Origin of the sequence: Salipaludibacillus aurantiacus (genome assembly GCF_900111295.1) — a bacterium.
Lineage (GTDB): Bacteria > Bacillota > Bacilli > Bacillales > Salisediminibacteriaceae > Salipaludibacillus > Salipaludibacillus aurantiacus.
Map to the genome: position 1 here is coordinate 1 of NZ_FOGT01000017.1, position 94,351 is coordinate 94,351.

Genomic DNA, 94,351 nt, shown 5'->3' on the forward strand with positions numbered 1-94,351 from the left:
CACACCCGTTCCCATGCCGAACACGGAAGTTAAGCTCTCCAGCGCCGATGATAGTTGGGGGCTCTCCCCCTGTGAAAGTAGGACGTCGCTGGGCTTACATATTTCTGTCTTACTTTAAATAAGGGGCCTTAGCTCAGCTGGGAGAGCGCCTGCTTTGCACGCAGGAGGTCAGCGGTTCGATCCCGCTAGGCTCCACCAATTTATATTGTTTTTTTATGGCGGTGTAGCTCAGCTGGCTAGAGCGTACGGTTCATACCCGTGAGGTCGGGGGTTCGATCCCCTCCGCCGCTACCATAATAACCCGGAGGAATACCCAAGTCTGGCTGAAGGGATCGGTCTTGAAAACCGACAGGGGCTTTGCGGCCCGCGGGGGTTCGAATCCCTCTTCCTCCGCCATTATAAGGTCCCGTGGTGTAGCGGTTAACATGCCTGCCTGTCACGCAGGAGATCGCGGGTTCGATTCCCGTCGGGACCGCCATATATTTTTTCCTCATGGAGGGGTAGCGAAGTGGCTAAACGCGGCGGACTGTAAATCCGCTCCCTCAGGGTTCGGGAGTTCGAATCTCTCCCCCTCCACCATGTTTAGGGGTATAGTTTAATGGTAAAACGAAGGTCTCCAAAACCTTTGATGTGGGTTCGATTCCTACTACCCCTGCCATTTTTTATTAAGGCGGTTGTGGCGAAGTGGTTAACGCACCGGATTGTGGTTCCGGCATTCGTGGGTTCGATTCCCATCAGCCGCCCCATGACATCAAATAGGCCCATAGCCAAGCGGTAAGGCATCGGATTTTGATTCCGTGATTCGCAGGTTCGAATCCTGCTGGGCCTGCCAGTTTAATATGCGGGAATAGCTCAGTGGTAGAGCACCACCTTGCCAAGGTGGGGGTCGCGGGTTCGAATCCCGTTTCCCGCTCCATATGCGCCCGTAGCTCAATTGGATAGAGCGTCTGACTACGGATCAGAAGGTTAGGGGTTCGACTCCTCTCGGGCGCGCCATTTTTCAAATTTAATAGGTTTCACACATGCGGGTGTAGTTTAGTGGTAAAACCTCAGCCTTCCAAGCTGATGACGAGGGTTCGATTCCCTTCACCCGCTCCATTTTTTTGTTTTTCCTTAATGGGCCTGTAGCTCAGCTGGTTAGAGCGCACGCCTGATAAGCGTGAGGTCGGTGGTTCGAGTCCACTCAGGCCCACCATATTCCACAGTAGCTCAGTGGTAGAGCAATCGGCTGTTAACCGATCGGTCGTAGGTTCGAATCCTACCTGTGGAGCCATTAAGGAGAAGTACCCAAGTGGCTGAAGGGGCGCCCCTGCTAAGGGTGTAGGTCGTGCAAACGGCGCGAGGGTTCAAATCCCTCCTTCTCCGCCACTTATGTTTGGCCCGTTGGTCAAGTGGTTAAGACACCGCCCTTTCACGGCGGTAACACGGGTTCGAATCCCGTACGGGTCACCATTATTTATTGTAATAAAGTTTTGAGCCATTAGCTCAGTTGGTAGAGCATCTGACTTTTAATCAGAGGGTCGAAGGTTCGAGTCCTTCATGGCTCACCATTACATAATCAAAGTTTTCCTTTTTATAAGGAAGACTTTTTTTTATTTTACTTCCCCTTTCCCCCCCCGCAGAGTCTTAACTGACTCGTTTTTTTTCTATCACTCCAAAGGATTCTATATCTATAAATGTTAAATAATACAAATTAATCATTTATATAAGTGTATTTTTTATTAAATTCAGATAATTTTTTAATAAATATAAGCATATCGGTTGTTTGTAAGTGTTTTCACATGTTTTAATAAGAAACATTGAAAGTAAAAACTGCTTTCTTACTTTAAAGAAATGGAGTGGTCAACATGGATGTACGTCAAGATAATAAAGTCTATCCATATCTTTTTAATAATGAGTGGAAGGAAAGTGCAAGTGGAGAAACTGTCCAAATAAAATCTCCCGACGATGGCAAAGTTGCCGGGGAAGTTCCTGCTATGAGTCAAGAAGAGGTTGACGCAGCTGTCAACAGCGCAGCTGATGTTCAGGAAAACTGGGAAGCAACTGAAGGCCATGAACGTTCTCAGCTTCTTCACCGCTGGGCAGAAGAGCTGGAGAAGATGACAGAGGAAATTGGCGAGATGATTCATTTAGAAGTTGGAAAAACATTATCTTCCGCTAAAGGGGAAGTTAAGCGTACGGCTCAATTAATTCGCCATACAGCTGAAGAAGGATTACGTACACATGGAAGTTTCATTCAGGGAGATGCCTTCCCGGGAGCATCGAAGTCTACAAAGGCTATGGTTCAAAAAGTACCTCATGGAGTAGTATTAGCAATTGCTCCATTTAACTATCCTGTAAACCTTGCAGCATCAAAAATTGCTCCTGCTTTAATTACAGGTAATACGGTAGTATTTAAGCCGGCAACACAAGGGGCTATCAGCGGTCTGTTAATGGTAAAAGCCCTTGTAAAAGCAGGGTTGCCTGCCGGAGTTCTTAATGTTGTGACTGGAAGAGGGTCTGTAATTGGTGATTTCGTTGTAACTCACCCTAAAATCGACATGATTACTTTTACAGGCGGTACAGGGACTGGCCAGCATATTGCCAAGAAAGCTTCTATGATTCCTGTAGTACTTGAACTCGGCGGTAAAGACCCAGCGATTGTTCTGGAAGATGCCGATCTTGAAAAAACAGCAAATGAAATTATAAGCGGCGCGCTGAGCTATTCAGGACAAAGATGTACAGCTATTAAACGTGTGATGGTCGTTAATAGTGTAGCAGATGAACTCGTAGCAAAATTAAAAGAAAAAGTGGAAAACCTCACGGTAGGAAAATCGAGTGAAAATGCGAATATAACCCCTATGATTGATCAAAAATCAGCTGACTTTGTCGTCTCTCTAATCGAGGATGCAAAGAAGAAAGGGGCTACTGTGGTAACAGAAGGGACTCAAGAAGCAAACTTACTCGGAGGTACTTTACTGGACCACGTGACAGAAGATATGGACGTGGCCTGGGAAGAACAATTCGGCCCAGTCATCCCAGTTATACGCATAGATAACGAACTGGAAGCAGTGAACCTTGAGAAACGAAACGAGTATGGGTTGCAAGCCAGCATATTCACTCAGAATCTTGAAAATGCTTTTGCGATCGCAGATAAATTAAATGTCGGAACCGTACAGGTTAATGGAAAAACATCACGCGGCCCTGACCATTTCCCATTCCTTGGCGTGAAGAATTCAGGACAAGGCGTACAGGGTATCGGGCGCAGTATTGATTCAATGTTAAGAGATAAAGTGCTGGTGTTAAACCTATAAACCTTTAAAAGCTGCTCTGAAGTATCAGAGCAGCTTTTTTCTATATACGTAAGTTTTAAGAAGGTTTAAAATCCGCCGCCCATCATTTCCTCTTCTGACACTTCCTCTGCATTATCAAGGACGTCCTGAGGGATTTCAATTGGATCTATTTTGTCAAAATCAGAAAAGATCATATTACTTTTTTGTTGAGTTGTCATCGTTTCTTCCATAATGGTCATTGTCATAGTCATATCTATGTTTGCTTCTGTCTGATAAAATGTCTCTTTATCTACGAAAATCTCATAGGCTAATGCTTCAATGTCAATATCCTCCATCATTTCACTAAGCATTGGGTCCATTCCTTCAAGCCCCATTCCGCCCATCTGTTCCATTAATTGCTCCATATCAATGCCATCTCCAGCAAGAGTAATAACATAGGAAGAATCTGTCGTTTCTACTGACACTTCAGATATATGCTCTTTAAAAGGCTTAAGCTGGTCTTCAGGGTTTAATTGCGCTTCAGACATCGCTAACATATCATTCATAACTTCTTCAGGAAGTTTCAGCCAAGTGCCTGACATAGGATCTTCAACAAAAAAGCCCTCATCTTCGGTGAAATAAGTAAGATATGTCATTTCTGATTCTTCTCCCATTCCAAACTCGCCCATATCTATCCGTGTTGACTGTTTTAACGTCATTGGCTCCATGGTCAGCTCCACATCCCCTGAGGAATCAAAAGCCATTTCTCCTTCGTCTCCCATTTTCATAAGCTGGTTCATATCCATTTCAATAGAATAGGAGTTTAAGTCTTCCATAGCAGACATAGTTTTATTAAGGATATCTTCCACATTAAGACCATCTTCTGTTGTCGTTTCCCCACAGGCAGTCAACCCTAAGAGAGCTGCTGCAGAGAAGGCTGTAAACAAAACTTTTTTCATACTATAACCTCCAAGTTTAATCTGTCTTTCTCTACGTTTTTAAATGGAAAAAGGTTTCATTTCCAATTTGCCCATCATTAGTCATTCTACATGAGTATGGAAAAAATAAGAAGTTATGTTTTATTTTTCGCTTAGCCTGAACGAATTTTTCGAAAAAGGCCCGGCGGTTACGTGAGCCTTTGTTTCTATTCAATAGGGGATATATAAAGGCAAGGAAACATAAAATAGTGATTATCATAGGTGATAATCACTATAGACAAAATGACTGTAATCATTTATGATAAAATTATCAATAGTGATAATAAGGAGGCTCCTTTCTTTATGAAACAGTCTAAAGGAGACGTAATTCTCCATCCGATACGTATAAAAATATTAAAGGCATTGGCCCGTAAGCCGATGACGGTCCAGGAGATGATCGACTGCTTGCAGAATATCCCACAGGCTACTTTATACCGGCATTTAAAAGTATTGAGAAATCATCAGATCGTTGAGGTGGAAGAAGAAAAGCAGGTCAGGGGGACTCTTGAAAAAAGGTATACGTTAAATGGAAAAAATGCTCACATGTCTGGAGAGGAAGCAAAGAACATAACGAAGGAAGAGCACAGCCGTTACTTTATGATGTATGCAGCATTAATAATAAAACAGCTAGAAGAATACCTCGATGGCGACATCGATATTGAAAAAGATGGATTTGGCTATACCCAGATTGATTTGCAGTTAAATGAAGAAGATAACTTAAAGTTTCTCGAAGAGTACCGGGAGCTGGTGGAGAAATACTGCCGCTTGTCTTCTGACGGGGCTAGAAAGCGTACTTTATCCACTATTATGATTCCTGAAAAAAACATAAAAGGAAGTGAAGAAAATGAATGAACTGACACAAGCGTTGCAGGAAAACTGGGCTATCATAGCCCCTGTTCTTATTCTACAGGCTATTTTAATGGTTGTTGCTCTGATTGATTGTTTTAAGCATGACAAGACAAACGGACCTCAGTGGATCTGGGTTTTAGTCATTGTATTTATTAATATTATCGGTCCGATTCTTTATTTCGTGTTCGGGAGGAGGAATGACTGATGAGCCTGATTGAAACGGCACGGTTAACTAAAAAATATAATGGAAATGCCGCTGTCGATACTGTTAGCCTCTCTATTCGTGAAGGAGTATGTACGGCTCTTTTAGGTCCTAATGGAGCAGGGAAAACAACGACCTTAAATATGCTCACAGGCCTGATAAAACCGACAGAAGGGGAGATTGATTTTAATAAAAATTATGCCGGGGATCGCAGAAAACATATAGGTTATCTACCTCAATATCCTAAGTTTTACGGTTGGATGACGGGTGAAGAATATGTGAGTTTTTCCGCTGAACTGGCTGGGCTTTCTAAGAAAAAAGCTAAAGAAAGTACAAATAAAATGCTGAGTCTTGTAGGGCTTGAGGAAGACAGGAGAAAAAAAGTTTCCGGTTATTCAGGAGGAATGAAACAAAGGCTTGGGATTGCTCAGGCTCTCGTCCACGAACCAAAGCTCGTGATCCTCGATGAACCAGTCTCGGCTCTTGACCCGATAGGAAGAAGAGAAATACTGGAGCTAATGAAAACACTGAAACAGCATACATCCATTTTATTCTCTACCCACGTGCTGCATGATGCCGAAGAAGTGTCCGATGATATATTTATAATGAAAAAAGGAAAAATAATTATTGAAGGGGGCCTGAGCGAATTACAACAAAAGTATCAGCAGCCTGCTTTTTTTATAGAGACAGAAAAAGCAATGGATAATTGGCTTTCTTCCATTAATGAAAAATCCTGGGTCCGTCAATCAAAGCTGGATAAAAAGAAATTAACCTTAACCGTAGAAGAGGTTGATACAGCGAGGGACGCCCTTTTAAAAGACCCGATGCTTCATAAGTTAAAACTGTTAAAGTTTGAAGTAGCGAAAACGTCGCTTGAAGATCTGTTTATGAAGGTGATGAGATGATGAAGCAGTGGGGAGTATTATTTAAAAAAGAATGGACAGAATCTGTCAGGAATTTTAAATGGCTTTGGCTGCCAGTCGTGTTTATTTTACTGGGGGTGATGCAGCCGCTTACTTCATATTATTTTGCAGATATTATAGAAAATTTCGGTGGCCTTCCTGAAGGGGCTGTTTTGGATATTCCTCCGCCTTCAGGAGCGGAAGTTCTGGCAGGAACACTCGGCCAGTTCAGCCAAATCGGCTTTCTTGTGCTTGTATTGGCTTTTATGGGAACTGTAGCTGGAGAGAAAAGTCACGGCACACATCTTATGGTGTTAGTTAAGCCGGTTTCTTATTTTAATTATTTAACTGCTAAATGGGTTCATATTCTCCTCATCTCTTTAAGCTCGTTTGTGGTTGGTTTTGCAGGAGCGGTTTATTATACTGCGCTGTTAATAGAGACTGTCCCTGTAAATAACGTGTTAAGCGGGGGAGCGGTGTACGCTTTATGGATTACATTTATTATGACACTTGTTTTGTGTCTCAGCGCTTTGTTTAGAAGCACGGCCATTGTCGCTTTTGGGTCACTTGGAACAGCTTTGCTGATGAGCGTTTTAAGTATGTATACGCCTGACCTGATGAAGTGGTCTCCAGGCATGCTTTCAAGTCACAGTCAAATGCTGTTTTACAGCGGGGATACAGGAGATGGTTTTTGGGTAAGTCTCGCTATGACGATCGTTCTTATAACAGGGATAATGACTTTAACCATTTATATGTTTAACAAAAAGGAAGTAGCCGGCCATACTGAATAAACAAAAAATATAATGAAAGAGGCAGCGGGGCATCATATGGCACCCTGCCTTTTCATTTTTCTCTATAAACACCTTTTTAATATTAAAATGTTTAAAAAGTTTGACTTTTTCGTGAAATACGTAATTCTAGGTTGTTAGCTTCCCGTATTTTTGATATAAATAAACTAAGGAAACCGCTTTCAAACCTTTATGTTTAATAAGTTTATAAAGACAGACTTACTGAAAGGGTTTCTACTGACGTTTTTTGCGGGTTCTGCTGACGGGAGATTTGATGAAGGGAGGAAGAGAACATTCATCGAGAGGGACAGTGCACCATTTGGACTCTCACCATTCCACACAAGCTATCAACTTACAGTTCCCTGACCGTTTGCTATAGCAACTGAATGACAGAATTGAAGTTTCACAGCATGAGAGAAAAATCTGGTTATTATTTACAATAGCGTTTTCCAGTTCTTGCTGTGTCTCTATTTGCCTTTTGTTACGTGAATGATTGAACAATTTTTTGTGAAGTAATGTGCAGGCGGTTTTTGATCATGAACGAAGCAGGAAAACTGGGAAAGGGGAATCCCGGGACACTTGACTCGTTTTTAAATGAATGAAAAGAGGGTGGGGAAAAATGAATATACTTGTTTGTATCAAACAAGTACCAGACACGAAGATCATTAAAGTAAATCCTAAGACTAATACACTGGACCGGTCCAGTGCACCAGCAATTCTAAATCCTTATGATGCACATGCAGTAGAAGAAGCAGTTCGTCTGAGGGAAATACACGGAGGGAAGGTTATCGTCCTGTCAATGGGACCTCCCCAGGCACGCAATGCCATCCGTAAATGTGTGGAAATCGGTGCGGATGAGGGATATTTAATTTCTGACCGCCGGTTTGCCGGTGCTGATACGTTAGCTACAAGTTACGCGCTTTTTAAAGCTATTGAGAAACTGCAACATGAGCAAGGCATCGATTTAGTATTATGCGGTAAACACGCCATAGACGGAGATACAGGCCAGGTAGGCCCGGGTATCGCCAGACGTATGGAAATTCCGCCGTTAACTAATGTCATTAAAGTGGAAGAAGTGGACCTTGAAGGAGGAAAACTTAAAGTCAGACGGAAAATTGAAAACGGTTACGAACTGATTCAGTCGTCGCTTCCTTGTTTGCTGACAGTAGAAAAAGAGATTAACGAAGTCGCTTATTCTCCGCTGCCAAATATGCTGCGGGCTGCACGCTATGAGCCAACGGTATGGACCGTGGATGATCTGGACGATGTAGATATTAAACAATTAGGCTTGAAAGGTTCCCCGACCATCGTGGGGAAAATGTGGCCGCCGGAAAAAAGCTCTGGGGCAGAAATGATTGAAGGGGAAGCAAAAGAGCAGGTTGAAAAACTGTTGGCCATTACACTTGAAAAACGAGAGTTGTTTGGTGTGAAAGGCGGGGAAAAATAATGAACATAGAGGAATATAAGGACGTTTGGGTGTTTATTGAGCAGAGGGACGGTCAGATTATTGATGTAGGTCTCGAACTTTTGGGAGCTGGAAGAGACCTGGCTGATAAATTGGAAGTGAACTTGTGCGGGGTACTTTTAGGGCATGATGTAAAAGACAGTGCCAGTGATTTATTTTCTTACGGGGCAGATAAGGTTTATGTCATAGACGATCCGATTTTAGAAAAATACCGAACAGAAACATATATGAAAGCGGTTGGAGATCTTGTACGGAAATACAAACCTGAAATTTTCCTTTACGGAGCCACCTCCAACGGAAAAGATCTGGCAAGTGCAGTAGCAACTGAAGTTATGACCGGATTGACTGCAGATACAACGCTGCTTGACGTTAATTTGGAGAAACGTTTATTTGAAGCGAGCCGTCCGGCTTTCGGCGGAAATATTATGGCCACAATTCTGTGTAAGAAGCACCGTCCGCAAATGGCAACTGTGCGTCCGAAAGTAATGAAAAAGCCGGAGCCTGAAGAAGGACGCGAGGGAGAAATAATTGAAGAAAAAATTACTTTAAAAGAAGAAGATCTGCGTACTAAAGTCCTTGAAATTGTAAGGGACGCTAAAAAAGCTGTTAACCTTGAGGAAGCAGATGTCATAGTGGCAGCCGGGAAAGGCATCAAAGACGAAAAAGGATTTAATATGGTGAAAGAACTTGCCGAAGTGTTGAATGCCACAGTCGGTGCGAGCCGCGATGTGGTGGAAGCCGGGCTCTGCGGACATGACCATCAGGTTGGTCAGACAGGATTAACTGTTACACCGAAAATTTACTTTGCTATTGGAATTTCAGGAGCAGTTCAGCATGTCGTAGGAATGCAAAATTCAGATATGATTATTGCTATTAACAATGATCCTGAGGCAGCTATTTTTAATGCCGCTCACTACGGGATAGTAGCTGACGCCTTTCAAATTGTTCCAATGCTGACAGAGGAATTCCGAAAGGCTTTAAAAGGGGAAGAAGCAGGAGGGGTGACAGCAAATGTCTGAAAAATTTGATGTGATTGTTGTAGGAGCCGGGCCTGCAGGCACCAGCTGTGCTTATACGGCCGCTAAAAACGGTTTGAAAGTCCTTTTGATTGAAAGGGGCGAATATCCAGGTTCCAAAAATGTGATGGGAGGCATTCTTTACCGGAAACAGTTAGAAGAAATCATCCCTGAATTCTGGAAAGAAGCGCCAATTGAAAGGCCTGTAGTGGAGCAACGCTTCTGGTTTTTAGATAAGGAGTCAATGATTACTACGAGTTATAAAGGATTGGAGTGGGCTAAAGAGCCTTATAACAATTTTACAGTGTTACGTGCTAAGTTTGATAAATGGTTTGCTGATAAAGCGGTAGAACAAGGTGCTCTTTTAATTAATGAAACAGTAGCGACAGAATGCATAGTTGAGGATGGAAAAGTTGTCGGGGTAAGGACAGACAGGCCGGACGGAGATGTTTATGCCGATGTGGTCGTGCTGGCAGACGGCGTTAATTCACTGTTAGCAAAGCAGCTTGGTTTTCATAAAGAATGGAAACCGAATGAAGTCGCGTTGACAGTGATGGAAGTTTTAAAGCTCCCATCTAAAACAATTAACGAACGTTTTAACGTAAAAGACGGCCAGGGTGTGTCTGTAGAAATATTCGGTGATGCGACCCATGGAATTTTAGGAACAGGTTTTCTGTATACGAATAAAGATAGTGTAAACATTGGTGTAGGAACGACGCTGTCGGGAATGATGAAAAAGAAGCTTAAACCTTATGAACTTCTGGAGCATGTCAAACAGCATCCAATGATTCAGCCCTATATAGAAGGATCTGAAACCCAGGAATACCTGGCACATTTAATCCCTGAAGGCGGTTTTAATTCCGTGCCGAAACTTGTTGGAAATGGTGTGATAGTCACAGGGGATGCCGCCCAGTTTGTTAATGCTATTCACCGTGAAGGCTCTAACATGGCTATGTCTTCGGGTAAAATAGCAGCCGAAACAATTGTAAAAGCAAAAGAAACAGGTGACTTTTCTGAGAAAACTTTGGACTCTTACAGAACCGAGATCTACGACAGCTTTATCGGTAAGGATCTGAAAAAATACAAAGATGCTGCTCATACTTTTGAAGAAAATCCGCAATACTTCCAGGAATATGTCCCGTTAATGAATCAGGCTATGAATACATTCTTTACAGTCGACGGTACGCCAAAGTGGGAAAAACAGAAGAAAATCATTGCGAAGATGACTGCAGGCCGCGGAAAAATTGGTTTGGCGAAAGACATGTATAAAGCTTGGAAGGCGGTGAAGTAAGATGGCGAAAACTCTTGAAGATAAGCAGTATCTTATCAGGTTCAACTGTGATCAGAAATCTCATTTAGAGGTGAAAGACCACCAGATTTGTGCCACTCAATGCCCTGATAAAGACTGTACAATTTTTTGTCCCGCAGAAGTGTACAAATGGGAAGGCGACAGAATGTTTGTGGGATTCGAAGGTTGCCATGAATGCGGCAGCTGCCGAATCGGATGCCCTCATGAGAATATTAAGTGGGAATATCCAAAAGGCGGACACGGTATTGTTTTCCGATTAGCTTAAAGCGGTTACAAAAAAGAAAAATGGGACCTCGGGATAACCATTCCCGAGGTCTTCTGCTTAATTTCAGAGTTCCTGAATAAGCAATTTAAAATGAGTGGTAAAATGGCAAAGTAAGACTTTAACACTGTTGCTACAGTGCTATTATAGCTTATTCGGACGCCAGACGTAAAGACAGGCTTTAATATATAGAATATTCAGTTTTTCTTCGGGTGTGTGCTTGGCGTGTCCATCCATTCATATTTTATTTTTTCCAAATCCAATTCAGCTAAAGGAGCAGTTTCAGCTTTAAGAACTCTCTTCATAAGATGGAGGGCTTCATCGTTTTCTTCCTGACTGTTTGAGGCCACACAATCGGATGGGACGTACAATTTATAATGCCTCATATAAGCGTCGTTAGCTGTAAAGTGGACACACATGTTTCCGGCTACTCCAGTTATAATAAGAGTTTTGACATTTAAGTAATCCAGCAGCAATTCCAGGGGCGTCATAAAGAAACCCGAATATTGAGGCTTTAGTATGAAATAATTATCATCATCCGGCTGCAGGTACTCAACAATTTGTTTACCTCGAGGACTCTTCGTAATGTCCTCTACAATTTTAGGGAAGTCTGATTGCCAGCTTCCATAATTGTCATTCACGTACAATACCGGAATTTGCAGTTCATTTGCCTGGTTTTTTAACTCAGCAATATTTTTGGCAGTCGGAAGAGCGTGCTCGAACAGCTTTTCGCCATCCGGGAATTCATAATCACTGATCATATCTATTAATAAAATAGCCACGTGCTGATAGTCATTCACATGAGGATTTTGGTTAATTTTAGTCATTTTTTACCTCCTGTATAAAATTACGTCTGGTATGGACGTTTATAGTCATGTAGAATATAGTGAATATAGTGATATCAGAAAAGTATAAAAATAAAACATGCTCAATTATATTTCCCCTTAATAAGGATTTAAAACAGGTTGAGATACTACTAGTCAGGAGGATCATTCATTTATGAACGAAAAAGAACGTGAACTGCTCAGTCTTATAGAAAAAGAAGGAAGAATGAAAGAGGAAAGTTTAGCAAAGATGCTCGATACTCCGGCCGATGAGATCGCAGCCATGCTGAAAAGTTTAGAAAATCGAAAAGTGATTCTGGGCTATTCCGCCCTCATTGACTGGAGTAAGACAGACATAGCGGAAACCGTTACGGCGATGATTGACGTAAAGGTCACGCCTAAAAGAGGTGTAGGCTTTGATGAAGTTGCCGAAAGAATTTACCGGTTTAAAGAAGTGAAGGCACTTTATCTTATGTCAGGCACATATGACTTATCTGTTTCTATTGAAGGACGGTCAATGTCAGATATTGCCCAGTTTGTATCGGAAAAATTATCAACTCTCGATTCAGTTATTTCTACGACCACTCACTTTCAGTTAAAAAAGTATAAACATGACGGTGTCATCTTCGGACAGGATGAAGAAGGAGATCACCGGATGGTGGTATCACCATGAGTATAATTAAAACCGAGCACCAGCCACGTTTGTCGGCAGCCGTAAACCGGATCCAGCCGTCCGGAATCCGGCGCTTTTTTGACCTTGCATCTTCAATGGATAATATTATTTCATTGGGGGTAGGGGAACCGGACTTCTCAACGCCTTGGAATATCCGTGAAGCAAGCATTCATTCCTTAGAAAGAGGCGTCACCTCATATACAGCTAATGCCGGCCTGCTTGAACTTCGGGCAGCGATCAGCAAATATCTTTTAGAAAGTTTCGGTGTGGATTATCATCCGGAAAGCGAAGTAATTGTGACGGTTGGAGCCAGTGAGGGCATTGATTTGGCGTTAAGGGCTATTGTTGATCCGGGTGATGAAGTTCTCATAGTTGAGCCTTGTTTTGTCTCATACGCTCCTCTCGTATCACTTGCAGGAGGAGTTCCGGTCCCTGTACCGACATCCATTGATAAAAACTTTGAAATTGATGAAAACGATCTAAAGGAAAGACTTACAAGTAAAACAAAAGCTTTAATGCTGTCTTTTCCTAATAACCCTACAGGAGCAGTAATGGGAAAAGAGGGGCTTACAAAAGTAGCTGAAGTAGTTAAAGATCACAATTTAGTGGTTTTGTCTGACGAAATTTATGCAGAACTGACTTATGACGGCGACCATACGAGCTTTCCTTCGATTGAAGGGATGAAGGAAAGGACAATTCTAATATCCGGGTTTTCAAAATCTTATGCAATGACTGGCTGGCGCATAGGTTATCTGACAGCTCCGAAGCCTTATGCAGAGGCCATGCTAAAAATTCATCAATATGCAATGATGTGTGCGTCCACTATGGCCCAGTATGCAGCACTTGAAGCGATGACTAACGGACGCGAAGAGATGGAAGAAATGATTATTTCCTATCGCCAGCGAAGAAATTATTTTGTGAAATCGTTAAAAGAAATCGGGTTAACTTGCCATTCGCCCGGCGGCGCCTTTTATGCCTTTCCTTCAATCGCTGAAACAGGCCTCTCTTCAGAAGAGTTTGCCGAACAGCTGCTGCTGGATCAGAAAGTCGCTGTCGTACCGGGACACGTTTTTGGAGCCGGAGGGGAAGGCCATATCCGTTGTTCATATGCTGCCTCAATGGAACAGTTGGAAGAAGCAATTGACAGGATCGGAGCTTTTTTGAAAAAGCTGAATGGATAAAAGGATAATTGAATAAGGCAAAAGAAGAGCCTCCTAAATTGGGGCTCTTCTGCAAAGGGGGAATACTAGGTTGTATTATTTTCCATTATTCCCCGATTTTTAAAAAATATGCGTTTGTTAAATGATTCCTGTCACATGGAGGAAGGCAATAAGGATAGCCACAGGCGTGACGTATTTAATCAGGATATACCAGGCTTCAAACCAGAATTGTTTCATTCCGGCCCCTTTCTGAATTTCTTTCGAAAGGGTTTTTTTACTGATTTTTAAAGGCACAAAAACGGCGATAAGAAAGGCGCCTAATGGAAGCAGAATATTACTGACAATAAAATCTGCAAAATCGAAAAAGGTCAGGCCGAAAAAGTAGGGATCGGCTAATATACCGTATGAAAGGGCTGAGGGAATACCCATAAGGAAAATTAATGTCCCAGCCACCCAAGCCGACTTTTTCCGTTTAGACGGATCGTTTTTAGTGATCGAGGCCACAACCATTTCGAGTAATGAAAAGGCAGAAGTTAATGTGGCAAACAATAAAAGGAACATAAATGAAATAAAGAATAAGTTCCCTAATGGAATGCTGCTGAAAACGGCAGGCAGGACGATAAAAATCAGCGGCGGTCCTTCTGCAGGCTCCAGCCCGAAGGCGAATACAGCAGGAAAGATTGCAAGCCCGGCTAAAATCGAAATAAAAATTGTCAGGCCTACTATAGATACAGCAGATTTTGGCAAGCTTTCTTGTGATTTCAAATAAGAACTGTAAGTGACCATTATTGACACACCAAGGCTTAAAGAGAAAAATGCCTGGCCGAGGGCGAATAGAACGGTTTCCCGGGTCATCGATGAGAAGTCAGGCAATAGAAAGAACCTTACGCCTTCCATAGCCCCATCAAGAGTCACCGACCGGATAACAATGATCACAAATAAAATAAAAAGAGCGGGCATCATAAATTTTGAAGACCGTTCAATACCTTTTTGAATGCCCCCCTGGACGACTAAAATCGTCATCAGTATAAATATTAAGTGGGCAAGGACAGCCAGCACCGGGTTAGAGATAGTGTTTTCAAACATTGCTCCAAACTCTTCAGGGCTCATTCCCTGAATATTTAAAGTAAAAGCACGGAACAGATAAACGACGATCCACCCGCCTACTACACTGTAAAAAGATAATAAGAGAAATGATGTGCACACTCCAAGTTTACCTATCCAGTGCCATTTCCCTCCAGGAGCTATTGTTCTGTAGGCTGAAATAGCTTCTTTTTGCGTATACCGTCCAACGGTAAATTCCGCCAGCAATAATGGAAGTCCTAATAAAAGAGTAAACAATAAAAAAATGAGGAAAAAGGCCCCTCCGCCGCTGGAACCGGCTACATAAGGAAGTTTCCATATAGCGCCGAGACCTATAGCTGAACCTGCTGCAGCAAGGATAAACCCTAATTTGGATGTCCATTGTTCAGGTGTTTTTGACATAGGTTGAATTACCTCCTTTTAACATTTAAATAAGCCCCTTCCAGTTGCAGCCTGAGCCGGAACGTCCAGCGGAAAAAGTCGATTGGCTTTCGTCAGGCTGTTGTATGACAACGGTTGATGAAATTGACGTTTTACATACACACAGAACGGGCAATTGTTTTAATATAAATCGGGCAGGAACCGGTGTCAAGAACAAAGAAGAAAAAACAGGGCTAAAGAAACCTTTTGTCAACTTTATATTCCTGTGTTATAATTACACAGTTAATAAATAATTAGGAGTTGTTTTCATGTCAGGTCAATATGAAGTAGGAAGTATCGTTGAAGGAAAAGTAACTGGAATTAAGCCATTTGGTGCCTTTGTTGCGTTAGATGAAAAGAAACAGGGTCTTGTTCACATTTCCCATATTGCTCACGGGTATGTTAAAGATATTAATGAGCAATTATCTGTAGGAGATGAAGTAAAGGTTAAAGTCCTTTCAGTGGACGAAGAATCCGGCAAAATTTCACTTTCTATTAAAGAAACTCAGCCAAAGCCTGAGCGTACTGAGCGTCCACGCCAGCAAAGCGGCGGCCCTCGCGGCGGCGGCGGCGGTGGAAACAAACGTTCCGGTGGAGGACAGCAAAGCCAGGCTCAAGGGTTTAACACTCTTGAAGACAAACTTAAAGACTGGTTGAAGCAATCTAACGAAATCCAGGCAGATTTAAACAAGCGCATCAAAAAATAATGGTTTCTGCTTTTCACTTAAACGATAAAGAGGCAGCCCTGACAGGGCTACCTCTTTTCTCGTTTTGTGAGGTTTAGCTGTGCCATTCACAGCTGAAACTGAAATGGAAGCATTCGAATGGTTTCATTTACAGATGCTGTGATTGAGCTACAGCACCTATACCACAAAGGAAAATTCTTATCTTTGTGGTTCCGGGCTTCTTTCCAGCTCCTCAGATGGTTTAAATAATAGAGAAATACAATACAACCCTGCCAATCCTACGAGGGCATAAATGAAACGGGAGAAACCTGCAGCCTGTCCTCCAAAAATCGCCGCGACCAGGTCAAATCTGAAAAACCCGATAAGACCCCAGTTTACAGCACCGATAATGGTCAGCACTAATGCAGTACGTTGAATTCCGTTCATGCGCACCTCACCTCCTTATAAGGGGTAAATTAGTCACAATCAGAAGCAAATGTGCTTCTCTTATAGAATGATTAATGATTACATAAATTATTCATGAACTAACAATATAATTGTTATCTTTTGCTTTTTTATGAAAAGTTAAGAGATAATAATGGTGTATACGGCGATTATTCGAAAGGAGTCATAATTTATGGATCAGTTTATTTATCAGAATCCGACACGTTTAATTTTTGGCGAAGGTCAAGTGAAAGAACAGCTAGTCGCACAGCTTAAACCATTAGGAACTAAAGTTCTTCTCGTTTATGGAGGAGGAAGCATTAAAAGAAATGGCCTTTATGACGAAGTAACAACGTTACTGAATGAAAATGGATTTGAGACATACGAACTTTCGGGTGTGGAGCCAAACCCGAGGCTGTCAACTGTGCATAAAGGCGTGGAAATTTGCAAGAAGGAAAATATTGACGTTATCTTAGCTGCAGGCGGAGGAAGTGTCATCGACTGCACAAAAGCTGTGGCTGCAGGAGCACAGTATGACGGCGATATCTGGGATTTAGTTACTAAAAAAGAAAAGCCTGAAAGCGCCTTGCCTTTCGGGACAATTTTAACTTTGGCAGCCACCGGCTCTGAGATGAATTCCGGATCAGTAATTACAAATTGGGAAACTCATGAGAAATATGGCTGGGGAAGTCCGCTTGTATTCCCTAAATTTTCTATTCTGGATCCCCGCAACACGTTATCTGTTCCAAAAGACCATACAGTTTACGGGATCGTAGATATGATGACACATGTTTTAGAACAGTATTTTCACCCTCAGGAAAACACGCCTTTACAGGAACGGATGTGTGAAGCGGTATTACATACCGTCATAGAAGCAGGGCCTCGTCTCGTTGAAAACCTGGAAGATGTAAAGCTGCGGGAGACCGTTCTTTACTCAGGAACCATCGCTTTAAACGGCACATTGCAGATGGGTACTAAAGGGGACTGGGCTTCTCATAACATTGAGCATGCCGTTTCAGCGGTCTACGATATCCCTCATGCCGGCGGTCTCGCTATCATTTTCCCGCAGTGGATGAGGCATCATCTGGAGATGGGTGAGGAAAAGCTGGTTCAGCTGGCTGTGCGCGTTTGGGGAGTGGATCCCGAAGGAAAAACAAATCAGGAAGTCGCTGAAGAGGGAATCCGTAAACTTGAAGAATTCTGGACTTCCCTCGGTGCGCCAAGCCGACTGGCTGATTATAATATCGATGACAGCCAAATAGATGTGATGGCAGATAAAGCGATGATAAATGGGCCATTTGGAAACTTTAATAAATTAAATAAAAATGATGTGACAGAGATTCTGAAAGCGTCATTGTAAGCATAAAGGGGGTTCTCAAGAGTTAGACTTTTGAGAAACCCCCCTTTCTTTGCAGAGTTTGAAAAATAATCACAATTGGAACCGTTTACAAATGAAGGTTCACTTGATTATCAGCCTTCATTTTAATAAAGTGAAAAGGGGAAGAAGTTATTATAAACGGAGGAGATCAATTCATGGCAAATACAGTATCATTTAATTACTCAAAAGCTTCATCTTTTTTATCTCAGCATGAAGTGGATTACATGGCAGGAGCAGTCAAGAATGCTCATGAGGCCCTTCATCAGGGGACAGGCGCAGGAAACGATTTTCTGGGCTGGGTTGACTTGCCTGTTAACTACGATAAAGAAGAGTTCTCAAGGATCCAAAAAGCAGCTGAAAAAATTAAGTCAGACTCTGACGTATTAATTGTTATAGGCATCGGCGGTTCGTACTTAGGTGCCCGTGCTGCAATCGAAGCATTAACTCACACTTTCTACAATGAATTAGACCAGAAAGCACGTAAGACGCCGCAGATTTTTTATGTAGGAAATAATATCAGTTCCACTTACGCCCGCCACCTGCTGGAGGTTATTGAAGGAAAAGATATTTCCCTTAACGTTATTTCCAAGTCCGGAACAACCACTGAGCCGGCGATTGCATTCCGTATTTTACGTGAGTATATTGAAGAAAAGTACGGTATAGAAGAAGCGAGAAAGCGTATTTATGCTACAACAGATAAAGAGAAAGGTGCTCTAAAGCAGCTTGCGAATGAGGAAGGTTATGAGTCATTTGTGATTCCTGACGACGTGGGCGGCCGTTTCTCCATTTTCACAGCTGTAGGGCTATTGCCGATTGCTGCGGCGGGGCTCGATATTGAGGCGATGATGAAAGGTGCGGCGGATGCAAGAGAAGCGTACAGCACGCCTGATTTGGAAAATAATGAGGCTTATCAGTATGCTGCGGTAAGGAACGCTCTTTATAATAAAGGGAAATTGGTTGAACTGATGGTAAACTACGAGCCTTCTCTGCACTATGTAGGAGAATGGTGGAAGCAGTTGTACGGTGAAAGTGAAGGAAAAGACGGGAAAGGAATATTCCCTGCAGCAGCTGACTTTTCAACAGATTTGCATTCTCTCGGGCAATATGTCCAGGATGGCAGACGTGACTTGTTCGAAACAGTTCTTCATGTTGGAAAAGCAACTGAAGAAATGACTATTGACAAAGCAGAGAATGATTTGGATGGCTTAAACTATTTAGCTGGAAAGACAATGAGCTTTGTTAATGATAAAGCTTATGAAGGAACGATGCTCGCCCATATCGATGGAGGAGTGCCTAACCTCGTAGTGGAAATTCCTGAATTAAATGAATATCACTTTGGCCACCTCATCTATTTCTTTGAAAAAGCTTGTGCGATCAGCGGCTACCTGTTAGGTGTCAATCCGTTTGACCAGCCGGGAGTGGAAGCATACAAAAAGAACATGTTTGCCCTTTTAGGCAAACCGGGATTTGAAGCACAAAAAGCAGAACTGGAAAAACGCCTGAAAGAAAAGTAATACAAAAAGCATGTCCTCTTATGGGGACATGCTTTTTTGGAAACTGCTGGGGGGTCTGTCCCCCCAGTTTTTGGGATTTTCAATGATTTGCCCGGTCTAAGCTGAGCGGGTAATAACAACGTTTAAGATGGGGAAGCTATTCCTACCTAGAGAAACAAGGAGGAATAGCTAATGATTGAGATACCTTCCCGTCTTGAAAATAACACATTTAAATTAATTGATTTAGAGAAGAAACTTAAACCAGTCGGTTACGTTATCGGAGGAGGCTGGGAATATGACCATGGATATTTTGATTATAAAATGGCAGACAACGGCAGCTATTTGTTTGTGAGACTTCCATTTGAAGCAGTTGACGGGGAAGAGCTTGATGTAAAAGGGGTTCATGTGACGTTAGGAAGACCTTTTCTTCTCGCTCATAAATATCAGCGCGGCCTGGATGATAATGTACACGATCCGAACCCGCTGCTTAATCAATTTTCTGAACCGCAGGACCCGGACGCCGAATTCCCGCAGGAATGGGTTCAGACAGGAAGGGAATATGTCAGTGAACTTGAGCAGATTATTTTAAATAATATGGAGATCTCGCCAAGGAACTAAAAAGACGAGCTTACCTCTTCACATAAATAAGCTCGTCTCCTTTTTGCAAAAAAAACTTGTCGGCAGGATGGGGGTGAAGTGTAGCTTCTTTATCACGTCTCACCCCCAGCAAAAACTGATCATGGGACGTTTCCTGACGAACAGCTTCAGCAAAACTTTTTCCAATAAGAGCCTCGGGTAATCTATGGAGACACAAGTGATCCCTGTGGTTATGGTCAAGCATTTTAGTAACGACATCTGTTAAGCCATGATACAGCGTACTGTTCATTAATAACATACTGACATGGTGTGAGGCTTCTATCACTTCATCCGCACCGGCCCGCTTTGCATTCTTAACCTGGTCGTGCGTAATAATTTCTGCAATGGTATATAAATCAGGGGCTAGCCCTCTCATGGCAATGAGAGTTAAAATGGTATTCGCATCGGCAAGCCTTTCTTCAATGTGGAGGTTCGCTGTGATTACCACCGTTTCGGCCAGCTGTAAATTAGCCCGTTGTAACGTTTCATCTTCTCTTGGGCTGCCTTTTATAAATCTGATGTAATGATACTCTGACGGCAGCTTTTGCAGGGTTTCATCAACCATGACGATATCTTTAAACGGGTAAAGCTGGTGTGTTTCCCTTATAAGTCTCCTGCTTCGTTCATTCCATCCTACAATTAGCAGATGGCCGTGGTTTTTAAACTCTCCGTCCCCTTTTTCCCGTTTTTCTTTAATCATCATTGTCGAAGCTGCGAGGTTAGTAATAAAATACGAGAATATACCAATCCCCGTAAGAATAAGAAGGATGCCTAGAAGTCGCCCTGTCAGACTGACAGGAACGTAATCTCCATACCCTACTGTTGATATGGTGACTATCGCCCACCATACGCCATCAAAAATGGTGGCAAAAACGTCCGGTTCAATTCGGTGCATCACCATTCCTACCAATACAGCAAACAAAAAAAGGCCGGTTAAAATTTTTAATAAAACAAATCGTTTAGCATATAGTTCAGAAAATAAAGCTACGCGAATCATTAACCTCTTCCTTTCAGACTCTGTCTTTCCCATTATGGACAAAACTTAATGCAATTCATTCACAAGTTTGGTACGATAGGAAAAGTGAAGGAGGAAAGCTTATGTTTCAAGCTGTAATTTTCGCCATAACGATGTTCATCGGCTGGATTATTTTTGACGCCATTAAACATAAAAAAGTAATAAAAGAAAATATAATATCCGGCTTTTTTGCAGCGATTGTCGCAGGATTCTTCTGGTATATTCTTTTTATTATTTTTTGATGAAAAAATTTCAAAAAACTATTGATTATTACCGCAAATCTGTTTATAATTTTAAATTGTGAGTCACATTACAACATTCCCATTATTACTTACGGGGCATTAGCTCAGCTGGGAGAGCGCCACACTGGCAGTGTGGAGGTCAGCGGTTCGAGCCCGCTATGCTCCACCATACTTATTGTGAGTGACACTACGATGTGATACTTCAAAGCGAACGAACATCGGAAGTGCTCGCAGAGTGCACCATAATTAATGAACGATGCAACGCCGAGAAAACGGCGAAGCGAGTGAAAATCAGTGTGCCTTTGGGTACACCATTATCGACTCAGCTTCATTGAAAACGGACATCGGCGTGCCTGGAAGGTGCACCATACATATTGCTTATAACGACGCGGTTCTTCGTCCCAACGAGGAATTGTGTCGTTTTTTATTTATAATGGGTTGTTTGAGCAGGGAGGAGCCAGGAGGTTTCATATGATGAAGGTGCTTCTGCGGCACAACCTGTGCCGCCATAAATCATGTCCAAGCTGTAAATCTTTTTATAATACATTTAGATTTTTAATACCATACTGTATAAGTTCACTTTTATTTTTAAGAGCAAGTTTATTCATAATATTGGTCTTATGAGTTTCTACGGTTTTCGGGCTAATGATGAGCCTTTCTGCAATCTGTTTATTTGTATAGCCAAGGACAGACAGGCGTACAATTTCTTTTTCCCGCATGGAAAGGATGGAGAATCTTTTACCCCTGCTTTGAAAAAGCCTGTTCAACTGTTCATCAGAGAGACCGACTTTATAATATCTTTTACCGCTAATCACCTGTTTAATGGCATCATGCATATCGCTGCGATCGCTCTTTTTCAAAATAAATCCTTCAGCTTGAAGTTCCGCTGCTTTTTTTATGTAAGCTTCTTCGTCGTGCATGGAGAGAAAAATAATTTTTATATCAGGAAACTCTTTTTTCATACGCTCGGCAGTTGTTAAACCATCAAGTCCTTCAGGCATGGAAATATCAAGGAGCATGACATCCGGCTGTTCAATTGCAGCGAGCTGCATGGCTTCTTCTCCATCACTCGCTTCTCCGACCACCTTAAGGTCATCATAAGCTTCCAGCAGCATGACAATGCCACGGCGTATTAAGGAATGGTCATCTACCACTAACACTTTTGTCATTTCCAATCCTCCTCTAAAGGGACGTGGATAGAAACGGATGTGCCGTCACCGGCAGCAGTTTGTAAACGGAAAGTCCCTCCAATTTGATCTACCCGCTCTTCCATATGTTTCATTCCTAACCCTTTATGTTCGTTTTCATCCGGGTTAAAACCAATACCATTATCACGAATATTTAAAAATAAGCCCTCACTTGTCTTTTGAAGCTTAACATATACGCTTGATGCTTTCGCATATTTGTTAGTATTATGTAAAGCTTCCTGAATCACTCGATAAAGGTTAATTTCCACGTCTCCTGGAAGGCGGGAGGAGAGATTATGAGAAAAAGTAAATGTCGTCTCCGGATGATTTTTTTTCATCGTTTGAATTAATTCTTCTGCAGCTGCCACCAGCCCTAATCGGTCCAGACTTTTCGGGCGAAGCTGGGAAGAGTAGGCCTTTACATCAGCCATGACTTGATTTAATTCATTACGTACTTCATGCACGTACTGGTGCACCCGATCATCTTTTACAAATGACTCTATAGCCTGCAAGGCTACAGAAATTGAGTATAAAGACTGACCGACGCCGTCATGCAGTTCCTGTGCCAATCGTTGATGTTCAGTTTCTTTTGCCTCAATGAGTTTTTGAATCATCCATTTTGAGAGGCGTATTTCTTCTTCACGCTTTTTTTGCCGTTGATCGCGCAAGACAAGCAAATATTCCTTTGAGCCGGATTCAGGATCTTCGTAGATTAAAGCGGTACTCATTTCCACTTCTACTTTTATTCCGAGGTAGGTCGGCATTTGAGATTTAAAATACGGAACTTTTTCTTGTTCTATTAAATAGCAGCGGTTTTCACCAGGGGTAAGCTCACGCTCCTGACAGAATTTGCAGTAAGGTACCTGATCAGTTAAACGCCAGCCTGTTAAATCTCTTGCTGCCGGATTCATCATTAAAATATTGCGTTCATGATCCATGATCAGGACACCGTCCTGGATGTTTTCAAATATCTGCTTTAAATAACGGTCTTCCAACTGTAAAGATTTCATGAAAACCACCACCTCGTTTATTATTATCCTCACCTTTTATTGTACCGGATAATTGAGGGAAAGAGAAAAATATACCAGCCGCTGCTCTTACTACAGTGGCAACGGCTGGCTGATAGCCAAACATCTTATTTAACAGCTGCTTTTAACTGCTTATGATCAATCCAGGCATTGTACCCGCCTGTCATATTAATAACATCTTTTACACCCTTAGCCTGTAATATACTGCAGGCAATCGCAGATCGGAGGCCTGAACCACATTGAATGAGGACGCTCTTTCCTGCAGGTACTTCATGTATGCGTTCAGGCAGCGTCCCGAGCATAATATGCTGGGCTTCACTTATATGGCCCTCGTTATATTCAGATAAGTTACGTACGTCAAGAAGGTGAACGTTTCCTTTTATAATCTCAGTTCCCGCTGTTTCCGGCTGGATTTCAGGGTAGCTTTCTTTTTTATCGGCTTGTGACAGAGCGGCCTCTGCTTCCATAATTGCTTCCGTGGAATCTATACCGACCGATTGTAAGGCTGTAAGAATTTCATTCACTGATTGATCTCTGCCGGTCAGAAGAGCAAGGGGACGGTCATAATCAACGAGCCATCCAGCCCAATTAGGGAATGAGCCGCCAAATGGTATATTTATCGAGCCAGGAATATGCTCATCCGCAAAAAGTTGATGGTCCCGTGTGTCGATGACTTGGAGACCTTTTTCAATCTCTGCTTCAATTTGAGAAATATCTTCCAGTTTCTCAGGGGCGGGAAGATTACTTAAAAGTTCCGGCCCCGCTTTGTTGACATGTTTCATAACAGCAAAGTAGGAAGGAGGCTCAGGTTGGCCGTCAATTAAATCGCGAGCAAACTTTTCTTTATCTTTATATTTTAAAGCCCAATTAAAGCGTTTCTCATACCCTGTCGTAGAGGAGGGGACAGCGCCTAATGATTTTCCGCATGCGCTTCCTGCTCCATGAGCAGGCCACACTTGCAGGAAATCAGGTAATAATTTAAAACGTTCTAATGAGTGAAACATATCATAGGCGCCGGCTAAAGAAGTCCCTTTAATACCAGCTGCTTTCTCAAGCAGGTCAGGACGGCCGATGTCTCCTGCGAAAACAAAGTCTCCCGTAAAAATTCCGATAGGTTCATTGGCTTGAGCTCCGCCATCAGTCAGTAAAAAAGAAATGCTTTCAGGCGTATGGCCTGGTGTATGCATCACTTCAAACGTTAAATTTCCAATTTGGAAACGATCACCGTCTTTTAAAAGCTGATGGGGGAGTCCATTCACGTATTCATATTTCCAATTTTCATCCCCTTCATCCGATACATAAAGCTTGGCATTAAGCCTTTCAGCCATTTCACGGGCCCCTGAAACATAATCCGCGTGTATATGTGTCTCTAAAGCGCCGACGATCTCCAAACCTTCTGTCTCCGCGGCTTCCAGGTAAGGGGTTATATCTCTTGCAGGATCAACAATAACCGCTTCTCCTTTTGCCTGACAACCGACCATGTACGATGCCTGTGCTAACTTTTTATCGTAAAAATATTTCAGTAACATGATAAAACTCTCCTTAATATAATTTGTTCAGTCAGTGTTAATTATTGAAGGCGCGGCCTTTAACAGCAGCCGCTTAAGGAAATTTCTGCTTATTTATTATTCATAACCTGAAGAGTCGCTTTTGCGTATCGCAAGCTCTTTTGAACACTCGGGTCTTTCATCCATTTCATCACAGTAAAGATCGAAATATGCTCATCCTTGTTCTGCTCTGCTAAAGCTTGAATGTGATCGGCTTTTTCCCAAAGCTCTTTGCTTTTTTGGGTAAGAGTGTTCTGGCTGATTGAAGAGGACATATAGGCGAGCGATTCCCGGTCATTCCAGACACTTTCCGCAAATGTTGCCATCTCTTCAATTCGTTCAACCAGCTTAAGTAATACTGGTATTTTTCCTATTAATTTTACAAATGCTTCTATACTTTCCTGGTCTATCGAAGACAGACTGATCTGGTCCTCCAGATAATCCATTGATTTACGGTCTTGAAATGTCTGCTGGCCAAACTGAACAATTTGATCGAGCGATTCTACAGCAGCCTGTATTTCAGGCAGCTTACGCAGCAAATACGTCATAGACTCCTGAACTTCGGGATGTTTCATCGTTTCAGCCCAGCGTGGTTCGTGTCCTTCTGCCTGCCTTGTCATTGCATTCACTCCTTTTTATGGTTAGGGATCCAGGTCCGGTTACATAACACCTTTCAGCATTCCGTTCCAGTAAATGATAGGGAGAAAGTCTTTTTTCAAGTGGTACATACTTTGGCGCTCTTTCGCCTGATTAAACGGCATCGATTCTTTAGGCATTTTGAAATAATCAAATTCAGCTAAAATCAAGGATCGGTAGCCGGTAACGATTGGGCAAGAAGTGTATCCGTCATAAAACGCTTCCATAGGTGAGCCTTTTAAAAGCGATAATATGTTATTTGCTACCACAGGTGCTTGTTTCCGAATCGCTGCTCCTGTTTTTGAGGTTGGCAGGTTGCTGGCATCACCAAGGCCAAAGACATTCGCATATTTCGCATGCTGAAGTGTATGTTTGTGTACGTCGATCCAACCGCCATCACCAGCTAACGAGCTGTCTGCCAGAAAAGAAGGCGCGCGCATGGGAGGGGTGACGTGTATCATGTCAAATGATGTTGTAAACGTTTCTCCTGTATCAAGGTTTTCAAAAACAGCTTCTTTCTCTTTCCCACGCACTTCAGTCAGGTTTGTTCTGAAGTTGGTTTTTATTTGTTTCCGGTCAATAACGCCTTCTAAAGCCCGTTTATACTCTTCTACGTCAAAGATCCCCGGGTTAGCAGAGTTAAACGTTACTTCCGTTTGATTTCGAACCCCATGAAGGCTGAATGCTTCCTCTGCTAAATACATTATTTTTTGAGGAGCGCCCCCGCATTTAACAGGAGAATCCGGATGAGTAAAAACAGCTTTTCCTCCTTTGAAATTCCGGATCGTTTCCCATGTGTAATCCACGTGTTCGTAGGAATAGTTGCTGCATACACCATTTTTTCCAAGCGTCTCTTTCAGCCCTTTAATGCCGTCCCAGTTAATTTCAATACCAGGAGCCACAACAAGAAAGTCATAACTGATTATTTGCCCTTCCTCTGTTCTTACTTGATTGTTATCCGGGTCAAATGCAATGACAGATTGTTGGATGTGGTGAGTGCCAAATGGGATGACTGATTCCATCTCTCGCTTTGAGAATTCTTTCTTTGCAGCACCTCCACCAACGAGTGTCCAAAGCGGCTGATAAAAATGATGCTCAGCCGGATCGATTAAGGCGATATCATGCTTAAAAGCACTTGAATGACGCAATAAACGTGACGCGACACTGATACCTGCGCTTCCTGCTCCAATAATTAAAATTCTGAAATGAGATTTCATTGCCCGTTCCTCCTCATGTTTATAATTTATAATGTTTTTACTGTTAACAAAGTGTTAATAATGTTTATAAGGTTATAATAATGTCAATTTTGTGAACGTACCATCCGGAAATTCCCTTAGTTTTGTTAACGCTTTCAAACTTTGTTAAAAAATTTTTCATAATAAAACCACTTTTCCTGTCTTGCAAGACTGGAGAAGTGGTTTGTTCTACGCCTGTTAACTTGTAACTCAGACTTTTCTTTGTTTCTTTTCTTCAATTGAGGTTAAAGCGTGTTCGATCGATGTATACTGATAAGGCTGCCCCCATTTTTTCTCCCAACCAGCCTTCTTAAATTTATCTTGAACAGCGTCTTTTATGTTTGTAAAAACAACAGATATTTGGTCAGAGTGGTATTCTTCAATAATGTCTTCCAAGCTGTGAATAGCAGTGGCATCAATATAATTAACACCTCTGAAATCAAGGATGATCCGCTTCACCCCATTTAAGTTACCCTTCATTTTATTTAGCTTCTCATCCAAATATGGAGCGTTAGCAAAATATAAAGAGGAATCAATTCTTACAATGACTGAACCGGAGCTGACTTTCGCTTCAGTCCTTACCCGAATATCTTCATATTCTTTACTTATTTCAGAAAAACCTAATTCGGTAATGTAAGGGAAAGCACTTTTAATAATTAAAATTAATAAAGAAAAGACGATGCCGATAAGGATTCCTTCTTCAATTCCCAGTATCAAAGTTCCCGTAAAGGTGGTCAGCCAGACCCATCCGTCTATCCGGCTCACTTTATATAAGTGTTTCAATTCTTTAAAATCAATCAAACTGTAGACCGCAACTAATATAATTGCAGCTAGCACAGGATTAGGCAAAAAATAGAAGAGGTCTGTAAAAAACAACAAAGAAATTAATACTATCCCGGCGCTTATGATACTGGCCAGTGGCGTGTTGGCACCGGACTGATAGTTAACAGCAGATCTGGAAAACCCTCCTGTAACAGGGTAGGCTGAAAAAAATGACCCGCCTATGTTAGCTGTGCCTAAAGCAATTAATTCTTTATTAGGAATAATTTTGTATTTTTCTTTTGAAGCAATCATTTTGGCCATGGCAATGGATTCCATAAATCCAATTAGGGAAATAGTCACGGCTATTGGCACCAGAGTCAGTATTAAATCAAGACTTATATTAGGAATAGAAAATAAAGGCAGTCCATCAGGCACATTACCTACAATATTAACTCCATCTTCGTTTAACCCGAAAACTTTAACAATTGCAATCATAAAAAAGACTACAATCAGAGGAGCTGGTATTTTCGCTGAAAGTTTCTTTATGAGGAGGAGAACCAGAATACTTACAGTTCCTATTAAGAAGCTGGCAGGGTGAATGTCTCCTGTTCGCTGTATTGCTTCAATTATTCTCAGGATAGCATTATTTCCCTTGGTAAAATCAAAGCCGAATAAATGGCCTAATTGACTGACTCCAATAATAATAGCAGCTGCAGAAGTAAAACCACTAATGACTGCATGGGAAATAAAATTCACTATAAACCCCAATTTAAATAATCCCATTACTAATTGAATAATACCAACCATCAGCATGAGCAGGATAACTAAGCTCACGTATTCCTCTGTTCCCGGGTCAGCAACTGTTGAGACCCCTGTAAGGACAAGGAGGGAAACCATAGCTACGGGGCCTACCGATAATTGACGGGAGGTGCCTAACAGCGCGTAAAGAATCAAAGGAATTGTTGACGCATATAAGCCGACAACAGGAGGGAGCCCGGCAAGCATAGCATAGGCCATGCCTTGAGGAATCAACATAATAGCAACTATCAGGCCGGCTTGGAAATCTCCTGAAAGATCGCCCCTCTTATAATTTGACAACCAATCAACTGCAGGTACAAAGCGTTTAATCATGTTTTTATGTCCCCTTTAACAATGAATTCGATACTATTTCCCTTGGATTACACCCGGTTGAATAGTCAAACGAGTTTTAACTAATGTGCAATTTTTTAAGTATTTTAGTTTAAAAAGTGAGCGCAAGAATTCATTATTTAAGGGAATGAACAGAAAATCATTACTTTTTATCATAAAAGAAGGACCCAAGAGAAAGACATCAGGAGATCCCCTTATTTTCCCAATGCCTTGATTGGAGGAAAAACTAATAGCTCTCCCCCCGGCCGGCGCACTGAAAATAGTGTGTTTTTTTATGGCTGCCGCTCATTATTCGTATTGAATAAAAAGAGCGCCAGGGAAAAGACTACATGTTAAATACATTTCCAGCGTTTCCAATGCAGCACTAATCAGCAGTTCAATTGAGATGGCTGTATTAAGGGCAACTGTTTACTAAAATCAGAGGTTGATTGTAGCGGAAGGGGCGATGCTCCGGCGGGAAAAGCGAGCTTTCTGAAGCGAAAATCAAAGTATAACAGAGCCATTAAGAAAAAGAACATAAGGAGGTATAAACAGTGGACAACAACGACCAGCCAAGCATGGATAACCAGAAGAATCAGCAATTGGAGCAATACCGGGTGGATCACAGGAATACAAAGTTAACCACGAATCAGGGAGTCAGGGTGACCAATACAGATGATTCCCTAAAAGCGGGCGACAGGGGTCCTACCTTAATGGAAGATTTTCATTTTCGGGAAAAAATGACCCATTTTGACCATGAGCGGATCCCTGAACGTGTCGTTCACGCCAGAGGATTTGGGGCTCATGGAGAATTTCAGGTATATGAGCCCATGAAGGAATTTACAAAAGCTAAGTTTTTACAGGATCCTTCTAAAAAGACACCTGTATTCGTGCGCTTTTCTACGGTAGTAGGCTCCCGGGGTTCTGCAGATACTGTCCGTGATGTACGAGGATTTGCTACTAAGTTTTACACAGAAGATGGCAATTACGATTTAGTCGCAAACAATATTCCGGTTTTCTTTATCCAGGATGCTATAAAATTTCCTGACGTGGTACATTCTATTAAGCCGGAACCCCATAATGAAATCCCTCAGGCATCGGCTGCCCACGATACGTTCTGGGATTTTGTCGTCAGTAATACAGAAACCGCCCATATGATCATGTGGCTTCTTTCAGACAGAGGAATTCCAAGAAGCTACCGGATGATGGAAGGTTTCGGAGTCAACACGTTCAGGTTTGTCAATGAAGAAGGAAAAGCACGATTCGTCAAGTTCCACTGGAAACCAAAGTTAGGAGTCCATTCCCTTGTATGGGATGAAGCCCAGAAACTTGCTGGAAAAGACCCGGATTACCATCGTCGGGATTTATGGGAATCGATTAATATGGGTAATTTCCCTGAGTATGAACTTGGCGTGCAAATGATCGATGAAGAAGATGAATTTAAATTTGATTTTGATATTCTGGATCCAACTAAATTCTGGCCAGAAGAGGTCAGTCCCGTAAGGCTGATTGGTAAAATGACTTTGAACAGAAATCAGGATAATTTCTTTGCTGAGACTGAACAAGTGGCATTTCATGCGGGACACGTGGTTCCGGGCATTGATTTCAGTAATGATCCTTTGCTGCAAGGCCGTCTCTTCTCTTATACTGATACTCAGCTTCTCAGATTGAGCGGGCCTAACTTTCATGAAATTCCAATTAACCGTCCTATTGCACAGGTGAATAATAATCAGCGGGACGGCTTCCACCGGAGAAGTATTGACCGGGGGGAAGTGAGTTATTCACCTAACTCTTTAAGAAATAACTCACCAATACCGGCTTCGGATGAAGACAACGGATTTACCCACTATGCTGAAAAGGTGGAGGGGCAAAAAGTCCGTAAACGAAGCGGCAGTTTCGCAGATCATTTCCGCCAGGCGACACTTTTCTGGAATAGCATGTCCGAGGCCGAAAAGCAGCATATTATTAAAGCGTTCCATTTTGAAGTAGGGAGCGTTCGGGACAAGCAGATTAAACAGCGCGTTGTTGATATGTTTAACAATGTGGATGGTTATCTTGCAAGACAAATTGCTGAAGGAATCGGAGTTAACCCGCCTGCAAGCCCGGGAGGCACAGGAGTGACAGCGTCTTCACCAGCAGTGAGCCAGGAAAAAACAGTCAAAACTGCCCAAACACGTAAAGTGGCTATTCTGATTGAAGAAGGCTTTAACTATAACCATGTGACAGAGGTGATGACTGCATTAGCCGGTGCTGGAGTGGCAGCAGAATTAATCAGTGAGAAACAGGGAATGATGACGGGTGAACATGGCCAGCAGCTTGAAGTTACTAAAAGTTATGCCACTACCGCAGCCATTATGTACGATGCTCTCTTTATCCCTGGAGGCAGAATGTCAACGGATAAATTAAAAGGGCTTAAAGATCCAAAAGAATTTGTCAGTGACACATTTTTCCACGCTAAAACGATAGGAGCGGTGAATGAAGGCGTTGAATTATTAACAGCTTCAAACATTCAACAGCCGATGTTGGCAGATGCTCCTCAAGATGGAACAGTTCACTCAGACCTTGGTGTTGTAAAAGTGGTAAATGCGCCTGATTTAAATGCTTTTAACCAGGAATTCACGAACGCTATTGCGCAGCACCGTCACTGGATGAGGGAAAAACAGGACACTAAAATCAGCGGCTGATACACCTTTGCTGCTTGTAAGGCACGTAATGTTATGAACTGCATCCAGTTTGAAGGACTGGACTTGCAGTTCATTTCTTTAACTGAACCGTTTAATTAAGGTTAAGAAGTTCTTTTGATTGCCCCCATTAAGTGGTATCCTAGGAGGAAATGCAATAAATGGGAGGAGGGACTAAGATGAAGCAATTATTATTTGGAACAATTTTAACTATGTCTGTTGTTTTTCTTCTGGCAGCATGCGGAACAAATGAAGAGTCAGGAGATTATAACCCTGGAGATTATGATATGACTCTGGTAAATACAGACTTTGAAGAAACAGAGGTGCTCCAGGAAGGTGAGAAAGCCCTTTACCTTTACTTTACAGGTGTCGACTGAGGACTTTGTATATCTCAGCTAGTTGAGCTGAACCCGTATATAGAAGAGATCGAAGCTATGGGCTACACGGTTTACGGCGTTAGTCCAAGTGACCCGCAGGGCCACAGGATGGTCATGGAAGGCGAAGGACTTGACTTCGAGCTTTTAACAGACGAGCAATTTGAATTTGGAACAGAGTTTGGTTTTATAGATATGGAGAGCCAGGCGATTTACCGCGGCTACACGGCAGTGAACCCGGAAACAAACAGTGCCGTTACAGAAACCGATTATCTTGTTGGAGAAAACAGGGATGAAATAATGGAAACACTTGAAGATCTGTAGATAAGAAAGCCGTCCTGCCGTATTTTTACGGATTAAGGACGGCTTTTATTATCGGAAAACGACATAATCGGGAGGAATGGAAAAACGGGACTTTCTTTTATACAGCCCAGTTTTCATAAAGAGGTAAGGAGCTGCAAGCGTAATCCATATACCAATCACTCCGTAACGGATGAAATCAAATAAAACAGTTTCGGGAAAGTAAGCTTTTAACCCTGACTGTAAGGCGAAGGTCACTGTTATCCCCAGTATAAAGGCGGCAGACCTGCGCCATACCCTGTTATCAATCTGCATATTGACAGCTCTTTCCTGAACGAAATAGCCGATTCCTGCACCTAATAAGATACCTGCATATTTCATTCCTTCTTCTTCAGGGAAGATAATTACGAGAAAGAGCGGAAGGACCAGCCCTAAAAGCCATTTAAAGTAATCGGGTAAGTAAATGATTCTTTTTTGGACAAAAATTCCTGCCGATATAACAAGGCCCCCTAGAATAAGACCTGCGACAATATCGGAAGGCCAGTGAAGGCCACTGTACAGTCTTGAAAGTGAAATGGATAAGATCAGAAAGAGTGCGGCGGCTGTAAACCATTTGCGGCGTACCACTGCAGCTAAATAACCCCATAGTGTGGCGGATCCCTGGGCATGTCCGCTCGGAAAAGAATCATAAGGATAATGGCTTCCTACTTCAGCAGACGATATAAAAATAGAATTGACTCCCTCTGTGCCAATGGGCCTCTCAACAGCTACAGTTATCTTCAAAAATGAATTAATATAGACCGATAAAAGGAAAATATAAAACAGCCGAAAACCGGTTTTTGCGGAAAAACACCAGTAGATTAACGGTATAATAAGAAAATAAAATTCTTCATTTCCTAAAAAAGTAAACAGTGAAGCAACTAAATCTAATACAGGGTTTTGAAGTTTGGTAAATTCAATAAGTATATGCGTTTCGGTCATCTATCGGACTCCTCCCATTTAAAACATCTTTTACCAATTCGACATTATTTAAATATATCCTTTTTTTAAAAAAGCCATTTATGCGGGCAGCTGTTTATTAATAGGTTTGAAAGGGAAAAAGGTTAAGAAATGCCAACAAAGGAAAGGGTTGTTCACAATGACTCAAAAAATTCAGGCTTATTTTAAATCTGAAGATGGAGCGGAAAAAGCAGCTGCGCGTTTAAGAAAAGTGAATGTTTCTAATGTTTTAGTGGATAAAATACCGGATGAAGGCAGTCCAGACAGGCTGGTTCTTGTACCGGCACTTAATTCAGGAACAACTGGTTCCGCTGCACCAGGAAATCCGGCAGCAGTCGGCGGTGGAGTAGACAAGCTGAAAGATATGATTACCAGGGACGAAAACAAAGACTTCAGTCACATTCTCGAGTTTGAAGTCGATAAAAACAATGTAGATGAAGCAATGGACGAGTTAAGACAAACAGAAGAAGCATACATTGATGAAAATGTGCTGGACGGGAACAGCAAAGATTAACCGGATATTAAAAAGCTCTTTGCTCTAAGCAAAGGGCTTTTTAAACGGGGAAAGGGGAGAGTTCCTGCAGGTGGCGAGGTTTGTCGAAAAATGTTATATGGTAGAGTGGTGATTTTATCCGGTAGAGTTCCGCAATTATACGGTAGAGTATTGATTTTATATGGTAGAGTAATGATTCTATCCGGTAGAATCCCACTATTATACGGCAGAAGATTAATTTTATAAGGTAGAATCCGCGATAACCCAAATAAAATGGACCGCCCTGTTCTTTGGGCGGTCCGCTTGCAGTCGTATAATTATTTATTAAATTGAGGAAGGTACTCTTTATGTGCTTCAAGCATCTCGTCTAAAATCTGCCTGGCGATAATATCAGAAGGTACGAGAGGATTAATCGTCATAGCAAGCAGGGCAGTTTGGTAGTTTCCTGTGACCGCTGCTTCGGCCGCCACCCGTTCAAAGGATTTAATCTGCTGGACAAGTCCGCGTACAGGGACAGGCAGGTCACCCACTGCAACAGGTTTGGGGCCGCTTTTAGTAATCATACAATTGACTTCCACTGCAGAGTCGTCCGGTATACTTGCTATAGCTCCCTTGTTAAGTGTATTAACAGGCTGAACATCGCCCCGATCGTTGTGAATCGACTCAATCAGGTTGCAGGCCGCGTCACTGTAATAGGCTCCTCCGCGTTTTTCGAGCTGTTCAGGTTTCTTGTTCAGATTCACATCCTTATAAAGCTCAAACAGTTCCCTCTCGAGTTTTTGTACCACTTCTGCCCGCGTTCCTTTTTCTTCAGCATCTTTTTTCTCTTCAGCGAGCATGTCCGCCGTTTTATAATAGTATCTGTGGTAAGGGCAAGGGAGCAGTTTTAAAGCTTTCAGGAAGTCCGGTTCCCAGCCTAAATCCACAATATTTTTCATAGTCATAGAAGACCCTTCGGAAGTTATTTTTTCAATGACTTCTTCAGTGATGCATTCTCCGTCCAAGTAAATATCCAGTCCGAAAACCATATGATTCAGCCCCGCAAAATCGACGTGAACGCGTTCGGGTTTTACATCAAGGGCTTTAGCGACTCCCATTTTCATCCCCACAGGTACATTGCACAGGCCGACGACCTTTCTCCAGTTTGAATGACGGTAAATCGCTTCTGTAACCATACCAGCGGGATTAGTAAAGTTGATCAGCCAGGCTTCCGGGCATAACCTCTCCATATCGGCTATAATATCCAGAATAACGGGGATTGTGCGAAGTCCTTTGAAAAGGCCGCCGGGACCGTTAGTTTCCTGTCCAATCACATCGTATTTTAATGGAATTTTTTCGTCTTTCGCACGGGCATCAAGTAACCCGACGCGAAACTGGGTCGTAACGTAGTCAGCATCTTTTAAAGCTTCCTCCCGGTCCAGAGTCAAATGAATTTCCATAGGGACCCCAGCTTCTTTTACCATGCGTTTCGCAAGGTTTCCTACAATATTTAATTTTTCCTTTCCAGCGGGAATATCAACGAGCCATAGTTCCCTGACTGGAAGGGTATCATACCGTTTAATAAATCCTTCAATCAGTTCAGGGGTGTAGCTCGATCCTCCGCCAATTGTGGCAATTTTTAACCCTTGCTTTTTTGTCATAAATAACACTCCTTATATTTTTCTTTTGGATTAATGATTTTGTATAATAGGTGGGTAAAGAATTTTATAAAGATTTTTCAAAGCCGCCGATTACCTTGAACTTTTCCCTTTTTACTAAGAGGGGTGAGGCCCCGGCGATTTGCGGATTCCCATGGAAGTTAATCTGGGGTCGCCGGCATCCGCCTTAACCCATTTGTCCGGTGAGTACAGGACTCCCATTATCATTATCAACAGGATTTAAAGCTTGTTAAAAAGGACGATGCCTATGTTTACAGCTGAGCAGCTGTCACGTTTCTCAGAATTAGATTCCCGATTATATCAGTACATACTTTCTCATGGTGAAAAAGTGATCTATATGCGAATAAGGGAACTTGCCGAAGCCACGCATGTGTCTCCTACTTCTATTTTGCGCTTTTGCAATAAACTTGATTGTGAAGGATACTCAGAATTCAAAACGAAACTTAAACTTTATCTTCAGGAGTCCGGTAAAGCTCCGCTTAACGAGTCGTATGAAACGATGAATGAATTTCTGGAGAGGACGTTGAAAACAGATTACCAGTCACAAATTAATGAGATTGCTGAAAAGGTAGCTGAGGCCGAGCATGTGGTGTTTCTTGGTACTGGAAGTTCGGGTATTCTTGCAGAATATGGCGCACGCTATTTCTCAAGCCTGAATAAATTTTCTTCCGCTATAAATGATCCTTTCTTTCCAATTCACGGAAAACAAATTAAAGACAGTATAGCGATCGTCCTCTCGGTTTCCGGTGAGACCCCGCATATTATTTCCCAGATGCATAATCTGAAAGAAGAGGGAGCGGCCATCGTAAGTATTACTAATACCAAGACGTGTACCGCCGCCCAGATTGCCGATTATTCCTTAGCCTACTATATCAGCACAGAGTTTAACGATACGGCTAATATCACGACACAGCTTCCAGTGCTTTATTTAATTGAAACACTCGGTAAAGTCACTTTTGAGAAAGTGAAGGATTAAAGGTTATCCATTTCCGTATTTTTCAAGATGGAAGGCCAATGCACCTATCATGCCCGCATTGTTCTTAAAAAGGCATGTGTCAATGTCGATATTAAAGAGCTGATCAATATATAAGAGCTGGTGTTTTACTTCTTTCAGGAAAGTCGGCCGGGAAGTGATTCCCCCTCCGATCAGCACTTTTTGCGGGTCTAAAACTGAGGCAACATTATATATGCCAATAGCTAAATTTTGATAAAAACTTGAGACGATCTGTTCGGCTGCAGGGTCTCCTGCATCATAAGACTGGAAAACCATTTCCCCTGTCACTTTACTGGCAGGAAGTGAATGGTAGTTTGCGTATTTTTTTCGGAGGCTGTACAACGAAGCAGCTTGGTGCAGGCTGCCTTTAAGAGGGGTGGTCATTTGGATTCCGTGAGTGATCATATATCCAAATTCTCCGCCGCGGAAGGCATTCCCCCTGTACAACTGATTGTTTAAAATAAGTGCCCCTCCAATCCCGGTGCCTACAGTTAAACAAATAAAGTCTGAAAGGTTCTGCCCATTACCCAGCCATTTCTCGGCCAGGGCTACACAGTTAACATCGTTTTCTATAGAGACCGGTAAATTAAACTCTTCATTCAGAACGTTTGCCAAATTGAACTTGTCAAAGGCAACGATGGCGCCACCTTTTTCAATAAAACCTGATTCAGGATTTATAAATCCGGGCATGCTGATGGCGACACCGCAGATCTCCTGATAGTTATCAGAAATGATTTCTTTAATGCCTGCCAGAATAGTTCCTCCGTCTGCTTTGGAAGGGAAACTATCTTTTTTAATAATCCCTCCTTTAGAAGTTAAAATTCCCCATTTAACATCTGTACCGCCTATATCAAGTGACAGATAGTGTTGTAATCTCATAGTGTCCCCCGCCTTAATTTATAATTTAAGTATTCCTTGTTATTGGTCTGCAGTAAATAGATTTTGTTTAATAAGGAATAAAGTCAGTTAAAAAGTAACGTGTTCCTTAAGAGGAACACAGTGTTTTATTGATTAGTTTTCAGGAAATTGACTGCGGATCTGAGCAGAATTTCTGTCCCCGCTGCCATCATCTCTTCGTCAATATCAAACTTAGGGTGGTGATGGCCGTATGTTTTGCCCGGATCCCCTATGCCAAGGAAGAAATAAGCGGCTGGAATTTCGTTGGAATAATAGGCAAAATCTTCACCGCCGAGGCTTTGCTGGGCCGGAACTATTTTTCCGGATGGTAAAACGTCTTCAGCCTGCTTCCTTACAAAATTGATGAGTGAGTCATCGTTAATAAGCGGCGGTTCGCCGATGTCGTAATCGAAATCATATGACGCACCGAAAGACGTGCAGACACCTTCCATGATCTGCTTTATATTCTTTTGAAATAGCTTTTGAACCTCAGGGTTGAAGTAGCGTACCGTTCCCGAGAAATATGCTTTATCTGGGATAATGTTATAAGCAGACCCCATTTTCAATTCTCCAATGCTCAATACGGCGGGATAATTAGGGGCGACTTGCCTGCTTACAATATGGTATAACTGCTGAATGGCATGAGTGGAAACAAGGACAGGGTCGACAGTTAAATGCGGCATAGAGCCGTGTCCGCCCTTGCCCTGGACGGAGACTGAGAATCTGTCAGCACCTGCCATAACCGGTCCTCCCAGAAAACCTGTTTTTCCCTTGGGGAGCGGTTCCCACAGGTGGCAGCCCAGAATGGCAGATACCCCGTCCAAAACTCCCGCTTTTATCAATTCTTCCGCTCCGCCAGGAACAGTTTCTTCTGCATGCTGAAATATAAATCTGACTGTTCCGTTGACCATTTTCGGATGACGAGATAAATGTTTGGCCACCCCCAGCACAATAGCCATGTGGCCATCATGTCCGCAGGCATGCATAACACCCGGAATTTCAGATGCAAAAGGAAGTCCTGTTTCTTCCTCAACTTCCAGAGCATCCATATCAGCCCTGACTGCAATGACAGGTCCCGTACTGCTTCCTGTAAGATCAGCGACTACATCTTTGCCTGTATAAGAAACCGGGCGAAGGTTCATTTGCTCTAATTGCTCTCTAATATATTGCCGGGTTTTAATTTCACGGTGGGATAATTCGGGGTATTTGTGCAGGTATCTCCGCTGCTTGATAATCCATTCTTTTAATTCAGAAGGTAATTCATAATTATTGGCCACAAAGCATCCCTCACTCTCACTAGCGTTACTTGTATCCTATCATAAAGAAGATCAAGAAAGTGAGCGGCTGCCGAGTTGAATTTAGCTGAAGACAAGCCCCTGGGCAAGCTTCCACCTGGCGGCCTGAAATCACTATCTTTATTCTTAGTTCCTCTTCTTTTGCTGCAAAAGCAAAAAGCCGAACAAATATCGTAAAAATATTTGTTCGGCTTTCTTTATGGTCACTATTCTTTTGTCTCTTCTGCTTTCCTTTATTAAAATACCCCAATAGAACTTAAGAATATAATGAAAATCGCTACAGGCGCAATGAACCTTAAAATGATCACCCATCCGTTTCCTACAGCTGTGTCTCCGAAGTCGGAAGCTTCCAGAGCATCGGCTTTTTTCCAGCCCCACCCGACAAACAAGGCGATAAGCAAACCGCCTAAAGGCAGGAAGACATTTGAGGCGATAAAATCCATAGAATCTAATATATCTCTGCCAAAGAAGGTTACCCCTGATAGTGCCCCCATTCCAAGTGAGGATGGAATTCCGATTAAGAAAATAATAAAACCGATAATTAAAGCTGCTTTCTGGCGGGACCAGCTGAACCTTCTCATAAAATATGCCACAGCCACTTCTAACAATGAAACCCCGGAAGAAACAGCAGCTGCACTGAGCAGGAAAAAGAACAGAAGGCCGAAAATCATGCCACCTCCAAGGCTGTCAAAAATTCCAGGAAGCGTAATGAAGACAAGTCCTGGACCTGAATCCGGTTCAATCCCAAAAGCAAATACGGCAGGGAAGATCATCAGACCGGCAAGGATCGCAAATAACGTATCCAGGCCTGCCACACTGACCGCTGCTCCGGGCAGTTTATCTTTTTTAGATAAATAACTGCCGTACGTAATTAAAGCCCCCATTCCAAGACTTAATGAAAAGAAAGCTTGGCCTAAAGCCGCTAAATAAACTTCAGGATTAGCGAGCTGGCTCCAGTCAGGAGTGAACAGAAAGTCCAGAGCCTCCTGGGCGCCCCCTAATGTTAAACTGTAACCGGCAAGCACAATCACTAAAATGGCCAGAAGAGGCATTAAAATTTTATTTGATTTTTCAATGCCTTTTTTGACCCCTACATAAACGATCCCTACGGTAATCCCCATGAAAATAAACTGCCAGAGTAAAGGCTCAAAATTACCTGTATGAAAAGCTACAAAATAGTCGGCAAAGCCCCCTTCTGCTCCAATGGCAGGTCCTCCGCTCAAATACTGCACGAAGTAATGCAAGGACCATCCTGCTATAACGCCATAAAAAGACAGAATAATAAATGCTGAGGCAACGCCAAGAAAACCTGCAACAACCCAAGGCTTACCAGGGGTAATTTCCTGGAAAGAGCCGACGACATCACTTTGGGCTCTTCGTCCAATTGTGAATTCTGCCATTAAAATAGGAATTCCAATAGCTAAAATACATAAAATATAAATAAGTAAAAATGCAGCCCCTCCGCTTTCACCCGTCACATAAGCGAAGCGCCAAATGTTGCCGAGACCAACGGCTGATCCCATAGCTGCCAAAATAAATCCGAGCCTGGATCCCCATTGCTCCCGGCCATTGTTTAAGTCACTCACAACAATTTCCTCCTTTAAAACGTTGAAGTGTAAAAATAATTGCATTTCATACTATATCATAAAACTAATAAGATGTGTCAGTTAATTTTGATTTTTCGGTGAAATGTAAGAAGTGAATTATTACCATTTCAAAATAGTAAAGTTAAATATTGTCACAGATGGACTTTCATGAGAAAATTTAATAAACAGAAAATTCAAATTACAAAAGGAAGTGCAAGGTTTAAGAAGGTATGGTGTAAGGAAACGGGGGTGTGTGAATGGGACTGACTGCAGCGGATATTGTAGCGTTGCCGATTTTAAAATCGGCTCAAGTTAAAGCAGGCGGTGACCTTTTGGATAAGAAGCAGATTGAATGGATTTCAGTTATTGAAATGCCTGTTGAAAATTTTGTGAGAGAAAACGAATTTGTATTAACAACAGGACTTGGATGCCACGGAGATCCTCAGTTACTTGAACAGTTTGTAAAAGACGTCATTCAATCCGGAGCCTCCGCTTTAGGATTTGCTACTGGAAGATATGTGTTTGACATCCCTGATGACATTTTGAAAATAGCAGGGGACCACGATTTTATTATTATAGATATTCCATGGGAAGTCCGTTTTGGTGATATTATGCAAATGGTTTTGGAAGAAATAAACGAGGACAAAAAATCAGAACGCCAGAGGACAGAGGAAATCAGGCAGGAACTGATTAATGATGTCCTTCAGAACAAGGGCCTGCAGGAGATAGCAGAAGCACTTTACAAACATATTCGCATACCTGTCGTTATTACTGATTATACAAGGCTGATCCGGGCTTCCAAAAATGTGGGGAATAACATTCTCCTTAAATTCAAAAACAATGAAAAAAAGACGGCAGCACCTGAAGAGTCTTCAAATGTCACCTACATGGAACACCCCTTGTACCCTCATATAGAAGAGTACGAGGTAGGAGGGGAAAAGTGGTATCAGATTTTAATAGCAACTAACCACAGGAAGCAAGGTTTTCTTTGGTTTAAGCTCGAAAAAGAAGAAAGTCTGACATGGTTTGTTATGAATGTGCTGGAACATGCGCTTACCGCATGCGCTCTCTATTTTTTAAAAGAGAATGCCATTGAAATGACTGAAATTAAATTGAAGGATAATTTTATATTACAGCTTGCAAAACAGCAGCATGCTGACCAGCAGCATTTGAATTCTAAGGCAGAGCTTCTCGGTTATGATTTAAGTTTAACTTATATTTGTATTGCCGGTGAAATCAGGCTTAAAGAGGAAACATCTTTAGTCCCGAAGCTTAAAAAGGATAATCCCCCGACCTCATCTTTACAAAGCCTCAATTACTATATCCAGAAAGAAATTACAAATGCAGGTAAATTAATCGGGCGAAAAACAATGGCAACTTTTGATGAAGGGGAAGTTATAGTCTATTTAGAAACGGATCATCATTTACACACCGAGACGGCTAACCAGTTTCTGGATACGATCGAACGGAGGCTGAATGAACTGTTGACAGAAGTCGAGTTAACGTGGGGGATAGCGGCTTCTAAGAATGCTAATGGCGGGTTTTATGAAAGTTATCAGGAAGCTAAAACAGCTTTAGAAATAGGCAAACAGCAGGCTGGAACGGGCGAAAGGACGTTTTTCAAAGACACGCGCATAAACAGAATGCTCATGGCCATCTCTGGTGAAGAGGCCATTAGAAATATTGTGAAAGATACGATTCAGCCGTTAATTGATTATGACCGGAAACGGCAGACCGATCTCATCCACACCTTCATGACCTATAATAAATATAAAGGTAATGTCAGCCAGACAGCCAGAGCCTTAAATCTGCACCGGCAGTCTCTTCTCTATCGCCTGAGAAATATCGAATCATTAACACAACTCTCGCTGGTTAATTCAGATGATATTTTCTTACTTGAGCTAAGTATCAGGCTGTGGACTCTAAGAAAAATAGAATAATATCCCCCGTGCCCGTTCATTCCTGGAATGAACGGGCTTTTCACTATGCGAATGTGTATAAAAAAAGTCAAAAATATTTCATACACTTTGCACATTACATCTCTCACCTTTTTTTAATACATTAACAATAAGAAATATCTAAAAATTCTGTTAATAAAAGAGAGGTGTTAAACATGCTGCCGTTTGATTTTCTGGAATATCAAGATCGCCTGAAAAAAACAAAAAAGAAAATGGAAGAAAGAGGCATTGAAGTGCTTCTCGTTACTGATCCGGCTAATATGAATTACTTAACAGGGTATGATGCCTGGTCATTTTATGTCCATCAGATGGTGGCCATTGCCATTGATGAACCGCAGCCTATATGGTTAGGCCGTTATCAGGACGCGAATGGGGCAAAAGTGAAAACGTGGATATACGATGAAAATGTTATTGGTTACCCGGACTACTACGTCCATTCAGATAAATATCATCCAATGGATTACATGGCGGAAATTCTTACGCAAATCGGCCAGGGGAACAGAAACATCGGTGTGGAAATGGACCATTATTATTTTTCAGCCAAGGCGTTTGAACGGTTAAAGAAGGGTTTGCCTAATGCTGTATTTAAAGATGGAGGCTTGCTTGTCAATGAAGTAAGGCTGATTAAATCAGACCAGGAAATCGGGTACATGAAAAAGGCAGCAATACTGGCCGAAAGGGCGATGCACCACGGAATTGAAAGTATTCGTGCCGGAGTCAGAGAAAGTGAGACAGCGGCTAAAATTTCTTATTATATGATTTCAGGAACGGAAGAGTTTGGCGGTGAGTACGCTTCTATCGTCCCGCTGCTGCCTTCCGGAAAAAATACAGGCATTCCTCATTTAACGTGGAGTGACAGAAAATTTGAAGACGGTGATTCAGTTATTGTAGAACTGGCCGGCTGTTACCAGCGCTATCATGTGCCGCTGGCAAGAACAGTCAATATTGGGGCTCCGTCGCCTCACCTTGAAAAACTCGCGCCAGTCGTCACAGAAGGCATTAACAACGTCCTTGAGAAGGCTAAACCAGGTGTGACCTGCGGCGAAATAGAGGAAGTCTGGCGTAAGAGTATCGGGCGCTACGGTCTCGAAAAAGAAGCACGACTGGGATATTCCGTAGGTCTTGGGTATCCGCCTGACTGGGGCGAGCATACGGCAAGCTTGAGGCGCGGTGATAACACAGTGCTTCAGCCTAATATGACTTTTCATCTCATTCCGGCTTTATGGTTTGATAAATACGGTATTGAAATCAGCGAAACATTCAGGGTAACTGAGAAAGGGTCAGAAACGCTCACAAACTATCCAAGAGACCTGATTATTAAGCACCCTTTTATATTTAATCAGCATGAAGGCGAAATTTCGTAAATACAAGTGATTAGTAACGCCTGGCAGCCAGGATTGAAGAAACGAATAAGGCAGTTTACAGCTGCCTTTAAATATTTATTCAGAGGAGGAATGGACATGAAAGAACCTAGAATCTCTACAAAATCCATTTGGGCAGGAGAAAGCGACTATCTTGCATTCGGAGCAACTCAAGTACCGGTTGTCCACAGCGTGTCATTCGGCTATAAGGACATGGACGAATGGTATGACGTAGCAACTGGAAAGAAAGAAGGGCATATTTATGGCAGAAATACGAACCCGACCGTCCAGGCCTTTGAAGATAAAATAAGAATTCTTGAAGGAGCAGAGGCGGCAACAAGTTTCTCTACCGGAATGGCTGCGATCAGCAATACGTTAGGCACTTTTCTCTTCCCTGGCGACAGAATTGTCACTATAAAAGATACGTACGGAGGAACGAATAAAATATTTACGGAATTCCTTCCAAAACAGCAGATTGAAGTGGTTTTATGTGAAACAGGAAATCATGAAGAAATCGAAAAAGAGGTCGCCAAAGGGTGCCAGGTGCTTTATTTGGAAACACCTACAAATCCGACAGTAAAGATTACAGACATTGAGCGTATGGCGAAAGCAGGGAAAGCGGCGGGGGCTCTGGTAATAATTGATAATACTTTTGCTACCCCGGTGAATCAGAATCCTCTTGAACTTGGAGTCGATCTGGTTATTCACAGTGCGACCAAATTTTTAGGAGGACACGCAGACGCCTTGGGAGGAGCTTTATGCGGTCCGGCAGAACTGGTGGAAAAAGTCTTCCATTACAGGGAAATAAACGGGGCTACCCTCGATCCAATGGCAGCGTATTTGTTGTTAAGAGGGATGAAAACGCTGAAGCTGAGGATTGATAAACAAAATGAAAATGCTATGAAAATAGCCTCCTTCTTAAAATCACTGGAAATGGTCGACTCTGTCTTTTATCCTGGCTTGGCAGAACACCCGGGCCATGAGATTGCCAAGAAGCAGATGAGAGGATATGGGGGCATGCTCAGCTTTTCTGTTAAAGGCGGTATTGAGACAGTCCGTCATCTTTTACCAAAACTTAAATATGCCAACCGTGCAGCAAATTTAGGAGCGGTTGAAACAATAGTTGGTCCGGCACGTACGACCAGCCATGTGGAATGCACTCCCGAAGAACGGGCAGCTGTAGGCATTGCCGAAGGATTGATCCGTTATTCAGCAGGAATTGAAGATGTGGAAGACTTAAAAGAAGATTTAAAACAGGCATTTGCATCGCTTCCCGAAAGCGTATCTGTTAAAGGATAAATGCTGTTTCTTACCAGAGATCCAATCAGGAGGTGAAACCTGCTATGAAAATCGCGTTTATAGGGTTTGGCGGGGTGGGCCAGGCGCTCGTAAAGATTATAAAGGAAAGAAAAGAAAAGCTGAGTAAAGAACTTGGTCTGTCTCCTGTCATTGTAGCTGTGGCAGATATGATGAAGGGATCGGTCTATGATCCTGACGGACTGGATGAAGAAACACTGCTGGAAACCGTATCGACCCATAACCATTTAGAGAATTATCCGGGGCGTGCATCAACAATAAAAGGATGGGATAATTTCCAGACAATAAGAGAATCGAATGCCGATGTCATTATAGAAGTCACCTATACAGATGTGAAGACAGGCCAGCCGGCAATTGATCATTGCAGAGCTGCTTTTGAAAGTAAAAAAAGTGTCGTGACTACAAATAAAGGACCAGTGGCGATTGCCTACAAAGAATTAAGTGAACTGGCTGAAAAGAGCGGTGCCTTCTGGGGATTTGAAGGAACAGTAATGAGCGGGACTCCCGCGCTCAGGCTGCCGTTTACTACCTTGGCTGGGAACGAAATTAAAGAAATAAAAGGTATATTAAACGGAACGACAAATTTTATGCTGACTGAAATGGAGAAAGGATCAAGTTATGAGGAAGCTTTAAAAACCGCTCAGGAAAAAGGGTATGCAGAAGCAGATCCCACTAGTGACGTTGAAGGATTTGATGCCAGATATAAAGCAGTCATTCTGGCAAATGTCGTAATGGGGGCCTCGCTGACCGCAGACGATGTCCCGTGCGAAGGAATTACAAAGTTGACGAAAGATAAGTTACAGGAGGCGTTGGATAACAACCGGCATTGGAGGCTTATCGCTAAAATCAAACGGACAGAAGATGGCATAGAAGCCTCCGTAAAGCCTGAACTCCTTGACCATGCTGATCCGCTGGCAACTGTAGGGGGAGCGACAAATGCCATTACGTATGACTGCGATCTGGCAGGTCCGATTATGCTGACTGGGGCAGGGGCGGGACTGGTTGAAACCGGTTATTCCCTTCTGATTGACCTGATTCACTCCCGAAAAAGGAGTTATTAAATTTAATGGAAGAAAGGTGGTGCGTCGGGAATGCAGACGAAAGTTCGTACTGAAAAAATGTTCATTGCCGGAGAATGGGTGAGCGGAAAAGAGACCTTTAATGTAAAAAATCCGCAAAATAGCCAGGTCATTGCTAAAGTTCCATTAGCCAGCAGTAAAGATATGCTGAAAGCAATCGAAACAGCACAGGATGTTTTCCAGCATCTCTCCTCATGGCCAGCCCATGAACGGATAAAGGTTTTGAATGGAGCAGCCGATTATATTGAGGGGAATCACGAAACTTATGCCAAGACCATTGCTTTGGAAGGAAGTAAAACGATCAATGAAGCCAGAGGCGAAGTAAAAAGAGCTGTGCAGACTATCCGGATCAGCGCTGAGGAAGTAAGAAGAATCCGCGGAGAAACAATAAATTTTGATCAGAGGGAAGGCAGTGAAAACAGAACGGGCTACCACTACCGATTTCCGATTGGAGTAATTGGAGCAATTACACCGTTTAATGATCCTCTGAACCTGGTTGCCCACAAAGTCGGTCCGGCCCTTGCTGCGGGTAATCCGGTCGTCGTAAAGCCTGCTTCCGCTACTCCGTTAAGTGCTCTCCTGTTAGCTCACGCATTTGATTTCGCAGGGGTGCCAAAAGGATTCTTATCCGTTGTTCCCGGAGCCGGCAAAGATATTGGCGAACCTTTGGTGACTCACCCTGCTGTTAAGATGATTTCGTTTACAGGGGGACTTGACGCAGGCAAAAAGATCGCCCACCAGGCAGGGCTGAAGAAGGTCGGAATGGAATTAGGCTCCAATTCCCCAGTTATTGTATTAAAAGATGCCTGCATGGCTGAGGCGGTGGCCAACTCTGTCTCAGGAGCCTTTTCAGCAGCCGGACAGAATTGTATAGGAGTCCAGCGGATTTTAGTAGAAACACCTGTTTATCATGAGTTTGTGTCTTCATTTACGGAACGGACAAAAGAATTGCAAACCGGCGATAAAATGTCTGAATGGACCGATATAGGGCCTATGATTAATGAAAAAGAGGCGAGAAGAGTGGAAGACTGGGTTCAGGAAGCAGTTTATGAAGGGGCTGTTATTGAAACAGGAGGAATAAGGAATGGCGCCTTCTATGAACCTACTGTTCTAACCAATGTTTCCAGCGACTCTAAAATATATAAAGAAGAAGTTTTTGGTCCTGTCGTGCTAATTGAAGCAGTTAAAGATTTACAAGAAGCAGTCAAACGATCCAATGAAGTAAACTATGGGCTTCAGGCTGGTATTTTCACTAAAAATATAGATAACGCTTTTTACGCTGTACACCATCTTCATGCAGGAGGAGTTATGGTTAATGACAGCAGTGATTACCGCATTGATGAAATGCCTTTCGGAGGAGTAAAAGGGTCAGGGCTGGGAAGAGAAGGGGTCCGCCATGCCATTAATGAAATGACGGAGCCTAAGGTTGTTTGCTTTAAACTTAGCTGATGGAATGGCGGGAAGAAAGGAGGGTGAGACAAAAGAATAGAAACCTTAGGCAGCCTTCTTCTTGAGAGGCTGTCTCTTCTTTTGAACAGTCAGAAGGACAGAGAGTATCACGAACAGCATTCCAGCGGCCTGCCAAATGGACAGCATATCATTAAACAGAGCAGTGCCAACAATAATTGCAACCACAGGTTCCACTGTGGATAAAATAGCAGCACGGCTCGACTCTACGTAGGTCAGACCATAAGTATAAAAGGCGTAAGCGAGAACGGTTGCAAACAAAGCAAGCCCCAGCCCGTTCATAATCACACCCGGTTCTGCAAATAATTCCGCTTTAGTCCATAATTGGCTTGTAGGCACTAAAAAGAACGAACCGAACAGCATGGAATAGGCTGTAATGGTTAACGTGTGATACCGGCTGCTGACATATTTTCCGAATATGCTGTATAGGGCGTAGAAAAAGCCTGAGGCTAAGCCGAATAAGATAATCATCGCGCTAACGTTCAACTGGCCGGCAGGAAGAAGGCCGACAGTGAGGCTGCATCCGGCAAGCATTAAAATTAATGCGGTTACTTTATTGCTTGTAAATGGTTCCCCAAACGTAAACCGTGAGATAACAGCTACGAAAACAGGCCCCGTATAGAGAAGAACAACGGACAGTGAAAGGGACGCCTCATTCATTACCGTAAAGAAGAAGTAATTAAAGAAAGCAATACTGACAATTCCTGTTCCCGCAAAAAAAGGCAGATCTTTTATTCTGACTTTTAAGAGCGCGCGTTTTTTTAATAATAAATATGTAAAAATTAAAACCGTGGAAAAGGTTAAACGGATACCGACTACTTCCCAGGGGGTGAACCCATACACATATAAATACTGGACAAAAAGGCCTGTTATTCCCCAGAGGGCAGCACCGATAATAACCATTAAGTAAGCTGTGCTCACTTTCAACAGAAGCCCTCCTTTTTACGAGATGTCCTGCTTTTTTATAATGTTCTTATACGGCAGGCTGTTGAGCTGTCTTTCGGGTTTTCATAAAAAGAAGAAGAGTCTTTCCCAGCTTTATGGAAAGACTCTTTCATCATACCATCATTTATCTTCGTTGTGCCAAATCATTGCTAAAGTGCCTTCTCCAGCGTGAACAGCAATAGAGGAGCTGATCTCCCCGATAACAATATCAAGGTCAGGAAAGATTTCTTTTACCTTTGATTTTAGTTCCTGTGCTTTACTTTCTATATTGCCATGCATGATCTGGACTTGATTTATACGGTATTTATTGTAAGATTCACCCAAAAGTTCCAGCATCCGTTTAATTGCTTTCTTCTCTGAACGGACTTTTTGGAACAACTCAAATTCTCCTTCTGGTGTGATCCGTATAATCGGCTTAATTTGCAAAATATTTCCAAGGAGGTATTGAGTGCCGGACATTCTCCCGCCTTTATAAAATTGTTCCAGGCTTCCAAGTAAAAAGTAGTTCTCTGAACGGGAGGCAGCCTGCTGAAGCTTCTCTTGAATCTCCTCAGGCGGCACTCCCTTTTCAGCTAAAATCATTCCTTTTTCGATAAGTGTTGTAATGGCATAAGACATCGAATAGGAGTCTACAAGCTGGACATTGAATTCTGCCAAATCTCTCCCTGAAGCTGAACTGTTATATGTTCCGCTTAATTTTTTGGAAATATGAACTGCCACTGCAGCATCATAGTTTTCTTTAAGCTTTTCATAAAGTTCAGCAAACCTTCCGGCTGATGGCTGAGAAGTTTTCGGCACTTCTTTATTTGAACGGATTCTTTCATACAGTTCTTCTGTAGTTAACTCAACACCATCTTCAAATGCCTCTCCATCAAATATAATCGAGAGCGGAAGGACATAAACATCAGGATGTTCTGAAAGTTCTTTAGTTAAATAAGCTGTACTGTCTGTCACCCACGCGATTTTTTTAGTCATAAAGATGTTCAGCTCACTTTCCAATTTCATTTAAGTTAGTTTTATTATACAAGTTATTAAAATTTATACCAAGTACTAATAACTGACATTGATCTTTTTCGTCAAAAAAATAGCACTAAATACTCGTATAGACTGGATCACCTGCTATATAATGGAAGTGATTAATAATTAAAGAGGAGGTCTAGGATGATAAATGAAGCCACTCTCATTATTCTGCTTGTTGTGTTAATGATGATGAATTTTTTCAGTGTAGGCTATTTATTTTTCGTATTGATAGATAAAATTCAAATGTCGAAAATTAAAACGACTTTTTATATCACTTTCCAGACGGTGTTTACTTTTCTACTCGCACTGGCCATTTACCACTTTTTTCTATCCCGTTTTACGGACCCTGCCCATCTCGATTTTCCTAATCTCAGGGATTACAGTTTTTATTATGTAGTCGGCTGGAATGTATTTTTTGCTGTCCTGGCAATTTTATATATTGCTAATGCGGTTATACATCATATCTATGCGAAAAAGAAGGAGGCTGCATTTTAACTTGATAGAAAATATAGTATAATTAAGGGTAGTGTGAATGCGAAAGGTGTGGAGATGCAGGTGAGAAAATTAAGTCAAGTCGAAACTGCACTTAAATCAGCGAAAGCATCGCTTGCTGTTGAAGGGTTAACGTTGAGCGAAAGGCAGGAACAACTTGTGAAAGACCAGCTGCTCGGCAGGATCAGTCATGATGCCTTTATGAAAAAAGCACTGGAACTGACCCGCAATGAGTAAATATGGAACGGGGGAATCAGCGTACTGTTATCCTGGGACAGGAGTACTGATTAACCATTTTAATATTAGGGAAGAAAGACAGCTGAGGCAAATGGATGCGGTGATAACCTCAAAAAGGCTGACCGAATTAGAGCTTCAGCCTGTAAGCGGGGACTTTAACCTGGAGCATTTAAAAGCTATTCATTATTACATATTTCAGGACATTTATTCTTTTGCAGGAAAACTGAGGGTGGAAAATATCTCTAAGGGAGGGTTTACATTCGCCCCTGCCATTCATCTGGAAGAAAGTTCAAAAAAACTTTTTACAAGAATCCAAAACGAAGTATGGCAGAACCATAATCATGAAGAAATGGCGGCTCTGCTTGCTTTTTATTTGGCGGAGATTAATGTACTGCACCCCTTTCGAGACGGAAACGGCCGTTCCTGCAGGGAATTTATCCGGACTTTGGCTCTGCATGGAGGATTTGTGCTTGACTGGGCAAGAGCAAATGAGAAAACAATATTAAAGGCTTCGATCGCATCAACGACACGGTTAGGCCCTTTGAAAAAAGTCATGAATCAGCTGATTTATCAGGAGGTGTCAGGCAGCCCTTAGCATGTTGCCGGCACCTTTTTTAGTGTTTTTGAATAGTATGAAACAGTAGGCTGAAGTTAGGGAAAAAAGGTGTTAAACGGCTAACCAAAAGGGTATGCTTAGTAGAAAAAGACAGTATTTTTAAAATAAGGAAGGAGTTCACGGCTATGATAGTTACAATGGTATTATTCATATTTACACTTATCGCCTGGATTTTACCGGTTACGATTAAAACAAAGGGAAGTGTACATATGCTTCAGGTGAATTCCTACAGGAACGAGCGGTATATTAAGTGGATGGGCAGTCATCGCACAAAAGTGTTTTTGAGGCTTGAAGTCCTTTATGCGCTCCCCCTTGTTTTACATGTTATCACTGATTCAGTAACAGTTAGTTTAGGAGCTGCTATTGCGGTATTTGTACTATTATTTTTTAATAATCTAAGCAACAAACCAGAAGAAAAGAAGAGTTTGGTCTATACCCCGCGGGTTCAGCGTCTACTGGGGGCGACTTATATTATTTACGGGCTGACGGCGTCTGTTTCTATAAGTGTTGCAGGGTTTTTCAGTATTTTTGCGGCCCTGTTTATTCTCGTTTTAGCGGCTGTCTTCCCTTATTATATTGTCCTTCTTGCGAATACGATTAACCGCCCGATTGAGGCAAGAATCAGCCGGAGGTTTATTAACGATGCCAAAAGGCTTCTGAAAGCCTCACCCGGCCTGACAGTAATCGGAATAACAGGAACCGTTGCCGGAGCAAACGTAAAACACTTTGTTCAAACGGTATTATCATCAAAATATAACGTTTTAATGACTCCTGAAAACCATACTTCTAAATTCGGAATTGCCCGGACAATTAATGAACAGTTAAAATCTTACCATGACATTTTTATTGCTGAGATGAGTGCAGAGCAAGAAGGAGAAATCAGGGAGATTTGTGACCTGGTGACTCACAAGTACGGTATTTTGACAGATATTTATGCACAGATTCCTGACACACTTGAAAACATGAAAAAAACAAAGTATGAGATAGTGGAAACACTTCCTGAGCAGGAGGGCGCGGCTTTTTTAAATATAGATGATGAGAATATAATGTCGTGGGAACCTCAAAATCCTTGCAGGAAAATATATTACGGGATAGACAGAGAGGATGCTGATCTTAGAGCGTCTAATATCAAATTTAGTGGTAAAGGCATGTCTTTTACGGTCACGACAGCTGATGGAAAAAAAGAAACATTCATTACAAAACTTCTTGGCAGGCATCATATTTATAACATACTTGCCGCGGCAGCAGTCGGGCTTGAAATGGGATTGTCTCTTAAACAGATGGCGGGGGCTGTGAAGAAAATGGCTGCTGTTCCGCACAACCTGGAGTTAAAACGTTCCTCAGGCAACATCACTATGATAGATGACAGTTATAATTCAAATCCCGTCGGTTCCAAGGCAGCCATTGATGTACTTGGACATATGGCCGGTTACCGTATACTTATTACTCCTGGAATCATTGAAACAGGAGGAAACGCCTATGAGATTAATAAAGAATGGGCGGGCTATTCAGCGGACAAATGTGATTATATTATTTTAGTCGGTAAAAAACAGACAGAGCCGTTACAGGATGGTTTGAAAGAGGCCGGTTATCCGGATCAAAAACTGTATGTGGCTGAAAACCTCCAGGATGCAATGCAGCACATGTATAAAATGGCTCCGGCTGACTCGATTGTGCTGCTGGAGAATGACCACCCGGAGACTGACTGAATCATTAGCTTGAGCTGCTTTCTTAAAACAGAGAATTTACTTTTTATAAATGCTTTATTAACCCCTCCTTTATTTGGGTATAGTTCCTTTTAAAGGAGGTTTTTTTATGGTTTTTAACACAGCTGCTGCACGCCGGATGGGCTGTTTTACTTCAGTTATAATGGGGGCAGTTTTTTTGGCGGGATGCCAAACGGATAATACGATGCAGGAAAATGAATCTGGCACCCAGGAGCATAATGAACAGGAGGGAGCTGATAACAGTCCGGAAGATCCTATGGAGGAAAACGAGTCTGGAACAGCAGAAGAGGGTATACATATGAATGATGTAACAACTGAGGACTGGGATGTTGAAGTCCTGGCTGAAAATCTTGAAATTCCCTGGTCTTTAAATATCCATGAAGAAACTGTATACATGACTGACAGGCATGGCCGGATTCTGGAAATAGAAAATGGGGAAACCGAACAAACAGATTTACAGACCTCTTCTCCTGTAGCGCATGAAGGGGAAGGCGGATTATTAGGATTCAAGCTTGCTGACGATTTCGCCGACTCCGGAGAAGCGTATGTTTATTATACATTTGAAGGAGAAAATGGCTCCCTTATGAACCGGGTAGCTAAAGTTAAAAAGGAGAATGATGATGGGTGGGCAGAAACAGATATTTTTATAGACGATATTCCGGGGGCTCAAATCCATAATGGCGGCCGTCTTGCTATTGGACCGGACGGCATGCTCTACGCGACAACCGGCGATGCAGATGATCCTGATTTATCACAGGATGAAGACAATTTGGCAGGGAGTATATTAAGAATGACTGCAGAGGGGGATATTCCGGAAGATAACCCTTTTGAAGATTCATACGTTTTCAGCTACGGTCACCGAAACCCTCAGGGGCTGGCCTGGGATGAAAATGAAGCATTTTACAGCTCCGAGCATGGTCCGGTAGGCCATGATGAAATTAACTTAATTGAGCCGGGCAATAATTACGGATGGCCGGTCATAGAGGGGGGGGAATCAAATGAAGGAATGGAAGAGCCGCTGATTCACTCTGGAGAAGATACATGGGCCCCGTCAGGCGTCACTTTCCGGGGGAATGACCTGCTTGTGACAGGTTTGAGAGGAGAAAGCCTTTATTATTTTGATGAAGATAATCAGGAAATGACTAAAGTATTTGAAGGAGAAGGACGTCTTCGAGACGTGAAATATAAAGATGGAGCTATTTACTTAATAACAAACAATACGGACGGAAGAGGTTTACCAGAGGAAAATGATGACCGTTTACTGAAGCTGACTCTGATTACAGATTAAAAGGACAGGGCCAAAACATATGTAAGAAAAGCTGGCCATACTTACAAACGGTCCTATAGAGGAGTGGAACTGGGCAGGCGCTGCCCAATGCCGCTCTATCTTGTTTTACAATAATATGAAAACGATATCATAAACAGCTCTTTTTTACACCGATTCATTACGTAAGGAAATAGAGTTAAATTTTGAAAAAATCAGGAATTATAAGTATTAAAGCAAAAAATAGAATTTCGTAGATAAATAATTAAACTTTTGATAAACTTTAAATATGAAAAGGTTTTCATAAGCGTTTTTTTATGTTTTAGGCATTTAAGAGTAGATTTATTAAAGGGAGTGGGCTCATGAGCTGGAAAATTCAAGATAACCATATGAATCAGGAACAGCTTCTTGTGAATGAAAGTCTGTTTGCTCTGGGGAACGGCTATTTAGGCGTTCGGGGAAACTTTGAAGAAGGTTACACTGAAGACATGACTTCTATAAGAGGGACTTATATTAATGCTTATCATGATGAAACAGCAATGGAATACGGGGAAAAATTGCATGGCTTTCCGGACACGCAGCAAAAACTGGTCAATATCATTGATAGTCAAACCATATACATATATGTTGATGGCGAAAGGTTCACCATGTTTGAAGGGGATATTCTTTCTTATACCCGCACTCTCCATCTGAATAAAGGCTATTCTGAACGGGAAATACATTGGAAATCGCCTTCTGGAAAAGAAGTGAAATTCCGTTTTCAAAGGCTCGTTTCCTTTTCCCGAAAAGAATTATTTGCACAGAAAGTCACTATAGAGGCTGTATCCGAAACAAATGAAATAGTTATTACTTCGGCTGTTAACGGAGATATTTCAAATTTCGTTGATCCTTCAGATCCCCGCGTAGCATCAGGGCATGCCAAAAGGCTGCGCGTAGTAGAAGCAGAGGCAGGAGAAACAGGGCCAACCGTGTTAAATGAAACTTACGAAACGAAACTTAGAGTCTGCTGTGCCTCCAACTCGGTTATAAATTCCGGAGATTATAATTACAATGTGGTTGAAAACGGATCTTCCATAGAAGAAATCTTCCGTTTCACACCGGCATCCTCTGTGAGTTTTACGAGGTTTAATATTTTTACGGATACTTACCGGCATGGAGAAGATCTGAAGCATGCTGCATGGCATGTCCAAAATGAATTAAAGTCATCCACCTTTGAGGATTTAATAACAGAGCAAACGGACTATTTAAACGCTTTCTGGTCAAAAGCGGATATTGAGATTGAGGGGGATGACAGCCTGCAGCAGGGGATCCGTTTTAATTTGTACCAGCTCCTACAATCAGCCGGCAAAGATTCCGTCAGTAACATCTCAGCAAAAGGACTCTCCGGAGAGGGGTATGAAGGCCATTATTTCTGGGATACAGAAATTTATATGTTTCCAGTCTTTCTGATGACTCAGCCTGAAATAGCTAAACAACTGCTTTTGCACCGCTTTTCTCTCCTGGACGACGCTAAATCGCGAGCCATGGAAGTCGGACACAGGCAAGGAGCCTTATTTCCATGGCGGACGATTACAGGGTCGGAGTGCTCAGGTTTCTTTCCGGCAGGGACTGCCCAGTACCATATAAGTGCTGACATTGCCTACAGTTTTGTCCAATATTATCTGGTTACAAAAGACGTGTCGTTTCTTCGTGATTATGGAGCAGAGGTTCTGGCTGAAACGGCAAGGTTATGGATCGATACGGGACATGAAAAAGACGGCAAATTCCTTATAGATGATGTCACAGGGCCTGATGAATACACGTGTATTGTGAACAATAACTTTTATACAAACGTCATGGCAAAAAATAATCTGAAGTGGGCTGTTAAATCGCTTGAACTTATTAAAGAAGCTGATCAACAGGCGTTCGAAAAACTTGCCGGTAAACTAAATGTCTCAGAAGCAGAAATTCGTGAATGGGAGCAGGCTGCTGAAAAGATGTATCTTCCTTATGATGAAAGCTTAGGAATCCATGCACAGGATGATACTTTTTTAAATAAGCAAGTCTGGAACTTGGAACAAACGCCAGCGGAGAAATTTCCGCTTCTTCTCCATTACCATCCATTAACGCTATACCGTTATCAAGTGTGTAAGCAGGCAGACACGGTGCTGGCGCATTTCCTGTTGGAAGACGAAGCTGATCTGGAAACTATTCGGCGTTCCTATAATTATTATGAAAAGGTGACCACTCACGATTCGTCACTTTCCTATTGTGTATTCAGTATTATGGCAGCAAAGCTGGGCTATGACGATAAAGCTTACAATTACTTTATTGAAACAGCCAGGCTGGATCTGGATAATACTCATAAAAATACGAAGGACGGCCTGCACATGGCAAATATGGGAGGGACATGGCTTGCGCTTGTTTACGGGTTTGCAGGTCTGAGGGTGAAAGAAGATTCCCTCTTATTTAACCCTCGTCTTCCGTTACAATGGGATAAGCTGAAGTTTACTATTCAATATATGGGGAGGACTCTGCAAGTCGGCCTTCATAAAGGTAAGACGGTCTATACTTTAAACGAAGGAAAAGAACTTGTGATTAGTCATAAAGGAGAAAAAGTAACAGTATCCAAGGAAGCGCCTGTGGAATTGAATTCTTAACAGCCGCTTCGCTGGACGGCTATGCCGCAAAACGGCATAGCCGTTCTTTTATTTGTCTGCGAATTTAAGAGATGAACAGGTTAGTAAACCACATATAAGGGAATAAGCAATTAAGCTTTTATATATTCAAGGAGGAAACGTCAAAATGATTGAATTTATATTTAATATACTAAAAGAGCTGGGGTGGATCGGGTTAGCGATAGGTGTAGCTGTAGAAGCCCTGTCTATTCCTTTCCCGGCAGCTGTATTTGTATTGGCCTATGGATATATATTAAATCCTAGCTGGACGCAAATTCTATTATTTTCCATCATTACGTCGTTGATTTATGTAGTGGTAAGTTTTGTTCCCTATTATGTAAGCGTTCGTTACGAGTCCATTGTAAGGAAAAAACTGCCTAAACATAAAGTCCATTTTGCTCAGAAATGGATAGACCGTTACGGTGAATGGATGATAGCGGTTGGACGGTTTATAGGCATGGGGTATATAACGTATATAGCAGGATTGAGCCGGATGAACAAATGGAAATTTGCCGGTCTCACGTTTGCTGGTTTCTATCCGCTTTCAGTCATTATGTTTTATTTAGGCAACCTGGGGAATCTTGAAGTGATGGTTGACCGTCTGCAGCAGGTGCAATGGGCAATATATACAGTCCTGGGTATTGGCCTGGCCGCATATATCAGTTTCCGGTTTTACAGAAGGAAAAAATATAAAAATGGCAAACAGGAAGATAAGTCTTCATGGCAGGCTTCTGCTGACTAATGTCTGGGATGACTCAGCACAGGACAATCGGGGGAAGCAAGGAGGGTATGATTGTTATGCCTTATTTTTAGTGCCGGCCTCTGCACTCACTTGATAATTCTTTGTCGGTCCCTTCATTAAAAATAAATCATCCTCTTGACATTATACGGGATAGGGTATACACTGTGAATATAGTGATAATACCATATTGGGTATATAAATTAAGGAGGAATTATAAATGAGTGAAGAAAAAAAAGACCAGGCTACAATGATTGTATTTGACGGGGATCTTGACAAAGCCATTGCCAGTTTTATTATAGCAACCGGTGCTGCTGCAATGGGTAAAAAGGTAACCATGTTTTTCACCTTCTGGGGTTTGAATGTGTTAAGGAAAGAGGAACATATAGATATTAAAGATAAGAATTTCCTCGAAAAAATGTTTGCCAAACTTATGCCTAGAGGGCCTAAAAACCTTAAACTTTCAAAAATGAATTATGGCGGAGTCGGATCACATCTTATGAAAAAGATGATGAAAGAGCATAATGTATCTACTTTGCCTGAATTAGTTGAACTAGCCCAGGATCTTGAAGTAAACATGGTAGCCTGTACAATGACAATGGATGTTATGGGCCTTAAAAAAGAGGAACTCATAGACGGCATAGAATTTGCCGGGGTAGCCTCATATCTTGCAGAAGCTGAAGATGCGAACGTCAACTTATTTATATAATAATAGACCTGTATATAAGTGTCCGGACTGGTTAAGGTCCGGGCATTTTTATAAAGATGAAATTTTTGTGAAAAAAACTGGGGTTTAGCAGTGGCTAATGATAGATAGATGATTAAATATATAGTAAAATTAATACCACAATAAGAAGATTGTAAAAGCTAAACTCCTTAATAGTTAGAGTATAAAGCATGACTAAAGTAAAGGCGGTGTATTCAATGGAATATTCTAAAGATATGAAAAACAGGCTTAAGCGGGTAGAAGGCCAAGTCCGCGGAGTCCTGAGAATGATGGAAGAAGGCAAAGATTGCAGGGATATCATTACTCAAATGAGTGCGATCCGGACAGCTATGGACCGGGCCACAGCTTATGTAGTAGCCAGGAACCTTGAAACGTGTCTTCGTAAGGAAGCAGATAATGATGAAGAACGTGAAGAAGTTATTGAAGAAGCAATTAAGATGCTCGTTAAAAGCAGATAAACCTCTAAAGGACTGATAAAGAAAACCAATCAGAATTGGTTTTCTTTTTATTTTGCTTTGTTAAAGCTCATTGTTGCTAAAGTGACCTGATAGTGAAGGATAAAGATAATTGCCTCTAAGAAGAGCCGAGAGAAGAGCGGGAGGCGGCGACGCCTGAAGGATTAACCGCAGTCCGAAAATCCATGCTGGCGACGGTTAAGGAGCCAGTATTAGTTGAGGACAAGCCCTTAGGCAAGCGCCCGCCGGTAAGCGATTCGCAGAAATCAAGACCAAAGTTTTACATAGCTTTTTATTTTGGTCTTTTATGATTGATTTTGATTGGTAAATGATTGAAAATGGTTAAAAGTGATTATTTGTGATTGATTTTGATTGAATTTGATTGTATAATCTAATTAACAAGAGAAAAGGTGTGGTCCACATGCTTACTTTTGAAAGACATGAGAAAATATTAAATTTGCTTGAAAAACAGAAAGTAGCTAAACTCGCAGAACTGGTTGAAGCGACGGGGGCTTCCGAGTCAACCATTCGAAGAGATCTGACTATTCTTGAAAACGGACAAAAATTAAAGCGTATACACGGCGGCGCATCTTTAATTAAAAGAAAAGTGGAAGAGCCGTCGATGGCCGAAAAACAGACTCAATTCACAAATGAGAAGAAGCAAATGGGAAAAACAGCAGCCGGTTTAATTCAAAATGGGGACTGTGTCTATATCGATGCAGGTACGTCAACTCAGGCGATGATTCCATATATAAAGGCAAAAGATGTGGTGATTGTGACAAACGGGCTTAATATTATTGAAGAATCTCTTAAACAGAATTTCCGGACTTATGTGGTTGGCGGATATGTTAAGTCGGGCACAAGAGCTTTTATTGGAAAAGGCGCAGTACAGGCAATAAGTGAATACCGTTTTGATAAAGCTTTTATCGGAACGAATGGTATTGACTTGGATTTTGGTTATTCTACCCCGGATCCTGAAGAAGCACAAATAAAGAATTTAGCAATTAAACAATCAAATTTGGCTTACGTACTCGCAGATTCTTCAAAGTTTGGTGATGTCACCTTTGCGAAATTTGCCGGGTTGGAAGAAGCCAGACTTATAACAACAGAAGGGGATGACGAAGACTTTTTTAAAAAGCTTGAACAGGCAGCAAAGGTAGAGGTGGTGAAAACAAATGATTTACACAGTGACAATTAATCCTTCAGTTGATTGCCTGATGGAAGTTGAAAACTTTCATTTAGGAAAGACGAATCGGGCCTCCACCCAAAAAATGGTTCCTGGAGGAAAAGGTATCAACGTCTCACGTGTATTAAAAAATCTTGGGACCCGGTCAGAAGCTTTGGGATTTATCGGCGGTTTTACAGGAGCATTTATAAAAGACGAATTAGAGAAAGAATCAGTATTTTCCAGTTTTATAGAAACAGAAGGGAACACCCGAATTAATGTAAAAATGAAAACAGACACAGAAACAGAAATTAATGGAAAAGCCCAGGAAATATCAAACGAGCATATTCAAAAATTACTCATACAGCTGGATGAGCTTAAAAGCGAAGATCTTCTTATATTATCCGGAAGCTTACCGTCAACTTTGCCAGCTGACCTTTATAACACGATAATTAACAGGCTCAATGAAAAGAACATTTATGTATGTGTTGATACCAGCGGGGAACCGTTGAAAGCAGCTATGAAAGCCTCTCCATATATGATTAAACCAAATCAGGCAGAATTGGAACAGTTGTATGAAGAAAACGTTAAGAATCTGGATGATGCTGTGAAACTTGCACGAAAAGCGATGGCAGATGGAGCCCGCCATGTTCTTGTTTCTATGGGTGGCGAAGGGGCGGCGTTAGTTACAAAAAATGAATCTTATAAGGCGGCTGTCCCTAAAGGAACATTAATAAATTCAGTCGGGGCAGGTGATTCAATGGTGGCCGGATTCATCCATATTCTGACGCAGTCGGGAAGTCTGGAAGAAGCTTTCAAATACAGTGTGGCAGCTGGAAGTGCTACGGCATTTTCCAATGGATTTTGTTCAGCAGAAGATGTAGAAAAATTACTCCCGGAAGTCTTGATTGAAAAAGTTTAAGAAAGGGTGGGAAAAATGAATATTACTGAATTACTGAGAAAAGAGACCATTTTGCTGGATTTAACGTCTTCTTCAAAAAATGAAGTAATTGAAGAATTAGCAGCGAAACTTGATGCAGCGGGAAAACTGAGTGATAAAAAAAGATTCATTGAAGAAATCCACGAGCGGGAAGGACAGAGCTCTACAGGGATTGGAGAAGGGGTTGCTATCCCCCATGCCAAGAGTGCAGCAGTTAAAGATCCTGCGATTGTTTTTGGCCGCTCAAAAGAGGGCATTGATTACGAAGCGTTAGATGGAGAGAAAAGTCACTTGTTTTTTATGATTGCTGCAAGTGACGGGGCCAATGAAATGCATTTGCAGGCTCTTTCCAGATTATCGACGCTTCTTATGGACGAGTCTTTTCGACAGACTTTATTGGAAGCGCGTTCAGAACAGGATATATTAAATGCGGTTGATAAAAAGGAAAAAGAAAAAATGGATGCCGAGCAGAGCGAAAGCAGTTCTGAGACAGAAGAGGGACGCCGTCCTTATTTCGTTGCTGTGACCGGCTGCCCAACAGGCATTGCGCACACCTATATGGCAGCTGACGGGCTGAAAGATAAGGCTAAAGAACTCGGATATGATATAAAAGTTGAAACAAACGGCTCAGACGGAGTCAGAAACAGACTTACAGCAGAAGATATTAAACGAGCTGATGCGGTCATTATTGCGGCAGATACAGCAGTAGAGAAAGATCGTTTTTCAGGAAAGAAATTAATTAATGCACCAGTTACTGCAGGGATTCGTAAACCGAAAGAGCTTCTGGAGCAGGCGGCTGCAGGAGACATCCCTTTGTATGAAGGCAGCAATACGTCCGGAGGAGAGGCTGCGGAAGAGAAAGGTAAGTCTGCTTTTTACCGCCATCTTATGAACGGGGTTTCAAATATGCTTCCGTTTGTGGTCGGTGGAGGTATTCTCATTGCGCTTTCGTTCTTCTTTGAAGACCCGGTTGGAGGAGAAATTTCTCCTTTTGGGGAAATCCTGTCAACAATTGGCGGAGCTAATGCTTTCTTCTTAATGGTCCCGGTGCTGGCAGCCTTTATTGCCAGAAGTATTGCTGATCGCCCCGGTTTTGCAGCGGGTATGGTTGGCGGTTTAATGGCCCATACAGGAGACGCTGGTTTCCTTGGTGGTATTATCGCAGGTTTTATGGCAGGTTATCTGGTTATTGGATTAAGGCACTTATTTTCTTTCATCCCACAGTCTCTTGATGGTATTAAAACCATTTTAGTTCTCCCGTTGTTTGGTATTTTTACAACCGGGTTCATTATGTACTTTCTTGTTACACCGCTGGCTGCTATACAGACCGGCCTGGTTAACTGGCTCTCCGGGCTCGGAACCGGCAATATCGTACTGCTCGGTATTTTGCTTGGAGCAATGATGGCAGTAGATATGGGCGGTCCTATTAACAAGGCGGCTTTTACATTTGGTATTGCTATGATTGATGCTGGTACGCTTGAGCCGCATGCAGCCATTATGGCTGGTGGAATGGTTCCTCCTCTTGGAATTGCGTTAGCAACAACATTCTTTAAAAGTAAGTTTACAAAGCAGGAAAAAGACGCAGGGAAAACCAATTATGTGCTGGGGGCATCCTTTATTACAGAAGGCGCGATACCTTTCGCTGCCTCGGATCCCGGCCGGGTGATTCCATCCATTATTGCCGGTTCGGCAGTGGCAGGCGGTCTCTCCATGTTGTTTGGAGCCGCTACTGAAGCGCCTCACGGAGGAGCTTTCGTCATTCTTCTTGTCAACAACTGGCCGATGTATATCGTCGCTATTCTGGCAGGTGCCGCAGTAACGGCAACACTGTTGGGAATATGGAAAAAGAAAGTGGCATAACTGACAAAAAACTGGGGGGTCTGTCCCCCCAGTTTTTTGTTATTTTTCTAAAAGGTCAAACAGCTCGTGTAAACTGGAGATTTGATAGTCAGGAGTCACGTACTCGGGTTTTTTGTCAAACCGGTTCAGCCAGACTGATTTAATGCCTGCTTCTTTAGCTCCCAGGATATCAGTCATAAGATTATCTCCGACCATAAGGACCTCGCTCCGCGCGGCATTTATTCTTTCAAGTGCATGTTCGAATATGCTTACATCCGGTTTGCCTCTTCCATGGTCACCTGAAATAATTATTTCGTCAAAATAAGGGGAAAGCTCAGGCGTTAGAGTTAATTTAATGTTCTGCAATTCCGGAGAACCGTTAGTCAGCAGAACAAGTGAATAACTGCCTTTTAAGCGGTCCAGGACGGGAAGAGCGTCTTCAAACAGAAATGGATAATTTTTGCGTTCTTCAGGAAACCGTTCAGCTAATTCCTTGCCTAATTCCGGGTTATCAATTCCCAGCTTTTTTAAACCATTTGTCCAGGTGTCCTGTCTGTATTGAGGGACAATTTTTTTCATCTCCTCAAATTCCTTGCCGGGATCGCCAAAGTTTCCCCAAAGCCCTTCAAACGGGTTAATGCCGATCATTTTTGTGAAATCATATGTTCTATACCCGCTGTACAAGTTTCTCGCTTCTTCCCTTACTGCTTCCTCTAAATCATCATGATGAAAATCATAAAATGAGGCAGCATATTTGCATGTTTCCTCAAAAGCTTTTTTAACACTTTTCTCATCCCATAACAACGTATCATCCAAATCAAAAAAGATAGCCTTCATTATTGTTTCCTCCTGTATAAATTATTTATTTTAATGGCAGGCCTTTTATTAAAAGCTCTATGTATTAATGACTAGCCTATAGAAAAAATGTGAAACTGTAAACAGGGAATCTTTGAAAAACAAAAACCTGAGCCGGAAGGGCTCAGGAAAAATATGGGGGGACAGACCCCCCAGTATCTGGTTAGGTGGAAGGCTTTAGCGGGCGCCGCTGGTTGTCAAATGTAAATCCTTCGCCTGAGACTTCTTTTACATCGTTAACTGAGAAAAAGGCGTAAGGGTCTACTTCTTCAATCACGTTTTTGAGCTGGATCAGTTCATTGCGGTTAACCACACAATAAAGCACACGCCGTTCGTCAGAGGTAAAACTCCCTTTCCCTGTCAAAACTGTAGAGCCGCGGCTCATTCGTTCTATAATAGCTTTGGAAAGTTCATCCGTTTTTGAGGAAATAATCATAGCAGATTTGGCAGCGTCTGCTCCTTCAATTATAAAATCAATTACCCGTCCGGCAACAAATACAGTTACCAGTGTATACATGGCATGGGTCAGTGATAAATGAACAAGAGAAATAGTAATGACTACGGCATCGAAAGAAAACATAAACTTGCCAATGCTTATTCCGAAATATTTGTTTGCAAGCCTTGCAAGAATATCAGCTCCGCCGGTTGTGCCCCCTGCACGGAAAATCATGCCAAGCCCGGCGCCTACAAATACCCCTGCAAAAATAGAGACTAAAATCATATCATCCTGCAGCGGCAGTTCTGTGACAGGGTACAGTTCAAAAATTCTTAAAGAGGCTGACAAAGAGACCGTGCCTATTAAACTGTATATGAGCATTAACCTGCCGAATAATTTATACCCGATTAAAAACAAAGGAATATTTAATAAAAGGTTGGAAAGGGAGGGCTCGATCGTAAACAAGTAATAAAACAGCAATGTAATACCTGTAAACCCGCCGTGAGCTAAACCGTTTTGTAAATTAAAATGAATAATGCCGAATCCAAAAATCAACGTTCCAATTAAGATAATTAATATAGGCTGTAAACGAATGCCTTGAAATAGTCGAGTCAAATCCCTCAACCTCCTTTAATGATGTTTAAGTCAGACGAAGTATAACACAGCATAATTACCTACCCAACAGGGAAATGGCCGCAATAAGAAAGTTTATATATTCAGAATATCGCAACCGTTTTCAAACTGGAAAAATAAACTTTTCTTGACTAAATAATAAAAGCGTTGACGTCAATCTTAAAAAGTGTTAATATTCAAATAATTATCAATCTAGTATTTACACTAGTTGATGGTACTGACAACCTCACCCTTGATTTCTTATACCTCTTATCCAGAGTGGCGGAGGGACTGGCCCTGTGAAGCCCGGCAACCAGCTGTTTTCTGCAGTAAGGTGCCAATTCCTGCAAAGCGTTAGTGCTTTGGGAGATGAGAGAGATGTTTTTTATTTATATAAAAAACCAGCTCTCTGTCTATAGCAGAGAGTTTTTTTATTAACACAGTATGGGTTGAACAACTGAAGGAGGCAGTAATTATGACAAAAAAAGCAAACCAGTTAGGGACAGACACACAATTACTCCACGCGGGTCAGGTACCTGATCCTGCTACAGGAGCGAGAGCGGTTCCGATCTATCAAACGACTTCATATGTCTTTGACGATGCTGAACATGCTGAAAGACTGTTTTCATTACAGGAGCCAGGTAATATTTACAGCCGGATTATGAATCCGACCGTGGACGCTTTTGAAAAAAGAATGGCTGTGCTGGAAGATGGGGTAGGCGCTTTAGCTACTTCTTCAGGGATGGCAGCTATTACAATGACCATTCTTAATATAGCTCACCCTGGTGATGAAATAGTCGCGGCCTCAAACTTATATGGGGGAACCTATAACCTCTTTGCTGTCACTTTGCCAAAATACGGGATTAAAGTAATATTTGCCGATGCTTCTAAACCAGAGGAAATACGAAAGGCAATTAATGACCGTACCAAAGCAGTATTTGCCGAGACTATAGGTAATCCCAGCTTAAATGTGCTGGATTTCGAAGCGATATCGGACATAGCGCATGAAGCTCACATTCCGCTTATTATTGATAACACTTTCGGTTCCCCTGCAAACTGCAAACCGCTTCAACACGGAGCTGATATTGTAATACACTCTGCAACTAAATGGATTGGAGGGCACGGGACAACCATTGGGGGCGTGGTTATAGACGGAGGAAGATTCGAGTGGAATGAAGAGAAATTTCCTGAATTCCATAAACCAGATGATAGTTATCACGGTCTCGTTTATGCAAGAGACCTCGGAGATCTCGCCTTTATTCTCAAACTCCGCGTCCAATTAATGAGAGATCTTGGTTCGTGCTTAAGTCCATATAACGCCTTTCAGCTGCTTCAAGGACTGGAAACTCTTTCTTTAAGAATGCAGAAACATCAGGAAAATGCTATGGCGTTAGCTGAAAAGCTGAAGGCTCACCCGGCAGTTGACTGGGTAAGTTACCCGGGCCTTGAAGAACACCCTGCTCATCAGCTCGGAAAAAAATACTTGAAGAATGGGTTTGGCGCTGTAGTCAACTTCGGAATTAACGGCGGACTTGAAGCTGGAAGAGAGCTTATCCGCAACGTTAAACTCTGGTCGCATGTGGCAAATGTGGGGGATGCTAAAAGTTTAATTATTCATCCTGCCAGTACCACCCATTTACAGCTTTCCAAGGAGGATCAGCTAACAAGCGGGGTCACAGATGATCTTGTAAGACTCTCTGTCGGACTGGAAAATCTCGAAGACATTTATGCCGACCTAGAGCAGGCTCTTGAAAAGGCAACCGGCAAGCAGGAAACAGCGAAGGGCTATAATAGAGAAGAGATTCTGTCAGAAGCCAGAGCATCAGCTATTGAACATGCTGAAGAAGGGCCGCGCAGAAAAGCGATAATGGTGGCAGGGGATGACAATGAGTGCTTAAAACCATGGTCACGGTTAGGTTACCGTATTGTTTCCTCTGATTTAGAAACTGAGCCGGATTTAAATATAGACTATCTGTTTGTCACTTCAGCTGAACTGGACAGCGCTAAATTGAAAACCCTCGCAGAAAAAAATAAGCCATCTGCTGTATTAACAGTTGATAAACAGACAGAAGAGGCTGTTAAGGAGATACTCAAAGAGGAAGCGGTTATTTCAATATAGTGATTTTTCTCATTTCACCATCCCGTGTTCTTTTGTATAATTAACGTCAAAGAGGACGGGATGTATATGTTTAAAAAAATGCTGTACAGTATGGTTTCAATGACGATTATCATTATAGCAGGCATTCTTGTTTACCTCAGCCAGGTGACCGGACTGACGTTTGCTTTACCTGAAGAATCGCTGGGAAGTATACCAAATACATTTGAAAATGAAAATTACGTGTATTATCTAACTGATGACCAAATAAACGATGCGATTAAGAAAGCTGTTTCTTCCACAGATTTATTAGAAAACTTTCTCCTGGAAACGATTGAGGATACAACAGACGGCAGTCAAGTGGCGTTTGCTTATGTTGAAACTCCCTATTTAACAGTGATCAATGAAGCAAGAAAATCTTTTGATCTTGAAGGCCGGCGGCCAGCCGGGGAGGAAATTAGAAGAAAGCTGACGGATTCTTTTCTCCCCGTACATATCAGGTTTTATCAGAACAAAGGATTTGTCCACGACGTCAAAATTATACAGCAGGATGAAGAAATTATTCCTTTTAAGACAGAAACAAACGGTTCAGGAGCTGTTGAAACAATCTATTTACATATTATGGACGTGGATATGACCGAACCTGCTTATGTCTATGTCATGGACAGAGTAAACGAGGAGGCGTACCATATTTCCAAAATAGACTTTTATAACTATCAGCCGGAAGAGAAGCAGACGGGGAATAAACCAGCTCTCCAATAAAAAAACTGTAAAAACACAGCCTTCAGAAGCTGCATAAGCGCTGAAGGCTGTGTTTTAGTTTTCCTCGAATAAAGAAGGGTTATTTTCAATTAATTCCTCTATCACTTCTTGTTCAAAACTATAAAATAATTGCTGGTAGTTTTCATCGGAAAGATCTGTTTCTTCACCGGCTTCTGAAGCTACATCTTCTTTAATAGACTCCCAGATAAACTGTTTAATAAAATGAATTTCCAATTGCCTTTTATAAAGGTTTCGATTTGTTTCAGCTAATTCTTCTAAAAGAATGATGGTATGAGTATCTTCTTCGAGAAAATTCTCTTGTTCTACATAATTTACAAAGTCATCGTCGGAATATTCAAATCCGTATTCCCGGGAAGCATGATCATGCCAGCCCATAAGTTCCACTGAAATCCATTCTGCGTCCTGTTCAATATCTTCCTCATCAATTAGACTGTCTTCGTCAAACATTTGATAAGTCCGGTACAGCACTGAATGGTTAAATAAAGTTTGCTCGGACATATCAGTCTCATTTTCGTTTACCGAGCTTTTGCTAATCGCTTCCTGCGCATTTTCACGTAAATCTTCTTCCTCTTCTCCATTTAAATCTCCTGCAGCCTCATTACTCTGATCGCCCTCATTCTGCGGAGTAACAGTTTCATCTCCAGGTTCGGCTTCCTCCCCTAATTGATTTTCATTCGTCACTCCTACCTCAGGCTCTGTCGTATTTCCCGCCTGATTGTCACGTTCAAGTATAAACATAATAGTACTTAAAATCAGGAGAATAACAGAACCGGCAATAAGTATAATAACTTTATTTTTTTGCATGAGTCACCTCGATAAATATGTAAAATTTAGGTTGCTTTTAAAAGTGTTTTTATTATACCACGTAACTTTCCTTCTAAGTAACAGGTTAATAAGACACAGGCAAAAAGTTATCCAGTACCACTTAGGACTTTTTACTGTTAAATATTCCTGAAACTTCTTAAGGAAGACAGACACCCTCTTAATTATTAGGCATAAGATGAGAACGGTTAAAGATAATAAAGGAGGAATGTCCCATATGTACTATGAAGAGGAGCGTAATCAACAGCAGGAGGAGACCGTTAAATATTCAGTTTTATATGATCCATTTGTTGTCCAGACCCTTCAATCGGTTACAGGTGCGAATGTGGTAATCCAGACGTGCCAAGGCAGTGTCAGAGGGAAAGTTGCAGATGTGAAACCAGATCACGTAGTGATTCAGCAGGACGATTCCACATTTTTTATTCGAATCCAGCAAATTATCTGGATTATGCCTACTTAATATAAAGTTAACAGCAGAGGCGAGCCTCTGCTGTTATTAATTATTTGCCTGAAAGCTGAAAAGTTGGATGTTTTCTCACATTTACCCTCTTAAATCTGCTCCTCGTCACGTTATAATGAAGAAGAATCAGGTTCAATTTAAATTAAGGAGGAAATGATAGATGCTGGATGAGAATTATAAACACGTTCTATTAGCTTATGACGGCTCAGTGGACGCAGAAAAAGCTCTTTTTAAGGCTGTCAATCTTGCGAGACGGAATAATGCAAAACTGACTGTCGCCTATGTCGTCGATGTTCGCTCTCCCCATATTTTTGCTGACAAGCCTGGTAAAATAGACGAGCTTGCAGATGAGCATGGTAAAGAGATGAAACTGAAAATGAAGGAAAAAATAGAGGAGTACGGGTTTGACAATTACCATCTCAGAATTGAAAAAGGTAATCCTAAAACGGTGATTACGTATGATCTAATAGATGAGGTGGGAGCCGATATAGTTATTTGCGGCTCAAATGGAATCGATTCATATGACCAGATGATTATGGGTAGCACTTCTGAAAACATTGTCAGATATTCTTCTGTAGATGTCCTTGTTATAAAATAAATACCTTTAGACTGATTTAAAGGTGAGTAAGCGGGATGGACGACCGATCCAGATCTCAATCTGGCATTTGGTTTAATCCTATTTAACTTGGTTAGAAGAGTCATTAAAAATGAGAGGCTTAGACAATCCATACAATAAAGGAATGGCATCATACGAGCCATTCCTTTATGCTTAGTCTCATTTTTTATTCTGTTAATTTCTGTCCGTCCAGCAGAACAAATGAATAGCCTGCTGCCTTCAGTTCAGGAATAGCTTTTTTTACACCTTCAGCTGTTCCGCTTGAAGGCTGATTCATGTGCAGTAAAGGAATAGAGCCAGGTGAGGCGGAAAGAAGAGATTCTTTTACTTGTTCAGCTGAATAAGTGGCTCCTGCATCTCCGAGAACATCATAATTAACGGCTGTCAGGCCAAGATCCTCTATAACTTTTATGGCTATATTATCGTAATAAGCCGTGCCGGACCTGAAAAATTCCGGGCTTTCCCCTGTCATCTCCTCAATAAGAGACTGATTAATCATGATTTCATCGATGACTTCTTCAACTGATCCCGTGCCTTCAATTCCCCAGGCAGTCTTCCCGGCAATTGATAAGGGGAGATGTTCTGTGCCGTGGTTTTGCACCGAAAAGAGCGGATCATCAGCCAAATCTTTAAATACCTGTTCATTAGAAGTAATCCACCTGGCATTAAAGAATAGTGTAGCAGGAATACTTTCTTCTCTTAAAAAATCGATTAGTTCTTCATCATATTCATCTCCAAACGGCCCTCCACAGGCATCAAAGGTAAGAGCAACCACTTTTTCATCAGTTTCTATTCTGTTTCTAACTCCTGACACCCTTTCTCCCCATTCGTCAGCTTCTTCAGTGTGTCCTTCCCATTTCTGCCTGACTTGCTTTTCTGTATTAATGCCGTTGTCCGGGAATTTTTGCGAAGTAGAAAGGTCTTTTTGGAAATGCTTATAAACTGGGGATGACCGGGCTGTTTTTTGATAATCGGAACTGTTGATAATAACGTACAGCACACCTGTGGCAGCTAGCAGTACGAGTATAATAAACACTCTTAATAGTTTCATAGGAATCTCCTGCATTTTTTGACATAAAATGTGATACCAGTCACAGATTTACTAATATAATCCTCTTACAATGAAATTGTACCAATTTTAATTAGCTTGGCAAGAGCCTCAAAACGATCAGGTAAGGAAGATAAATCAGAAGGAGCTTAAACTTAAGGCTGTCCCTTGTGGACAGCCTTTCCTTAACGCCTATATAATAAGGGAAAGCACATCAAATAAGGGGGATTTTTATGAATCCGAATGTGGTGTCTGAAGAGTATTTGAATTTGCAAAAAGCAATTATTAATAAACAGGATGATTTACGTGAGCGTTTTCAGGCTGTGCTCAATTTAAACTTATCTAAAAATGAGTTAAACGGGGAAATTCCAGTGTTGCCTCAATTAAAAGGAAGTCCGGTCCCGGGAGAATTATACAGGGAAAGCATTAAAGAAATTGAAAGCGTTCTTTCGGAGCAGCAGCCAGAGCTTAGGGAGGAGTTATCAAGGTTAACAGCGAACTTAACAGATGAAGATATTTTAAAATGGATAAAAGAATCTGTTACCTATAACACGGCCTATTTTCAAACTTTTGCTGACAAAAATGAGCTTTCGGCCTGGCTTCCTCATTTTCTCGCTGAACAGGCATTAAGGCCATTTATGCATTTACTTGCACAGGCGTGCCGGCCGTTTATAAATGAGTTTGAAGTGATGGGTACCTGCCCGTGCTGCGGGGAACCTCACCGGCTGGGAAAAATAGAAAATAAAGGCCGTAAATTCCTGTATTGCCCAAGGTGTGAGACAGAATGGAAACAGAGGCGGCTCCAATGTGTACACTGTGGGGATGATCGCCATGAACATTTGTTTTATATTACTATTAAAGAAGATGAGACAGCAAAGCTTGAAGTTTGTGAAACGTGCAATAACTATTTAAAGTTAGTGGAAACGAAAAAGCTCCTTGAGAAAAAAACAGCTGCCCTGCTTGATTTAGAGACGATCCATCTGGATTTCGTTGCTCAGGAAGAAGGGTATGGAGAGGGACAGTAAAGGAGACAACGGGTATGGAACTGACAGGAATTCTGCTTGCAGGCGGCAAATCAAGCCGGATGGGAACTGATAAAGCACTCTTGCAGATAGACGGAAAGGAAAACATTATCAGGCTGAAAGAAAAGCTGGATCCGGTAACAAAAGAACTTCTTTTAGTAACGAATGATCCGGATAACTATCATTTTCTTAAGTTACCAGTTGTACAGGATAAAGCAAAAGGACAAGGACCTCTTGCCGGAATTGAAGCGGGTTTAACTCATTCAAATTCAGGGTGGAACCTTTTCGTTGCGTGTGACTTGCCGTTTTTTACCACTAAGGTTGTTGAAGTATTAGTAAAAACAGCCAAAAGTTCGCCTGGGGTTCAGGCAGTCGTACCGGTGTCAGAAAACAGGGAACACCCGCTGTATGCCTTATATCATCAGTCCTCTCTGCCGTATGTCAGGTACTGTCTGGAAAACAATAAAAGGCGCATCCGCGATTTACTGGCAGGCCTGAATGTGGCGAGAGTTGAGGAAAGTGAATTAAGAAAACACGGTATGACTAATGAGGAAATTAAAACGGCTTTTTTTAATATGAACCGGCCTGAAGATTATCGTTGGGCCAGGGAACAGAATGCCCAATTTTAATATAGTCGTGTGAGGGGGGAACCAATGGATTTTTTCAGAGTTCAGCCAGTAAATAAAGTGATTGAGCTGATTGAAGAGTATGTACAGCCTGTCAGCAAAACAGAAGTCGTTTCACTTTCAGAAGCATCCGGGCGAATAGTGGCTGAAAATGTTTACGCCAGAGAAGATGTGCCATCCTTTTCCCGTTCAACTGTTGATGGTTTTGCAGTTAAATCAAACGATACATATGGGGTTAGTGAAATGATGCCGGGCTTTCTCAGCGTAATTGGAGAAGTGGAGATGGGCCGGCTCTCTGAGTATGATGTGCAACAGGGACAAGCTGTGTATGTTCCTACCGGCGGCATGCTTCCGACAGGCTGCAATGCTGTCGTTATGATTGAAGATTGCGAGCAGGTGGAAGACATCGTCAATGTCTCCCGCTCAGTAGCTACAAATGAAAACGTCATTTTAAAAGGGGAAGATGTTAAGGCGGGTGAAGTTCTGATTAAAAAAGGGACAAAGCTGCGGCCGCAGGAACTGGGAGCTCTTGCATCCCTTGGCATCGATACCGTTGCTGTTGTCAAAAAAGTTATAATAGGCTACTTATCTTCAGGTGATGAGATTGTTCCATTCAGTACGACAGATCTCCCGCCTGGAAAAATCAGAGATGTTAATGGTGTTTCTATTCCTGCACTGGCAGAACAGTGGGGAGCAGAGGTTCACATCAGTGACATAGCCAATGATAATTATTCTGACTTCAGAGATAAAGCCGAGCACTTATTTCAGGAATGCGATGCTCTGTTTATATCCGGGGGAAGTTCAGTCGGAGCAAAAGATTATACAACTGAAGTGATCGCATCTTTAGGAAATGGAGATCCGGGAATTCTTGTACATGGGGTGTCTGTCAAACCTGGGAAACCAACTATTCTTTCTGTTTCTTCAAAAAAACCAGTGGTAGGCCTTCCGGGTCACCCTGCCTCTGCGATGATTATATTCCAGTTATTTGGAAAACGAATTATATCGCACTTAACTGGCCAAGGAGAAGTTTTTCCTCTCACAGGGAAAGCTTCAGTGTCACAAAATATTCCCTCCTCACCCGGGCGTACAGACTTTATTCGTGTTACTCTTGAAGAAGGGAATCCCTTCCCAAAAGCGACTCCTGTCCTTGGAAAATCCGGGTTGATAAAAACCCTGGTAAACAGTGACGCCCTTCTGGAAATTGAAGCACCAAAAGAAGGAGTAAAACAAGGGGAAACGGTAACCGTGCATTACTTTATGTAACCCTGCCATTCTGTCAGGGAAAGCACTTACTGTAAGCAGCTGATTAGCAGCATTTGGAGGGAGGACCTATGAAGACAAAGCAGGAACGGACCATATATTTAGAAGACACCCCGAGACAGGATGCGCTCGAGCGTTGTTTAAACTTAATGGAATTAACGGATATAACAGAAGATGTTGAGGTGCAGAACGCGGTAGGGAGGATTACGGCTGAACCAGTATATGCCTGTGCATCAAATCCTCATTTCCACGCCTCTGCAATGGATGGCATCGCAGTCCGAGCAAAAGATACAGAAACAGCCCATGAAAGCAATCCATTAAGGCTTAAAGAAGAGGCGGATTTCGAGTATGTAGATACGGGAAATCCAATTCCCCACGGGTTTGATGCTGTTATTATGATAGAAGATGTGAACGAAGTGACTGACGGAGAGCTTGAAATCATTGCTCCTGCAGTTCCCTGGCAGCGTATTCGCCCAATTGGGGAAGATATCACATATGGAGAAATGCTGCTGTCACAGGGGCATAAAATAAGACCCGTAGATGCCGGAGCGCTTCTTGCTGCCAGTGTGAAAGAGGTAAAGGTGATAAGAAAACCTGCAGTCCGCATTTATCCCTCGGGAAGTGAATTAGTTTCTCCGCATGAACCTTTAAAATCTGGTAAGCTAATCGAATTTAATGGAACTATTTTTTCAGAGATGGTTAAAGAGTGGGGAGGCGAACCGGAACTGATGCCTATCGTGAAAGACGACCCGGAGGCAATCAGGGCTGCGCTTTCTGAAGGTGTGGAAGCTGCAGATATTGTGATCATAAACGCCGGCTCCTCTGCAGGCTCAAAAGACTTTACCGCCGGTGTGATTGAGGAAATGGGTGAAGTAATTACACATGGCATTGCAACCAGACCGGGTAAACCTGTTGTCATAGGTAAAGTTAACGGCACAATTGTAATAGGTATCCCTGGTTACCCTGTTTCTGCTTACTTCGTGATGGAGTGGTTTGTGGAACCTCTAATCTGCCGCTTTTTAGATGTCCCAGTCCCTGAAAGAGAGAAACTGACAGTCCACGCCGGCAGAAGGATTGTGTCGAGTATGGGATCTGAAGATTTCATAAGGGTGAATATTGGTTATGTAAATGGCAGGTTTGTCGCCAACCCGCTGACCCGTTCTGCCAGCGTGACTATGTCTCTTGTCAAAGCGGATGGAATTGTGACACTTCCGGCTGACCAGCTGGGAGTAGAGCAAGGAGAAAAGATGACAGCTGTTTTAACCAAACCCCGTACCGAAATACAATCGTCGGTTTTATTTTCAGGAAGCCATGATTTATCAGTCGATATACTGTCATCACATTTGAAAAAGGAAGACGGCCTGACAAGGATCATTGCGAGCCACACGGGAAGTATGGCCGGTCTCATGGCAATTAAACGGGGAGAAGCCCATTTGACAGGGCTCCATCTCTTTGACCCTGCCACCGGTACTTATAACCTTCCTTACATTGAGAAATTTTTAAGAAATATGAAACTTGTCCTTCTTCCATTTTTACAAAGGCAGCAAGGGCTGATGGTGCCAAAAGGAAATCCTTATTCGATTCAAAATATATCTCATATAGCGGAGAAAGAAGCCCGGTATGTAAACAGGCAAAAAGGGGCCGGGACAAGAATGTTATTTGACCATTTATTAAAGGAAAATGGATTAAAGCCTGAAAATATTACGGGCTACAACAGGGAAATGTTTACTCATTTAAGTGTAGCGGCCGAGGTAAAAATGGAAGCACGGGCTGTAGGAATGGGAATTTACTCTGCAGCACAAGCAATGGATCTGGATTTTATTCCTGTAGAAGAAGAATCGTATGATTTACTAATGACACAGGAGTTTTTTGAGAGCAAGCAGGGCAGGCTTTTATTTCACACTCTAAAAAGCAGGCAATTCAAAGAAAGTGTCGAGCAGCTGGGCGGATACACAGTGAACGATAATTTAGAAGCCAGGTATATTAAAATCTAGTAAAGGAGGCCACTGGTATGTTAGCTAATATCGGAATTCCGGGATTGGTGCTTATTCTTGTCTTAGCGTTAATTATTTTCGGACCTAAAAAACTTCCTGAGATCGGTCGGGCAGCCGGCCAAACGTTACGTGAATTCAAGAAATCCACAAAAGAACTGACAAGTGACGTGACAGATCCGATCGAAGATGTTAAAAAAGAAACGAAAAAATTTACAGATGATATTAAGTAAGTCTTTTAAACGGTCAACAGGTGTGACAGCCGGTTGACCGTTTCTATTATCAATGACGAGTTAATTGGGGCCTTTCAGGTACTGCGTACTTCGTTTCGTCTCATAAAACCTTTTCTCCCGGGGTTTTATTGGAGGAAAAGAAGGGAAGGCTGAGACTAACGAAGTTCCGGATTAGCAGAGAGGCCAGCTTTGCAACGACCATAAAAGCTGGTAAGATAACGAACAGTTAGGTGACTATACCTTTTTATATTTTTATTAGATCACGACATCCACTCTTTCATCCTCGATACTTTTGGAGGTTATTTACATATGACAGACCAACAATCTTTTAAGGATTATTACCAAAATGAAGTAAATTTTTCGACAGATGACCACCCTTATTCAAATAACCCCAGACATGTATGGGTAATAGCAAGGTATAAAGGAAACTGGCTGTTAACCGTGCATCCATCAAGAGGGATAGAATTCCCAGGCGGAAAAGTGGAAAAAGGAGAGAGTGCCGAAGAGGCAGCCAGACGGGAAGTTTTTGAGGAAACCGGAGGAATAACAGATCAGCTTAACTATATCGGCCAATACAGGGTATATGGCAAAAGTGAAACAGTCATAAAAAATGTTTATTTTGCTGTCATTAAAGAGCTAATTTCAAAGAAAAATTATTTTGAAACGAAGGGGCCGAAACTGCTTAAAAATCTTCCTGAAAATATACCCTCAAACCACAAGTACAGTTTTATCATGAAGGACGAGGTTCTGACATTAAGCTTAGAAGAGGTTCAGAGACGTTTTTTGCAACAGGAAATAAAAAAATGTGAGGGTTAACTCGAGGGCGGGGCGTTTTAACAGGAACCAGGTCTATCAAGCAGGCCAGACATTCATGTAAAGGATGAATCGGAAAAAGCTCATGCGTCATGTCCTATGACGTATGAGCTTTTTTTCAACTAATTCCACCGTCTGGTACATGCAGGTGGCAAGGATGGCAATAATGACGAGTGAAAGCATCACTAACGTAAAATTGAAAACCTGAAAACCGTAGATAATCATGTAGCCTAATCCTTGTTTAGAAACTAGAAATTCTCCTACAATGACCCCTACCCATGCAAGTCCCACGTTCACTTTAAGAGTAGAAATCATCGTTGGGTAGGAGGCTGGAAAAATAGCTCCAAAGAATGACTGCCTTTTTGTTGCTCCAAAACTTTTCATAACCTTGACGTAATTGTCGTCTACTTCCCTGAAAGCATTATAGACCACCATTGTCGTGATAACTAAAGAAATCAAAGCTCCCATAGCGATAATAGAAGTAAAGCCAGGGCCAAGCCCGACAATCAGAATGGGCCCCAGCGCCACTTTAGGCATAGAATTCAGTATAACGATATAAGGATCTAATACTCTGGAAAGAAAAGGCGACCACCATAATATCGCTGCCAGAAAAGTTCCAAGAAATGTGCCAAGTATAAACCCTAAGATTGTTTCAAATAAAGTGACAGAGGTATGCATAAGCAGACTGCCATCCTGGAGCCGTACAAGAAACAGATCCCACACTCTTGAAGGGGAGCTGAATAGCAGCGGGTCAATCCACCTTGCAGAAGCAGCGGTTTCCCATCCAATAAAAAAAGTTAATAAAATTAAAATTTGGACGGCACGAATTTGCAGAGTCCTGGTTTTAGTCTGTTTTTTAAATTGCCGGTGCATCTCCTCATGTTTGCTTTTCAAGGGACTCCATCTCCTTCCATACTTCCTGGAACAAGGGAGTAAATTGGGAATCGAGACGCACATTAAAAGGAAGTTCCTCTGCAAGATGATGTGCCACCGAAAATTCCTGATGAATGCTCCCCGGCCTGTGGGTGAGTAAAATGACGCGGTCACTCATAGCAAGTGCTTCTCCGATATCATGAGTGACGAGTATCGCTGTTTTTCCATGTGTCCGAATGGTAGAAAAAACAAGGTTTTCCAGTTTTAATTTCGTCTGGTAATCGAGAGCTGAAAAGGGTTCATCGAGCAGGAGCAGTTTAGGATCGGTCGAGAGCATTCTTACTAAAGCGACCCGCTGTCTCATGCCTCCTGATAACTGGGAAGGATAGTGTTTTGTCTTATCAGACAGCCCTAATGTATCCAGGAGTTCGTATGCAAGCTCTTTTTCCGCAATTTTTGTTTTACCCATCGTTTTCAGTCCTAAAGTGATATTCTGTTCGATAGTAAGCCAGGGAAATAAATAATCCTGCTGGAGCATATAACCTGTTTCCGGTGTTGGTTTCTCAATTTGTTTTCCGTCTAATAAAATCTGCCCTTCTGTCGGATGCAGCAAACCGGAAATAAGGGAAAGGAGAGTTGTTTTTCCGCAGCCGCTCGGTCCAATAATAGAAATGAACTCTCCCTTGTTTATAGTTAAATTAATTTTTTCTACAGCGGTTGTAACAGAATCATAAGTGAAGAATGTCTTTTCAACTTCTTTCAGCTGAAGAAAGGCCATGTCATGTTCCTACCTTTCGAATACTCTAAATATGGTTATTCATCTATAATACGATCGGCTATCGTTCTGTTAACGAGTTCCTCGTAATCAGTTTCAGCCGGCAGTTCTCCCGCTTCATCCATTATGGCCTGAAGGTGGTACCACGCCTCTTCTTTTAATAGCGGTGTTTCCGCATATGACCCCTGGTCACGGTAACGGATAAAGACCTGCTCAATAACATCTACAGGCGTATCGTCAAAAAACGGGGCAATGGATTCGGCTACTGCGGCAGGTTCTTCGTTCAACACCCATTGCTGCGCACGGTACAGAGCCCTTGTGAACTTTTCGACAGTTTCTTCATCATTTTCAAGGAAACTTTGCTTTGTCATATACACCGTATACGGAACCTCTCCTGATTGGGTGCCAAAGGAATCAATAATATAGCCGATCCCCTCCTGCTCAAAAAGTGTCGCTTGAGGTTCAAACAACTGAACAAAATCGCCAGTTCCTGACGCGAAGGCAGAAGCAATATTTCCAAAATCAATATTTTGAATTAACTCTAAGTCTTCATGCGGCTCGATGCCTTGCTGTTTTAACACAAACTCTCCCACCATCTGCGGCATACCGCCCTTACGCTGGCCTAGGAAAGTGGTGCCTTTCAGGTCCTCCCAGTCAAAGTTTTCAACCGGTTCACGGGAGACAAGAAATGTCCCGTCTGTCTGAGTCAATTGAGCAAAGTTGATTGCCGGATCATTCGCCCCCTGTGCATAGACATAAATAGATGTCTCAGCTCCGACAAGGGCAATGTCAGCTCCGCCGGAAAGGAGAGCGGTCATCGTTGTATCTCCGCCCCACGTGGTCGTTAATTCGACCTCTAGTCCTTCTTCTTCAAAAAAACCTTCTGCCAGAGCCACATACTGTGGCGCATAAAAAATTGACCGGGTGACTTCAGCAAGCTTGACTTCAGTCATCTCATCACCCTGGTTACAGGCCGTAAAAAGTAATAGGGGAATAGAAAGCATGATTAGCAAGAGCCCTTTAAGTCTCATGGCGGTCCCTCCTTTTTCATTTAGGTATCAGTTGATGTATGTCTCTGATAACTTATGAAAAAAAGAGGTAATGTGTGCCAGGGATGAAAAACTTAAAAGAATAGGGAGGACTGGGGACTTTTTTTCACACAAAAACCCTGAGTGGACTTCACTCAGGGTTTAGATCAGGCATCACCAGAACCATCGGCCACAATCACCAGTTAAACTGTAGGGCCGCCTTCTCTTATATGGCGCGGCATATCTTTGAATTTCTTAAAGTTCTCTTTAAATTTATAAGCAAGTTCTTTAGATTTCTGGTCGTAAGCTTCAGGGTCTGCCCACGTATGCTTAGGCTGCAGAATTTCATCAGGAACACCTGGGCAGTGAAGCGGAATGTGTAAACCGAAAATTGGATCGACAGTGGTTTCAGCTGCGTTTAAATCTCCTTGTAATGCTGCCCTGACCATGGCACGGGTATATGGCAGGCTCATTCGTTTGCCAACTCCGTAAGGGCCTCCAGACCAGCCGGTATTCACTAAATACACATTTGTGTTATGTTCCAGCATTTTGTCACCAAGCATTTCCGCATAAGCGGTAGCAGGCAGCGGAAGGAACGGCTCACCGAAGCAGGTTGAGAAAGCTTCCTGAGGAGAAGTGACTCCTCTTTCAGTTCCAGCCAGCTTACTCGTGTATCCTGATAAGAAGTGGTACATCGCTTGTTCAGGAGTTAATTTACTGATTGGCGGCAGCACGCCGAAAGCATCTGCTGTCAGAAAAATAATCGTGTCCGGGTGTCCTGCAATGCTCGGCTCCATACTTGAAGGGATAGCATTGAGAGGATAGGCAGCCCGTGTATTTTCCGTATAATCGTTGGCCTCATAATCAGCATCTCTTGTCAGCTCATTGACTACCACGTTTTCCAGCACAGAGCCAAAACGGATGGCACGGAAAATTTCAGGTTCCTTTTCTTCAGTTAAGTTAATGCACTTGGCGTAGCACCCGCCTTCAATGTTAAAGATGCCATTAGGAGACCAGGCATGTTCGTCGTCGCCGATGAGAGCCCGGTGAGGATCGGCTGAAAGTGTCGTTTTTCCGGTGCCCGACAGGCCGAAAAATAAAGCTACATCCCCTTCATGGCCTACATTAGCTGAACAGTGCATAGGCAGTATATGCTGCTCGGGAAGCAGATAATTCATAATTGAGAAAATGGATTTTTTCATTTCTCCGGCATACTCGGTGCCTCCGATTAAGACCGTACGTTTCTCAAATGACACAATAACAAAGGCTTCGGAATTCGTGCCGTCAATGGCAGGATCTGCCTTAAAACCTGGCGCTGAGACAATTGTAAACTCAGGTAAAAGACCTTGTAATTCCTGTTCAGTAGGACGAATAAACAACTGGCGGACAAACAGGTTATGCCACGCAAACTCATTTACGATGCGGATAGGAAGCTGGTAATTTTTATCCGCGCCGGCAAGGCCGTGACGGACAAATAATTCATCTTTATTCGATAAATAGTGTAACACTTTTTCGTATAAACGCTCGAAAATATCCGAAGAGATTGGTTTGTTAACCGGGCCCCAGGCAATTTTATCCACTGTCGACGGTTCTTCCACTATAAATTTGTCTTTAGGAGAGCGGCCTGTGTAATTTCCGGTTGTTGCCCTGAATGCACCGGTGGACGTAAGGATTCCTTCTCCGCGTTCGAGTGCTTTTTCAACCAGATGGGGGACTGATAAATCCTTATTAACATTCTCACCTTGTAACACACGGCTCAGTTCAGCTTCGAAATGAATCATGCTCATGATCAACCACCCTTTCTTTTCTTAAAAAAATGTAAAATGTAAGGTTTATACCTTTAATGAACTTCAGCGGTAAACTCCTTTTATATGGAGAGAAACTGGCAATGTGATGTTCCGCTTACTTTATAGTTCTGCAATTACAGGCTGATGATTTTAAGAATGTCCGCTCATGTCCTGCGCAAGAGCCGCGGGCCTCCTTGGGAAATACGCCCTGTGGGGCCTCATCTGGCCCATTCTGCCGCAGGAAAATAACGGTTTTATAAAATCACCCCTGAAATTAATTAATAAATTCAAAGAAGCATTAAATGGGATTTAATGATAATTAGTATAACATATTTATTTAAATAGTCTATACTTATTAAAATATTATGTGACTGTTTTTACAAGTATGAATGACAGTGGGATCTAAGCTGATTTTAAGCAGAATCTGAGGGAGGCGATTAACAAATCGTAAAAAAGGGCAAGCTGAAGCTCGTGTAATTGAAGAGAAGGGTAAAGTTGCAGCAATTAGAAGGTGTATACAGCAAAAATGAATATTTCTTACTTATATTTTAATAGATTATTCCTTTTTAAGGTAGCGTTTTCATAAACCGTCATCAGATTGTCATATGTGTGAAATGGTGAGCAAGCGAAACGGCAAAAGCAGCTGGTTGACAAGGAACTAAAAATCAGTTATCCTTTCTGAGAACGGATACTCTTATCCCGAGTAGGCGGAGGGACAGGCCCGACGAAGCCCAGCAACCATCACCATACCTTACAAGGTGAACGGTGCTAACCTGCAAGGCGTATGAATGATTATGTCTTGGCCGATAAGAGGTGAAAGGCGAATGGAACTTAACCTTTTCCTCTAGCAGGAAAAGGTTTTTATTATTTCAGTAAGGGTTTCCCTGCTGGAACTTAAAAATAAGTGCAGGAAATTGTCAGCTCAAACAGAAGCGTGCAGACGCTGGCTATTTTCTTGACCTGTTTGTTCAAAATTAAGATTTGACCATTCTGCCGGGAGAACGAGTACCGTCTAAACTAGCAGCACTTACATCTTTAAGTGTAAAATTCCGAGGAGGTACGTAAAGTGGCAGGAAGAACACGATTATTTACTTCAGAATCAGTCACAGAAGGTCATCCGGATAAAATTTGTGACCAGATATCAGATTCAATTTTGGATGAAATTATTAAAAATGACCCGAATGCCCGTGTGGCTTGCGAGACATCTGTAAATACAGGTTTAGTGCTCGTAGCGGGAGAGATTACAACTTCTACCTACGTAGATATTCCGAAAGTGGTTCGTGAAACGTTAAAAGACATTGGGTATGTCAGAGCTAAGTACGGTTTTGACTATGAAACGTGTGCCGTCCTGACATCTATTGATGAACAGTCTGCGGATATTGCCCAGGGAGTGGACAAAGCCCTTGAAGCGAGAGAAGGGCAAATGACGGAGGAAGAAATTGAAGCCATTGGGGCTGGCGATCAGGGGCTGATGTTCGGTTATGCGGATAACCAGACACCTGAGCTGATGCCTTTACCGATCTCATTATCACACAAGTTGGCCCGCCGTCTGACTGAAGTGCGTAAAGATCAAACGATTGACTATTTACGCCCTGATGGTAAAGTGCAGGTCACTGTAGAATATGATGAGAATCAGCAGCCTGTCAGAATTGATACCATTGTTATTTCTACCCAGCATCACCCTGATGTGGAGACGAAACAAATTAAAGAGGATCTTTTAGAGAAAGTCATTAAGCCGGTGGTTTCTTCAGACTTGTTAGATGATAATACAAAATATTTTATCAATCCTACTGGCCGTTTTGTAATTGGAGGCCCTCAGGGAGATGCCGGGTTAACCGGACGTAAGATTATTGTAGATACTTACGGTGGATATGCGCGCCACGGCGGCGGGGCGTTCTCTGGTAAGGATGCGACAAAAGTAGACCGGTCAGCAGCTTATGCGGCAAGGTATGTAGCTAAAAACATCGTAGCGGCAGGGCTGGCTGAGAGATGTGAAGTGCAGCTTGCTTATGCCATTGGCGTAGCCCAGCCTGTATCTATAGCTATTGATACGTTCGGCACAGGAAAAGTTTCAGAAGACGTACTCGTCCAGGTGGTACGTAAAAACTTTGATCTTCGTCCTGCAGGCATCATTAAAATGCTTGACCTGCGCCGTCCGATTTATAAGCAGACTGCTGCTTACGGACATTTCGGCCGCACTGATATTGATCTTCCTTGGGAAGCGACAGATAAGGCTGGTTCGCTCAAAGGAGAAGCACTGGAACTGGCAGGGCAATAAATTAATTAAAAACGCGGGGGAGCCATCAGGTTCCCCCGCGTTTTCTTATACAGATTAACTTAGGTTTCCGCTGCACTCGTCGTATGCCTGAGTGTCTGAACGGATAGCCTGCAGGTTATTTCTCTTCTGCCATATTTTTATAGTATTGCCCTTTTTCCATATAGCTTTTACGAATGCGGTCCATTTCAGCTATATCTTTTTCTGTCAGTTCTCTGACTACTTTTGCAGGCCGGCCCATTGCAAGGGAACGTGGAGGAATTTTCTTGCCGGGGGGGACAAGACTTCCAGCCCCGATAAATGCTTCTTCACCCACTTCAGCGCCATCAAGAATGGTTGACCCCATTCCAACCAGGGCATTCTGATGGATGATGCAGCTGTGCAGAATACATTGGTGGCCAATCGTCACTCCTTCTTTTAAATGCAAAGGCAGGTCAGGGCTTTGGTGAAGCGTGCTGTTATCTTGAACATTTACTCCTTTTTCAATAATTGTGGGAGCCACGTCTCCGCGAATAACCGTATTAAACCAGATACTTGCTTTTTCGTGAATGGATACATCCCCGGTGACTATAGCACCGTCAGCTATGTAGGCAGATGAGTCAATAGACGGCCATTGGCCTTTGTACGGATATATTTTCAATGCAGACACTCCTATTCTGGCAGATGATAATTTCAGTGTACCAAATCTTGCAGTTCCCGTGGGAAGTCTTATACTTATAATTACTTGACGAAAAAGAGTACGAAAGAGAAGATTAAGGAAAATACCGTTAAAAATGGAGGTGCTGGCTGTGTGGAAGCGGGAAGTAGATAGGAATACGGCAAGAGGAGTGTTTGTAATCATCCATGGGGCAGGTGAATATCATGTGCGTTACAAGTGGGTGGCAGAAAAGCTGAACAGCTTTAATTTTCATGTGATTTTTGGAGATTTACCGGGACAAGGAACGACTGAAGGACCGAGAGGCCACATTACAAAATTTGAAAATTACATAACTGAAATATCAGCGTGGGTTAAGGAAGCGGAGTCTTATAATCTCCCGGTCATTCTTCTCGGACACAGTATGGGAGGACTGATTACGACGAGAGCGCTGATGGAAATGAAAGAACAAACTCTCCCGGATATGGTTATCCTGTCTTCACCTTGTTTTGGTTTATTTACTACTCCGCCTTTAGCCAAAAAAGCGGTGTCTTATTTGCTGAACAAGGTCACACCCGGTCTGAAATTTCCTTCCGGGCTTGAACCGGGATCAGGCACCCGGGATCCTTATATGCGTAAACGGGATGAATCCGACAATTTACTTGTCAAACACGTGAGTATCCGCTGGTACCGCGAACTGGAAAAGGCGATGACTATTGCCCGTGAGCGTACAGAAGAGTTCCCTGACGTTCCTCTTCTGCTTATGCAGGGAGGCGATGACAGAATTGTAGATAAATATCATGCGAAAGAATGGTTTGACAAAGTCAATTTAAGTGATAAATATTATAAAGAATGGGAAGGACTTTACCATGAAGTTCTTAACGAGCCTGAGAAAAACCGCGTATTAGCGCATATGCTCGGGTTTGTATTTATGCATCTTGAAAAATAAAAAATAACGCCTGCCCATGGAGCAGTCTCCCGGCAGGTTTTCACTTGCCTATAGACACTGACATACTTAAACTCAATGAATCAACCGGAGGAATTTACAGTGAAAATCCCGAAAACATCCTGGACATTAATGTACAACGTTTATAAACAAGTTATCCCAGCTGTTCATGAATTTTTAGATGAATGGAGAAAAAGAGCAGAAACGATTCCTAACAGTGAATTAAGGACACAGGCGATCATGAGTATCGAATCAAAGGCGTTTCATTGTGAAGGCGGCGCGATATATGCTCTTCTCGCCGGCAGTCATTTCCGCTCGGCTGCCAGGTTTATAGTGGCTTACCAGACTATCAGCGATTATTTGGATAATTTATGCGACCGCAGTACATCTCTTGACCCTGAGGATTTCAGTACGCTTCATCAGTCTATGCTGGATGCTTTAACGCCGGGGGCTTCGTGTAAAAATTACTACGAACATAGAAACGACCAGGACGATGGCGGGTATCTTGCGGCACTTGTGCAGACATGCCAGGCATGCGTTAAGAGCTTTCCGTCTTATTCAGCTGTTCAGGAGGAGAACCTTTTATTAGCCGGGCTTTACTGTGACCTTCAGGTACATAAACATGTGAAAAAAGAAGAGCGGGTGCCGAGGCTGACGAGCTGGTTTGATAGTCACAAAAAGGCTCTTCCACCTATGGCATGGTACGAGTTTTCAGCAAGTGCAGGGTCAACTCTCGGTATATTTTGCCTGACTGCCTATTCTGCTTCACACTCAGCCCTGAAACCTGAAGAGGCGGCCTTGATTAAAAACGGGTATTTTCCATGGGTCCAAGGCCTTCATATCTTAATGGATTATTTTATCGATCAGGAAGAAGACCGGGAAGGCGGGGATCTGAATTTCTGTTTTTATTATAAAAATGAAGAAGAGATGCTTAAACGGATGGAGCATTTTTTTAAACAAGCAGAAAGAAGCTTACGAAAGCTGCCGGACAACCGTTTTCACAGGCTTATTAACAATGGTCTGATAGCTATTTATCTGGCCGACGATAAGGTTAAAAATGACAGGGAGTTGAAGAATAAAGGCAAACGGCTTATAAGAAGCGGCGGTGCACCGACACTGTTTTTCTATTTGAACGGCTGGATTTACCGGCGAAGAAGCGGGACATGAAAAAACTTCTGGAAGCCCCTCCAGGCTTTCAGAAGTAATTACCTTTTTTCAACTGCAATAACAAAAGGCGGAGAATTTCTCTGGTTGGTAAAGCGGTACTCAAGCACATGGAAGTCCTCCTGGGGTAAAGACCGCACAAAAGGAAGCAGTTCATCTTTTTCAATCTTGCCTTCTTCGTGTCCGTAATAAACGACTAAAACAATTATACCGCCAGGCTTCAGGTGCTTAGTAAGCTGCTCGACAGCACTGATGGTTGTATCAGGGGCTGTGACAACGGTTTTGTCGCTTCCCGGGAGGTAACCGAGGTTAAACACTGCTCCGTCGATGTTCCCTCTGTGAGTGTCAGATAAATACGTTTCCAGTTTTTCGTGTCCATTGTGGATGAGCTGAACCTGGCAGTCTGCCTGTTCGGCTTTTACCCGTTTCTCTGTAGCGGCTACAGCATTTTTTTGCACATCAAAGCTGTAAACCGTTCCTTTTTCTCCTACGAGCTTTGCAAGGAAAACGGTGTCGTGACCGTTCCCGGCTGTCGCATCCACTGCCACCCCGTTCAGGGGGACTGACTTTTTTAAAAGTTCTCTTGCGAAAGGGAGGATGCCTGTTAAGTTCATGGAGCTGAAACCTCCTCATGTTTCCCGGACGGCTGATAATATTTTCCCTGCCAGCTGTTTCGTTCTTTCATCTCTTTATCAATGCCGTTTAATACTTCCCATTTATTAAGGCTCCACATCGGACCAATCATTAATTCAGCAGGACCGTCTCCTGTGAGCCGGTGGACAATCATGGATGGCGGTATGACTTCGAGCTGGTCGCAGACAAGCTTAATATAGGTGTCTTTTTCCATCAGGTCAACCAGTCCTTTTTCGTACTGCTTCACCATCGGTGTCCGTTTAAGGAGATGGAGAAGATGTATTTTTATGCCCTGTACATCCAGTTTTGCCACTTCTTTAGCTGTTTCAAGCATCATTTCCGGTGTTTCCAGCGGTAATCCGTTTATAATATGGCTGCAGATCCTGATGTTGTGCTTTCTCAGACGATTGACACCATCGATATAACATTGGAAATCGTGGGCTCTGTTTATAAGGTCCCCTGTCCGGTCGTGGGCGCTTTGCAAGCCGAGTTCCACCCATAAGTAAGTCCGCTCGTTTAATTCGGCCAGATAGTCTACCACATCTTCCGGCAGACAATCAGGGCGTGTGGCAATAGCCAGCCCGACCACATCCTCCTGTTCCAGGATACATTCGAACATGTCTCTTAATTCCTCTACTGGCGCATAAGTGTTAGTGTATGCCTGGAAATAACCAATGTACTTGCCGGTTTTCCATTTCCTGTGCAGCTTTTCTTTAATGGTGTGAAACTGGGTGACGAGGTCTTCCCGTCTGTCGCCTGCAAAATCACCTGACCCGCGTTCGCTGCAAAATGTACAGCCGCCGCTTGCCACTTTTCCATCCCTGTTTGGACAGTCGAAACCGCCATCAAGGGGAACTTTAAATATTTTTTCACCGAATTGATTTTTCAAATGGTAATTCCATGTATGATACCTTTTCTCTCCAAAAAAAAGAGGGTTTTCTTTCGTCATGATGAGTTCATCAACCTTTCACTGGCATTCTTTTAAAATGTCTATAACTTTCTCAATATCATCAGAAGACACATCAAGATTAGTGGTAAAGCGGAGTGCCTGCGGTTTATACTGGATGACCGCCACCCCTTTTTCACTCAGAAGGTGTACCCACTCACTGGCGCTTCTTGATGATAGATGCGTTTCCGCGATAATAATATTTGTTTCCACTTTGTGATTTACTGATAAGTCCGTATGGCGGTTAATCGCATCAGCCAGACGTTTTGCATGCTTATGATCCTCACTCAGACGCTGTTTATTCGATCTAAGCGCGAAAAGCCCTGGAGCAGCAAGTACGCCCGCCTGACGGAGTCCGCCACCAAGCATTTTACGTTTTTTGCGGGCAATGTCAATGAATGCCTGACTGCCTGCGAGAATGGAGCCCACCGGTGCACCGAGGCCTTTAGATAAACAAAACTGAATAGAATCAGTATATTGGGAGATCTCTTTGACAGAAACTCCGCTTGCTTCTGAAGCATTGAAAAGACGGGCGCCATCCATGTGGACAGGAATTTTATATTTATCTGCCATTTCTTTTACAGATTTTAAATAAGTTAAAGGAAGCACTGCTCCGCCGCTCCGGTTATGGGTATTCTCAAGCCAGATGAGTCCTGTTTCCGGATAATGCACATCATCAGGCCTGATAGCTTCTTCCATCACATCTAAAGAAATCCGGCCAAGTTCATGGGGCAGAATTCTTGACTGGAGCCCGGCAAAGGCCGAGATAGCAGCACCTTCATAAACAAACACATGGGCATCTTCGTCCATAATGACTTCCTGCCCTGGCCGGGTGTGGGTAAGAAGAGCCGCCTGGTTTCCTTGAGTTCCGCTTGTGACAAACAGGGCTGATTCCTTGCCTGTAAGGTCAGCCGCATATTTTTCCAGTTCATTTACTGTCGGGTCTTCTCTATATACATCATCGCCAACTTCAGCTTTTGCCATCATATCTCTCATTAACTGGCTCGGCTTAGTGACGGTATCGCTCCGCAAATCGATCATTTATTAATCCCCCTCGTTGTTCTGCTTTCTATATCCTATCACATGTGGAAAACGTGAAAAATCAGTCCATAGAATAATTATTGAAAGTTAATTGCTAATTTTGAAGTAATCTACTACTATTTACTTAGAGTAACGAAATACTGAGGGGGATCGGAATGCCAAAAGCAATTTGGATTTTAGTCATTGGAATGACTATAAATGTCACCGGAGCTTCCTTTCTGTGGCCGTTAAATACGATATATATAAGCCAGGAACTGGGACAGTCTCTGACTGTGGCGGGCAGTGTGCTTATGGTAAATGCGGCTGCAGGTATAACCGGCAATTTGATCGGCGGCAAATTATTCGACCGGATCGGAGGGTACAAAACGATCATAACAGGTGTGTCTATTACGATGGCCAGCGCCTTTTCATTAGCCGCTCTTCACCATTCGTTTACAGCTTACGTTGTGCTTTTAATCGGCCTCGGATTTGGTGCAGGTATGATGGTTCCCTGTATGTACGCTTTCGCAGGAGCCGTCTGGCCGGAAGGCGGCAGAAGGCCATTTAATGCCATGTACGTGGCCCAGAATGTCGGTGTAGCCGCCGGGGCTGCCATAGGCGGCCTTCTCGCAAGCGTTCGTTTTGATCTTGTTTTTTTAGGAAATGGCTTGATGTATTTAAGCTTTTTCATTCTCGCGTTCTTTTTCTTTAAAAACTTGCAGGCTGAGGGCAACCGTGCGTCCACTTCCAATATATTTGAACAGACTCAGAAAATTGAAAATCAAAAACGGTTTCAGTCCCTTCTTCTTTTATGCGCAGGTTTCTTAGTCTGCTGGATTGCCTATACTCAGTGGGCTTCAACTATTTCGGTTCATACACAAAATCTTGGTATCCCATTAAGTTATTACAGTCTGCTATGGACTATTAACGGCAGTATGATTATCTTTTTTCAGCCGGTTATCAAATTTTTTATCCAACGCTGGGTTCACTCGCTTAAATCCCAGATTTACGTGGGATTAAGTATATTTATGGTCTCTTATCTTATACTCGCTCAAGCTGAAGTGTTCACTGCCTTTGTAGCTGCTATGATTATCCTCACTATTGGGGAAATGTTTGTGTGGCCGGCTGTTCCTACAATAGCCCATCAGCTCGCGCCACAGGGAAAAGCAGGCTTTTACCAGGGGATCGTAAACAGTATCGGTACAGGAGGCAGGCTTATCGGCCCGTTCTTTGGCGGTATAATGGCTGATGTATTCGGTATGGCTGCCCTGTTTTATGTGCTGGCCGGCATGTTCTCCATCTCTTTTGTAATGACAAAAATTTTCGACCGAGGGGTCCCTCATTTGCAATTCACGCGGACGGCGAAAGAAAAGTCAGTTTCTTAATATAACCATCAGCATACCCGGAGGCTTTCCCGTAAAGAGGAGTATATAACAGATTTATTTTGGAGATGATGAAGACAACCGTTCTTGACAGTACGGGTCAGCATGCATACAATAGCTAATAATGCCTAATAAAATTGTATTTTCTTAAAAATGCAGAAAAGGACTAGTAGTAAGGAGTCCGTTTTTCAGAGAGTTAACGTCTGGTGGGAGTTAACAGCGGTGCCTTATGAACTCGCCTTGGAGTTGCAACTGGGAGTGTAATTGTACCTTTTGCCGTATTGCCGGCGTTAACGGCCTTGAGTGAGTGCAGCTTTTCAGCGCACTAAACGTGGGTGGTACCGCGGGAAGGATGTTTATCAGCCTCTCGTCCCTAGTGACAAAACTAGTGATGAGGGGCTTTTCTGCTTTCAGGCGTTACTGTGGTAAAAATATCAGATAGAGAAACTATGAGGGAGGTTGTTGAATTGGCTTTTAACCATCAACAAATCGAAAAAAAATGGCAGCAGTTCTGGGAGGATAATAAAACATTTAAAACAACTGAAGATCCTTCAAAAAAGAAATTTTATGCGCTGGATATGTTTCCTTATCCGTCTGGAGCAGGCCTTCATGTCGGACATCCTGAAGGCTATACTGCAACGGATATCGTATCGCGTATGAAGCGGATGCAGGGGTATAATGTGCTCCATCCTATGGGATGGGATGCATTTGGGCTGCCTGCAGAGCAGTATGCGCTAGATACAGGAAAACATCCTAGGGAATTTACTGAACAGAATATTAATAACTTCCGCCGCCAGATTAAAGCGCTCGGTTTTTCTTATGACTGGGACAGGGAAGTGAACACGACCGATGAAAACTATTATAAGTGGACGCAATGGATTTTCCTCCAGCTTTATAAAGAAGGTCTTGCTTACGTCGACGAAGTAGCGGTCAACTGGTGTCCGGCGCTTGGCACTGTCCTTGCAAATGAAGAAGTGATTGACGGAAAAAGTGAACGCGGAGGGCACCCTGTGGAACGCCGTCCGATGAAACAATGGATGCTTAAAATTACAGCTTATGCTGACCGCCTTCTTGAAGATCTGGAAGAACTGGACTGGCCTGAGAGCATTAAAGATATGCAACGTAACTGGATTGGACGGTCAGAAGGGGCTGATGTCCATTTTAAACTTGCTGACTCAGATGAACAGATCACCGTCTTTACGACGCGGCCGGACACTCTTTTCGGATCCACTTATCTCGTACTGGCTCCTGAGCACCCTCTTGTTGAGGTGGTGACGTCCAGCGAAAAATCAGAGGATGTCAAAGCTTATCAGGAAAAAGTCGGAACAAAGAGCGATTTGGAAAGAACTGAACTTGCAAAAGAAAAAACAGGTGTGTTTACTGGAGGCTATGCCGTCCATCCCGTGACCGGTGAAAAAGTTCCAGTCTGGATTGCAGACTATGTCCTTGTGAATTATGGAACGGGAGCCATTATGGCTGTGCCGGGGCACGATGAGCGGGACTATGAATTCGCAAAAGCGTTTGACCTGCCAATTGTGGAAGTAGTGTCAGGCGGTGACCTGTCGAAAGAAGCATATACCGGAGACGGCGCGCATGTTAATTCTGACTTTTTAAACGGGCTGGAAAATGACGAAGCGATTTCAAAAATGTGTGAGTGGCTTGAGGCTAATGAAAAAGGGAAGCGTCAAATCACTTACAGGCTGCGTGACTGGCTGTTCAGCCGCCAGCGTTACTGGGGAGAGCCGATTCCAATGATTCATTGGGAAGACGGAACGATGGAACCTGTCCCAGAAGAAGAGTTGCCTCTGACTCTTCCTGAAATGGACGAGTTTAAACCATCAGGAACTGGAGAGTCTCCGTTAGCGAATAATACTGACTGGCTTTATGTCACAGATTCCGAGACTGGCAGGAAAGGCCGCCGTGAGACGAATACCATGCCGCAGTGGGCAGGAAGCTGCTGGTATTATTTACGGTATATAGATCCAAAAAATAATGACCAGCTGGCTGACCCTCAGAAGTTAGACCAATGGCTCCCTGTTGATATTTATATCGGAGGGGCTGAACATGCGGTCCTCCACTTGTTATATGCGCGTTTCTGGCATAAAGTGCTCTATGATATCGGAGTGGTTCCAACTAAAGAACCTTTCCAGAAGCTGTATAACCAGGGTATGATCCTTGGGGAAAATAATGAAAAAATGAGTAAATCAAAAGGGAATGTCGTTAACCCGGATGATATTATTGATTCTCATGGAGCGGACACATTAAGATTATATGAAATGTTTATGGGGCCGCTTGATGCTTCCGTCGCCTGGAGCGAGAATGGCCTTGACGGTGCCCGCAGATTCCTTGATCGGGTCTGGCGCTTAATTATAACGGATGAAGGGAAACTAAGTCCTGTGATTGAGGACGCTCAGGGAAGCGACGAGATGACACGCGTCTATCATCAGACAGTTAAAAAAGTAACCGATGACTTTACTGATTTGCGATTTAATACAGGTATTTCACAAATGATGGTCTTTGTCAATGAAGCTTATAAACAGAATAAATTGTCACGAAGCCACCTGGAAGGTTTTGTGAAGCTGCTATCACCAGTCGCTCCTCATCTAAGTGAAGAGCTATGGAGCCGTCTCGGCCATGAAGATACCCTTGCCTACAGCACGTGGCCTGTTTATGACGAGGCATGGTTAGTAGAGAACGAAGTTGAAATTGCCGTACAGGTGAACGGTAAAGTGCGTACTAAGCTGATGACGGCTAAAGATGCAAGCCGTGAGGATATGGAAGAGCAAGCGTTGGCCAATGATAAAATTAAAGAAGAAATTGAAGGAAAGACTGTGCGAAAAGTGATTGCTGTACCTGGAAAATTAGTTAATATTGTAGCTACCTGACCGCTGACGTGATAAAACGGCTGAAGAGTTTAACTCTCTCAGCCGTTTTTTTTGGGGTTTGCGAGGCACTCTGCCGGTTATAAAAGAATCTATTCTTCTTCAACGGCGGCAGCCCTGCCCGCTGTGTAGCCTGTTGAAAAGGCAACAGTAATATTATAGCCTCCAGTGTACCCGTGAAGGTCCAGTACTTCGCCGCAAAAAAACAGTCCTTTCACCAGTTTAGACTCCATCCGTTTTGGCTGTACTTCTTTCACACTCACCCCGCCGCCTGTTACAAATGCTTTTTCTATAGATAGCGTGCCTGTAGCTGTAACAGGAAAAGCTTTCATAAGAGCAGTCAGAGCCCTAAGTTTTTCAGCGGAAATCTGACTGTAAACAGTTAGCGGATCTATATCTGCTGATTTGAGCATGAGAGGAATAAGCCTGTCAGGCAAAAAGCCGGACACGGCATTTTTGACTGCTTTTTTTTGCTGCTCTTTAAGCAGTTTGGTCAGTCTTTGAAACAACTGCTCTTCATTTTCTTCAGGAAAGAGGTCAATTTTAAGAGGAATGCTGTTTACTCTATGTTTCTTTTTTGCTTTAAGGACATATTGGCTGCACCTCAATCCAATCGGACCTGAAATACCGAAATGAGTGAAGATCATATCTCCCTCATGCTCTTTTATGACTTTTCCCTTTTTCGGATCGAGCACAGACAGCCTGACATTTCTTAAAGAGAGCCCCTGCAGATCTTTCTTTTTTATAAAACTGTCGCTACATGTGATTGGCACTTCAGTCGGGTAAAGCTCCGTGATTCTGTGTCCTGCTTTTTCAGCCCATGGATAGCCGTCACCAGTTGAACCGGTATGAGGGACGGACATCCCGCCGGCAGCTATAATCACTTTTCCAGCATGTAAAACTTCCCCTGAGGCCAGCTCTACTCCCTTTACTTCTTTATCTTTATCATTAAATATAAGATCTTTGACTTCTGTTTTGGTCCGTATCTCAACTTTTAAAGCTCTGATCCTGTTTAAGAGCGCCCTGACGACTTCTACTGCTTTGTCATTTACAGGAAACATTCTGCCGTTATCCTCTTCTTTTAATTGAATACCCAGCCCTTCAAAAAAAGTGATAATATCTTCATTGTTAAAAACTGCAAAAGGGCTGTACATAAAACGACCATTGCCAGGGATATGTTTAATCAGTGTTTCTGTATCAGCCCGGTTAGTTACATTGCACCTGCCGCCTCCGGAAATAGCCAGTTTACGTCCCAGTTTATTACCTTTATCTATAAGCGTCACTTTTGCGCCGTGTTCAGCTGCTGCAACCGAAGCCATAAGCCCTGCCGGTCCGCCGCCGATTACAATTACGTCTGTCATGGAATAACCTCATTTCATTATAGAAAAGACTTCTTATTAATTTTACTTGGATTTTGCCTGCTTGTCCAAACAGGGGAGACAATGCGGGTTGAATTTTCAGAAAATATCACGATATAGACTCATATTCAACCATTTATAAGCTTCAGCTTAACTGAGAGCTAATAAGGTAACAAATAGTTCAATATTTTTAATGAAACTCTATTTTATTTCCATATCTAATGTGGTACACTTCATGTGGGAAAAAAATATTCTATGAGATAATCGTGAAAGGAGGAGATGCACATGTTTCATAACTTAAAAGAAAAGTTTGAAGCAAAACGTGCCGTCTGGGCAGAGCAAACTCAACAGCGTATTAACGAATATGCCGAGCTTGAAAGAAAGTCTTCATTAATGGAAATGAAAAGAAAAGAAAAACTGCAAACATTATTAAATACGGAGGTTGAGAAATACCTGAGGACCGTTCATCCGACGTTTCTTTTAAAACCTGAAGTCAACCGGGCACTATTAAACATGCTGCATGCTCGCTCTGAAGGAACGGTTAGCATAAATCTGAGCATGACCAAAGAAATGCGCAAAGCCTATTCGTTTTATCACAATGAATTAAAAGTGTTTATCGATTTACTGGAACGAAAAGGATTTAAGTTGGAAGGGAAAGAAGAGTTATTCTTAACCTCATTCCTTGCAAAACTCCGTGAAAACAACTACCGGCTATGCCTCGATGTCTACGGGGACTTTGTACCGGATAACGCCTCGCTGTTTGAAGCTTTTGACCGCTACTTTGACGTAGTAGAAGATGATTTTAAATATGAAAGCGGTAATGTAGACTTTTTTGCTTCATATTTAAACTATAAAGGTATAGCTGATTACATTTGGACTAAAGGCCGTCTTAAGCGTAAACTGAAACAATACGAAAAAGCTAACAAACATGAGTTCAAGTTGAAAAAGCTTGAGCGCAAATTAAGAGATATCAGTTAATCCTTATATTAAAATCACCGGCTGAAAGGTAAACTTTCAGCCGGTTTTTATAGTGTGCCCGGCATGTCTGACAGCTAGGTGGTGGAAGTCCACTACGGGCTTGGCAATGGGAACCGTTAGCGAATGGCAAGGGTGTCCG

General features: G+C 42.5%; 86 protein-coding genes, 17 tRNA genes, 1 rRNA gene, 2 riboswitches and 1 other annotated feature. Of the genes, 72 read left to right on the forward strand and 32 right to left on the reverse strand.

Going from position 1 to position 94,351, the window contains the following annotated elements:
* From rrf to BMW59_RS16990, 18 genes are all read left to right on the forward strand, one after another.
* A 5S ribosomal RNA gene (gene rrf, locus BMW59_RS16905) occupies positions 1–94 on the forward strand; the annotation flags it as partial.
* A 28-nt stretch (positions 95–122) separates the two neighbouring features.
* A tRNA-Ala gene (locus BMW59_RS16910) sits at positions 123–198 on the forward strand.
* Between the two features lie 19 nt (positions 199–217).
* Positions 218–294 (forward strand) — tRNA-Met (locus tag BMW59_RS16915).
* A gap of 9 nt (positions 295–303) precedes the next feature.
* Positions 304–396: transfer RNA gene (locus BMW59_RS16920), tRNA-Ser, on the forward strand.
* Positions 397–402: 6 nt separating this feature from the next.
* A tRNA-Asp gene (locus BMW59_RS16925) sits at positions 403–478 on the forward strand.
* Between the two features lie 16 nt (positions 479–494).
* Positions 495–579 (forward strand) — tRNA-Tyr (locus tag BMW59_RS16930).
* Positions 580–584: 5 nt separating this feature from the next.
* Positions 585–658: transfer RNA gene (locus BMW59_RS16935), tRNA-Trp, on the forward strand.
* A gap of 12 nt (positions 659–670) precedes the next feature.
* Positions 671–746 (forward strand) — tRNA-His (locus BMW59_RS16940).
* An 11-nt stretch (positions 747–757) separates the two neighbouring features.
* A tRNA-Gln gene (locus BMW59_RS16945) sits at positions 758–832 on the forward strand.
* Between the two features lie 9 nt (positions 833–841).
* Positions 842–916, forward strand: a tRNA-Gly gene (locus BMW59_RS16950).
* Between the two features lie 3 nt (positions 917–919).
* Positions 920–996 (forward strand) — tRNA-Arg (locus tag BMW59_RS16955).
* Positions 997–1,024: 28 nt separating this feature from the next.
* Positions 1,025–1,098 (forward strand) — tRNA-Gly (locus BMW59_RS16960).
* 20 nt (positions 1,099–1,118) lie between these two features.
* Positions 1,119–1,195 (forward strand) — tRNA-Ile (locus BMW59_RS16965).
* Between the two features lie 3 nt (positions 1,196–1,198).
* Positions 1,199–1,273, forward strand: a tRNA-Asn gene (locus tag BMW59_RS16970).
* A gap of 4 nt (positions 1,274–1,277) precedes the next feature.
* Positions 1,278–1,368: transfer RNA gene (locus tag BMW59_RS16975), tRNA-Ser, on the forward strand.
* Positions 1,369–1,377: 9 nt separating this feature from the next.
* A tRNA-Glu gene (locus BMW59_RS16980) sits at positions 1,378–1,452 on the forward strand.
* Between the two features lie 22 nt (positions 1,453–1,474).
* A tRNA-Lys gene (locus tag BMW59_RS16985) sits at positions 1,475–1,550 on the forward strand.
* 297 nt (positions 1,551–1,847) lie between these two features.
* Positions 1,848–3,293, forward strand: coding sequence for an NADP-dependent glyceraldehyde-3-phosphate dehydrogenase (locus tag BMW59_RS16990; RefSeq protein ID WP_093054711.1), 1,446 nt, complete (start codon positions 1,848–1,850; stop codon positions 3,291–3,293).
* Between the two features lie 65 nt (positions 3,294–3,358).
* On the opposite strand, the gene BMW59_RS16995 is transcribed toward BMW59_RS16990, so the two are convergent.
* Complete coding sequence (locus tag BMW59_RS16995; protein WP_093054713.1) at positions 3,359–4,210, reverse strand: DUF6612 family protein; 852 nt, start codon at positions 4,208–4,210, stop codon at positions 3,359–3,361.
* Between the two features lie 321 nt (positions 4,211–4,531).
* Between BMW59_RS16995 and BMW59_RS17000 the strand changes: the two genes are divergently transcribed.
* From BMW59_RS17000 to BMW59_RS17035, 8 genes are all read left to right on the forward strand, one after another.
* On the forward strand, positions 4,532–5,080 hold the full coding sequence (locus BMW59_RS17000; RefSeq protein ID WP_177174409.1) for a helix-turn-helix domain-containing protein: 549 nt from the start codon (positions 4,532–4,534) through the stop codon (positions 5,078–5,080).
* The gene (locus tag BMW59_RS17005) at positions 5,073–5,282 is read left to right on the forward strand and encodes a PLD nuclease N-terminal domain-containing protein (RefSeq protein ID WP_093054717.1); all 210 of its coding nucleotides are present in this window, start codon (positions 5,073–5,075) and stop codon (positions 5,280–5,282) included. Before BMW59_RS17000 ends, BMW59_RS17005 begins: the two co-directional genes overlap by 8 nt.
* Positions 5,282–6,184 (forward strand): ABC transporter ATP-binding protein, encoded by a 903-nt coding sequence (locus BMW59_RS17010; RefSeq protein WP_093054719.1) that lies wholly within the window; start codon positions 5,282–5,284, stop codon positions 6,182–6,184. The genes BMW59_RS17005 and BMW59_RS17010 overlap by 1 nt, the downstream gene beginning before the upstream one ends.
* Positions 6,184–6,972 carry an ABC transporter permease gene (locus BMW59_RS17015; protein WP_093054721.1) on the forward strand — a complete coding sequence of 263 codons (789 nt, stop codon included), beginning with the start codon at positions 6,184–6,186 and terminating at the stop codon, positions 6,970–6,972. The genes BMW59_RS17010 and BMW59_RS17015 overlap by 1 nt, the downstream gene beginning before the upstream one ends.
* A 616-nt stretch (positions 6,973–7,588) precedes the next feature.
* Positions 7,589–8,416, forward strand: coding sequence for an electron transfer flavoprotein subunit beta/FixA family protein (locus BMW59_RS17020; RefSeq protein WP_093054724.1), 828 nt, complete (start codon positions 7,589–7,591; stop codon positions 8,414–8,416).
* Positions 8,416–9,453: an electron transfer flavoprotein subunit alpha/FixB family protein gene (locus BMW59_RS17025; protein WP_093054726.1), complete on the forward strand. Its 1,038-nt coding sequence runs from the start codon at positions 8,416–8,418 to the stop codon at positions 9,451–9,453. Before BMW59_RS17020 ends, BMW59_RS17025 begins: the two co-directional genes overlap by 1 nt.
* A complete protein-coding gene (locus BMW59_RS17030; RefSeq protein ID WP_093054728.1) occupies positions 9,446–10,741 on the forward strand; it encodes an FAD-dependent oxidoreductase in 1,296 nt (431 codons plus the stop codon). Before BMW59_RS17025 ends, BMW59_RS17030 begins: the two co-directional genes overlap by 8 nt.
* A gap of 1 nt (position 10,742) precedes the next feature.
* A complete protein-coding gene (locus BMW59_RS17035; RefSeq protein ID WP_093054730.1) occupies positions 10,743–11,024 on the forward strand; it encodes a ferredoxin family protein in 282 nt (93 codons plus the stop codon).
* Between the two features lie 194 nt (positions 11,025–11,218).
* Here the strand turns inward: BMW59_RS17035 and BMW59_RS17040 are convergent, their stop codons facing one another.
* On the reverse strand, positions 11,219–11,848 hold the full coding sequence (locus tag BMW59_RS17040) for a cysteine hydrolase family protein (RefSeq protein ID WP_093054732.1): 630 nt from the start codon (positions 11,846–11,848) through the stop codon (positions 11,219–11,221).
* Positions 11,849–12,020: 172 nt separating this feature from the next.
* Here BMW59_RS17040 and BMW59_RS17045 point away from each other — a divergent pair, with 172 nt between their 5' ends.
* Together BMW59_RS17045 and BMW59_RS17050 are read left to right on the forward strand one after the other, a co-directional pair.
* Entirely contained in the window at positions 12,021–12,518 is a 498-nt protein-coding gene (locus tag BMW59_RS17045) for an Lrp/AsnC family transcriptional regulator (RefSeq protein ID WP_093054734.1), read from the forward strand.
* Positions 12,515–13,699 carry an aminotransferase gene (locus BMW59_RS17050; RefSeq protein WP_093054736.1) on the forward strand — a complete coding sequence of 395 codons (1,185 nt, stop codon included), beginning with the start codon at positions 12,515–12,517 and terminating at the stop codon, positions 13,697–13,699. Before BMW59_RS17045 ends, BMW59_RS17050 begins: the two co-directional genes overlap by 4 nt.
* A 117-nt stretch (positions 13,700–13,816) precedes the next feature.
* On the opposite strand, the gene BMW59_RS17055 is transcribed toward BMW59_RS17050, so the two are convergent.
* On the reverse strand, positions 13,817–15,163 hold the full coding sequence (locus tag BMW59_RS17055) for a sodium-dependent transporter (protein WP_093054737.1): 1,347 nt from the start codon (positions 15,161–15,163) through the stop codon (positions 13,817–13,819).
* Between the two features lie 287 nt (positions 15,164–15,450).
* Here BMW59_RS17055 and yugI point away from each other — a divergent pair, with 287 nt between their 5' ends.
* Positions 15,451–15,888: a S1 domain-containing post-transcriptional regulator GSP13 gene (gene yugI / locus BMW59_RS17060; protein ID WP_093054738.1), complete on the forward strand. Its 438-nt coding sequence runs from the start codon at positions 15,451–15,453 to the stop codon at positions 15,886–15,888.
* A 177-nt stretch (positions 15,889–16,065) separates the two neighbouring features.
* Here yugI and BMW59_RS17065 read toward each other — a convergent pair whose 3' ends face one another.
* Complete coding sequence (locus tag BMW59_RS17065) at positions 16,066–16,293, reverse strand: DUF378 domain-containing protein (protein ID WP_093054739.1); 228 nt, start codon at positions 16,291–16,293, stop codon at positions 16,066–16,068.
* A 190-nt stretch (positions 16,294–16,483) separates the two neighbouring features.
* Between BMW59_RS17065 and BMW59_RS17070 the strand changes: the two genes are divergently transcribed.
* The 3 genes from BMW59_RS17070 (at position 16,484) to BMW59_RS17080 (ending at position 19,779) form a co-directional block, all read left to right on the forward strand.
* A complete protein-coding gene (locus BMW59_RS17070) occupies positions 16,484–17,650 on the forward strand; it encodes an iron-containing alcohol dehydrogenase (protein ID WP_093054741.1) in 1,167 nt (388 codons plus the stop codon).
* A gap of 173 nt (positions 17,651–17,823) precedes the next feature.
* Complete coding sequence (locus tag BMW59_RS17075; RefSeq protein ID WP_093054743.1) at positions 17,824–19,182, forward strand: glucose-6-phosphate isomerase; 1,359 nt, start codon at positions 17,824–17,826, stop codon at positions 19,180–19,182.
* Positions 19,183–19,353: 171 nt separating this feature from the next.
* Positions 19,354–19,779, forward strand: coding sequence for a YugN-like family protein (locus tag BMW59_RS17080; RefSeq protein ID WP_093054745.1), 426 nt, complete (start codon positions 19,354–19,356; stop codon positions 19,777–19,779).
* 10 nt (positions 19,780–19,789) lie between these two features.
* On the opposite strand, the gene BMW59_RS17085 is transcribed toward BMW59_RS17080, so the two are convergent.
* Positions 19,790–20,794, reverse strand: coding sequence for an ion channel (locus BMW59_RS17085; protein WP_177174410.1), 1,005 nt, complete (start codon positions 20,792–20,794; stop codon positions 19,790–19,792).
* A gap of 101 nt (positions 20,795–20,895) precedes the next feature.
* On the opposite strand from BMW59_RS17085, the gene BMW59_RS21885 reads away from it, so the two are divergent.
* Both BMW59_RS21885 and BMW59_RS17090 read left to right on the forward strand, forming a co-directional pair.
* Positions 20,896–21,054: a hypothetical protein gene (locus BMW59_RS21885; RefSeq protein ID WP_177174411.1), complete on the forward strand. Its 159-nt coding sequence runs from the start codon at positions 20,896–20,898 to the stop codon at positions 21,052–21,054.
* A gap of 93 nt (positions 21,055–21,147) precedes the next feature.
* Positions 21,148–21,223: transfer RNA gene (locus BMW59_RS17090), tRNA-Ala, on the forward strand.
* A 367-nt stretch (positions 21,224–21,590) separates the two neighbouring features.
* Here the strand turns inward: BMW59_RS17090 and BMW59_RS17095 are convergent.
* The 7 genes from BMW59_RS17095 to BMW59_RS17120 all read right to left on the reverse strand — a co-directional run bounded on the left by BMW59_RS17095 (position 21,591) and on the right by BMW59_RS17120 (position 28,580).
* Positions 21,591–22,223 carry a response regulator gene (locus BMW59_RS17095; protein ID WP_093054749.1) on the reverse strand — a complete coding sequence of 211 codons (633 nt, stop codon included), beginning with the start codon at positions 22,221–22,223 and terminating at the stop codon, positions 21,591–21,593.
* Positions 22,220–23,251, reverse strand: coding sequence for an ATP-binding protein (locus BMW59_RS17100; RefSeq protein WP_143051256.1), 1,032 nt, complete (start codon positions 23,249–23,251; stop codon positions 22,220–22,222). Before BMW59_RS17100 ends, BMW59_RS17095 begins: the two co-directional genes overlap by 4 nt.
* Entirely contained in the window at positions 23,205–23,375 is a 171-nt protein-coding gene (locus tag BMW59_RS21890; RefSeq protein WP_177174412.1) for a hypothetical protein, read from the reverse strand. Before BMW59_RS21890 ends, BMW59_RS17100 begins: the two co-directional genes overlap by 47 nt.
* Position 23,376: 1 nt before the next feature.
* Positions 23,377–24,798, reverse strand: coding sequence for an MBL fold metallo-hydrolase (locus BMW59_RS17105; protein WP_093054751.1), 1,422 nt, complete (start codon positions 24,796–24,798; stop codon positions 23,377–23,379).
* Between the two features lie 89 nt (positions 24,799–24,887).
* The gene (locus tag BMW59_RS17110) at positions 24,888–25,436 is read right to left on the reverse strand and encodes a hypothetical protein (RefSeq protein ID WP_093054753.1); all 549 of its coding nucleotides are present in this window, start codon (positions 25,434–25,436) and stop codon (positions 24,888–24,890) included.
* Positions 25,437–25,475: 39 nt separating this feature from the next.
* Positions 25,476–26,669 (reverse strand): FAD/NAD(P)-binding oxidoreductase, encoded by a 1,194-nt coding sequence (locus tag BMW59_RS17115; RefSeq protein ID WP_093054755.1) that lies wholly within the window; start codon positions 26,667–26,669, stop codon positions 25,476–25,478.
* Positions 26,670–26,897: 228 nt separating this feature from the next.
* Positions 26,898–28,580, reverse strand: a complete 1,683-nt coding sequence (locus BMW59_RS17120) for a SulP family inorganic anion transporter (RefSeq protein ID WP_093054757.1) — start codon at positions 28,578–28,580, stop codon at positions 26,898–26,900.
* Between the two features lie 575 nt (positions 28,581–29,155).
* Between BMW59_RS17120 and BMW59_RS17125 the strand changes: the two genes are divergently transcribed.
* The 3 genes from BMW59_RS17125 (at position 29,156) to BMW59_RS17135 (ending at position 31,956) form a co-directional block, all read left to right on the forward strand.
* A complete protein-coding gene (locus BMW59_RS17125) occupies positions 29,156–31,261 on the forward strand; it encodes a catalase (protein WP_093054865.1) in 2,106 nt (701 codons plus the stop codon).
* A gap of 176 nt (positions 31,262–31,437) precedes the next feature.
* Positions 31,438–31,635 carry an ABC transporter substrate-binding protein gene (locus BMW59_RS17130; protein ID WP_143051257.1) on the forward strand — a complete coding sequence of 66 codons (198 nt, stop codon included), beginning with the start codon at positions 31,438–31,440 and terminating at the stop codon, positions 31,633–31,635.
* A 9-nt stretch (positions 31,636–31,644) separates the two neighbouring features.
* Positions 31,645–31,956, forward strand: a complete 312-nt coding sequence (locus BMW59_RS17135; protein WP_093054761.1) for a redoxin domain-containing protein — start codon at positions 31,645–31,647, stop codon at positions 31,954–31,956.
* Positions 31,957–32,004: 48 nt separating this feature from the next.
* On the opposite strand, the gene BMW59_RS17140 is transcribed toward BMW59_RS17135, so the two are convergent.
* Positions 32,005–32,913 (reverse strand): phosphatase PAP2 family protein, encoded by a 909-nt coding sequence (locus BMW59_RS17140; protein WP_093054763.1) that lies wholly within the window; start codon positions 32,911–32,913, stop codon positions 32,005–32,007.
* A gap of 157 nt (positions 32,914–33,070) precedes the next feature.
* Between BMW59_RS17140 and BMW59_RS17145 the strand changes: the two genes are divergently transcribed.
* Complete coding sequence (locus BMW59_RS17145; protein ID WP_093054765.1) at positions 33,071–33,445, forward strand: hypothetical protein; 375 nt, start codon at positions 33,071–33,073, stop codon at positions 33,443–33,445.
* Between the two features lie 296 nt (positions 33,446–33,741).
* Here BMW59_RS17145 and BMW59_RS17150 read toward each other — a convergent pair whose 3' ends face one another.
* Complete coding sequence (locus BMW59_RS17150) at positions 33,742–35,064, reverse strand: 6-phospho-beta-glucosidase (protein ID WP_093054767.1); 1,323 nt, start codon at positions 35,062–35,064, stop codon at positions 33,742–33,744.
* Between the two features lie 265 nt (positions 35,065–35,329).
* Here BMW59_RS17150 and BMW59_RS17155 point away from each other — a divergent pair, with 265 nt between their 5' ends.
* Positions 35,330–36,058, forward strand: coding sequence for a MurR/RpiR family transcriptional regulator (locus BMW59_RS17155; RefSeq protein ID WP_093054867.1), 729 nt, complete (start codon positions 35,330–35,332; stop codon positions 36,056–36,058).
* A gap of 3 nt (positions 36,059–36,061) precedes the next feature.
* Here BMW59_RS17155 and BMW59_RS17160 read toward each other — a convergent pair whose 3' ends face one another.
* The 3 genes from BMW59_RS17160 to BMW59_RS17170 form a co-directional block, all read right to left on the reverse strand.
* Positions 36,062–36,955: an ROK family protein gene (locus tag BMW59_RS17160; RefSeq protein ID WP_093054769.1), complete on the reverse strand. Its 894-nt coding sequence runs from the start codon at positions 36,953–36,955 to the stop codon at positions 36,062–36,064.
* Between the two features lie 125 nt (positions 36,956–37,080).
* Positions 37,081–38,250, reverse strand: coding sequence for a M20 metallopeptidase family protein (locus BMW59_RS17165; protein ID WP_093054771.1), 1,170 nt, complete (start codon positions 38,248–38,250; stop codon positions 37,081–37,083).
* Between the two features lie 254 nt (positions 38,251–38,504).
* On the reverse strand, positions 38,505–39,854 hold the full coding sequence (locus tag BMW59_RS17170) for a sodium-dependent transporter (RefSeq protein WP_245733192.1): 1,350 nt from the start codon (positions 39,852–39,854) through the stop codon (positions 38,505–38,507).
* Between the two features lie 257 nt (positions 39,855–40,111).
* Between BMW59_RS17170 and BMW59_RS17175 the strand changes: the two genes are divergently transcribed.
* From BMW59_RS17175 to BMW59_RS17195, 5 genes are all read left to right on the forward strand, one after another.
* The gene (locus BMW59_RS17175) at positions 40,112–41,794 is read left to right on the forward strand and encodes a PucR family transcriptional regulator (protein ID WP_093054775.1); all 1,683 of its coding nucleotides are present in this window, start codon (positions 40,112–40,114) and stop codon (positions 41,792–41,794) included.
* Between the two features lie 173 nt (positions 41,795–41,967).
* Entirely contained in the window at positions 41,968–43,176 is a 1,209-nt protein-coding gene (locus tag BMW59_RS17180) for a M24 family metallopeptidase (protein ID WP_093054777.1), read from the forward strand.
* 96 nt (positions 43,177–43,272) lie between these two features.
* On the forward strand, positions 43,273–44,472 hold the full coding sequence (locus tag BMW59_RS17185; protein ID WP_093054779.1) for a cystathionine gamma-synthase family protein: 1,200 nt from the start codon (positions 43,273–43,275) through the stop codon (positions 44,470–44,472).
* A gap of 44 nt (positions 44,473–44,516) precedes the next feature.
* Positions 44,517–45,551 carry a homoserine dehydrogenase gene (locus BMW59_RS17190; protein WP_093054781.1) on the forward strand — a complete coding sequence of 345 codons (1,035 nt, stop codon included), beginning with the start codon at positions 44,517–44,519 and terminating at the stop codon, positions 45,549–45,551.
* 30 nt (positions 45,552–45,581) lie between these two features.
* Entirely contained in the window at positions 45,582–47,018 is a 1,437-nt protein-coding gene (locus BMW59_RS17195) for an aldehyde dehydrogenase family protein (protein ID WP_093054783.1), read from the forward strand.
* Between the two features lie 45 nt (positions 47,019–47,063).
* On the opposite strand, the gene BMW59_RS17200 is transcribed toward BMW59_RS17195, so the two are convergent.
* Together BMW59_RS17200 and BMW59_RS17205 are read right to left on the reverse strand one after the other, a co-directional pair.
* The gene (locus tag BMW59_RS17200) at positions 47,064–47,957 is read right to left on the reverse strand and encodes a DMT family transporter (protein WP_245733200.1); all 894 of its coding nucleotides are present in this window, start codon (positions 47,955–47,957) and stop codon (positions 47,064–47,066) included.
* A gap of 144 nt (positions 47,958–48,101) precedes the next feature.
* Positions 48,102–48,956: a DegV family protein gene (locus BMW59_RS17205; protein WP_093054787.1), complete on the reverse strand. Its 855-nt coding sequence runs from the start codon at positions 48,954–48,956 to the stop codon at positions 48,102–48,104.
* Positions 48,957–49,142: 186 nt separating this feature from the next.
* On the opposite strand from BMW59_RS17205, the gene BMW59_RS17210 reads away from it, so the two are divergent.
* The 12 genes from BMW59_RS17210 to BMW59_RS17265 all read left to right on the forward strand — a co-directional run bounded on the left by BMW59_RS17210 (position 49,143) and on the right by BMW59_RS17265 (position 61,880).
* Positions 49,143–49,496: a hypothetical protein gene (locus BMW59_RS17210; protein WP_093054790.1), complete on the forward strand. Its 354-nt coding sequence runs from the start codon at positions 49,143–49,145 to the stop codon at positions 49,494–49,496.
* 54 nt (positions 49,497–49,550) lie between these two features.
* Positions 49,551–49,730 (forward strand): hypothetical protein, encoded by a 180-nt coding sequence (locus tag BMW59_RS17215; protein WP_093054792.1) that lies wholly within the window; start codon positions 49,551–49,553, stop codon positions 49,728–49,730.
* Positions 49,723–50,325, forward strand: coding sequence for a Fic/DOC family protein (locus BMW59_RS17220; RefSeq protein ID WP_093054794.1), 603 nt, complete (start codon positions 49,723–49,725; stop codon positions 50,323–50,325). The genes BMW59_RS17215 and BMW59_RS17220 overlap by 8 nt, the downstream gene beginning before the upstream one ends.
* A 146-nt stretch (positions 50,326–50,471) precedes the next feature.
* Positions 50,472–52,055: a Mur ligase family protein gene (locus BMW59_RS17225; protein WP_245733194.1), complete on the forward strand. Its 1,584-nt coding sequence runs from the start codon at positions 50,472–50,474 to the stop codon at positions 52,053–52,055.
* 106 nt (positions 52,056–52,161) lie between these two features.
* Positions 52,162–53,361, forward strand: a complete 1,200-nt coding sequence (locus tag BMW59_RS17230) for a PQQ-dependent sugar dehydrogenase (RefSeq protein WP_093054796.1) — start codon at positions 52,162–52,164, stop codon at positions 53,359–53,361.
* A gap of 338 nt (positions 53,362–53,699) precedes the next feature.
* On the forward strand, positions 53,700–55,976 hold the full coding sequence (locus BMW59_RS17235) for a glycoside hydrolase family 65 protein (RefSeq protein WP_093054798.1): 2,277 nt from the start codon (positions 53,700–53,702) through the stop codon (positions 55,974–55,976).
* A gap of 145 nt (positions 55,977–56,121) precedes the next feature.
* On the forward strand, positions 56,122–56,736 hold the full coding sequence (locus tag BMW59_RS17240; protein WP_093054800.1) for a DedA family protein: 615 nt from the start codon (positions 56,122–56,124) through the stop codon (positions 56,734–56,736).
* 217 nt (positions 56,737–56,953) lie between these two features.
* A complete protein-coding gene (locus tag BMW59_RS17245; RefSeq protein WP_093054802.1) occupies positions 56,954–57,442 on the forward strand; it encodes a DsrE/DsrF/DrsH-like family protein in 489 nt (162 codons plus the stop codon).
* 215 nt (positions 57,443–57,657) lie between these two features.
* The gene (locus tag BMW59_RS17250) at positions 57,658–57,918 is read left to right on the forward strand and encodes a metal-sensitive transcriptional regulator (protein ID WP_093054804.1); all 261 of its coding nucleotides are present in this window, start codon (positions 57,658–57,660) and stop codon (positions 57,916–57,918) included.
* Positions 57,919–58,336: 418 nt separating this feature from the next.
* The gene (locus tag BMW59_RS17255; RefSeq protein ID WP_093054806.1) at positions 58,337–59,113 is read left to right on the forward strand and encodes a DeoR/GlpR family DNA-binding transcription regulator; all 777 of its coding nucleotides are present in this window, start codon (positions 58,337–58,339) and stop codon (positions 59,111–59,113) included.
* Positions 59,091–60,002 (forward strand): 1-phosphofructokinase, encoded by a 912-nt coding sequence (pfkB, locus tag BMW59_RS17260; protein WP_093054808.1) that lies wholly within the window; start codon positions 59,091–59,093, stop codon positions 60,000–60,002. Before BMW59_RS17255 ends, pfkB begins: the two co-directional genes overlap by 23 nt.
* Positions 60,003–60,017: 15 nt before the next feature.
* Positions 60,018–61,880 (forward strand): PTS fructose transporter subunit IIABC, encoded by a 1,863-nt coding sequence (locus BMW59_RS17265; protein ID WP_093054810.1) that lies wholly within the window; start codon positions 60,018–60,020, stop codon positions 61,878–61,880.
* Between the two features lie 39 nt (positions 61,881–61,919).
* Here the strand turns inward: BMW59_RS17265 and BMW59_RS17270 are convergent, their stop codons facing one another.
* Positions 61,920–62,699: an HAD family hydrolase gene (locus BMW59_RS17270; RefSeq protein ID WP_093054812.1), complete on the reverse strand. Its 780-nt coding sequence runs from the start codon at positions 62,697–62,699 to the stop codon at positions 61,920–61,922.
* A 178-nt stretch (positions 62,700–62,877) separates the two neighbouring features.
* Positions 62,878–63,765, reverse strand: coding sequence for a YitT family protein (locus BMW59_RS17275; RefSeq protein ID WP_093054814.1), 888 nt, complete (start codon positions 63,763–63,765; stop codon positions 62,878–62,880).
* Between the two features lie 264 nt (positions 63,766–64,029).
* A riboswitch (SAM riboswitch) is annotated at positions 64,030–64,138 on the forward strand.
* 99 nt (positions 64,139–64,237) lie between these two features.
* Here BMW59_RS17275 and BMW59_RS17280 point away from each other — a divergent pair.
* Positions 64,238–65,881, forward strand: a complete 1,644-nt coding sequence (locus BMW59_RS17280; RefSeq protein ID WP_093054816.1) for an O-acetylhomoserine aminocarboxypropyltransferase/cysteine synthase family protein — start codon at positions 64,238–64,240, stop codon at positions 65,879–65,881.
* 66 nt (positions 65,882–65,947) lie between these two features.
* Entirely contained in the window at positions 65,948–66,619 is a 672-nt protein-coding gene (locus BMW59_RS17285; protein ID WP_143051258.1) for a hypothetical protein, read from the forward strand.
* Positions 66,620–66,673: 54 nt separating this feature from the next.
* On the opposite strand, the gene BMW59_RS17290 is transcribed toward BMW59_RS17285, so the two are convergent.
* Complete coding sequence (locus BMW59_RS17290; protein WP_093054820.1) at positions 66,674–67,444, reverse strand: hypothetical protein; 771 nt, start codon at positions 67,442–67,444, stop codon at positions 66,674–66,676.
* Positions 67,445–67,679: 235 nt separating this feature from the next.
* Here BMW59_RS17290 and BMW59_RS17295 point away from each other — a divergent pair, with 235 nt between their 5' ends.
* Positions 67,680–67,922, forward strand: a complete 243-nt coding sequence (locus BMW59_RS17295) for a YuzF family protein (protein WP_093054822.1) — start codon at positions 67,680–67,682, stop codon at positions 67,920–67,922.
* 160 nt (positions 67,923–68,082) lie between these two features.
* Positions 68,083–68,520, forward strand: coding sequence for a universal stress protein (locus tag BMW59_RS17300; RefSeq protein ID WP_093054824.1), 438 nt, complete (start codon positions 68,083–68,085; stop codon positions 68,518–68,520).
* A gap of 184 nt (positions 68,521–68,704) precedes the next feature.
* Here the strand turns inward: BMW59_RS17300 and BMW59_RS17305 are convergent, their stop codons facing one another.
* Entirely contained in the window at positions 68,705–69,589 is an 885-nt protein-coding gene (locus BMW59_RS17305; protein WP_093054826.1) for a polysaccharide deacetylase family protein, read from the reverse strand.
* Positions 69,590–69,819: 230 nt separating this feature from the next.
* Here BMW59_RS17305 and BMW59_RS17310 point away from each other — a divergent pair, with 230 nt between their 5' ends.
* The 6 genes from BMW59_RS17310 to ytkD all read left to right on the forward strand — a co-directional run bounded on the left by BMW59_RS17310 (position 69,820) and on the right by ytkD (position 75,534).
* On the forward strand, positions 69,820–70,611 hold the full coding sequence (locus tag BMW59_RS17310; RefSeq protein ID WP_093054828.1) for a formate dehydrogenase accessory protein FdhE: 792 nt from the start codon (positions 69,820–69,822) through the stop codon (positions 70,609–70,611).
* A 14-nt stretch (positions 70,612–70,625) separates the two neighbouring features.
* Positions 70,626–71,237, forward strand: coding sequence for a molybdenum cofactor guanylyltransferase (gene mobA, locus BMW59_RS17315; RefSeq protein WP_093054830.1), 612 nt, complete (start codon positions 70,626–70,628; stop codon positions 71,235–71,237).
* A gap of 24 nt (positions 71,238–71,261) precedes the next feature.
* Positions 71,262–72,497, forward strand: coding sequence for a molybdopterin molybdotransferase MoeA (locus tag BMW59_RS17320; RefSeq protein ID WP_093054832.1), 1,236 nt, complete (start codon positions 71,262–71,264; stop codon positions 72,495–72,497).
* 68 nt (positions 72,498–72,565) lie between these two features.
* A complete protein-coding gene (locus BMW59_RS17325; RefSeq protein WP_093054834.1) occupies positions 72,566–74,488 on the forward strand; it encodes a molybdopterin biosynthesis protein in 1,923 nt (640 codons plus the stop codon).
* Positions 74,489–74,505: 17 nt separating this feature from the next.
* Complete coding sequence (tatA, locus tag BMW59_RS17330; protein WP_093054836.1) at positions 74,506–74,718, forward strand: twin-arginine translocase TatA/TatE family subunit; 213 nt, start codon at positions 74,506–74,508, stop codon at positions 74,716–74,718.
* A 309-nt stretch (positions 74,719–75,027) separates the two neighbouring features.
* Positions 75,028–75,534: an RNA deprotection pyrophosphohydrolase gene (gene ytkD / locus BMW59_RS17335; RefSeq protein ID WP_093054838.1), complete on the forward strand. Its 507-nt coding sequence runs from the start codon at positions 75,028–75,030 to the stop codon at positions 75,532–75,534.
* A gap of 87 nt (positions 75,535–75,621) precedes the next feature.
* Here the strand turns inward: ytkD and BMW59_RS17340 are convergent, their stop codons facing one another.
* From BMW59_RS17340 to pckA, 4 genes are all read right to left on the reverse strand, one after another.
* Entirely contained in the window at positions 75,622–76,404 is a 783-nt protein-coding gene (locus tag BMW59_RS17340; protein ID WP_093054871.1) for an ABC transporter permease, read from the reverse strand.
* 4 nt (positions 76,405–76,408) lie between these two features.
* On the reverse strand, positions 76,409–77,182 hold the full coding sequence (locus BMW59_RS17345) for an ABC transporter ATP-binding protein (protein ID WP_093054840.1): 774 nt from the start codon (positions 77,180–77,182) through the stop codon (positions 76,409–76,411).
* A gap of 35 nt (positions 77,183–77,217) precedes the next feature.
* Positions 77,218–78,210 (reverse strand): ABC transporter substrate-binding protein, encoded by a 993-nt coding sequence (locus BMW59_RS17350; protein ID WP_093054842.1) that lies wholly within the window; start codon positions 78,208–78,210, stop codon positions 77,218–77,220.
* A 200-nt stretch (positions 78,211–78,410) separates the two neighbouring features.
* A complete protein-coding gene (pckA, locus tag BMW59_RS17355; protein ID WP_093054844.1) occupies positions 78,411–79,994 on the reverse strand; it encodes a phosphoenolpyruvate carboxykinase (ATP) in 1,584 nt (527 codons plus the stop codon).
* A gap of 691 nt (positions 79,995–80,685) precedes the next feature.
* Positions 80,686–80,807, forward strand: a riboswitch (SAM riboswitch).
* Between the two features lie 253 nt (positions 80,808–81,060).
* On the opposite strand from pckA, the gene metK reads away from it, so the two are divergent.
* Entirely contained in the window at positions 81,061–82,272 is a 1,212-nt protein-coding gene (gene metK / locus BMW59_RS17360) for a methionine adenosyltransferase (RefSeq protein WP_093054846.1), read from the forward strand.
* Positions 82,273–82,387: 115 nt separating this feature from the next.
* Here metK and BMW59_RS17365 read toward each other — a convergent pair whose 3' ends face one another.
* Positions 82,388–82,909, reverse strand: a complete 522-nt coding sequence (locus BMW59_RS17365) for a gamma carbonic anhydrase (RefSeq protein WP_245733196.1) — start codon at positions 82,907–82,909, stop codon at positions 82,388–82,390.
* 148 nt (positions 82,910–83,057) lie between these two features.
* Between BMW59_RS17365 and BMW59_RS17370 the strand changes: the two genes are divergently transcribed.
* Together BMW59_RS17370 and BMW59_RS17375 are read left to right on the forward strand one after the other, a co-directional pair.
* On the forward strand, positions 83,058–83,852 hold the full coding sequence (locus BMW59_RS17370; RefSeq protein WP_245733198.1) for an alpha/beta hydrolase: 795 nt from the start codon (positions 83,058–83,060) through the stop codon (positions 83,850–83,852).
* 99 nt (positions 83,853–83,951) lie between these two features.
* Positions 83,952–85,016: a tetraprenyl-beta-curcumene synthase family protein gene (locus tag BMW59_RS17375; protein ID WP_177174413.1), complete on the forward strand. Its 1,065-nt coding sequence runs from the start codon at positions 83,952–83,954 to the stop codon at positions 85,014–85,016.
* 38 nt (positions 85,017–85,054) lie between these two features.
* Here BMW59_RS17375 and mnmM read toward each other — a convergent pair whose 3' ends face one another.
* Genes mnmM through ltaE form a run of 3 tightly spaced genes read right to left on the reverse strand, consistent with a single transcriptional unit; the run spans position 85,055 to position 87,633 of the window.
* The gene (mnmM, locus tag BMW59_RS17380) at positions 85,055–85,627 is read right to left on the reverse strand and encodes a tRNA 5-(aminomethyl)-2-thiouridylate-methyltransferase MnmM (protein ID WP_093054852.1); all 573 of its coding nucleotides are present in this window, start codon (positions 85,625–85,627) and stop codon (positions 85,055–85,057) included.
* A complete protein-coding gene (mnmL, locus tag BMW59_RS17385) occupies positions 85,624–86,595 on the reverse strand; it encodes a tRNA modification radical SAM protein MnmL/YtqA (protein ID WP_093054854.1) in 972 nt (323 codons plus the stop codon). The genes mnmM and mnmL overlap by 4 nt, the downstream gene beginning before the upstream one ends.
* An 18-nt stretch (positions 86,596–86,613) precedes the next feature.
* Positions 86,614–87,633, reverse strand: a complete 1,020-nt coding sequence (gene ltaE, locus BMW59_RS17390) for a low-specificity L-threonine aldolase (RefSeq protein ID WP_093054856.1) — start codon at positions 87,631–87,633, stop codon at positions 86,614–86,616.
* Between the two features lie 155 nt (positions 87,634–87,788).
* Between ltaE and BMW59_RS17395 the strand changes: the two genes are divergently transcribed.
* Together BMW59_RS17395 and leuS are read left to right on the forward strand one after the other, a co-directional pair.
* Positions 87,789–88,997 carry an MDR family MFS transporter gene (locus BMW59_RS17395; RefSeq protein WP_093054857.1) on the forward strand — a complete coding sequence of 403 codons (1,209 nt, stop codon included), beginning with the start codon at positions 87,789–87,791 and terminating at the stop codon, positions 88,995–88,997.
* Between the two features lie 144 nt (positions 88,998–89,141).
* Positions 89,142–89,372, forward strand: a binding site (T-box leader).
* A gap of 89 nt (positions 89,373–89,461) precedes the next feature.
* Positions 89,462–91,879: a leucine--tRNA ligase gene (gene leuS, locus BMW59_RS17400; RefSeq protein ID WP_093054859.1), complete on the forward strand. Its 2,418-nt coding sequence runs from the start codon at positions 89,462–89,464 to the stop codon at positions 91,877–91,879.
* A gap of 89 nt (positions 91,880–91,968) precedes the next feature.
* Here the strand turns inward: leuS and BMW59_RS17405 are convergent, their stop codons facing one another.
* On the reverse strand, positions 91,969–93,237 hold the full coding sequence (locus BMW59_RS17405; RefSeq protein WP_093054861.1) for a BaiN/RdsA family NAD(P)/FAD-dependent oxidoreductase: 1,269 nt from the start codon (positions 93,235–93,237) through the stop codon (positions 91,969–91,971).
* A 282-nt stretch (positions 93,238–93,519) separates the two neighbouring features.
* Between BMW59_RS17405 and BMW59_RS17410 the strand changes: the two genes are divergently transcribed.
* On the forward strand, positions 93,520–94,212 hold the full coding sequence (locus BMW59_RS17410; RefSeq protein ID WP_093054863.1) for a hypothetical protein: 693 nt from the start codon (positions 93,520–93,522) through the stop codon (positions 94,210–94,212).
* Positions 94,213–94,351: the final 139 nt, after the last annotated feature.

Coding starts and splice junctions, on each gene's coding strand:
- BMW59_RS16990 (WP_093054711.1), top strand. CDS start 1,848: ATGGATGTACGTCAAGATAATAAAGTCTATCCATATCTTTTTAATAAT.
- BMW59_RS16995 (WP_093054713.1), bottom strand. CDS start 4,210: ATGAAAAAAGTTTTGTTTACAGCCTTCTCTGCAGCAGCTCTCTTAGGG.
- BMW59_RS17000 (WP_177174409.1), top strand. CDS start 4,532: ATGAAACAGTCTAAAGGAGACGTAATTCTCCATCCGATACGTATAAAA.
- BMW59_RS17005 (WP_093054717.1), top strand. CDS start 5,073: ATGAATGAACTGACACAAGCGTTGCAGGAAAACTGGGCTATCATAGCC.
- BMW59_RS17010 (WP_093054719.1), top strand. CDS start 5,282: ATGAGCCTGATTGAAACGGCACGGTTAACTAAAAAATATAATGGAAAT.
- BMW59_RS17015 (WP_093054721.1), top strand. CDS start 6,184: ATGAAGCAGTGGGGAGTATTATTTAAAAAAGAATGGACAGAATCTGTC.
- BMW59_RS17020 (WP_093054724.1), top strand. CDS start 7,589: ATGAATATACTTGTTTGTATCAAACAAGTACCAGACACGAAGATCATT.
- BMW59_RS17025 (WP_093054726.1), top strand. CDS start 8,416: ATGAACATAGAGGAATATAAGGACGTTTGGGTGTTTATTGAGCAGAGG.
- BMW59_RS17030 (WP_093054728.1), top strand. CDS start 9,446: ATGTCTGAAAAATTTGATGTGATTGTTGTAGGAGCCGGGCCTGCAGGC.
- BMW59_RS17035 (WP_093054730.1), top strand. CDS start 10,743: ATGGCGAAAACTCTTGAAGATAAGCAGTATCTTATCAGGTTCAACTGT.
- BMW59_RS17040 (WP_093054732.1), bottom strand. CDS start 11,848: ATGACTAAAATTAACCAAAATCCTCATGTGAATGACTATCAGCACGTG.
- BMW59_RS17045 (WP_093054734.1), top strand. CDS start 12,021: ATGAACGAAAAAGAACGTGAACTGCTCAGTCTTATAGAAAAAGAAGGA.
- BMW59_RS17050 (WP_093054736.1), top strand. CDS start 12,515: ATGAGTATAATTAAAACCGAGCACCAGCCACGTTTGTCGGCAGCCGTA.
- BMW59_RS17055 (WP_093054737.1), bottom strand. CDS start 15,163: ATGTCAAAAACACCTGAACAATGGACATCCAAATTAGGGTTTATCCTT.
- yugI (WP_093054738.1), top strand. CDS start 15,451: ATGTCAGGTCAATATGAAGTAGGAAGTATCGTTGAAGGAAAAGTAACT.
- BMW59_RS17065 (WP_093054739.1), bottom strand. CDS start 16,293: ATGAACGGAATTCAACGTACTGCATTAGTGCTGACCATTATCGGTGCT.
- BMW59_RS17070 (WP_093054741.1), top strand. CDS start 16,484: ATGGATCAGTTTATTTATCAGAATCCGACACGTTTAATTTTTGGCGAA.
- BMW59_RS17075 (WP_093054743.1), top strand. CDS start 17,824: ATGGCAAATACAGTATCATTTAATTACTCAAAAGCTTCATCTTTTTTA.
- BMW59_RS17080 (WP_093054745.1), top strand. CDS start 19,354: ATGATTGAGATACCTTCCCGTCTTGAAAATAACACATTTAAATTAATT.
- BMW59_RS17085 (WP_177174410.1), bottom strand. CDS start 20,794: ATGATTCGCGTAGCTTTATTTTCTGAACTATATGCTAAACGATTTGTT.
- BMW59_RS21885 (WP_177174411.1), top strand. CDS start 20,896: ATGTTTCAAGCTGTAATTTTCGCCATAACGATGTTCATCGGCTGGATT.
- BMW59_RS17095 (WP_093054749.1), bottom strand. CDS start 22,223: ATGACAAAAGTGTTAGTGGTAGATGACCATTCCTTAATACGCCGTGGC.
- BMW59_RS17100 (WP_143051256.1), bottom strand. CDS start 23,251: ATGAAATCTTTACAGTTGGAAGACCGTTATTTAAAGCAGATATTTGAA.
- BMW59_RS21890 (WP_177174412.1), bottom strand. CDS start 23,375: ATGTTTGGCTATCAGCCAGCCGTTGCCACTGTAGTAAGAGCAGCGGCT.
- BMW59_RS17105 (WP_093054751.1), bottom strand. CDS start 24,798: ATGTTACTGAAATATTTTTACGATAAAAAGTTAGCACAGGCATCGTAC.
- BMW59_RS17110 (WP_093054753.1), bottom strand. CDS start 25,436: ATGACAAGGCAGGCAGAAGGACACGAACCACGCTGGGCTGAAACGATG.
- BMW59_RS17115 (WP_093054755.1), bottom strand. CDS start 26,669: ATGAAATCTCATTTCAGAATTTTAATTATTGGAGCAGGAAGCGCAGGT.
- BMW59_RS17120 (WP_093054757.1), bottom strand. CDS start 28,580: ATGATTAAACGCTTTGTACCTGCAGTTGATTGGTTGTCAAATTATAAG.
- BMW59_RS17125 (WP_093054865.1), top strand. CDS start 29,156: ATGGATAACCAGAAGAATCAGCAATTGGAGCAATACCGGGTGGATCAC.
- BMW59_RS17130 (WP_143051257.1), top strand. CDS start 31,438: ATGAAGCAATTATTATTTGGAACAATTTTAACTATGTCTGTTGTTTTT.
- BMW59_RS17140 (WP_093054763.1), bottom strand. CDS start 32,913: ATGACCGAAACGCATATACTTATTGAATTTACCAAACTTCAAAACCCT.
- BMW59_RS17145 (WP_093054765.1), top strand. CDS start 33,071: ATGACTCAAAAAATTCAGGCTTATTTTAAATCTGAAGATGGAGCGGAA.
- BMW59_RS17150 (WP_093054767.1), bottom strand. CDS start 35,064: ATGACAAAAAAGCAAGGGTTAAAAATTGCCACAATTGGCGGAGGATCG.
- BMW59_RS17155 (WP_093054867.1), top strand. CDS start 35,330: ATGTTTACAGCTGAGCAGCTGTCACGTTTCTCAGAATTAGATTCCCGA.
- BMW59_RS17160 (WP_093054769.1), bottom strand. CDS start 36,955: ATGAGATTACAACACTATCTGTCACTTGATATAGGCGGTACAGATGTT.
- BMW59_RS17175 (WP_093054775.1), top strand. CDS start 40,112: ATGGGACTGACTGCAGCGGATATTGTAGCGTTGCCGATTTTAAAATCG.
- BMW59_RS17180 (WP_093054777.1), top strand. CDS start 41,968: ATGCTGCCGTTTGATTTTCTGGAATATCAAGATCGCCTGAAAAAAACA.
- BMW59_RS17185 (WP_093054779.1), top strand. CDS start 43,273: ATGAAAGAACCTAGAATCTCTACAAAATCCATTTGGGCAGGAGAAAGC.
- BMW59_RS17190 (WP_093054781.1), top strand. CDS start 44,517: ATGAAAATCGCGTTTATAGGGTTTGGCGGGGTGGGCCAGGCGCTCGTA.
- BMW59_RS17195 (WP_093054783.1), top strand. CDS start 45,582: ATGCAGACGAAAGTTCGTACTGAAAAAATGTTCATTGCCGGAGAATGG.
- BMW59_RS17205 (WP_093054787.1), bottom strand. CDS start 48,956: ATGACTAAAAAAATCGCGTGGGTGACAGACAGTACAGCTTATTTAACT.
- BMW59_RS17210 (WP_093054790.1), top strand. CDS start 49,143: ATGATAAATGAAGCCACTCTCATTATTCTGCTTGTTGTGTTAATGATG.
- BMW59_RS17215 (WP_093054792.1), top strand. CDS start 49,551: ATGCAGGTGAGAAAATTAAGTCAAGTCGAAACTGCACTTAAATCAGCG.
- BMW59_RS17220 (WP_093054794.1), top strand. CDS start 49,723: ATGAGTAAATATGGAACGGGGGAATCAGCGTACTGTTATCCTGGGACA.
- BMW59_RS17225 (WP_245733194.1), top strand. CDS start 50,472: ATGATAGTTACAATGGTATTATTCATATTTACACTTATCGCCTGGATT.
- BMW59_RS17230 (WP_093054796.1), top strand. CDS start 52,162: ATGGTTTTTAACACAGCTGCTGCACGCCGGATGGGCTGTTTTACTTCA.
- BMW59_RS17235 (WP_093054798.1), top strand. CDS start 53,700: ATGAGCTGGAAAATTCAAGATAACCATATGAATCAGGAACAGCTTCTT.
- BMW59_RS17240 (WP_093054800.1), top strand. CDS start 56,122: ATGATTGAATTTATATTTAATATACTAAAAGAGCTGGGGTGGATCGGG.
- BMW59_RS17245 (WP_093054802.1), top strand. CDS start 56,954: ATGAGTGAAGAAAAAAAAGACCAGGCTACAATGATTGTATTTGACGGG.
- BMW59_RS17250 (WP_093054804.1), top strand. CDS start 57,658: ATGGAATATTCTAAAGATATGAAAAACAGGCTTAAGCGGGTAGAAGGC.
- BMW59_RS17255 (WP_093054806.1), top strand. CDS start 58,337: ATGCTTACTTTTGAAAGACATGAGAAAATATTAAATTTGCTTGAAAAA.
- pfkB (WP_093054808.1), top strand. CDS start 59,091: ATGATTTACACAGTGACAATTAATCCTTCAGTTGATTGCCTGATGGAA.
- BMW59_RS17265 (WP_093054810.1), top strand. CDS start 60,018: ATGAATATTACTGAATTACTGAGAAAAGAGACCATTTTGCTGGATTTA.
- BMW59_RS17280 (WP_093054816.1), top strand. CDS start 64,238: ATGACAAAAAAAGCAAACCAGTTAGGGACAGACACACAATTACTCCAC.
- BMW59_RS17285 (WP_143051258.1), top strand. CDS start 65,948: ATGTTTAAAAAAATGCTGTACAGTATGGTTTCAATGACGATTATCATT.
- BMW59_RS17290 (WP_093054820.1), bottom strand. CDS start 67,444: ATGCAAAAAAATAAAGTTATTATACTTATTGCCGGTTCTGTTATTCTC.
- BMW59_RS17295 (WP_093054822.1), top strand. CDS start 67,680: ATGTACTATGAAGAGGAGCGTAATCAACAGCAGGAGGAGACCGTTAAA.
- BMW59_RS17300 (WP_093054824.1), top strand. CDS start 68,083: ATGCTGGATGAGAATTATAAACACGTTCTATTAGCTTATGACGGCTCA.
- BMW59_RS17305 (WP_093054826.1), bottom strand. CDS start 69,589: ATGAAACTATTAAGAGTGTTTATTATACTCGTACTGCTAGCTGCCACA.
- BMW59_RS17310 (WP_093054828.1), top strand. CDS start 69,820: ATGAATCCGAATGTGGTGTCTGAAGAGTATTTGAATTTGCAAAAAGCA.
- mobA (WP_093054830.1), top strand. CDS start 70,626: ATGGAACTGACAGGAATTCTGCTTGCAGGCGGCAAATCAAGCCGGATG.
- BMW59_RS17320 (WP_093054832.1), top strand. CDS start 71,262: ATGGATTTTTTCAGAGTTCAGCCAGTAAATAAAGTGATTGAGCTGATT.
- BMW59_RS17325 (WP_093054834.1), top strand. CDS start 72,566: ATGAAGACAAAGCAGGAACGGACCATATATTTAGAAGACACCCCGAGA.
- tatA (WP_093054836.1), top strand. CDS start 74,506: ATGTTAGCTAATATCGGAATTCCGGGATTGGTGCTTATTCTTGTCTTA.
- ytkD (WP_093054838.1), top strand. CDS start 75,028: ATGACAGACCAACAATCTTTTAAGGATTATTACCAAAATGAAGTAAAT.
- BMW59_RS17340 (WP_093054871.1), bottom strand. CDS start 76,404: ATGCACCGGCAATTTAAAAAACAGACTAAAACCAGGACTCTGCAAATT.
- BMW59_RS17345 (WP_093054840.1), bottom strand. CDS start 77,182: ATGGCCTTTCTTCAGCTGAAAGAAGTTGAAAAGACATTCTTCACTTAT.
- BMW59_RS17350 (WP_093054842.1), bottom strand. CDS start 78,210: ATGAGACTTAAAGGGCTCTTGCTAATCATGCTTTCTATTCCCCTATTA.
- pckA (WP_093054844.1), bottom strand. CDS start 79,994: ATGAGCATGATTCATTTCGAAGCTGAACTGAGCCGTGTGTTACAAGGT.
- mnmM (WP_093054852.1), bottom strand. CDS start 85,627: ATGAACTTAACAGGCATCCTCCCTTTCGCAAGAGAACTTTTAAAAAAG.
- mnmL (WP_093054854.1), bottom strand. CDS start 86,595: ATGACGAAAGAAAACCCTCTTTTTTTTGGAGAGAAAAGGTATCATACA.
- ltaE (WP_093054856.1), bottom strand. CDS start 87,633: ATGATCGATTTGCGGAGCGATACCGTCACTAAGCCGAGCCAGTTAATG.
- BMW59_RS17395 (WP_093054857.1), top strand. CDS start 87,789: ATGCCAAAAGCAATTTGGATTTTAGTCATTGGAATGACTATAAATGTC.
- BMW59_RS17405 (WP_093054861.1), bottom strand. CDS start 93,237: ATGACAGACGTAATTGTAATCGGCGGCGGACCGGCAGGGCTTATGGCT.
- BMW59_RS17410 (WP_093054863.1), top strand. CDS start 93,520: ATGTTTCATAACTTAAAAGAAAAGTTTGAAGCAAAACGTGCCGTCTGG.